Below are 99194 nucleotides of genomic sequence, written 5' to 3'. Positions count from 1 at the left end.
AGTCCTCGTACTGGACGTACTCGGGCTTTCACCCGGTGCGGCGAGAGCGCGTGCATGGCGTCGCGGGGCAGGCGGGAGTTTGACGACAGGGCCTAGGGCCGCTCCGGCCGGTCCCGGCCGTACAGCCAGACGTCCCACACCCCGTCCAGGTCCCGCCCGGCCACCGACTCGGCGTAGCCGGTGAAGTCCTCGGTGGAGGCGTTGGCGTGCCGGTACTTCGCGGCCCAGCCGCGCAGCAGCTCGTCGAAGACCTCGTCGCCGACGGTCTCGCGCAGCTTGTGCAGGACCATCGCCCCGCGCTGGTAGACGGGCGGGTCGAAGAGGTTCTCCGCGGTGGGCGGATCGGCGGGCGGGAAGGCCCAGTTGGCCTCCTCGGCGAAGGCGGACACGAAGCTGTCCCGGGCCGGGACGGAGCCGTGCTCCTCCGCGTACAGCCACTCGGCGTAGGTGGCGAAGCCCTCGTTGAGCCAGATGTCCTGCCAGCTCTCGGGGGTGACGGAGTTCCCGAACCACTGGTGGGCCAGCTCGTGCACGAGCGTGGTGCGGTCGAAGGAGGAGGCCGGGAAGACGGGCCGGGTCTGGGTCTCCAGGGCGTAGCCGAGCAGGCCGTCGGTGATGATCACGGCCCCGGCGGCGCCGAAGGGGTACGGGCCGAAGCGGTCCTGCTGGCGGGCGAGGAGCGTGGGGAGTTCGGCGCGGAGCGCGGCGGTCGCGGCGGCCAGCGAGGGCTCGACGGCGGTGACGACGGGGACGTCGCCGAGGGCGGTGCCGGTGGTGGTCTCGTACCGGCCGATCATCACGGTGGCGAGGTAGGACGCCATCGGCTCCGGCTGGCGCCACACCGTGCGGGTGCGGCCGCCGGAGGCGGGCCCGGCGGAGACCCGGACGCCGTTGGAGAGCGCCGCCAGCCGGCTCGGGGCGGTCAGCGCGATCTCGTAGGACGCCTTGTCGGAGGGGTGGTGGTTGCCGGGGAACCAGGTCATGGAGCCGGCCGGTTCGCCGACCGCGACCGCCCCGTCCGAGGTGTTCAGCCAGCCCTCGGTCGAGCCGTCCGGGTCGGTGAGCGGCTCGGGCACCCCCGCGTAGTCGACGGTGACGGTGAACTCGGTGCCCCGCGGCAGCTCGTCGCGGGGGCGGAGGGTCAGCTCGTCGCCGGCCCGGTTGACGGCGGCGGGCTCGCCGTCGACGGTCGCGCCCGACACGGTGAGCCCGGCGAGGTCGAGGTTGAGGGCGGAGAGGTCCTGGGTGGCACGGGCGGTGATCCGCGCGGTGCCGTCGAGCCGGCCGCCGTCCGGGTCGAAGGCGAGGTCGAGGGCGTAGTGGGAGACGTCGTAGCCGCCGTTGCCGAGCCGGGGGAAGTACGGGTCCTGGAGACCGGACGCGCCGGGCGTGCCGCGCACCCCGCCGGCCGCCGGGGTGCAGCCGGCGGCGAGGAGGCCGAGCGCGGCGAGGGCCGCCGCCGTGACGGCGGCGGCCCTGGGGGACCGTCCGGTCCGGCTGTTCTGGGTCACGTGCGTCACATACGGATCCTAGACAAGCCGGACAGAACGTGACGGTGAGGGCGCCCGTCGGGGGGAGTCGGGCGCCCTCACCCGCAGGGGGCGAGCGGCGGGTGCTACTTCGCCAGCTCGGCGACGCCGGCCTGGGCGAACTTCTCGTCCAGGTCGCCGGAGGGGGCGCCCGCGACGCCGATGCCGGCGATCGGACCGCCGCCGGCGACGACCGGGGCGCCACCGCCGAGGAACAGGGTGCCCGGGATGTCCTTCAGGTTCGGCGCCTGCTCCAGGCGCTTGGCGAGCTCGGAGGTCGGGGCGTTCCAGGAGACGGCGGTGTACGCCTTGCGGATCGCCGACTCGTAGGACTGCGGGCCGGCGCCGTCGCCGCGCAGGGTGACGAGGGTGTTGCCGTTGCGGTCGACCACGGCCACGGAGACGCGCTGGTTCTCCTTCTCGGCGGCCTCCAGGACGGCCTCGGCGGCGTCGGTGGCGGCGTCGACGGTGAGGTGCGTGGTCTGGCGCAGGTGGTCGCCGCCCGCGTCGGCCTTGGCGACCGCGGCGGGAGCGGCGGCCGGGGCGGAGGCGTTCGCCGCGACGGCGCCGAAGGTGCCGGCGGTCAGGACGGCGGCGGCGGTGGCTCCGAGGACGAGCTTCTTCTTCATGGTGGCTCCCGAGGAGGTCGTGGCGGACCTGATCGGTCCGGCGGAGGAGGGCGTCTCCCCCGCTCCGAGATCCATCCTGGGTCCGGAACCGGCCCCGTACGGTCCACGGTCCGGCTGCCCTGCCGACGCGCACCGGACGATGCGGGGGTCAGCCGATCGGCTGATGCCGGGGTGGTCCGCGCGGGTCAGCATGGATACGTACACGCAGGTCAGCGCCGTGCTTGAGGAGGCGAGACGGATGGACCGGACCGGCCGGCGCGCGCGCCACACCGCGGCCACCCCGCCCGACCGGCACACCGCCGGGCCCCCGGCCTCCACCGCGCGCCTCCTCGACCCGCGCGGCGCGCAGGACCCCGACGCCGGCTGGCTGGCGCGCGTGATGCACGTGGCCTTCTTCCTGCTGCTCGGCGCGTCCCTGGCGCGGTTCCTGCTGCGGCACGCGTGGGAGGGCCGCAGCCCCTGGATCATCGCCCTGTGCGGCGCGCTGGCCGCCCTGTACCTGCTCGGGCCGGTCCTCGGCACCCGGGCCACCCCGCGCCGGATCGCCTGGCTGTGCACGGTCGTCGCCGTGTGGGTGGTGCTCGTCGTCCTCGCGCCCAGCTTCGCCTGGTGCGCGGTCCCGCTCTTCTACACCGGCCTGCGGACCCTGCCGCACAAGGCGGCGTTCGGCCTGGTCGCGCTGCTCACCGCCTTCGTCGTCTTCGCGCAGGTGCAGCTCTCGCACGGCGGCTGGGACCCCAATCTGATCGTCGCCCCGCCGGCCGTCGCCGCCATCGCCACCGGCGTCTTCGTCCACGCCGACCGGCAGGCGGCCCGGCAGCGGGCCCTCATCGACGACCTGATCCGCACCCGGCGCGAGCTCGCCGCGATCGAGCGGCGCGAGGGCACCCTCGCCGAGCGGCAGCGGCTCTCCATGGAGATCCACGACACCCTCGCGCAGGGCCTGTCGAGCCAGCAGATGCTGCTCCAGGCCGCCGACCGCACCTGGGACGCCGACCCGGCGACCGCCCGCCGGCACGTCCGCACGGCGGAGTCGATCGCCGAACGGAACCTCGCCGAGGCCCGCCGCTTCGTCCACGACCTGGCCCCCGCCGACCTCGCCGAGGGCGGCGGCCTCGAACAGGCGCTGCGCGGCCTCGCCTCGCGCGAGTCGGCCGCCTTCCGGGTCGACGGCACGCCGGTGCCGCTGCCGGACCGGGCCCAGTCGGCGCTCCTCCGGATCGCGCAGGGCGCGCTCGCCAACATCCGTGAGCACGCCGCCGCCACCTCGGCCGCGCTCACCCTCACCTACCTCGACGACCAGGTCGTCCTGGACGTCGCCGACGACGGCAGCGGCTTCGACCCGTCGGCCGCCCGCGACGGCGGCGGCGTCCGCGGCCACGGCCTGCCCGCGATGCGGGTCCGCGCCCAGCAGCTCGGCGGCACGCTTACGGTGGAGTCGACCCCCGGCGAGGGCACGGTGCTCTCCGCCGCCCTTCCCCTCGCACCCCCCGTGGAGGCCCGCCCGTGACCGTACGCATCCTCCTCTGCGACGACCACGTCGTGGTCCGCGCCGGACTGCTCGCCCTGCTGGGCTCCACCCCCGACATCGAGGTCGTCGGGGAGGCCGGCAGCGGCGAGGAGGCGGTCGCGATGGCCGCGAAGCTGAAGCCGGACGTGGTCCTGATGGACCTCCAGCTCGGCGCCGGCATCGACGGGGTGGAGGCGACCCGCCGGATCGCGCCGACCGGGGTCCACGTCCTCGTCCTCACCACGTACGACACGGACGCCGACATCACCCGCGCCATCGAGGCGGGCGCCACCGGCTACCTCCTGAAGGCCGAGCGGCCCGAGGAGCTGTTCGCCGCGATCCACTCCGCCGCCCAGGGGCGCACGGCCCTGTCGCCGCCGGTCGCGAGCCGGGTCATGGACCGGATGCGGGGCGCGGCGGGCCCCTCCCTCACCGACCGGGAGCGGGACATCCTCGGCCAGCTGGCGCACGGCCTCGGCAACAGGGAGATCGCCCGCGCGCTCTTCATCAGCGAGGCCACCGTCAAGACCCACCTCGGCCGGATCTACGCCAAGCTCGGCGTCGACACGCGGGCCGGCGCCGTCGCGGTCGCGAAGGAACAGCGCCTGCTCCCCTGAGCCCCCCGGGGCTGCTACCGTGCGCTGTCGTTCCAGTGCACAGCGTCATGTCCCCGTGGGAGCGCACGTGAAGATCGCCGTCGTCGGTGGCGGGCCCGCCGGCCTGTACCTCTCGATCCTGCTGAAGCGCCAGGACCCGTCCCACGAGATCGCCGTGTACGAGCGGAACGCGGCCGGCTCCACCTACGGCTGGGGCGTCACCTACTGGGCCGGGCTCCTCGACAAGCTGCGGGCCGGCGACCCGGAGTCCGCCGCCGCCGTCGCCGACGCCTCGGTGACCTGGACCGACGGCCTCGCGATCGTCCGCGACGAGCGGACCGTCCACCGCGGCGACGCCGGCTTCGGCATCGGCCGCCGCCGCATGCTCGGACTGCTCGCCGACCGGGCCGCCGCGCTCGGCGTCGAGGTCGCGTACGAGCACCCGATCGCCGGCCCGGACGCGCCGGAGCTGGCCGACGCGGACCTGGTCGTCGCCGCCGACGGCGTCCACAGCGTCCTGCGCGAGGCGCACGCCGACCACTACGGCACCGCCTTCGCCACCGGCCGCAACCCGTACATCTGGCTCGGCACCAGCAAGGTGTTCGACTCCTTCAGCTTCGCCTTCAAGGAGACCGAGCACGGCTGGATCTGGTGCTACGCCTACGGCTTCAGCGGCGAGCGCTCCACCTGCGTCGTCGAGTGCGCCCCCGGCACCTGGACCGGCCTCGGCCTGGACACCATGGCCGAGGGCGACTGCCTGGCGCTCCTGGAGAAGCTCTTCCACGACCTCCTCGACGGGCACGAGCTGATCGGCCGCGACCGGGGCGCCGAACCCGCCCAGTGGCTCCGCTTCCGCACCCTGACCACCCGCGCCTGGCACCACGGCCGGACCGTCCTCCTCGGCGACGCCGCCCACACCACCCACTACTCGATCGGCGCCGGCACCACCCTCGCCCTGGAGGACGCACTGGCCCTGGCCGACGCCCTCCGCAGCCACCCGGACGACCTCGACACCGCCCTCACCGCCTACGGCCGGCGGCGGCGCGCCGAACTCGTCTCCGCCCAGAGCGCGGCCCGCCTCAGCGCCCAGTGGTACGAGAACCTGCCCCGCTACATGGGCCTGGAGCCGGACCGGATGTTCGCCCTCCTCGGCCAGCGCCACTCCCCCCTCCTGCCGTACGTCCCCCCGCAGCTCTACTACCGGATCGACCGCGCCGCCGGCCGCCTGGAGGCCCTGCGCCGCCTCAAGCGCTGGCTGGGCCCGAGGCTGGCCCGGGCGACCCACCGCGTCTGACGCCGGGCCGGGAGCGTGACACCATCGGTGGGTGCTCGACATCGGCTACTCCCTCTCCCGGCGCTTCCCCGACCCCCCGCAGACCGACTACCGGCGGGCGGACGTGCACGCGCTGCGGCACGACCTCTTCTGCGGGGACGTCTACCTCGCGGACACCGAGGAGGACCGGGAGGTGTCCACAGCCTGGGGATGGGTGCCGGTCCTCGACTTCGCGTGGGCGCTCTGCGACATCGTCGAACAGCTCGACCGCGACCCCCAGGGCAGCCGCGCCTCCCGCCCCCAGTACGCCGAACTCGACTTCACCGAGTCCTCGGACCTGATGCTCTTCGAACGCCGCTTCGGCTGGGTCGACGTCGAGGCGGACTGGATGCCCGGCGACGAACGCCCGCTCACCTTCTCCCACACCGAACTCCGCCGCGAGGCCCGCGACTTCCTCCACGACCTGATCGCCGACCTCACCGACATGCACGAGGGCCTCGCCGACAACCCGGCCGTCTGGGACCTCCAGGCCCGCTTCCCCCGCGTGAAGTGACCCCCGGGCCTCACTCCTCCACCCGCACCCCCAGCCGCGCCGCGAGGACCGGCGCCAGGTCGAGCAGCTGCGCCGGCGAGATCACCGCGCCCGCCAGGGACTCCACCCCGCGCGCGATCTCCAGGCGGCGCACCCCGCGCAGATCCACATCCGTCAGCCTCGCCCCGGCGAAGTCCACCCCGACCAGCTCGCAGTCCACGAACGCGACCCGCTCCAGGACCGCCCCGCCGAAGTCCGGCTCCACCAGCACGCACCCCTCGAAGACGACGTCCCGCAGCGTCGCCGCCCGTAGGTTCGGGTAGTCCCACTTCCCGCCCCGCACGAGCACCCCCTGCCACGCCGAGCCGTGCAGCTGCGTCCCCCCGAACCGCGCCTCCACGACCTCCGCGTCCCGCAGCTGCGCCCCCGACAGATCGGCGCCCACGCCCCGTACGGACTCCAGACGCGAGTCCAGGAAACGCGCCCCCGTCAGCCGCGCCCCGTCCAGCGCGCACTCCCGCACCAGACAGTCCAGGAACCGTGCACCCTCCCCCGGGGAGCCCGCCAGATCGAGCCCGGCCAGCTCCAGGCCGTCATAGTCCCCGTCGGGCTCCAGCCCGCCCTCGTACGACTCCAGAGGCGGCAGTCGCAGCTCCACCCGGCGGGGCGCCTTGGTCTTTCGCTTCATGCGCCCATCGTGGCGCACGCCACCGACAGCCACCCGCCCTTGACCTCAAGCGAGGTCGAGGTACGAGCCTGGGTCGCGACCGCACGCACGCGACGACGTCAGGGGAACCGTCATGCACGCCATCCGCCTCCACGCCTTCGGCCCCGCCGAGAACCTCACCTACGAAGAGGTGCCCGACCCGGTGCCCGGTCCCGGGCAGGTCCGGATCGCCGTGGCCGCCGCCGGCGTCCACCTCCTCGACACCGCCCTCCGCCAGGGCATGACCGGCCCCTTCCCGGCCCCCGCCACCCTCCCCACCGTCCCCGGCCGCGAGGTCGCCGGCACCGTCGACGCCGTCGGCGACGGCACCGACCCCGCCTGGCTCGGCAAGCGCGTCGTCGCCCACCTCGGCATGAACCCCGGCGGCTACGCCGACCTCGCCGTCACCGACGCCGCCCGCCTCCACGAACTCCCCGACCACCTCGGCGAGGCCGAGGCCGTCGCCATGATCGGCACCGGCCGCACCACCTTCGGCATCCTCCAGTTCACCGACCTCGGCCCGGACTCGGTCGCGATCGTCCCCGCCGCCGCCGGCGGCATCGGCACCCTCCTCGTCCAGTACGCGAAGAACGCCGGCGCCACCGTCATCGGCCTCGCCGGCGGCCCCGCCAAGGTCGCCCGCGTCCACGAGAACGGCGCCGACCTCGCCGTCGACTACACCCGCCCCGACTGGCCCGACCGGGTCCGCGCCTTCCTCGGCGACCGCACCGCCACCGTCGTCTTCGACTCCGTCGGCGGCGCCACCGGCCGCGCCGCCGTCGACCTCCTCGGCAAGGGCGGACAGCACCTCGTCTTCGGCTGGTCCAGCACCGGACTCCACGACGGCGAAGCCCTCACCTTCACCGAGGAGGAACTGACCGCACGCGGCATCACCTCCGGCTCCGTCCTCGGCCCCGTCATGATCCAGAAGGCCGGCGGCGACGTCCGGAAGCTCGAACTCGCCGCCCTCGCCGCCGCCTCCGACGGCACCCTCCGCCCCGCCGTCCACCCCTTCCCCCTCGCCGAAGCGGCAGAAGCCCACCGCGCCCTGGAGACCCGGGGCACGATGGGCAAGGTGGTACTCGTTCCCTGAGGGAGGCTCAGACGCCGAGCACGTCCCAGGAGTGCGCCTTGAACTCCTTCCGGAAGTCCTCGTGGTCCTCCCACATCCGGGCGATGGAGCGCAGCGCGTCCCAGTTGTGCTCCAGCGCCTGGTCCACCACCTGACGCAGCTCCGGCGCCGTCTCCCGCTTCTCCACCAGACCGCCGACCTGCGAGGCCGCCTGCACCGTGTAGCGCAGCGCCCGCAGGGCGCGGGAGGTGTCGTCCATCCCGAAACCGTGGTCGCTGCCGTTCGCCGGGTCGAAGAGCGGCGTCAGCCGCGCCTCGACGAAGGCGGTGATCCGCTGGAAACGGGCCTCGACGCCCATGTCGTCGCCGTGATTGCCGTGGTCGTTGCACATAGGGACTTCCTACACCGTCACCGGGGCGCCCAGCGCCGCCAGGGCCCCGTCCGTCAGACGGTAGACCGACCACTCGTCCTGCGGGCGGGCGCCCAGCGACTCGTAGAAGTCGATCGACGGCCGGTTCCAGTTCAGCACCGACCACTCCAGCCGCTCGTAGCCGCGCTCCACGCAGATCCGCGCCAGCTCCGTCAGCAGCGCCTTGCCGTGACCGCCGCCGCGCGCCTCCGGACGGACGTACAGGTCCTCCAGGTAGATGCCGTGGACCCCCCGCCAGGTCGAGAAGTTCAGGAACCAGAGCGCGAAGCCGACCGGCTCCCCGTCCTCGGTCTCCGCGATGTGGGCGAAGGCGGCGGGCCGCTCGCCGAACAGCGCCTCGTGCAGCTGGTCGGGCGTGGCACGGACCTCGTCGAGGGCCTTCTCGTACTCCGCGAGGTCACGGATCAGGGCATGGATGACGGGCACGTCGGCCGGAGTGGCGGTACGGATCATGCCCTCAGCGTGCCAGCAGCGCCCGCGCGACGACCACCTGGGCCGCGCCGAGCTCGTCCTCGCCCTCCTCGACCTCCCACAGCCCGTTCTGCAGCACCCGCCCCAGCGTCCACGCCAGCGCCCGCTCACGGTCGAGCCCCAACCGCTCGGTGAGCAGGTCGAAGCGCCATCGGATCACGGCCGGGTCGGGGTTCCAGAGGTTGGTCAGCGCCGGCAGCAGCTCGAAGCCCGGATCGCCGGAGAGCGGCTTCGGGTCGATGACCAGCCACGGCTCGCGCTCCGCACCCAGCACGTTGTCGTAGTGCAGGTCCCAGTGGAGCAGCCGGTCCCCCGCCTCGCCCGCCACCTCCCGCACGGCGGCCGCGCAGTCCGCGAGCAGCGCCGCGTCCTGCGCACCGAGCCGCGCCACCGCCCCCGGCGTCCGCGCGAGCATCCGGGCCGCGATCGCGTCGAGCCGCCGCAGACCGGGCGGCGCCGGCCGGACCGACAGCCTCGCCAGCAGCCCGGCCAGCACCCGTACCGCCTCCCGCTCGTCCCCCAGACGCGACAAGTGCCGTGCGGGGTCGGCCCGTTCGAGCAGCATCGTGCCCGTCTCCGGATCGTGCTCCAGAAGCTGTACCACCCCGTCCCCGGCCCACGCGCGCAACGCCGCCGGCTCCCCCTCGGTCTCCTCGTCGAGGAGCTGGAGCTTCAGCGCCGCCGGCGTACCGTCCGCCCGCACCACCGGCAGCACCAGCGACGCCACGCCATGCATCGAGCGCCCGTCGAGCCGCAGCCCCCACCGCCCGAGGAACTCCTCCGCCCGCCCGGGCAACGCGGCGACGAAGGCCCGCCCCGCCTCGCCGTTGTACTTCGACTGACTGTGCGCGAGTTCCTCGGGTACGTCGATCACCCACCCGACCCTACGACCCCAGCGCCCCGTCCAGCAGCCTCCCGAACGCCCCCGCCTCGTACAGCCCGTCCCCGCCGTCCAGCACCTCCCCGTCCACCTCCACCGCCGGCGTGCCGCCCACCCCCGACTCCTCGAACGCCCGCTCCGCGTCCGCCACCCACGCCCCGCGGGTCCCGCCCCGCACCGCCCGGTCGAAGGCGTCGCCCCGCAGCCCCTCCACCCGGTCGGCGATCCGCAGCAGATCGTCGGCGGTGAAGGCGTCCTCCGGCTCCCCCGCCGGCTGCGCGGCGAACAGCGCCGCCCGGAACGCGGCGAACCTCCCCGGACCCGCGTCCGCCGCCGCCCGCAGCGCGGTCGCGGCCCGCGCCGACGCCGTCCCGCCGGTCCGCGCGTCCAGGAAGGAGGCGATCACGTACGCGACCCCCAGCTCGCCCCTCGCCGCCCGCCCGGCCGGCACCGCGCCCCCGGCCGCCTCGAACCTCGCGCAGTACGGGCAGCGCGGATCCGCGTACACCGTCACCGTGTGCGGCGCGCCCGCGTCACCGACGACGATCTTCGTACCCTCCACCGCCGACGGCAGCGCACCCGACACCCGCACCGTCCCCGCCGGCGCCGGCGCCGCCTCCCCGGCCGCCGCCGCCGAACCGCCCCCGCCCACCGAACACCCCACCCCCGCAAGGCCGATGAGACCCGCGGCGACCACGGCCCCGAGGGCGCGCCGAGTCCTGCGCACAGACATGGAGGGATCCTTCCGGAGCGACGGAATCCGCACCCCCGAACCTAGGCGCGCCCGCACCCGCCCTCCGCCGCCGAAGGACCCGTTTCCAGAGGACCAACGCCCCCGGTACCCTCCCGCCACGCACCGGGAAGAGGGACAACATGAACACCAGCACGGTCAACGGCGGCATCTCGTTCTGGTTCGCGCAGCAGGGCCTGCCGGACCCCCGCGAACCGCTCCCCGGCGACCGGACCGCCGACGTCTGCATCGTCGGCGGCGGCTACACCGGCCTGTGGACCGCCTACTACCTCAAGAAGGCGGTGCCCTTCCTCGACATCGTCGTCCTGGAGGCCCGCTTCTGCGGCTACGGCGCCTCCGGCCGCAACGGCGGCTGGCTCTACAACGGCATCGCCGGCCGCGACCGCTACGCCAAGCTGCACGGCCACGACGCCGCCGTCCGCCTCCAGCAGGCCATGAACGCCACCGTCACCGAGGTCCTCGACGTCCTCGACGCCGAGAAGGTCGACGCCGACCAGCACCGCGGCGGCGTCCTGGAGGTCGCCCTCTCCCCCGCCCAGCTCGCCCGCCTCAAGGAGTTCCACGCCGTCGAGCACGCCTTCGGCGAGACCGACCGCGAGATCTACGGCGCCCGCGAGACCGCCGACCGCATCCGCGTCGCCGGCGCCGTCGGCTCCTCCTGGACCCCGCACGGCGCCCGCCTCCACCCCGTCAAGCTCGTCGCCGGGCTCCGCGCCGCCGTCGAAGCCCTCGGCGTGACCATCCACGAGTCGACCCCGGTCACCGAGATCAAGCCCAAGCACGCCGTCACCCCCTACGGCACCGTCCGCGCCCCGTACGTCCTCCGCTGCACCGAGGGCTTCACCGCCTCCCTCGCCGGCCAGCGCCGCACCTGGCTCCCCATGAACTCCTCCATGATCGCCACCGAGCCGCTGACCGACGCCCAGTGGGCGTCCATCGGCTGGAACGGCCTGGAGACCCTCGGCGACATGGCCCACGCCTACATGTACGCCCAGCGCACCGCCGACGGCCGCATCGCGCTCGGCGGCCGCGGCGTCCCCTACCGCTACGGCTCGAAGACCGACAACGACGGCCGCACCCAGCCGCAGACGATCGAAGCCCTCCGCGAGATCCTCATCCGCTTCTTCCCGCAGCTCGCCGGCGTCCGCGTCGACCACGCCTGGTCCGGCGTCCTCGGTGTCCCCCGCGACTGGTGCGCCACCGCCACCCTCGACCGCACCACCGGCATCGGCTGGGCCGGCGGCTACGTCGGCTCCGGCGTCGCCACCACCAACCTCGCCGCCCGCACCCTCCGCGACCTCATCCAGCAGGACTCCGGCCAGGGCGGCGCCACCGACCTCACCACCCTGCCCTGGGTGAACCACAAGGTCCGCAAGTGGGAACCGGAACCCCTCCGCTGGCTCGGCGTCCAGACCATGTACGCCGCCTTCCGCGGCGCCGACCACCGCGAGACCACCACCCACACGGCCACCACGGACCGCGTGGCGACCTGGGCCAACCGCATCGCCGGCCGCTGACGCCCCCGCGACGCCCCCGGACACGCCGAAGGCCCCGAACCCCCCACGGGGTCCGGGGCCTTCGTCACCCACGCGTCAGAACAGCGCGTTCAGCGAGGACGCGGAAGGGCTCTCGCCGAGCGAGATCCTCACCCGGGCCGCGTACGGAGCCGTACCGCTGCCCGTGCCCTTGTACAGGTACACGTTCCCGGCACCGTCCCGCGCGACCAGGTCGGCCCGCCCGTCGTCCGTCAGGTCACCCGGGGACGACACCAGCGAGTACCCGTGCCAGCCCGAACCGACCCGCACCCGCGTGCCGTACGGCACGTCGGCGCGGCCCGTCGCCGGGTACAGCCACAGCACACCGGCCGTGTCACGGGCGATCAGATCGGCCCGCCCGTCGCCGTTGAGGTCACCGGCCCCGGTGAACTGGTTGTAGATCCCCCAGCCACCGCCGACCCGCACCCGGGTCGCGAACGGCGCCGTCGTGCTCGTCGTGCCCTTGTACAGCCACAGCACACCCGACGCGTCCCGGGCGATCATGTCCGGCCGCCCGTCACCGCTGACGTCCCCGACACCGACGAGCTGGTTGTAGATCCCCCAGCCACTGCCGACCCGCACCCGCGCGGAGAGCGGCTCGTACGAGCTGCCGGTGGTCCGGTACGACCACAGCACACCGGACGTGTCCCGCGCGACGACACCGCCACCGGCGGCCTCGCTCGTGATCGGAGCGAGCTTCGTGACGGCGTTGTAGATCCCCCAGCCCCGCCCCACGGTCTCCGTCCACTCCCGGAACGGCTGGGTGGCGCTGCCGGTGCCGTGGTGCCAGTGCAGCAGTCCGCTCTTGTCCCGCGAGATCATCGCGTAGTGCGTGGGCACCGGGCGGGAGCTCTGGACCGAGAACGCGCTCTGCGCCATCGGGTTGTCGCCGGCGTCGAAGACGCGGTACTCCGCGACCGTGTCGATCGCCCACGCGGCCGCGTAGGGAGACGCCTTCACCGTGTACGACACGGTGACGTCGACCGGGCCGTCCGTGCCCGGGTCGATCTCGCACTGGACGCCACCGGGCGAGAGGTAGCCGCTGACGACGTCGCACTCGGTGGTCGCGGAGCTCTGGCGGACGCCGGTGATGCCGACCTGGACCTCACCCTCCTCCCAGTGCCGCATGCCCTCGCCCGGCACCAGGTTGATGTCGAGCGTGCCCTTGTCCACCGCGTGCACGGTCGCCGTGTGCGTGACCGTCGAACCGGCCGGCACGGCCGGCGTGGTGAGCGCGATCGTGTTCTGGGCGACGTGCTCCGCCGTCTTCGCGGTGACCGTACGGGCGGCGTGCTGGCCGTCCTCCACCAGCAGGTCGACCGTCTGCGCCTCCTTCACGGCCTTCGCGAGGTCCCCGCCGCGGGGGACGTAGACGAAGCCGTAGTGGAGTGTGGTGTTGTTGGCGGTGCCCTCCGCGGCCGCGACCTCGATGCCTCCGTAGGAGTCCTCGTCCGATACGGGGCACGTGTAGACCCCGACCACGCCCGCCCGCGCCTGGCAGTCGCCGGCGTTGAGCGACATCCCGGCGGGGAAGCCGCCCTTCGCCCACGTCGCGTCGGTCAGCGGCGCCTTGCTGAAGGCGTACACCAGGGTGCCTTCGAACGAGTCGCCGTACGAGACGCCGTTCGGCCCCACGTCGGCGGGCCACGTCCCGGGCTGGATCACCCGGTCCTCGATGTCGAACCCGGGGTCCCAGCCGTCGGCGGCAGCCGTGGACGCCCCCGAGACCAACCCGGCCACCAGCAGCGCGGCCGTCCCCCCGAGTGCAATGGTTCTACGCAAGCGATCAGTCCTTCGTCGCAAAACCGCACCCCCCCTGGGTGCGCGCCGCACGGTACCGCGAAGGCCCCGCCCCCCTCGCAGGGGGGCGGGGCCTTCGTCGTGCAGAGCCGCCTGTCGGAATCGAACCGACGACCTCAAGATTACAAGTCAAGCGCTCTAGCCAACTGAGCTAAGGCGGCAGCGAGTGCAGTCTAACCAACCCCGCCCGGCCCACGGTCGGAAATCTCACGCCCTTCGAACTACTGACAGATCCGACGCCGCCAGGTAGCGTCGAGCGGAGTTCACCCAGGTGGACTAGACCTCAACTCTTCCTTTACTCGGATCGTCCGGCACGTTCCTGCCGGTGAAGGGGCGTATCACCATGGCTTCTGTCACTTTCGACAAGGCGACCCGGATCTACCCGGGCGCCAAGACCCCCTCCGTCGACCAGCTCGACATCGAGATCGGCGACGGGGAGTTCCTCGTCCTCGTCGGGCCCTCGGGCTGCGGCAAGTCGACCTCGCTGCGGATGCTGGCGGGTCTGGAGGACGTCAACGCGGGCGCCATCCGCATCGGTGACCGGGACGTCACCCACCTGCCGCCGAAGGACCGGGACATCGCCATGGTGTTCCAGAACTACGCGCTCTACCCGCACATGACCGTCGCCGACAACATGGGCTTCGCGCTCAAGATCGCCGGCGTCAACAAGAGCGAGATCCGCGCGAAGGTCGAAGAGGCCGCGAAGATCCTCGACCTCACCCAGTACCTGGACCGCAAGCCGAAGGCGCTCTCCGGCGGTCAGCGCCAGCGTGTCGCCATGGGCCGCGCCATCGTGCGCGAGCCGCAGGTCTTCCTCATGGACGAGCCGCTGTCGAACCTCGACGCCAAGCTCCGCGTCTCGACCCGTACGCAGATCGCCGGCCTGCAGCGCCGTCTCGGCATCACGACGGTCTACGTCACCCACGACCAGACCGAGGCGCTCACCATGGGCGACCGCGTCGCCGTGCTGAAGGACGGTCTGCTCCAGCAGGTCGACACCCCGCGCAACATGTACGACAAGCCCGCGAACCTCTTCGTCGCCGGCTTCATCGGCTCGCCCGCCATGAACCTGATCGAGGTCCCGATCACCGAGGGCGGCGTGAAGTTCGGCAACAGCGTCGTCCCGGTCTCCCGTGACGCACTCGCCACCGCCGCCGCCAACGGCGACACCACCGTCGTCGTCGGCGTCCGCCCGGAGCACTTCGACGTGTCGGGCCCGACCGGCAAGGACGGCGTGGCCGTGACCGTCAACGTGGTCGAGGAGCTGGGCTCCGACGGCTTCGTCTACGGCTCCACCCGCGTCGGCGGCGAGGACAAGGACATCGTCATCCGCGTCGGCGGCCGTGAGATCCCGTCCAAGGGCTCCACGCTGCACGTCGTCCCGCGCGCCGGCGAGCTGCACGTCTTCTCCAAGTCGACGGAGCAGCGCATCAGCGAGTGACCTTCCGGCCCCGGCCGGAAAAGACCCGTGGCGAACGGCCCCGTATCCCTTGCGGATGCGGGGTCGTTCGTTTAAACGGGCTTACCCCGGAAAACCCCGGCATTCGGGGCCCGCCCCTCCGGCCCGCGTCAACACGGGATTCGAAAAGCCGCGTCGAACCATCCCCCGCGAGAGTGACTAAATGTCGCCATATCACTACCGCCCGCTACGCTCGCCTGCGTGACGCACACTGCCCGCCGAATCGGCCGCTCCCTCGCCCTCGTCCTGCCCGTCGTCCTGGTCCTGTCGGGAACGCTCGCGGTGTCCGCCGTGCCGTGGGCCGGTCAGGACGCCGAAGGCCAGATGCTGACCGCCTCCGCCTCGGACGTCTCCACCCGCGCGAAGTCCCGTGCCCCGCAGGACGTGCTGCGGGACCGGCTGCTCGCCGAGCTCCAGGAGAAGGACCCCGGCGTCGCCCTCACCCACCTCCAGCGCGAGGTGGAGAACCGCCCCTCGCTCGCCGAGCACTGCGTGTCGATCGCCCGCGCCCTCGGCCGCGCCGCGGTGGAGCACTACGGCCCCGCCCGCGCCCAGGCGTTCTCCCGGCCGGTCTGCGACACCTCGTACGCGACCGGCGTGATGCGCGCGACGGGCTGAGCGCCGTCACCGCGTCCGCGCCCGCGGGGCACCTATCGTTCCCCGTATGCACACCACTCCGACGCAGGCCGTGGTCCTGGCGGGCGGCCAGGGCTCGCGGCTGCGCCCCTACACCGACGACCGCCCCAAGCCGATGGTCGAGATCCCGGGCACCGGGACCCCGATCATCGGCCATCAGCTTTCCTGGCTGGCCGCCGAGGGCGTGACCGACGCCGTCGTCTCCTGCGGGCACCTCGCCGAAGTCCTCCAGGAGTGGCTGGAGGAGGCCGATCTGCCGCTCAAGGTGACCACGGTCGTCGAGACCGAGCCGCTGGGCCGGGGCGGCGGCCTCAAGTACGCCGCCGCGCACCTGCCCGAGCCGGACCGGCCCTGGTACGCCACCAACGGCGACATCTGGACGCGTTTCTCGCTGCGCGAGATGGCCGCGTTCCACGACGAGCGGGACGCCACCGCCACCCTGGCGCTGGCCCGCCCGCGGATCCCGTGGGGCGCCGTCGAGACCGACACCTTCGGGCACATCACCGACTTCGTCGAGGCGCCGCCGTCGCCGTTCCTCATCAACGCCGGCGTGTACGTCTTCTCCCCCGCGTTCACCGCGCTCCTGCCCGATCTGGGCGACCACGAGCGGACCACCTTCCCGCGTCTCGCGCGCGAGCGGCGCCTGGCCGGCTTCCCGCTGCCCCAGGGGGCGTACTGGAGGGCCATCGACACCGCGAAGGACCTGACGGAGGCCGCGAAGGAGCTCGCCGCGCAGGGCCTCTGAGCCGTACGGGAGAGGCGCCCACGGGAGAGCGCGTACGAGAGAGGCGGCACCGCCCCCCTGGGACGGTGCCGCCTCTCTCGTGCGCCGTGCGGGCCCGGGCGCTCAGCCCAGCAGGCCGCCGATCGGGTTCTGCGGGGCCTCGCCGCCGCCGGTGGTGGCCTCCTCGGTGGGCGCCTCCTGAGTGGGGGTGCCGGTGGAGGAGCCGCCGGAGGACGAGGTGCTGCCGGAGGTGCCGCTGGGGCTGTCGCTGGTGGTCGGCGGCGGGGCGGGCTCCGACTGGGTGGGCGTACGACTGCTGCCGCCGCCGGCGCCGTCGGTGGCGGTCGGCCTCTGCTCCTGGGTCGGGGTGGAGCCGGTCCCGGTGCCGGCGCCGGTCTCGGTCGGCCGGGTCGCCTCCTGGGTCTCCTCGCGCTCCTCGCGGGCCTCCTCCGTGGTCTCGGCCGCCGACGGCTCGGGGCGGGCGTCGCGCGGGGTCTCCGACGGGGTGCGGCGGCGCTCCGGCTCGGTCGGCAGCGGCTGGCCGGGGAGGTGGTTGATCGGGTCGTCGTTCGGGCCCGGGACGGTGACCATCTCGGTGGAGCGGACGGCGCCGCCGAGGACCGAGCCGATGAGCAGGGTGAGGCCGACGACCACGGAGGCGAAGAGCACCGAGCGGCGCATCACCCGGCGGCGCAGCTCCCACAGTTCGGCGCGGGGGCCGAGGGTGCGCCAGGCTTCGCCGGCGAGGCGGCCGTCGATCGAGTAGACGGGGGCGCCGGCGATGATCAGCGGGGACCAGGCGGCGAGGTAGATGATGTCGGGCGCGTCGTAGACGGGGACGGTGCGCCAGCTGACGGTGAGGATGAGCGCGGCGGAGAGGAGGGCGCCGACGACGGCGGCGACGCGCTGCCAGAGGCCGAGGACGGTGAGGACGCCGACGACGACCTGGAGGAAGGCGACGGTGAGTCCGGCGCCGACGGGGTGCTGGAGGGCGAAGTCGCGCAGGGGTTCGGCGAGCGGCCAGGGGTGGAGCTGGGTGAGCCACTTGACCATGGAGCCGCGCTCGCCGCCGTCGAAGTAGACGGGGTCGCAGAGCTTGCCCATGCCGGCGTAGATGGAGATGAAGCCGAGGAAGACGCGGAGCGGGAGGAGCACCACGCCGAGGTTCATGCGGCGGCCGGGGTAGTAGGCGTGCCGGACGGGGTCGGAGGTGGGGCGCTGGCCGGCGGGGCGGGCCTCTTCGTGCGGCGCCGCGTCCGGCCGCAGGTCGTACACGTCGTCGTAGGCGCCCTCGGCCCGGCGCATCGGCGGCAGGATCGGTGCGGCGGCCCCGGCGGGCACGACGGGGGTGGGCATCGTGTCGTCGATGCGGGGGATGGTCTGGGTGGTCGGCTCCAGCGTGGAGACGGCGCCGCCCGTGCCGGCCGAGGACTCCCGTACGGCCTGGAGGAGTCCGGTCGCGCCCGGCGTGGCCTTGCCGGTCCAGACGACGGGGCGCCGACGCGGCGCTCCCGCTCCACCGGCCCCGGAGAGGGCGGCCACGCGCGGGTTCGCGCCGAACTTCGGCTGCTGGGCCGGCGCGAGCCGCACACGGAAGCTGGCGTGGTTCACGATCACCTGGGCGGGATCGGAATCCACCTTGACCATGCTCAGCGCGGGCTGATCGTCGAACCCCGGCCGGGGCGTTCTGGTGTCCACACTCATCTAACCGAGTGACGCGGGGTTTGGACACTGCCTTGACGGGCTCGGATGTCCGAGGTCCGTCAAGATCACGGCCGGGGCGGGTCCCCCGTACGGTTCAGCCCGTACGGGGGAGGCCGGTCACATGCGGCGGCGGGCGGCCTCGTAGAGGACGACGCCGGCGGCGACACCGGCGTTGAGGGACTCGGCGCCGCCGGGCATCGGGATGCGGACGAGGAAGTCGCAGGTCTCGCCGACGAGTCGGGAGAGGCCCTTGCCCTCGGAGCCGACCACGATGACGACGGGCCCTTCGAGGGCCTCCAGCTCGTGGACCTCGGTGTCGCCGTCGGCGGAGAGGCCGACGACGGTGAGGCCGGCCTTCTGGTACTCCTGCAGGCAGCGGGTGAGGTTGGTGGCGCGGGCGACCGGGGTGCGGGCGGCGGTGCCGGCCGAGGTCTTCCAGGCGCCGGCGGTCATGCCGGCGGCGCGGCGCTCGGGGACGACGACGCCGTGGCCGCCGAAGGCGGAGACGGAGCGGACGACGGCGCCGAGGTTGCGCGGGTCGGTGACGCCGTCGAGGGCGACGATCAGCGGGTCCTCGTGCTCGTCGTAGGCGTGCGCGGCGAGGTCCTCGGGGTGCGCGTACTCGTACGGCGGGACCTGGAGGACGAGGCCCTGGTGGTTGAGGCCGTTGGTCATCCGGTCGAGCTCGGGGCGCGGCGCCTCCATGATGTTGATGTTGCCGCGGCCGGTGGCGAGGTTGAGCGCCTCGCGCACGCGCTCGTCGTTGTCGATGAACTGCTGGACGTAGAGGGTGGTGGCGGGGACGCCGTCACGCAGTGCCTCGAAGACGGGGTTGCGGCCGACGACCATCTCGGCCTGGCCCTTGCCGCCGCGGCGGGCGACGGGCTTGCGCTTGGCGGCGTTCCGGGCCATCGCGTTGGAGACGCGGTATGCCTTGTGTCCCTTGCGGTTCTCGGCCTTGGGCGTCGGGCCCTTGCCCTCGAGGGCGCGGCGTCGCTTGCCACCGCTGCCGACCGTCGCGCCCTTCTTGTTGGACGTGCGACGTCCCCTGCGCTGGCTGTTCCCGGCCATGACTGCTACCTGTTCCTCTGGCGTACGTGCGGAAGTCTTTTAAGTGAAGTGTGCCGCCCGGGGCTCCGGGCGGCACGTCTTCGGGGTGTTCTATCGGTTGGCGAGGGTCCACCGGGGGCCGTCGGGGCTGTCCTCGATGGCCAGGCCGGACTGGGTGAGCTGGTCGCGGATGGCGTCGGCCGTGCCCCAGTCCTTGCGCTCGCGGGCGGCCTCGCGCTGCTGGAGGACGAGGCGGACGAGGGTGTCGACGACGCCGTGGAGTTCTTCGCCGCCGCCGGACTCGTCGGCCCACTGGGGGTCGAGGGGGTCCAGGCCGAGGACGCCGAGCATGGCGCGGACCTCGGCGAGGCGGGCGATGGCCTCGTCCTTGTCGTCGGCGCCGAGCGCGCTGTTGCCCTGGCGGACGGTGGTGTGGATGATCGCCAGCGCGTGCGGAACGCCGAGGTCGTCGTCCATGGCCTCGGCGAAGGCCGGCGGCACCTCGGCGGCGGGCGGGACGGTCCGGCCGGCCTTCTCGGTGGCGCGCTGGACGAAGCCCTCGATGCGGCCGAAGGCGGCCTCGGCCTCGCGCAGGGACTCCTCGCTGTACTCGATCATCGAGCGGTAGTGCGGGGTGCCCAGGTAGTAGCGGAGGACGATGGGGCGCCAGTTCTTGACCATCTCGCTCACGAGGACCGAGTTGCCGAGCGACTTCGACATCTTCTCGCCGCTCATGGTGACCCAGGCGTTGTGGACCCAGTAGCGGGCGAACTCGTCGCCGAACGCCTTGGCCTGGGCGATCTCGTTCTCGTGGTGCGGGAAGATCAGGTCGAGGCCGCCGCCGTGGATGTCGAAGGCGGAGCCGAGGTACTTGTGGGCCATGGCCGAGCACTCCAGGTGCCAGCCGGGGCGGCCGCGGCCCCACGGGGTCTCCCAGTCGGGCTCGCCGGGCTTGGTCGCCTTCCACATGGCGAAGTCGCGGGGGTCGCGCTTGCCGGAGACGCCCTCGTCGGGCTGGCGGAGGTCGTCCAGGTCCTGGTTGGAGAGCTCCAGGTAGCCGGGGAAGGAGCGGACGTCGAAGTAGACGCTGCCGTCGGCCTCGTAGGCGTGGCCGCGCTCGATGAGGCCGCGCATCATCTCGATCATCTCGGGCACGTGGCCGGTGGCGCGGGGCTCGTAGGTGGGCGGGAGGCAGCCCAGGGCGTCGTAGCCGGTGTTGAAGGCGCGCTCGTTCTCGTACCCGATCGACCACCAGGGGCGGTTCTGGTCCCTGCCCTTGGCGATGATCTTGTCGTCGATGTCGGTGACGTTGCGGACGAAGGTGACGTCGTAGCCGCGGTAGGCGAACCAGCGGCGCATGATGTCGAAGTTCAGCCCCGACCGGATGTGTCCGATGTGCGGGGCCGCCTGGACGGTGGCGCCACAGAGGTAGATCGAGACGGAGCCCGGCGTGAGCGGGGTGAAGTCACGGATCTGCCGGGCGCTGGTGTCGTACAGGCGAATAGTCACGGGTCCAGGGTAGTGGGCGTGCGGTGGTGCCCCGCGACCGATGCCGGGTCGCGGGGCACCTTTTTCCGCCCTGACGCGCTGTCCTATCGGGTCACGGGGTAGACCAGCGCGGTCGCGAGGGCGGCGAGACCCTCGGCGCGGCCGGTCAGGCCGAGTCCGTCGGTGGTGGTGCCGGAGACGGAGACGGGGGCGCCGGCCGCCTCGCTGAGCGCCTTCTGGGCCTCGTCGCGGCGCTTGCCGATCTTGGGGCGGACGCCGACGACCTGGACGGCGATGTTGCCGATCTCGTATCCCTCGGCGCGGACGATCCGGGCGGCCTCGGCGAGGAGGGTGGTGCCGGAGGCGCCGGCGTACTCGGGGCGGGAGGTGCCGAAGTGGGCGCCGAGGTCGCCGATGCCGGCGGCGGAGAAGAGGGCGTCGCAGGCGGCGTGGGCGGCGACGTCGCCGTCGGAGTGCCCGGCGAGGCCGTACCCGTCGCTGTCGGGGCCTTCCCACAGGAGGCCGGCGCACCAGAGTTCGCGGCCCTGTTCGAAGGCGTGGACGTCGGTGCCGATGCCGGTGCGGGGGATGACGGGGAGATCAGAAGCCATCGTTGGCCCTCCTGCGGGCGAGTACGGCCTCGGCGAGGACGAGGTCGAGGGGGCGGGTCACCTTGAACGCCTCTTCGTGGCCGGGCACGACGACGACGGGCGCGCCGAGCCGTTCGACCATGCCGGCGTCGTCGGTGGCGCCCTCGCCGGCGAGGGCGATGGTGGCGTGGGCGTTGACCAGGGTGTCGTGGTCGAAGCCCTGGGGGGTCTGGACGGCGCGGAGGCGGGCGCGGACCGGCGTGGCGACGACCTGCTCGGGGTCGCCGGGGGTGCCGGCGGGCTCGACCTCCTTGACGGTGTCGGCGACCGGCAGGGCGGGGACGACGGCGACGGCGCCGTCGCGGACGGCCTCGATGACGGCGTCGACGGTGTCGACGGGGACGAGGGGGCGGGCCGCGTCGTGGACGAGGACGGTGGTGATGCCGTCGGGGAGCGCCTTGAGGCCGAGGTGGACGGACTCCTGGCGGGTGTCGCCGCCGGCGACGACGAGGTAGTCGGTGCGCTCGGGGAGGGCGTGGTCGTCGAGGAGGTGTTTGACCTCGGCGACGCCGTCGGCGGGGGCGACCACGACGACGAGCTGGACCGCGCGGGAGGCGGCCATGGCGCGGACGGCGTGGATGAGCATGGGGGTGCCGTTCAGCGCGCGCAGCGCTTTCGGGGCGCCCGGACCAAGGCGTACGCCCCGCCCGGCGGCGGGGATCACCACGGCGGTACGGCTAGGACGCGCTTCGTCAGACATCGGTTGCACTCCGGCAGGTTTGTTTCCGCGGGCGACGTGGGTATGGCGTCAGCAGGCTTTGATACGACGCCTCGACCGGGCCCTTTCCGTGACGACGGTCGGGGCGTCGCCATGCGAGAGCCGCAGGTCCGGGGCTTGTCGGTGTCGGGGAGGACGTAGAGAGAGACGAACATGCCGCAGTGCCCGGCGACGGGACTGTGGAATCGGTGATTCACAGCTCGTCGGCGGGCACCGCGGCATTACTGCTGGGCATGGTGTGCGCCAGGCGTCAGGACGCGAGCACCTCGTCGAGGAGGGCCTCGGCCTTGTCCTCGTTCGTGTTCTCGGCGAGCGCCAGCTCACTCACCAGGATCTGCCGAGCCTTGGCGAGCATGCGCTTCTCACCTGCGGAGAGACCGCGCTCGCGCTCGCGGCGCCAGAGATCCCGGACCACTTCGGCGACCTTGATGACATCGCCGGAGGCGAGCTTCTCGAGGTTCGCCTTGTAGCGGCGGGACCAGTTCGTCGGCTCCTCGGCGTACGGCGCGCGCAGCACCTCGAAGACCCGGTCCAGCCCGTCCTGCCCGACAACGTCGCGCACGCCTACGAACTCCGCGTTGTCCGCCGGCACGCGAACCGTCAGGTCGCCCTGCGCGACCTTGAGCACCAAGTAGGTCTTGTCCACGCCTTTGATCTGGCGAGTTTCGATGGCCTCGATCAGCGCGGCCCCGTGATGGGGATAGACCACGGTGTCGCCAACCTTGAACGTCATGTGACAGGTACCCCTTCCGTGGCTATCCAGGGTAACACGGAAACGGCTTCTCCTGAATGGCGTTTCCGCAGGTCAGGGCATATCTCGGGGCTTGACAAGTGTGTCGCCCGCGTGCTGCGGAGGGCTTCCGGAAGGCGGTATTCGCAGGTCGGAGCGGCTGTGTCGACAGAGAGAAACGCGCACGTTACGCACATCCGGGACCCGCCTGAGCGGGCGATATGTCCTGGTTCGTCCGGCCGGGAGTGGCCTCCTTCACGTACTCCGTTCGAGGATCGACCACCCGTACGGAGGGATCGCGGCGAGAATCCGGAATTCGATCAGCGGGCGACCCGTCCGTGCTTTTCCGTAAGGGAAGGGATGCGGAATGCGACGCGGCCGACGGAATTGATCACGTCGGTTATGTGAACGCAGGGCCAATGGGATGTGTTCCGGCCACCGCGCCGCACCGCGCGGGGGCCGGGCGGCCGGGGCCTCGGGCAGGGCGCGGGCGCTAAGGGGCGGGTCGGGTGCGGGACGGAGAGTCAGGCTCGGTAACCTAAGCGCGCTGACGCACCTTTAGCTGGTCCTTAGTCCCTCTTCCGTCCGTACGTCCTAGGAGTTGCCGCCGCCGTGAGCCGCAGCCTTCGACGCGGCGCCCTCGCCGCCACCGCCATCGTGTTCTCGATCGCCGCGCTGTCCGCCTGCGGTGCGGGCAACGACGCCCAGACGCTCGGTGTCCGGCCCGACAACGCCGCCGTCACGGTGGACGACGTCAAGATCCAGAACGCGCTCGTCATCACCCAGCCGACGCCCGGCGCCAAGGGCCCGGCCGTCGTCTCGGCCACCGTCTTCAACAACGGCAGCGACCCGCAGACGCTGGAGTCGATCAGCCTGCCCGGCAGCAACGCGGCGGTCGTCCTCAAGTCCGCGAAGGGCTCCGGCCCGGTGGTCGTCCCCGCCGGCGGCTCCGTCGTGATCGGCGGCGCGGGCAACGCCTCCGCCACCATCGAGAACGGCCACGAGGCCGCGAAGAACGGCGACGCGCAGAAGGTCACCTTCAAGCTCAGCGAGACCGGTGACGTCTCCCTGGAGGCGTTCGTCGTCCCGTCGACGAGCTACTTCAAGGAGTTCGGCCCGTCCGAGGTCCCGCTCCCGCCCGGCGCCACCCCCTCCGCCGAAGCCACCGCCGAGTCCGGCGAGCACGGGGAGTCCGGCGAGCACGGTGCCGACCACGGCGCCGAGCACGGCGAGGCCAGCCCGACCGCCGGCCACTGAGCCGAGCCCGCACGACGCCGAGAGGGGCGCCCCCGCTGGGGGCGCCCCTCTCGGCGTATGCACCACGTCGTCTCTTCACGGCTGGAACCCGGCCCCACATGCGCCCCTCGCACCGCTCGGCCCCAAGGGGCCTCCCGGGCTTCGAGACGCTGTGCCGGACCCCGTCCGGCCCCGTGGGCGGGCGCGGATCCTACGGCTCGAACTTGTAGCCCAGGCCCCGGACCGTGACCAGATAGCGCGGGGCCCCCGGGTCGGGCTCGAACCCAGCCCCACGTGCGCCCCTCGCACCGCTCGGCCCCAAGGGGCCTCCCGGGCTTCGGGACGCTGTGCCGGACTCCGTCCGGCCCCGTGGGCGGGCGCGGATCCTACGGCTCGAACTTGTAGCCCAGGCCCCGGACCGTGACCAGATAGCGCGGGGCACCCGGGTCGGGTTCGATCTTGGCGCGGAGGCGCTTGACGTGGACGTCGAGGGTCTTGGTGTCGCCCACGTAGTCGGCGCCCCAGACGCGGTCGATGAGCTGCATGCGGGTGAGGACGCGGCCCGCGTTGCGCAGCAGCATCTCCAGGAGGTCGAACTCCTTCAGGGGGAGGTCGATCTTGGCGCCGCCGACCGTCACCACGTGCCGGTCGACGTCCATGCGGACCGGGCCGGCCTCCAGGGCCGCCGGGGTGACCTCCTCCGGTTCGCCGCGCCGGCGCAGCACCGCGCGGATGCGGGCCACCAGCTCACGGGAGGAGAAGGGCTTCGTCACGTAGTCGTCGGCTCCTATCTCCAGCCCGACGACCTTGTCGATCTCGCTGTCCTTCGCGGTCACCATGATGACCGGGACGTTGGAGCGGCCCCGCAGCTGCCGGCAGACCTCCGTGCCGGGCAGGCCCGGCAGCATCAGGTCGAGGAGGACGAGGTCCGCTCCGTTGCGCTCGAACTCGTCGAGTCCGTCGGGGCCGGTCGCCGCCACGGCGACCTCGAAGCCCTCCTTGCGGAGCATGTACGACAGGGCGTCGCTGAAGGATTCCTCATCCTCGACGACAAGGACTCGGGTCACGGAAGGACCTCCGGTGCAGGGAGCGGTTCGGTCATGAGATCGGGGGTGAGGGAGGAGGCGGCGGTCCGGCGGTCCCGTGCGGAGCCCGCCTCGGGCAGCCGCAGGGTGAAGGTGGAGCCCTGACCCTCGGTGCTCCAGACCGTGACCTCTCCGCCGTGCGAGGCGGCCACGTGCTTGACGATCGCGAGCCCGAGCCCCGTACCGCCGGTGGCACGCGAGCGTGCCGGGTCGACGCGGTAGAAGCGCTCGAAGATCCGCTCGCGGTCCTTCTCCGGGATGCCGATGCCCTGGTCGGTCACGGCTATCTCGATGAGGTCCCCGCCGGGCGCCGCGACCCGGCGGGCGGCGATGCCCACGCGGGTCCGGGCCGGCGAGTAGTTGACGGCGTTCTCGACCAGGTTGCCGAGGGCCGCGGCGAGCTGGCCGCGGCTGCCCCAGACGTACAGGTCGGCCGCGCCGCCGGAGGCCATGGTGATCTGCTTGGTGGAGGCCGGGTGCCGCGAGCGGTCGATCGCCTCGGCGACCAGCTCGTCCACGGAGACCGGCTCGGAGTCCTCCAGCGGGTCGTCGTTCTGCACCCGCGAGAGGTCGATGAGCTCCTGGACCAGGTTGGTCAGCCGGGTCGCCTCGATCTGCATCCGGCCCGCGAAGCGCATGACCGCCTCGGGGTCGTCCGAGGCGTCCATGACGGCCTCGGAGAGCAGCGAGAGCGCCCCGACCGGGGTCTTCAGCTCGTGGCTCACGTTCGCGACGAAGTCGCGCCGTACCGCTTCGATGCGGCGGGCCTCCGTCAGGTCCTCGACCAGGAGCAGCACGAGCCGCGAGCCGAGCGGGGCGACCCGCGCGGAGACGGCGAGGGCCTCGCCGCGTCCGCCGCCGCGCCGGGGCAGGTCCAGCTCGACCTGGCGTATCTCCCCGTCCCTGCGGGTGTCGCGGGCCATGTTGAGCATCGGCTCCACGGCCAGCTTCCCGCCGCGGACGAGCCCGAGGGCGTACGCCGCCGAGCTCGCCTTGACCACGGAGTCGCTCTCGTCGAGCACGACGGCGGAGGAGCGCAGTACGGAGAGCACGGTGTCGACGCCGGGCGGCAGCACGGCGTCGGTGTGCAGGGAGGTGCGGGTGGGTCGCGCCTGGTCGCGCTCGCTCCAGCGGAACGCCAGCATGGCGATCACGCCGGTGCACACGCCGGCGATCGCGGCCAATGCGGCGACCGCCGCGTTCACGTCCATGCCATCCAGGTTATGCGTGGTCACGGACACTCTCCCAGCCGTCCGAGTGGCTGCTCGAACACTCGTCGCTCAGAGTTCACCCTGGGGACGGGACCGGTTCATTTGCCCTGGGAGGGGCGGGGGCCCGCGTCGCCCAGAGTTCACCTTCAGGCCAGGGGTGGTTCATACGAGGGGATGGAGCCGGACGCCCAGGGGGCCGAACGTGGGAGCGTGGGGTCCGGAGCGACCATCCCCATCACCCCATCACGAAGCGAAGAAAGCACTGCCGGAGAGAGGGACATCCATGCGGGACGCGTACCACGAGGAACTTGATTCGATCGGCGAGGGCCTGGTCGAGATGGCCCGCCTGGTCGGGTCGGCGATCGGGCGCGCCACCACGGCGATGCTCGACGCGGACCTGAAGCTCGCGGAGAGCGTGATCGCCGCCGACCAGAAGGTCGACGACCTCCAGCACGACCTGGAGGCGCGGGCGATAGCGCTGCTCGCCCGGCAGCAGCCGGTGGCGACGGACCTGCGGATCGTGGTCACCTCGCTGCGGATGAGCGCCGACCTGGAGCGCTCGGGCGACCTGGCGCAGCACGTGGCCAAGCTGACGCGGCTGCGCTTCCCGGACCGCGCGGTCCCGAACGACCTGCACGCCACCATCCTCCAGATGGGCCAGCTGGCGCAGCGCCTGATGGCGAAGGCCGCCGAGGTGATCATCACCAAGGACGTCGACCTGGCGATGCAGCTGGAGCAGGACGACGACGAGATGGACCTGCTGCACCGGGCGCTCTTCCAGCACCTGATGGACGACCGGTGGAAGCACGGCATCGAGACGGCCGTGGACGTGACGCTGCTGGGCCGGTACTACGAGCGGTTCGCCGACCACGCGGTGTCGGTGGCGAAGCGCGTGGTCTACCTGGTGACGGGCGAGCACGCGGACGAGCTCCAGCCGCAGGACACCCCGGTCGAGGGCGCGTAGGGCGTACCGGGGGGCGTACGGGCGCACGGGGCTTCCGTGCGCCGTTGATGCGCCGGTCGGGGTGGGCATGGAATGGGGGACGAGGGACGATCCGCGTCCCGCGAGGGAGGGACCCCATGGCCGATTCCCCCAGCACGACCGACACCTCGGCGGAGGCCCCGCGCGAGCGGACGCACCTGCCCGTCCTGGGCGCCTGCGGCTGCGGTTCCGGCTGCGGCTGCGGCTGCCAGTCGGGGGCGCCGTGCCAGTGCGGCGGCTGCTCGGGCTGACGTGAGAGGGGGAGGGTCCCGTCCGGCCCTCCCCCGCCCTCCTCACAGCTCCCGTACGCCGACGGTCTGGCCGCCGCTCTCCTCGCCGGTGGTGCGGAAGCCGAGCCGGCGGTAGAACTCCCCGGGCCCGTCCGCGCCGGGCTCCCAGGTGACGTACATGCGCGTGGCTCCGCGCCGGCGCAGCTCCTCGGCGACGGCGTCGACGGCGAAGCGGCCGTATCCGGCGCCCTGGGCGTCGGCGGCGATGTTCAGCCGCCACAGCCCGCTGCGCCGGTCGGCCGGGTCCTCCTCGCCGCGCCAGGCGATGTCGAGGAAGGCCATGACGAAGCCGACGAGCCGGTCGCCGTCGAAGACCAGCCGGGGCCAGGCGGTCTCCCCGTACGCGTACGCCTCGGCGAGCGACTTCGTGACGGGTGCGACGTTCTTCTCCTGATGGGGGTGGACGCGCAGGGCGAGGGCGGCGTCCACGGTGGCGGGGGTGACCCGCTCCAGGCGCGGTGATCGTGTCATGGACGGGACGGTAGCGGGCCTCCTGCCCCGTTCACCTCGGATTACCGTCGGTCACCCCTGGGCATCGACGGCTCCGCCCGACAGAATTGCGGCCATGCCCACCGCGCGAGCGACCCTCCTGACAGCGGCGGCGGCCGGTGCCGCCGCACTGCTGCTCACGGGCTGCTCGCCGGCGCCGGCCGGGCTGGCGGGGGTGTCCGTGGCGGAGGACGGCACGCCGCTCGGCGTGATCCTCATGTGCCACGACCACGTCGACGGCGCGACGCTCCACCCCGACGACGCCCCGGAGGCGGAGTCCCGGGAGATCACCGGCGACTGGCGGCACGACGGCCCGGTCACCGGCTTCACCACCTGGCCGCTGATGCACACCGCGGGCGCCCCGGCGGCCGAGGAGTGGACCGCCGAGCGGGAGACCGGCCGCCTGGAGAAGGGCCGCAGCTACCGGCTGACCGGCTGGACCGACGACGACACCTGGGCGGCCTCCCCGGTCCGCTTCACCCCGGAGGACCTGGCCCGCCTGAAGCCCGGCCAGGTGCGCTACACCCTGGACGACGAGATCCGCACGACCTCCCTCGACGCCTTCCGCGACGAAGCCTGCGACGAGGCCGCGGGCGGCCGCGAGGAACACTGACGACCACGGACGACGGGAGCCCCCGACCCGACCGGGCCGGGGCTAAAGCTGTGGCTGACGTCTTCGAGGGTGCGTACGCTCCCCGTCGCCGAGGAACTGGGGGCCTGATGGATGAAGGGTACGAGACCGAGTACGTCACCCTGGTCTGTGACGACCCGGCCTTCGATGTCGTGCTCCTCGACTGCGGGCCGCGTGAGATGGACGTGGTCCAGGCCGTACGTCAGGTGACGGGGCTCAGCCTCTGGCACAGCAGGGTGCTCACGCGGCAGGCTCCCCTCACCATCCTGGATACCTGGCCCCAGGACGTGGCCGACGATGCCGTCGCCGTACTGCGAAGCGCCGGCGCCCGGGCAGAAGCCAGGCAGAGACCGGAGTCCGACGAGAGTGCGGCCCCATCCCCCTGACGGCCCCAGCCGACGAAGAAGCCCCCTCCCAGCGGAGAAACCGCAGGTAGGGGGCTCTTTCGCAAGTAAGGACTACTTCTTGCCCTGGTTCTTGACGGCCTCGATGGCGGCCGCGGCGGCCTCCGGGTCGAGGTAGGTGCCGCCGGGGTTGAGGGGCTTGAAGTCGGCGTCCAGCTCGTAGGAGAGCGGGATGCCGGTGGGGATGTTGAGGCCCGCGATGTCGGCGTCGGAGATGCCGTCGAGGTGCTTCACCAGGGCGCGGAGGCTGTTGCCGTGGGCGGCGACCAGGACCGTGCGGCCGGCGAGGAGGTCCGGGACGATGCCGTCGTACCAGTACGGGAGCATGCGCTCGACGACGTCCTTGAGGCACTCGGTCTGCGGGCGCAGCTCCGGCGGGATCGTCGCGTAGCGGGCGTCGTCGGCCTGCGAGAACTCGCTGTCGTCGGCGAGGGCCGGCGGCGGGGTGTCGTACGAGCGGCGCCAGAGCATGAACTGCTCCTCGCCGAACTCGGCGAGGGTCTGCGCCTTGTCCTTGCCCTGGAGGGCGCCGTAGTGACGCTCGTTCAGGCGCCAGGAGCGGTGGACCGGGATCCAGTGGCGGTCCGCGGCCTCCAGCGCGAGCTGCGCGGTGCGGATGGCGCGCTTCTGGAGGGAGGTGTGCAGCACGTCGGGGAGCAGGCCGGCGTCCTTGAGCAGCTCGCCGCCGCGCGTCGCCTCCTTCTCACCCTTCGCGGTGAGGTTCACGTCCACCCATCCGGTGAACAGATTCTTCTCGTTCCACTCGCTCTCGCCGTGGCGGAGGAGGATCAGCTTGTACGGTGCGTCGGCCATGCGTACGAGCCTAATGGACCGCTGACGATTGACGCGCGTCGTCAATTCGCTGGCGTCCGCCTGCCGAGATGCGTAAGTTTCGAGAGCCGTTGGAGGGACTTACAGCACGCAGGGGGCGCCCACACATGTCCATCGACTCGCTCAGACGATCGGCGGTCGCGACCGTCTCCGGTCTGCCGCAGGGCTTCTGGTGGCTGTGGCTCTCGACCCTGGTGAACCGGACCGGGGCCTTCGTCCTGACGTTCCTCTCCCTCTATCTGACGACCGAGCTCGGGCACTCCGCCTGGTTCGCCGGTCTGGTCGTCGCCCTCCACGGCCTCGGCGGCGTCGCCGGCTCCCCGCTCGGCGGTGCCCTCACCGACCACTGGGGCCGCCGTCCCACGATGGTCACCATGCACCTGGCGGCCGCCGCCTGCGCCGCCGCGCTCGCCTTCGTCACCAGCGCCTGGGCCGTGGCCCTCGTCGTCCTGCTGATGGGCGTCGCCATGCAGGCGGTCCGGCCCTCCATCAACGCGACGATCGCCGACATGGTCCCCGCCGACGACGTGCGCCGCGCCTACGCCCTCAACTACTGGGCGCTCAACCTGGGCTTCGCCGTCGCCTCCATCGCGGGCGGCGCCGCCGCCGTCCTCGGCTACCGCACCCTCTTCGTCGTCGACGCCGTCGCCACCACCCTGTGTGCGGTGATCGTCTTCCTGCGGCTGCCGGAGACCCGCCCCGAGCGGGCGAAGGCGCGGGACGGGGAGGAGAAGGACGACGAGCGGGTGTCCATGCTGGACGTGCTGCGCGACGCGCCCTTCCGGACCCTCGTCCTCCTCAACCTGCTGGTCTGCGTGGTCTTCACCGCGCCCTGGATCGGTCTGCCGCTGACCATGGCCGAGCAGGGCCTCTCGCCGTCCTCGTACGGCATGGTGATCGCCGTCAACGGCATCGTGATCGTCGGCTTCCAGCTGCTGGTGAACAAGGTGACCGACCGGCGTTCGCCGGTGGTCCTGCTGACCGTGTCCGCCCTGCTGTTCGCGGTCGGCACCGGCGCCACCGCGCTGGCCGGGTCGGCCGTCGCCTTCGCCGCGACCGTCGTGGTGTGGACGGTCGGCGAGATGGTCCACGTGCCGACGAACGCCGCCGCCACCGCCCGGCTCGCCCCGGAGCACGCCCGTGGCCGCTACCAGGGCGTGATGGGCATGTCGTGGGCGGTCGCCGGCTTCGTCGCGCCGGTGGTGGCCGGCGCGGTCGTCGACGGGCCGGGCTCGGACGTGCTGTGGGCCGGCACCTTCGCGATCGGCGTCCTCGCCGCCGTCGGCTACACCCTGCGGCTGCGCAAGGCGCTGTGCGAGGAGGAGCCCGCGGCCGAGACGAGCGTGGTCGAGGAGTCCGTGGGCGAGAAGACCGTGGCCCAGGAGCGGCCCGCCGCCGAGGCTCCGGTCGTCAGCCTTGTTCCGGCGAAGCCGGAGCCCGCGTCAGGCTCCTGAACGCGTCCAGGTTCCGCGTCGACTCCCCGCGGGAGACCCGCCAGGCGTACTCCCGCCGGATGGCCGACGCGAAGCCGAGTTCGAGCAGCGTGTTGAAGTCGCCGTCCGCCGCCTCCAGGACCGAGCCGAGCAGCCGGTCCAGCTCCTCCGGCGTGACGGCGGCCAGCGGCAGCTTGCCGGCCAGGTAGATGTCGCCGAGCTGGTCGATCGCGTACCCCACCCCGTACAGCTTGAGGTTCCGTTCGAGGAGCCAGCGGTGGACGCCGGCCTCGTTCTCGTCGGGGTGGCGGACGACGAAGGCGTTGAGCGAGAGGGAGTGCCGGCCGATCCGCAGCGACAGCGTGGTGGACAGCTTGCGGGTGCCGGGGAGCTTGACCACGTACGAGCCGGGGTCGGGGCTCTCCCACTCCAGCTCCGCGTCGGTGAGCGTGTCCTCGACGATCCGCCGGGTGTCCCGCGCGTCCTGAGCGTCCTGAACGTCAGCCATGGTGGGAGCGTACGCGACGGTGGTGCGCGCGCTGCCGGTGGTCGTGCATGGCGGCCGTGTACACGTCGGCGGTGCCCGAGGCGGCCGTGTCCCAGCCGAAGGACTCGGCGTGCCGGGCGGCCGCGTCGCCCATCCGCGCGGTGAGCTCCGGCTCGGCGGCGAAACGATCCAGCACGCGCGCGTAGTCGACGGGGTCGTGGCCCTGCACCAGGAAACCGGTCCGCTCGTCCCGTACGGCCACCGGCAGACCGCCCACCGCGGCGGCGACGACCGGCGTGCCGGTCGCCTGCGCCTCGATCGCGACCAGCCCGAAGGACTCGCTGTACGAGGGCATGACGAGGACCGACGCGGCCCGGAACCAGTCCGCGAGCCGCTCCTGGCCCACCGGCGGGTGGAAGCGCACCAGATCGGCGATGCCCAGCTTGGCGGCGAGCTTCTGCAGCTGCTCCGGCTTGGCGAGGCCGCTGCCGCTGGGGCCGCCGACCACCGGCACCACCATCCGGGAGCGCAGCGAGGGGTCGCGGTCGACCATCAGGGCGGCGGCGCGCAGCAGGATGTCGGGTGCCTTGAGGGGCTGGATGCGGCCGGCGAAGACGGGGACGAAGGCGTCCCGGGGCAGGCCGAGGCGGGCGCGCGCGGCGGCCCGGCCGTCGGCGGGCCGGAAGCGGTCGAGGTTGACCCCGGGGTGGACGACCGCGATCTTGCCGGGGTCCGCCTCGTAGAAGCGGGCCAGCTCGTCGGCCTCCTCGGTGGTGTTGGCGATCAGCCGGTCCGCGGCGGCGACGATCTGCGTCTCGCCGATGACCCGGGCGGCGGGCTCGGGGGTGTCGCCCTCGGCGAGCGAGGCGTTCTTGACCTTGGCCATGGTGTGCATGGCGTGCACGAGCGGGACGCCCCACCGCTCGGCGGCGAGCCAGCCGACGTGGCCGGAGAGCCAGTAGTGCGAGTGGACGAGGTCGTAGTGGCCGGGGCGGTGGCCCGCCCACGCCTGCATCACGCCGTGCGTGAAGGCGCAGAGCTGGGCCGGCAGCTCCTCCTTGGCCAGCCCCTCGTACGGGCCGGCGTCGACGTGCCGCACCAGGACCCCGGGGGCCAGCTCGACGACGGGCGCGAGGCCGCCGGTGGTGGCCCGGGTGAAGATCTCCACCTCGATGTCGATGGCCGCGAGCCGCTTGGCGAGCTCGACGATGTACACGTTCATGCCGCCCGCGTCGCCGGTGCCCGGCTGGTGGAGCGGTGAGGTGTGCACGGAGAGCATGGCCACCCGGCGGGGGGTGCGGTGACGGCCGGGAAGCCGGAGCCGGGAGGGGGCTGCCGGGTGCCGGTGCCGGGTGCCGGCGAACCGGGACACGTACTGGCTCACGTCGGCGGTCCTTCCGCGAGAGGTGCCTGGCGGGGCTGTTTTCGGCCGGGGCGGCCGCACCGGCACGGCCGGGTCCACCGGACATGCCTGAGGGAGGGCGCACACGTCCTCCGGCCGGTCACAACACCGGAGCGGACTCTTTCATTTCCGCCACCGGCGCACTTTGCCAATTCATTGCCCGGACCACGCAGTGGGGCCCGACTCCCCGGAGCTCGGCGCCGGCGGCCGTACGCGCGCGTGCCCACGCGGCCGGCGCCGTACGCGCACGGCGCCGGCGGCCGCCGTACGCGCGCGTGCGCCACGTACCCTCGTCGCATGGCCCCGCGCACCACCCGCCCCGTCGGCACCCCGACCCGCGGGACCACCAACCCGAACCGGCTGCGCCGCATGGACCGCTGGATCGCCGCCGTCCACGGCCCCGCCCTGCGCCGCTCCCCCGAGCCGCCCGTGGCCGTCGACCTCGGGTACGGGGCCGCCCCCTGGACCGCCGTCGAGCTGCTGGCCCGGCTGCGCACCGCCGACCCCCGCACCCTGCTGTACGGGATCGAGATCGAGCCGGCGCGGGTCGAGGCCGCGAAGCCGTACGAGGGCGGGGGCCTGTCCTTCGTCCACGGCGGCTTCGAGGTGCCGGTGCCCGGCGCGCCCGCGCTGATCCGGGCCGCGAACGTGCTCCGCCAGTACGACGAGGAGCAGGTCGCGGCGGTCTGGGAGCGGCTGCGCGGGCGGCTCGCGCCCGGCGGGCTGCTCGTCGAGGGGACCTGCGACGAGATCGGGCGCCGGCACGTGTGGGTGGCGCTGGACCGGGGCGGGCCGCGCACGGTCACCTTCGCGACCCGGCTGGGCTCCCTGGAGCGGCCCTCGGACCTGGCCGAGCGGCTGCCGAAGGCGCTGATCCACCGCAACGTGCCGGGCGAGCCGGTCCACGCCTTCCTGCGGGACTTCGACCGGGCCTGGGCGGCGGCCGCGCCGTACGCCTCGCTGGGCGCCCGGCAGCGCTGGATCCGCTCAGTCCGCGACCTGACGGGCGACTGGCCGGTGGTGGACGGTCCCGGGCGGTGGCGGCAGGGCGAGGTGACGGTCCGCTGGGACGCGCTCGCGCCGCGGGAGACGTGAGAGACGCGAGTGACGTGGACGGCGTGGACGGCGTGGACGGCGTGGACGGCGTGGACGGCGTGGACGGCGTGGACGGCGTGGACGGCGTGGACGGCGTGAAAGACGGTGGGGCCGGCGTGAAAGACGGTGGGGCCGGCGGGTGACCGGCCGGCGTCCCGGGGCCTCCAGCGCCCCGCGACACGCCCGTATCCCCCTGCCGCGGGAACGTCACCCGCCCATCGGCCGTCACTCTGGCGGGGGACCTGTCGTTTTCCGTTTCCGCGTGGCACTATCGCCAGGACCACCACAAGTTACTGACGGTAAATCAGAAAGTGGCCGAGGGGGTACCGAGGTCACGTAGGGGGAACCAGTGAACCGAGGACGCCGACGTCCGTACGCCGCCGCCGCGGTCACCGTGGCCTGCGCCCTGGCCCTGCTGGTCACGCCCGCGCTGACCCTCCAGGCCGCCGCCGCCCCGCTGCCGCCGCCCCCGCCGAAGAAGACCCTCGAACAGGTCCGTACGGAGATCGACGGGCTCTACCGGCAGGCGGCCGCCGCCACGGACGCGTACAACCTCGCCGAGGAGCGCACCGAGAAGCAGTCCGCCGAGATCGTCCGGCTCGCCCGCATGATCGAGAGCGGCCGGAAGCGGATCGACACCCTCAAGGCCCAGGCCGGCGCCACCGCCCGCGCCCAGTACCGCAACGGCGGCATCCCCGACAGCGCCCAGCTCGTCCTCACCGGCGACCCGCAGCTGTTCCTCGACACCGCCGGCCGGCTCCGCGAGGGCGCCAAGGCCACCACCGACCTCATCGCCGAACTCTCCCGCGCCCAGGCCGAACTGAACACCTACGCCACCGAGGCCGGCGACAACTGGACCCAGCTGGAGGCCGACCGGCTCCGGCAGGCCGAGGCGAAGAAGGAGATCAACGACAAGATCGCCGCCGCGAAGAAGCTGGAGAGCGAGCTCGCCGCCGAGGAGCGCGAGCGGCTCCGCCGGCTGGAGGAGCTGGCCCGGCAGCAGTCCCAGACGAAGTGGCTCGACTCCGGCATCCTCGCCGAGCTCAGCTCCCAGGCCACCCCCGAGGGCCGCAGGGCCATCGAGTCCGCCCTCGCGCAGGTCGGCAAGCCGTACGTGTGGGGCGCCGAGGGCCCGGACTCCTTCGACTGCTCCGGCCTGACCCAGTCCGCCTGGGCCGCGGCCGGCAAGCGGATCCCGCGCACCTCGCAGGAGCAGTGGCGGCTGCTCCCGCGCGTCCAGCCGGAGGACATGCGTCCCGGCGACCTGATCGTCTACTACCAGGACGCCAGCCACATCGGCATGTACATCGGCGACGGGAAGATGGTCCACGCGCCCCGCCCCGGCCGGAACGTCACCGTCGCGGGTGCCGGCTCGATGGAGATCCTCGGCATCGTCCGCCCGACCTGACGGAGGGGGCCGCCGACCCGGTCCCGGCCCGACCTGACGGCAGGCGGCCGCGGACCCCGTCCCGGCCCGACCTGACAACAGGGAGCCGCAGACCCGGTCCCGGCCCGACCTGACAACAGGGAGCCGCAGACCCGGTCCCGGCCCGACCTGACAACAGGGAGCCGCAGCCCCCGTCCCGGCGCGACCTGACAGATCCGGCCCGAGTGACCTTTCTCATGGGTCCGGGACCCGCCCGCGACCGCTCCGGGCACAACTACCTCCCCTTCCGCGGCATATGCCAAAGAAGAGCCGGCCGCTCACGGAGTGATCGCCATTCCGCTGCGCGCCGGACTGCCGCTATGGTCCCGGACGGGCGGGCCGCCACCCGGCGCCCGGCGCACCCTCGGGGGAGGGAAGGAAACCCGGACCGATGCCCGTATCCGTACCGCGCCAGAGAATCGTCTCTGCTGCGGGGCAAGGCGACACCACCGCCATGGACGCCACCGCCATGGAAGCCACCGCTGTGACAGACACAGGAACCGGCACAGGCACAGGAACCGACCGCGACCGCACCGACCTCACCCTCCTGGTCGTCGAGGACGACCCGGCGGGTGCCCTCGCCGTACCCGAACTGCTCGACGCCGCCGGCGCGAGCGGCACCCGGGTCCGCATCCGCACCGCCCGCAACCTCACCGAGGCCGAGCGGCTGCTCACCGACGACGTGCACTGCGTGCTCGTCGACCTCTCGCTGCCCGTGCCGCGGGGCTCCGGCGACGGGGACCCGCTCGCCCCGCTGCGGCACATCCTGCGCCTCGCGCCCCGGCACGCCGTCCTCGCCCTGGCCCCCTCCGCCGACGCGGAGCTGGCCGCCGAGGCGGTACGGGTCGGGGCCCAGGACCACCTCTTCCGCGAGGAGCTGGACGGCCGGCTGCTGAGCCGCGCCATCCGGTACGCGGTCGAGCGCAAGCGCAACGACGCCGCCAAGGTGAAGCTCGCCGAGTCCCGGCTGCGCGCCCAGGAGAACGCCAGGCTCGAGCGCGGCCTGCTGCCCACCCCGCTCCTGGAGGGCTCCGACCTGCGCTTCGCGGCCAGCTACCGGCCCGGCCGGTCCCGCGCGCTGCTCGGCGGCGACTTCTACGACGTCGTCCGCACCCCGGACGGCACCGTCCACGCCATGATCGGCGACGTCTGCGGCCACGGCCCGGACGAGGCCGCGCTCGGCGTCGAGCTGCGGATCGCCTGGCGCGCGCTGACCTTCGCCGGGCTCTGCGGGGACGAGCTGCTCTCCACCCTCCAGCAGGTCCTGGAACACGAGCGGGAGAGCGAGGAGATCTTCGCGACCCTCTGCACGGTCGACATCGCGCCCGACGGGCGCCGGGCCGGGCTCTGCCTGGCCGGGCACCCGGCCCCGCTGGTCGCCCACCGGGGCGGCACCGCGCGGCTCCTGCCGTACGAGGACGGCGGCCCGGCCCTGGGCCTGCTGCCGCGCGCCCGCTGGCCGCGCCGGCAGGTCGAGCTGGGTGGGGCGTGGAGCCTGCTCCTCTACACCGACGGCCTGATCGAGGGCCGGACGGCGGGCCCCGGCTCGGCGCGGCTCGGGCAGGACGGCATGGTCGAGATGATCAACCGGCAGCTGGCCGGCGGCCTGCGCGGCGAGGCGCTCCTGGAGGCGGCGATGGCCGAGGCCCGGACGCTGAACGGCGGCGAGCTGACGGACGACGTGGCGCTGCTGGCCCTGGAACGGGACAGGGCCCGGGGATGATCTCCCCGGGCCCCGCCCGATCCGTGCCGTGCGTGTCCTGCGTGCCGTGCGTGTCCTGCGTGCCGTGCTTGCCGTGCGTGTCCTGCGTGGGTTCTACCGGCCGCCGTTGTACGGGCCGTACGGCCCGTCGCTGCTGGAGCCGCCGCGCCGGCCGCCGCCGCCACCGCCCATGACCTGCTTGAGCGCGGGCCGCACGTCCACCATGAAGACGATGGCGGCGATGAGGCCCGCGATCAGCAGGAAGAGGAAGCCGGGGAGGAACAGGTTCAGGGCGAGGTTGACCCCGAGCAGGATCAGCCAGAACTTCTTGGTCTGCTTGTCCGCGGCCCGGTAGGCGTCCTCCCGGACCAGCGCCGCGATCACGAACGAGGCGACGGCGAAGCCGGTGAAGACCAGGAACATCAGCAGGTTGAGGGTGTTGTCGAACCGGTCCATCAGCATGCTGAACACCGCCTAGTGGGTCATGGGGTACGTACGCCTCGCGGTCAAGGTACCCGTTTCAACGCTCCGGTCCCCAGGAATCGTGCCCGGGTCCGCTATTCGGCCTCGCCGGCCGGGACGGCGGCCTCGTCCGCCGGCTTGGCGGCGGACTTCTTCGCGGCGGCCTTGCGGGCGGCGGGCTTGCGGGCGGGGGCCTTCGCGGCCTCCGGCCCGGCGGCCTCCTGCGCGGGCACCCCGGCGACGGGCTCCGCCACCGGCTCGCGCTCGGACGCGGGCTCGGACGCGGGCTCGGAAACGGGCTCGACCACGACCGTGATCTCGGTGGCCGGCTCGTCGGTCTCGCCGCGCCAGGCACGGACGGCCTCCTCGCCGTGGGCGGCGACCTCCTCGTACTTCTCGCGCGCCTTGACGGCGTACTCGACAGCCACGCCGACGCCCCGCAGGGCCAGGCCCTGGGCGGTCTCGCCGAGCTTCTTGAGGTCGGTGTCGAGGCCGCCGACGACCTCGGCGACCTCCGCCACCGTCGCCTGCACCTTCTCCTGGACCTTCTCCTGCACGACCTTGGGGTCGGTGTTCCGGACGGCCTCGAACCGGCCGGGCGCCTCGGCGGCGAGCTGCTCGATGAGTCCGGGCACCTTGCGGGCCTGCCGGACGGCGAGGTCGGCGGTGCCGGCGGCGAAGTAGAGGGGGGTACGCAGTTCGTCGATGATGGCCATGCTGGTGGTCCTCCTACTGGCTGGAAGCTTCCGGCTCCGCTGCGGCAGCGGCCTCCGCGGCGTTCTCCTTGCGGAAGGAGTCGTAGATCTGGAGCAGCACCTGCTTCTGCCGCTCGCTGATCGAGGGATCGGCCAGGATGACGGCGCGCGTCTCCAGCTCCTCCCGGTCCTTCTCGTCGAGGATCCCGGCCCGGACGTAGAGCGTCTCGGCCGAGATCCGCAGCGCCTTGGCGACCTGCTGGAGCACCTCGGCGCTGGGTTTGCGCAGGCCGCGCTCGATCTGGCTGAGGTACGGGTTCGAGACCCCGGCGGCGTCGGCGAGCTGCCGCAGCGAGAGCTGCGCGGTGCGCCGCTGCTCGCGCAGGTACTCCCCGAGACTGCCGAGATTGCCGACGTTGAGCGATGCCATGCTCCGTACCCTGCCATCGCCTGCTAACTATTGCAAGCAGATGCTTGCAACAGTGCTCGCGTGTCCCGGGGCGTCACCGGTACGGTGAGGGCGTGACCAGCCGCATACCGCTCGACGACCTCCGGCGCCTGCGCAAGGCGCGGGACCAGATGGACCGGGACTACGCGCAGCCGCTCGACGTGACGGCGCTGGCGCAGACGGCGCTGATGTCGACCGGGCACTTCGCGCGGAGCTTCCGGAGCGCCTTCGGGGAGACCCCGTACAGCTATCTCATGACCCGGCGGATCGAGCGCGCCAAAGCGCTGCTGCGGCGCGGCGACCTGTCGGTGACCGACGTCTGCATGGAGGTGGGGTGTACGTCGCTGGGGTCGTTCAGCTCGCGCTTCACCCAGTTGGTGGGCGAGACGCCGAGCGCCTACCGGGCCCGCGAGCACGGCGCCGACGCGGCGCTGCCCGCCTGTGTCGCCAAGGTGGTCTCGCGACCGGTCAGGAACGGAGAAGCGCGGGCCGGCGACGCTCCCTAGCGTGGAGCCCATGGACATCAACCTCTCCCAGACCTTCATCACCGTCGACGACCACGAGAAGGCGCTCGGCTTCTACCGCGACGCGCTCGGCCTGGAGGTCCGCAAGGACGTGGGCTACCAGGGCATGCGCTGGGTGACCGTGGGCTCGCCCGCGCAGCCGGACGTGGCGGTGGTGCTCGAGTCGCCGCTCGCCGACCCGAGCGCCTCCGAGACCGACCGCCAGGCGGTCGTCGACCTCATGCGCAAGGGGCTGCTGCGCGCGGCGATCTTCACCACGGACGACGTCGACGCGGCCTTCGAGCGGATCAACGCCTCGGGCGCCGAGGTGCTCCGCGAGCCGGTGGACCAGCCGTACGGCGTCCGCGAGTGCGCCTTCCTCGACCCGGCGGGCAACCAGATCGTGTTCCAGCAGCCGCTCTCCTGACCCTCCAGTGATCGCCGGACCCCCTTCGCGCCGGGCGCGGAGGGGGTCCGGCGTCCCCGGATCGTCTGGTTCGCGATAATCCGCGACGGATCGATCCTCGCTATCCTGGCAGGCATGACCGCCATGAGCCCCCGCCGCAGCGAGCCCGACCTCTCCTACCTCCTCGACCACACCAGTCACGTCCTGCGCACCCGCATGGCGGCGGCACTCGGGGAGATCGGGCTCACCGCCCGCATGCACTGCGTCCTCGTCCACGCCCTGGAGGAGGAGCGGACCCAGGCGCAGCTGGCCGAGATCGGCGACATGGACAAGACGACGATGGTCGTCACCGTGGACGCCCTGGAGAAGGCCGGACTCGCCGAGCGGCAGCCGTCCAGCACGGACCGGCGGGCGCGGATCATCGCCGTCACCGAGGCGGGCGCCCGGGTCGCCGAGGAGAGCCGGCGGATCGTGGACGGCGTCCACGCGGACGCCCTCGGCTCGCTCCCGGAGGAGGAGCGGGAGGTGCTGGTCCGCGCGCTGGGGCGGCTGGCCGACGGGCACCTGAAGGCACCCGTCGAGGGAGCGGGGACGACCGCCGCCCCCCGCAGGGCGCGCCAGAAGGGCTGACCTCGGGAGTCCGGCCGCCGGAGTCCCGTCGCCTGAGTCCCGTCACCGGAGCCCCGTCACCGGAGCGCCGTCGCCGAAATCCCCTCACGGGGCCCCACATCAAGTTCCGTAAAAAATAGTCTGCAACAAAACCATCTGCTAGCGTCTCTCCTGTCGCCTCCACGGACAGGAGAGATCCTCATGCGTGCCCCAGCCCGCTCCCTCGCGCTCACCGTGCTCGCCAGCGCCATGCTCATGACCGTCCTCGACGGCAGCATCGTCACCGTCGCCATGCCCGCGATCCAGGCCGACCTCGGCTTCACCCCGGCGGGGCTGAGCTGGGTCGTCAACGCCTATCTGATCGCCTTCGGCTCCCTCCTCCTGCTCGCCGGGCGCCTCGGCGACCTGGTCGGACGCAGGCGGATGTTCCTCGCCGGCACCACCGTCTTCACCGGAGCCTCCGTGCTGGCCGCCGTCGCGGCCTCCCCCGGCGTCCTGATCGCCGCCCGCTTCCTCCAGGGCGCCGGCAGCGCGATGTCCTCCGCCGTCAGCCTCGGCATCCTCGTCACGCTCTTCACCGAACCCCGCGAACGCGCCCGCGCCATCGCCGTGTTCAGCTTCACCGGCGCCGCCGGCGCCTCCCTCGGCCAGGTCCTCGGCGGGCTCCTCACCGACGCCCTCTCCTGGAACTGGATCTTCTTCGTCAACCTGCCCATCGGCGCCGCCGCGATCGCCCTGGCCGCCCGCGCCCTCCCCGCCGACCGGGGCCTCGGCCTCCGCGCCGGAGCCGACGCCCTCGGCGCGCTCCTGGTCACCGCGGGCCTGATGACCGGCATCTACGCGGTGGTGCGGATCGAGGAGTACGGCGCCGGCTCCGCCCACACCCTCGGCCTCGGCGCGCTCGCCCTCGCCCTGCTCACCGGCTTCCTGCTCCGCCAGCGCCGGGCCGTGACCCCGCTGATGCCGCTGCGAATCCTCCGCAACCGCTCGGTCGCCGGCGCCAACCTGGTCCAGCTGCTGATGGTCGCCGCCCTGTTCTCCTTCCAGGTCCTGGTCGCCCTCTACCTCCAGAAGGTCCAGGGGTACGGCGCCACCGCCACCGGCCTCGCCATGCTGCCCGCTGCCCTGGTCATCGGCGCCGTCTCGCTCGGCGCCGCGGCCCGGCTCATCACCCGCTTCGGCGAGCGCGCGGTCCTGCTCACCGGCATCACCCTGCTGATCGGCGTGCTGGGCCTGCTGACCCGGCTCCCCGTGCACGCCTCGTACGCCACCGACCTGCTCCCGGTGATGCTGCTCGCCGCCGGCTTCGGCCTGGCGCTGCCGGCCCTCACCGCGCTCGGCATGTCGGGCGCCGACGAGGCCGACGCCGGCCTGGCCTCCGGGCTCTTCAACACCACCCAGCAGATCGGCATGGCGCTCGGCGTCGCCGCCCTCACCACTCTGGCCGCCGCCCGCACCGAGGCCCTCGACGCGGCCGGCCGGACCGCCGCCGAGGCCCTGACCGGCGGCTACCGGCTCGCCTTCGGTGTCGGTACGGGGCTGCTGATCGCCGCCCTCGCGGTCGCGGCGACCCTGCTCCGCACCCGGGCGGCGGCCCCGAAGCCCGAGGTGGTCATCGCCGCCTGACCGTACCCGCCCGCACCCCTCAGGCGTCGTGGCCCTCCACCAGGGCCGCGACGCCGTCCAGGATCCGGGCGAGACCGAAGCGGAACTCGTCGTCGGGGCCGTCCGCCTGGTCCAGCACCCCCGACTCGATCACCTGCGCCACCCGCGGGAACACCGCCGGGTCGACCAGCCGGCGCAGGGTCCGGCTGTACTGGCCCATCGCCTCCTGCGGCGCGGCACCGGACGCCTCCACCGCCTCGGCCAGCTCCGCCATCATCAGCGCGTCGCTCTTCACGAAGCCGGCCACCAGCAGCGTCACCGAGATCCTGGCGCCCTCGTCGAGGCCGGTGCCGTCCAGCGCGAGCAGCGCCTTCTCCCACCAGGCGACCGCGTGCGGCGTCGCGGGCGGGCCGGAGACCGGCACCCGCAGCAGCCACAGATGACGCAGATAGACCTCGCGCATCGCCCAGGCCCAGCGCTCCAGCCGCTCCCGCCAGGGCACCTCCGGGCCGAACAGCTCGGGCGGCGCGCCCGTCGCGGCCTCCTGCATCAGGACGTACAGCTCCTGCTTGGCGGAGACGTACCGGTACAGGGACATCGTCGAGACGCCGAGCTCCTTGGCGACCCGCCCCATCGAGACGGCGGCGAGCCCCTCCGCCGAGGCGAGCCGCACCGCCGCGGCGACGACCCGGTCCTGGCTCAGCCCCGGCTTCGGCCCCTTGGTGGGGCGCTCGCGCAGTCCCCAGGCGGCCTCGACGGACGGCGGCAGAAACGTCCCGCCGTCCTCCCCGGGCACCGTCCGGTCGTTCTCGCCCGCCATCCGCGCCGCCTCCTGAGCTCGCTCGCTTGACGCCCATCCTAGTAATGCGTAACCCTTACACAGTAACGCGTAGGGCATACGCAGTACGCCGCGAGCGCGGCAGAAGAAGGGGACACCCATGCCTCCCGCCATCGAGACCACCGGCCTGACCAAGACCTACGGCACCGTCCGCGTCCTCGACGCCCTCGACCTCCGCGTCGAGGCAGGCACCGTCTTCGCCCTCCTCGGGCCCAACGGCGCCGGCAAGACCACCACCGTCCGCATCCTCGCCACCCTCACCACCCCCGACGGCGGGCACGCGCGCGTGGCGGGCCACGACGTCGTCACCGAGCGCCGCGCCGTCCGCCGCGCGATCAGCCTCACCGGCCAGTACGCCGCCGTCGACGAGACCCTCACCGGCGCCGAGAACCTCCGCCTCACCGCCCGGCTCTCCGGCCTCTCCCGCCGGGCCGCCGCCCGCCGCGCCGACGAACTCCTCGACCGCTTCCGGCTCACCGACGCCCGCGACCGGCAGACGAAGACGTACTCCGGAGGCATGCGCCGCCGCCTCGACCTCGCCGCCGGGCTCGTCCGCGACCCCGGCACCACCCGGGTCGTCTTCCTCGACGAACCCACCACCGGCCTCGACCCCCGCAGCCGCAACGAGCTCTGGGACGTCGTCCGCGAGCTGTCCGCCCACGGCACCACCGTCTTCCTCACCACCCAGTACCTGGAGGAGGCCGACCGGCTCGCCCACCGCATCGCCGTCCTCGGCGCCGGCCGCACCCTCGCCGAAGGCACCGCGGCCGAACTGAAGAACCGTTACGCGGGCCACCGCCTCGACCTCGTCGCCCGCGACCGCGACGCCTACCTCCGGCTCACCCCGCACGCCACCGTCCACACCCCCGAGAGCCTCACCGTCGGCGTCCCCACCGACGGCAGCGCCGCCCACGTCCGCGCCCTGCTCGACGCACTCGACCCGCACCGCACCGACATCGAGCGCTTCACCCTGCACAGCGCGACCCTCGACGACGTCTTCCTCCACCTCACCGGCAGCACGAAGGAGCCGAGCCATGTCTGACCCGACCGCCGGACCGCTCGCCACCACCACCGCCCTCGCCGGACGCGGCATCCTGCTCAGCCGGCGCAACCTCGACGCCGTCATCACCTCGCTGATGATGCCGGTGGTCCTGATGCTGGTCTTCGTCTACTTCTTCGGCGGAGCCATCGACACCGGCCACGACCGGTACGTCAGCTACGTCGTCCCCGGCGTCCTCGTCCTGTGCGCCGGCTTCGGCGCCGCCGGCACCGCCGTGTCCGTCAGCGACGACATGCGGCGCGGCACCGTCGACCGGCTCCGCACCCTCGACGTCGGCGCCGTCCCCTTCCTCACCGGACACGTCGTCGCCACCGTCGCCCGCAACCTCCTGGCCACCGCGCTCGTCCTCGGCGTCGCCGCCCTCATCGGCTTCCGCCCCGCCGCCACCCCCGCCGGCTGGCTCGCCGCGATCGCCCTGCTCCTCGCCTACATCACCGTCGTCTCCTGGGTGTCGGCCGCCGCCGGCCTCCTCGCCCGCACCCCCGAAGCGGCCAACGCCTTCACCTTCTTCGTGATGTTCCTGCCCTACCCGAGCAGCGCCTTCGTCCCCATCGACACCATGCCGGACTGGCTGCACGGCTTCGCCGAGCACCAGCCCGTCACCCCGCTCATCGAGTCCATGCGCGGCCTCCTCCTCGACCAGCCGGTCGGCGACGCACCCTGGACCGCCCTCGCCTGGTTCGGCGCCCTCCTGCTCCTGGCCGTCGGCGCCTCCGGCGCCCTGTTCCGGCTGCGGACCCGCTAGCGCTAGAAGACGTCCGGGGAGAACGGCCGCAGCGGGGTGCGGAACAGCAGGTCCGCCCGGGCCGCCGCGCCCGGCACCGCCTCCTCGACCAGCCCCAGCAGCGCCAGCCGCACCGCCGACTCGTCACCGAGGACCAGCCGGGCCAGCTCGGCCACGTCGAGGACGAGATCGGCCGAGGCGGAGGTGCGGGTGCAGCGCGCGCCCTTCGGGGAGGCGTCGAGGAGATACCGCCCGCCGGCGTAGCCGTCGCCGTCCCGCACGTCGAGGACCAGACCGTCCGTCACCGGATACGTCCGCTCCTCCAGGACCCGCACCACGTCGAGGACCCGCAGCCACAGCATGTCCGCGTGGGACACCGTCCGGGCGGCCCGCGGATCCGGCAGCAGCAGCGGCAGCGGGTCGTCCGGCGGACGGTGACCCGACCGCACGGTCATCACCCAGTCCACCGAGCAGACGAACCGCCACAGCGCGTGCTCGGCCGCCGGCGTCGCCGCGACCAGGTCCCGCACGGTCAGCGTGTTCTCCGGCTGCTTGGCGTCCCCCCACTTGTCGTCGCAGCGGTACGACACGTACCCCTCGGGCTCGCCCGAGGCCGCGCGGTAGACCGCGTAGTACGGCTCCGTCCAGGGCTCCAGCTGGTGTCCCCCGCCGGTGCCCACGTCCCAGTTGCGCGCCGAGCGGTCCGTGACGCCGGCCCGGACGCCCGCCAGCCGCCGGTGCAGCTCCGGCCCGATCCGCCGGATCTCCGCCCCGTCCGTGAGATCGATCCGGCCACCGTCCTCCGGGCGTCCGCTGCGGCGCGGGTCGAGCCCGGCCCGGCGCAGGTCCACGCTCCACTCGGTGGTCCAGCTCGCCGGACCGAAGCCGTACCGGCCGTAGATCGGGTACTCGGCGGCGATCAGGGTCGCCACCGCGTCACCCCGCTCCCGGGCCGCGTCGAGGTCCGTCGCCATCAGCCGGCTCAGCAGCCCGCGCCGCCGGTGCGTCGGCGCCACCGTCACCTGCGTGACCGCGTCCGCCGTGAGGCTGCCGCCGCCGACCGTGCTCAGCTCCTGCCGGAAGGAGCGGAAGGTGGCGACCACCCGGCCGCCCTCCAGGGCGGCGTGGGTCCGGTCGAGATCGACATGGGCCAGCCGGTCGGCCACCAGCCCGTCGGACACCACGGGCTCGTGCAGGAACCCCGTCCGCAACGCCCGCAGCCAGTCGGGGAACTCGGACTCCGTCACCGTACGCAGTTCGACAGCCATCCCCCGACCCTACGCACGCCCCACCGCCGCCCGCGCGGCAATTACGGGCCGCCCGGGACCGGCCCGTCAGGCCAGCAGGTCGTCGACCTGGGCCTCGCCCTCGCGGTAGCGGCGGGCGATCTCCGCACCGCAGTCGTCGGCGGTCCGCTGGAGCGCCTGCCGGCGCTGCGAGATCTGCTGCTCGTAACCGGCGAGCCGGCCCATCGCGGTGTGCAGCTCCTCGTCCGTCCGCGCCGTCAGGTCCGACAGCTCGACCTCCGACAGCATCTCGGCCGCGAGCCGCCGGTACTCCTCGCCGCGCGGCGTGGACAGCGTCACGTGCCGGGCCGAGCTGCGGTGCCGGGACGGCACGTCCGCGAGGATCTCGGAGAGCCGGTCGAGGACCGGCGCCTCCGGATCCGTCCGGCGCGCCAGCTCGGCCCGCAGGATGTCGATCCGGCCCTGGAGCATCCGCCGCACATAGCTGAGATCGGCCTCGTCGCTCTGCGCGTCCCGGCGCAGCGCCCGCAGCTCGGACAGGCGCAGCCCGCCGAGTTCGTACCCCGGGCGGCCGGCCTGCGGCTCGGCGGTCCGCTGCGCGGGCGGCCGCGCGACCGGCCCGCCGGGCACCGCGCCGGCGGAGCGGATCAGCGGTACGGGGCCGGACGGCGTCGGCCCGGAGCTGGATGCACTCATGAGAATCGTCCCCTCGACCGGTGCGGAGCCGCACCGCCTCCTGGCATGGTGCCACTCCCGCACGCGCGCGTGCAGGCGCTCTGCACCCGTTCGGCCCCCAGAAATCCCCGATCGGTAGGTTGGGGCGCATGCGAGCTGTGGTGCAGAGGGTGGACGGCGCGAAGGTCGTCGTCGCAGGGGAGACGGTCGGCGAGATCACCGGCGAGGGGCTGTGCGTCCTGGTGGGGGTCACCCACGACGACACCCCCGAGAAGGCCGCCCAATTGGCGAGAAAACTCTGGTCCGTCCGGGTGCTGGAGGACGAGAGGTCCTGCTCCGACGTGGACGCCCCGCTCCTGGTGATCTCCCAGTTCACGCTCTACGGCGACGCCCGCAAGGGCCGCCGCCCCACCTGGAACGCCGCCGCCCCCGGCCCCGTCGCCGAACCCCTCGTCGAGGAGGTCGTCGCGCAGCTGCGGAAGCTCGGCGCCCACGTGGAGACGGGCCGCTTCGGGGCGGACATGCGCGTCAGCCTCACGAACCACGGCCCGTTCACGGTCATCGTCGAGGTCTGACGACGGCTACGGCTCGACGACGGTCTCCTGCGCGGCGGCCGTCGTCCCCGCCACCAGCGGCGCGTCCACCGGCACGTTCCGCTTCACCAGGGCCAGGGCGATCGGCCCCAGCTCGTGGTGGCGCACGGCCGTGGTCACGAAGCCGAGCTGACGCCCGTCCGGACCGTCGGCCGCGAGCCGCAGCGGCGTACCGTGCCCCGGCAGGGTCACCTCGCTGCCGTCCAGGTGCAGGAAGACCAGCCGGCGCGGCGGCTTCCCCAGGTTCTGCACCCGGGCGACCGTCTCCTGGCCCCGGTAGCAGCCCTTCTGCAGGTGCACGGCCGTGCCGATGAGCCCGATCTCGTGCGGGATGGTCCGGTGGTCGGTCTCGAAACCGAGCCGCGGCCGGTGCCCCTCCACGCGCAGCGCCTCGTACGCGAGGATCCCGGCGGCCGGCCCGTGCGCGGCGGCGAAGGACTCCAGCCCGGCGCGCGGCAAGAAGAGGTCCCGCCCGTGCGCCGTCTCCCGTACGACGACGCCCTCGGGCGCCTCCGCCGTGGACCCGGCCGGCAGGTGCACGACGGCGAACTCGTCCGTCCGGTCGGCGACCTCGACCCGGTAGAAGAACTTCATCGACTCCAGGTAGGCGATCAGCGCGCCCTGCGTGCCCGGCTCCACGTGCGCCCAGACCGTCTCGCCGTCGTCGACGAGCGACAGGGCGTGCTCGATGTGCCCGTTCGCGGAGAGGATCAGCGCCTCGGTGGCCTGCCCGGCCGGCAGCTCGCTCACGTGCTGGGTGAGCAGCAGGTGCAGCCAGCTCAGCCGGTCGTCGCCGCTGACGGTGACGACACCGCGGTGCGAGAGGTCGACGAACCCCGCCCCGTCGGCGAGGGCGCGCTGCTCGCGGAACAGATCGCCGTAGTGGGCGGCGACGCCTTCGTCGCGGCCTTCGGCCGGTACGGCGCCCGGCAGGGACAGCAGGGAGCTCTTCATGGGAAAAGCCTACGACTCCGCGGCGGCGGCCTTCCGCGAGCACCCGGCACACAGCCCGAAGATCGCGAAGTGCTTCATGTCGGTCTCGAAGCCGAAGGTCTCCCGGAGCTTCCCGGTGAACTCGGCGGCCACCTCGACGTCCGCCTCGATCACCTCCGAGCAGTCCCGGCACACCAGGTGCAGATGGTGGTGCCGGTCCGCGAGGTGATAGGTCGGGGCCCCGTGCCCCAGATGCGCGTGACTGACCAGCCCGAGCTCCTCCAGGAGCTCCAGGGTCCGGTACACGGTGGAGATGTTCACCCCGGAGGCGGTCCTGCGCACCTCGACGAGGATGTCGTCGGGCGTGGCGTGCTCCAGCGCGTCCACCGCCTCCAGCACAAGCTGCCGCTGCGGCGTCAGCCGGTAACCACGCTGCCGCAGGTCGCTCTTCCAGTCGGTGCTCACCACGCCCCCCAGTGTAGGAGGGCGCGGCGCGTCACCGGTGGTCCTACTTGAAGAAGGCGATGCCGTCGTCCGGCATGTCCGGAAGGTTGCGCGCCATCTCGGCGACCTCTTCCGGGGTGACGACCTTCTTCAGGTGGGCCGACATGTAGGGGCGGAGCGGGACCTCGGGGGTCGCCTTCTCGCCGACCCACATGAGGTCGCTCTTCACGTAGCCGTAGAGCCGCTTGCCGCCCGTGTACGGGCCGGAGGCGGCGGTACGGGCCACGGCGTCGGTGGCCAGGTCGATCTGCGGCTTCTGGTCGGCGAGCTCGCCGTACCAGACCTCGACGACGCCGTCGTCGCGGACCATCACGACCTCGACCTTGCGGTCCTTGTCGATCCGCCAGAAGCCGCTCTCGCTCTCCAGCGGGCGGACCTTGTTGCCGTCCTGGTCGAGGACCCAGGAGTGCGAGTGGTACTCCAGGAAGTCCCGGCCGTCGTGGCTGAAGGTCACGGACTGGCCGAAGTTGCACTTCTCGGCGCCCGGGAAGTCGGAGACGCCGGCGCCCTCCCACGTCCCGAGGAGGAACGCGAGCGGGACGAGGTCCGGGTTGAGGTCGGACGGGATCTGGATCATGAGCGACTCAGACGATCTGTGAAGGGGGATCGGTGAACGAGGACGGACCGGACGGTCAGCGCTGGCCCTGGTACAGCTTCTTCACGGCCAGACCGGTGAAGGCGAGCACGCCGACGGCGACCAGGACCAGCAGGGTCTCGAAGAAAACGATCACAGGGTGCTCCTCGGCTGAGCGGTGAAGGCGGAACGGGCCGGACCCCAGCTTAGTGGGCGGGGGCCCGGCCCACGCGGTGAGGTGGGTCTCTGCGGGACCGTCAGCCGAGCAGCTGCGCCTGCAGGGTCACGGTCTGCCGGAACGGGACCTCGGCGGCCCCGCCCTTCCGGGTCTGGGTGACGACCGCGAGGCTGTCGCCGGCCTGGATGTAGGCGACCCGGGTCTGCTCGGGGCCGTACGGCTGCTCCTCGCGGTAGGCGGAGATCCGCACGTCCGGCACCTCGATGTCCCCCGGGAAGTCGTCCGGCTGCACCAGCTCCACCCCGGTCGGCAGCGTCTTCACGCCGTGGGTGGAGTAGCCGCCGCGGATCACCTCGTCCTCGAACTGCTGGGCGTACGCCACCGAGGCGAAGCGCAGCACGTGGACGCTGCTGCGGGTGCCGTCCGGCATCGTCCAGCCCCGTGCGGCGATGTGCCGCAGGGCGGAGTCGGCGAGCGCCTGCCGCATCTCGCCGCGGAACTCCTCGCCGTACAGCCCGAGGTACGCCTCCGTGGAGACGAAGCCGCCGGTCAGCCGGGTGTCGGGGGTCGCCCCCGCGGGCTCGGGCAGCAGCAGCCGCCGGATGTCGGCGTAGTGGATCTCGGCGTCGTTCGAGCCGGTGAAGGGGCGCGGGCGGTCGACCGGCAGGGCCGGCAGCGAGAGCGCCGGGTACTCCCAGCGGCCGTCGCTCTCGGTGGCGAGACCGGGCACCTCGTTCCGGTCGAGGGAGATGATCCCCAGGGCCGTGCCCGTGCCGACGCCGCCGAGGACCGCGACCGCCGCCGTCCAGCGGGCGACCGCCCACAGCACCCGCCGCCGCCGGGAGGGCCCGGCGGGCGGCTGCCCGGCGGCCGCGTCCGGTATCGGGGCGAGTGTCGTGTCGGGTGTCGGGTCCGGTGCCGGGTCAGGGGCCGCCGCCGAGGGTGTCGGGTCCGGGGCCGCCGCCGCGGGTGCCGGGTCCGGCGCCACCACCGGTGTCGGGTCCGACGGCTCCGCGCGCTCGTCCGTGAGCTGCCCTGTCATACGTACTCCCCCGGGGATGCGATGTGCTTGAGCTGGGACGCGACGAGCTTGGCCACGTCCTTGTCGAAGCCGGGCGCGGTCGCGTACGCCATGACGGAGACCAGCACCTCGCCGTCGTACGCGGTGCAGGACAGGCCGAGCAGCTGCGCGTCCAGGTACTCCTCGTCGCCCTCGGTGAGCTTCGGCAGGTGGTAGCAGGAGGCCGTGCGCTCGTACCCCTTGATCCGCGGGCCCGGGCGCAGCTCGGCGTAGTCCGCGAACTCCCGCTCCCGCTCGAAGAAGGAGCGGATCAGCTTCTTCTGCTTCATGCGCATGACGGAGACCTCGACCTGGACGTCGCCGTCGTAGCCGGCGTACGTGCGCATGGCCAGGCCCTGGAGGCCGAGCTTGTCGACCTCCTTCTCCCAGGCCCGGCGCTTCTTGCCGTAGAGGCCCTTGCCGGCCTGCTTGAGGAGGGCCTCGGCCTCCTCGGCGCCCACCTCGGCGTCGTTGCCGTACCCCTCGACGTCCGAGCCCAGCCGGTAGCCGAACGGCGTGGGCAGGAGGAGCCTGCTCAGCGGGGTGGAGGCGCGCCCCCGGTCGACGTCCTCGGCCGGGTCGTCGGATGCGACGCGCGGCGTCGGCTCCGCCCAGGCGACGGTCGGGGCCGTGCGGTCGGCGCGGTCGACGGTGACGGCGGTGTAGGCGACGCCGCCGCCGACGGTGCCGAGCACGGCCAGGCCCACCAGCGCGTTCCGCAGGATCCGGCGCCCGCGGCGCCGGCCGGCGGGGCGCTCCGCGCCGTCGGCGACGGCGCCGGCCTCGACGGTCCGGTTCGCGTCCGCCGCGTCGTTCGGACGGTCGTCCGCCGTGTCGTTCGTCGTGTCGTTCGTCGTGTCGTTCGTCGTGTCGTTCACAGGCGCCCCAGCTGCCGCTCGGCCAGAGAACGGATGTCCTTCTTGGCGATCTTGCGTGTGTCGAAGATGGCGACGGCGACGGCGATGTCACCGCGCTGGACGTAGGCCCGCGCCTCGTAGAGGTCCAGGTAGCCCGCCTCCCGGTGCACGGGGTAGACGTAGGTACGGCCGTTGGTCGAGCCCTTCACGGCGTCGCCGTCGTAGCCGGCTTCGTCGTCGCGGGCCGCGAAGTCCTGCTGGTCCTCGACGAACGCCAGGGCGCCGATCTCCGAGCCCGGCCGGAACTGGACCAGCTCCACGGTGACGACCCGGTCGCCCGTCTCCCAGGAGCGGGCCGCGACGCGCCGGATGCCCTGCTCCAGCTGGAACTGGAGGGCCGAGCCGGGGAGCCCGTAGTCCTGCGCGTACTCGTACAGCGGCACCCAGCCGTCCCAGTCACGGGCCTTCGCCCCCTCCGGCCGCGGCAGCAGCAGCTTCCGCAGGTCGCCCTGGGCCTTCGCCTGTCGGTCCTGGGAGGCCGCGAGCGGCGCCGGCTCCTGATCCTTCGGCAGGGACTTCGCCGGGTAGACCAGGCCGGGCTGGTTCAGCGGCGCCAGGGCGACCGGCTCGCGCTGCGCCTGTACGCCGTAGCCGACGGCCGTGCCGCCGACGAGGCCGATGACGGCGGCGACGGCGATGAGCGCGATCGTCCGGCCGGTCCGGCGGCGGCGCGGAGCCGACCGGGCGGACGGTTCCACGCCGGGGTCCGGCGTGGGCGCCGGGGTGTTCTGAGCGGGTTCGACCGCTTCCGTGGCTTCCAAGACAGTCCCCCCACGAGACTAGAAGGGCGGATTCCGATATCCGCGCACCCACCTGACCCGTGAGGGGTGCATGAAGTTGCAGCCCCTCGCATTACAGTTCGGTATATGGCCAAGAAGCTCGTGATCAAGGTGACCGCCGGGGCCGACGCCCCCGAACGCTGCTCCCAGGCATTCACCGTGGCGGCCGTCGCCGTCGCGAGCGGTGTCGAGGTGTCGCTCTGGCTGACCGGCGAGTCCTCCTGGTTCGCCCTCCCCGGCAGGGCGGCCGAGTTCGAGCTGCCGCACGCGGCGCCGCTGCCGGACCTCGTCGACTCGATCCTGGCGGCCGGCCGGATCACCCTGTGCACGCAGTGCGCGGCCCGCCGCGAGATCACCGAGAAGGACGTCCTGGACGGCGTCCGCATCGCCGGTGCCCAGGTCTTCGTCCAGGAGGCCCTGGCCGACGACACCCAGGCCCTCGTCTACTGATCCCGCCGCCGGTTCGGGTACGGATCCCGGCCTGAACTCCCCCTGAACTCCCCCTGGACTCCTCCCGGCGGATCGCCCACCATGGCGCACACGTGCGTGCGCAGGCGGTTCCGGGCGAGGCGGGGGAGGCCACGGTGGAGCGGAACGGCACAGGACGGCCCGACGACGAGCGGCCGTGGGACCGCGCCCGGGCGGGCGGCGGGCCCGCGCAGCCGCCCGACCTCCCCCCGTACCCCCCGGGCGGCGTGCCGATGCCCCCGCCGGTACGCGGTCTCCGCACACTGCTGATGGTGCTGGCCGGCCTGCAGGCCCTGCTCGCCGTCTGGGTGCTCACCCACAGCGCCGAGATCGCGGCGCGGATGTGGGAGGACGACGCGCCGGAGCTCCACTCGGGCACGGTCGAGTTCTACGGCGTCCTGTTCATGGCGGTGGCCGGCTGGGGCGTGGCCACCGCGGTCAGGTTCCCCACCCGACTGCCGGGCGTACGGATCTCGGCCCTCGCCTACGGCTGGGTGTCGCTGCCGTTCGGGTATCTGGTGTTCGGCGTGTCGATCTTCGCGATCGCCTGGACCGGCCTGACGATCCTGGCCCTGGTCCGCCCCAACCAGCCGGAGTCCCGCGCCTGGTTTCGCTGACGCCCCGCCGCCGCTACTCCCGGCGCTTCTTCCCGTCGAGCTCGTCCCACCACTCGTCGGACTGCCGGTCGCCGGACGGGTCGTCCCACCACCGGTCCTCGGGCCCCCGCCGGTTCGCCACCATCGCGGCGACCGGCGGGATGACCATGGCGACGACGCACATCCCGATGGCGACGGGCATCGAGAACAGCCGCACGACGGCCCAGGCGCCCACGAAAAGCACCAGGCAGGCACCCATCATCCAGAAGTAGACGCGCCGACGCCGTGCGTACACACCTTCAGCGTACGACCGCACCCCGGACCCGGAAAGAAGCCGAAGGACCGTGCCTCAAGTCGGTCCTGGTGATGGCGTCCAACCGTCCCTGGTCACCGGGATGAATGCGCTCCCGGCGGGCTGCCCCGAACGGTCCTGGGCAGCCTGGACCGCTGTCCGCGTCCGTCGGCGGGGCGCATCCCGTGCGCCGTCCTCCGGACGGTCGGCGGTCCTCTGCGCGCGGAGGAAACCGGGTCCACTGTCGTGCGCGGCCGGGCGATGGCTCTCCGTACCAGCCTGGCGGCGCGCCTCGGCGCGCGACCGCCCGACCTCTTCCGTCTTCCCGCGGGGTACGGACTTCTCTGCCCTGCGCCGCGCGCCCAGCCCCTGGCCGCGCCTCCCGATCACGACGGCCGAAGCCTCGTGCCGGGACGTCTTCACTCGTGTCGTACTCGTACTCCGCTGCCAGTGCTGCGCACCCCACCGGCTCGTGTACGCGGGATCCACCACGATCACCGCCAGCCCGGCCCTGTGGGCCATGGCCACCAGCCGGGAAACGAAACGCGCAGTGGGCGTGCCGGCCACCAACGACCGGAGTCGCCGCCCCGCCCGCCCTGCCCACCCGCGCCGCTCCCGGCCGGTGTCGAACCCGAGGTCCTCGACGACCAGGGCCGTCACGCCGACCCTCCTGGCCGCCCCGATGAGTTCGCTGCAGACCCGTCTCACCTGCGCGTCACGCCGGGACGCCGGCCCTCGGTCATCAGCGTCGATCCGGACAGGTCGCCCCACCGGGTTCCCGTGCGCGTCCAGCCGCCAGACGGCGAGATGGTCCACGTTCTGGTCGATTCCCAGCACCCCGCCGGCCAGCGCCGACGCCATCAGCGGCTCATCGTTCGGGCCCCTCGGCGGTCCGGCTTCCACCGGCGTGAACGAGGCGGCCAGATAACAGCGGCCGCCGTCGAACCGGACGGTGTAACCGACCGCCCGGTGCGCCTCGACCTGAGCCCGCCACTCTTCGGCCCGGTAGGCGAAGCGACAGCGGGCGTCCAGGGTGTAGCGGCCGAAGCGGTCACAGTGCTCCCGGTGCCTCTCGGCAAGCGACGGAGGAAGCTTCACCACGACGACGCCGTCCGGTCCCACCCTCAGAGACTGGTTCCCGTACGTCTTCCCGGCCTCGCCGTCCGCCTCGATCCGGTTCCGCGCCTGCCACCAGCGGTCGTGCCATTGCTCCAGCGTCCACCCCGACCGGTCCAGATGGAGACGGCTGTGCAGCAGATCCCTGCCCCCGCGCACGACGTGGACCCGCCCTGCCGCAGCGTCCGCCGCGACCCGGGACACGCGCGCCCGAAGGACCTGAAGCCGCTGCTGCTTGGCCGCGCGCACGCGCCGCGTCGGGTAGCCCTTGGCTCGAGTGGCTTCGTCGCGCCTGCCGACAGGCGCGACGAGCCGCCTTTCGATCGCTTCGATCTCGGCGGCGAGTTGCGTGAGGTGGGCCGCCTGCGCCCTTCGGGCCAGCTGCCATTGCTCGTTCGAACGACGGGTGATCGTGCCCGCCCACCGGGAGGAGGTGAGGGCCGTCAGCTCGCGCTTGCGGCGGGCGAAGTCGGCGGCGGTGTGGCGGGCGCCCAAGGCCACCCGCTCAGCCAGGTCGCGGGCGGCGAGCCGGGAAAGGTACTGCGCCAGCTCACGAAGGATCACGGCGTCACGGTCCGACAGCCGCAGCCGGGTCCGCACGGTCAGCGCACCGGTCGGGACGACCACACGCGGCGGAGCGAGCACCCGCAGGCCGGACGCCGAACGCTCGGCCATGCCCTCACCCCCGATCACCCGCTCGTCGAACATCTCAACGAGCCGGGCGCACGAAGGTCACACGGTCGATCGAATCATCGGACCGGGAACGGCACGAAGGGCCGCACAGGGCGTCCAACCCCCAGAAATGTGCGGCCCTTCGGCCAGTGGGCGAGGCTTCCCGCCGCACCGGCTCCGACGGACGGAGGCCGGCGCAGCGGCGCGAAGCCCGGGAGGCGCCCCTGGCGCCGAGCGGTGCGAGGGGCGCGTGAGGGACTAGACGGCGATGGCGACGTCCGTCAGGCTGCCCGTCTCGGTGACGACGACCTTGCGGTCGGCCTGGGCGCCGGGGACGAGGGCGCGGAGGGTCCACTCGCCGGTGGCCGCGTAGAAGCGGAACTGGCCGGTGGCGGAGGTGGGGACCTCGGCCGTGAACTCGCCGGAGGAGTCCAGGAGGCGGACGTAACCGGTGACGGGCTCGCCGTCCTTGGTCACCTGGCCCTGGATGGCCGTCTCGCCGGGCTTGAGCGTGCTGACGTCGGGGCCGCCGATCGGTGCTCCACACATGTTCTTGGGTCCTGTCCTGTCGCGAAGGGGAGGCTGTTACTTGTTGGCGCCGAGCTCGATCGGCACGCCCACGAGGGAGCCGTACTCGGTCCACGAGCCGTCGTAGTTCTTGACGTTCGGGACCTCGAGGAGCTCGTGCAGGACGAACCAGGTCAGCGCGGAGCGCTCACCGATGCGGCAGTAGGCGACGGTGTCCTTCGCCAGGTCGACCTGCTCGGCCTCGTAGAGGGCCTTGAGGTCTTCGTCGGACTTGAAGGTGCCGTCGTCGTTGGCGTTCTTCGACCACGGGATGTTGCGGGCGGTCGGGACGTGGCCCGGGCGCTGCGACTGCTCCTGCGGGAGGTGGGCCGGGGCGAGCAGCTTGCCGGAGAACTCGTCGGGCGACCGGACGTCGACCAGGTTCTGGGTGCCGATCGCGGCCACGACGTCGTCGCGGAAGGCGCGGATGGAGACGTCCTGGGCCTGGGCCTTGTACTGGGTGGCCGGGCGGTTCGGGACCTCGGAGCCGTCGACCAGGTCGCGGGAGTCGAGCTCCCACTTCTTGCGGCCGCCGTCGAGGAGCTTGACGTCCTGGTGGCCGTAGAGCTTGAAGTACCAGTAGGCGTACGAGGCGAACCAGTTGTTGTTGCCGCCGTAGAGGACGACCGTGGTGTCGTTGCCGATGCCCTTGGCCGAGAGGAGCTTCTCGAAGCCCTCCTGGTCGATGAAGTCACGGCGGACCGGGTCCTGGAGGTCCTTCGTCCAGTCGATCCGGATGGCGTTGCGGATGTGGTTCTTGTCGTAGGCGGCGGTGTCCTCGTCGACCTCGACGATCGCGACGGCCGGGTTGTCGAGGTTGGCCTCGACCCAGTCGGCGTCGACCAGTACGTCGCTGCGAGCCATGCTGTTTCTCCTCCGGGGCAGTGTGCGGCGGTGTGGTGCGGGGGTGGTGCTGCATGTGCGGGTGCGCGTCGGGGCGAGGCGCCCGACGGCGTCGTGCTGCGCGGTGCGGCCCCGACCTCGGGGGTCGGCGGGCCTGCGGAATACGGGCGCGGAGCGCGTCCCGCTCAGACGGAGCGACAGAGCATGGCGGCGATGCGGCACAGGTCTACTGCCCGCCGCTTCGTGAGTTCCGCCTGTCGCTTCATGCCGTCGATCGTAGGGACGGACAGGCGACCGTGTCACCGGCGTGTCGCATGATGAGACGCGATCATCCGGATCGTGAGACCTGAGAGGGGTCGGAGACGACTCCGGAGCCCCCTGGGCAGGCCGTCCGAGCCCGCGTTTCTGCGGACCGGACGCGGTCGTCTCAGTATGTGAAAGCGGGGTCGGTTCAGCCCGCGATGGCGACGTCTTGGCCGGTCACGGTGACCGCCAGGCCCTCGGGGCGCGGCTCGACCTTGGAGACCCGCATGCCGGCGACGCGGCCGAGCGGGCGCTCGAAGTCGGTGCGCTCGCGGATCATGTCCTCCAGGAGGGGGATGCCCTCGCCGGGCACCTCGTCGGCGCGGACCTTGATGGTGTCGCCGCCGACCAGGCTGACCGAGGAGACGACCGTACGGGTCACCTTGCGGCCCAGGACCGCGACGCTGCCCGTCACCTTCACCTTGCCGGGGCCGCCGTACTCCATGGCGGTCGCGCGCTCCGAGGCGGCGACCAGGTCCGCGTACGAGATGAGCGCCGTCCCGGTCGCCGAGCCGGCCCGGACGCCGGTCCAGTCGCCGGTCACGACCACGTCCCGCAGGTCGACGGTGAGCTCGCCGATCCGGACGGGCTTGCCGCCGGCCTGGGTGTGGACGCCGCGGGCGACCACCTCGACCTCGCCGAAGCGCTTGTCGGCGGCCTGGGTGAGGAAGGGGAAGCCCTTGATGTCCACCTCGACGGACTCGGTACGACCGCCGGCGAGCGAGGCCCGCCCGGCGACCTCCGACTCCGCCCAGGCGGCGGCCAGCCGGTCGCCGCCGACCAGGATCCCGCCCAGCACGACAGCCACGACCAGCAGGATCCGCAGTGCTCGCATGGCTGACTTTCCCCCATTGCCGAAGATGTGTGCCGGCCCCCCGACACGAAGATCGACGTGTCGGGGGGCCGGGTGGTTCCCGGAACCCCGGGCGGGTGCGGCCGGACCGGGATCCGGCGGCCGCTCAGACCAGGGCGCGGCCGAGAAGGTACACGGCGGGCGCGGCCGCCGTCAGCGGCAGGGCCACGCCGGCCGTCATGTGCACGAAGCGGGACGGGTAGTCGTAGCTGGCCGTCCGCAGGCCGACGAGGGCGCAGACGCCGGTGGCGAGGCCGAGCAGCGCCCCGGCGGCGCCCATGCCGGTCAGGGTGCCGGCGGCGATGCCCGCGCCGGCGGCGGCGAGCAGCGAGACGACGAGCGAGACGGGTCCGGGCAGCGGGAGCGCGCGGGCGAGGACGGTCGCGGCGACGGCGACCGAGCCGGCCACCACCGCGTCCGGCTCGGCGCCGAGGTGTCCGGCGGCGAGGACGGTGAGCGCCGCGGAGGCGACGGTGGCCATGAGGCCGTACATCCGCTCGTCGGGGTCGGCGTGGCTGCGGAGCTGGAGGACCAGGCTGAGCAGGACCCAGACGCCGAGGGTGCCGAGGATCGCGGGGGCGGCGTGCTCGCGGCCGGCGGCGAGCAGGGCGGCGTCGGCGACGAGCCCGCCGAGGAAGGCGAGCGCGATGCCCTGCCGGGCGGGCCACATGCCGTTGAGCCGGAACCAGCCGGCGGCGGTGAGTCCCTGGAGCGCGACCAGCGGCAGCAGGAGGCCGTACGGGCCGAGCGCGGCGCCGCCGGCGAGCAGCAGGGCGAGGACGGCCGTCAGGGCGGCCGGCTGCATCCCGGGCTCGATGATCGGCGACCGGCCCTCGGCACGTGCGCGCTGGGCGTCGGTGATCCGGGCGTTCCCGGAGGTGGTCGGCGAGGAGTACGCGGGGCCGTCGGGGGCCTCCGCGGACGCCTCGACGGGCGCGGGGGCGGGCGCGGGGGCGGGCACCGGAGCGGCGGCGTACGCCTGGGGCGGGTCGTACGGCTCCGGCTGCGCGTACGGCTGCCGGGGCTGCCCGTACGCCTCCGGGGCGTACGCCTGCTGGGGGTACGCCTCCTGGGGGTATGCGTACGGCTGCGGGCTCTGCGCCTGCTGGGCGGCGGCCTGGTACCCGTACGCGTCCTCCGGGCGGACCGCCGGCTGGTACGTGGTGTCCCAGGTCTGGCCCTCCCAGGTCTGGGTGACCGAGGGGTCGTACGCGTTCGGGTCGTACGGCTGCCCGCCGTACTGCTGCTCGTTGCTCATGCTGTGGGGTTCACCCTCCTGCGAACGGGGGGAGCACCTCGACCGTGCCGCCCTCGGCAAGCCGTACCGTCTCATGGCCGCGGGTCCCGACCGGGTCGCCGTCGACGAGGAATGAGCACCGCTGGAGGACCCGGACCAGCTCGCCCGGGTGGTTCGCGCGGGCCGCGTCCAGGGCCTCGGCGAGGGTCTCGGCGGTGTACGGCTCCTCGGCGACCCCCGCGGCGGCCTTGGCCGCGGCCCAGTAGCGGATGGTTCCCGCTGCCATAGCGGCGCTCCCTTCGTTCGTGTGCGCGCCGCTCACCATGATGGGCTATCGGCGGACGAGCCAGGCGCCGAGCCGGTCGAGCAGCTCCTCGCCGGCGGCGTTCTCCGCGTGGCCCATGCCGGGCTCCAGCCACAGCTCCGCGTCCCCGGCGGCGGCCAGGGTCCGCGGGTGGTCGAGGGGGAAGTAGGCGTCGCGGTCGCCGTGGACGACGAGCAGCGGGGTCGGCGCGATCCGCGCGGCCGCCTCCACGGGCGAGAGGGGGACGGGGTCCCAGCCGCGGTGGTCGATGCGGGTGCGGAACCCGTACCGGCCGACGAGCCGGCCGGCCGGGCGGGTGACCACCCAGTGGACGCGGCGCATCGGGGCCGTCCCCCGGTAGTACCAGCGGGCGGGGGCGGAGACGGCGGCGACCGCGTCGGGCGCGGCGTCGGTGCCGCGGTCCAGGGCGGCCTGGCGGAGGACGACGGAGCCGCCCATGGAGAAGCCGACGGTCGCCACGCGCGCGTGGCCCTGTTGGCGGGCCCAGCGGACGGCGGCGGCGAGGTCGAGGACCTCGCGGTCGCCGACGGTGGAGAGGCCGCCGGATCCGCCGTGGCCGCGGAAGGAGAAGGTGACGACGGCGGCCGCGTGCCGGCCGAGGACTCCGGCGGCGCGGCGGACGGCGGGCCGGTCGAGGGAACCGGTGAAACCGTGCGCGACGACGACGGCCGTGTCGGCGACACTGGCCGGGAAGGGTTCGTGGAGCGCCTCGATGCGGACGCCGTCCTCCGTCCGCAGCATTGCGCGGCGAGGTCCGGAAGTGAGCGAGGAAACATCCATCATGTGAAATCGGCCCTCGGCCTCGGAACTCATGTGGGCTATTCTCCTAGGCAGAGGATCCGGGCGACGTCGCCACCGGGTCCTTTTGCGTTTTCCGGCCGTTGTTACGGACGGATGAACAAAAGCTCTCGGGGCGCGGGAGCAGCACGTGAGACCGCAGTACCGCACGCAGTACCGCAGACGTCCTCGCAGGGACCGAGGAGGAACCGAGTCATGGACGAGCGTACGAAACACGACCGACCGACGAAGCCGACGAAGCAGGCAGGTGGGGTGTCGCGATGAGTTCTCTGCTGCTCCTGACCAACGCCCTCCAGCCGTCGACCGAGGTGCTTCCGGCGCTCGGTCTGCTGCTGCACAACGTGCGGGTGGCCCCGGCCGAGGGGCCCGCGCTGGTGGACACCCCGGGCGCGGACGTGATCCTCGTCGACGGGCGGCGGGACCTGCCGCAGGTCCGCTCGCTCTGCCAGCTGCTGCGCTCCACCGGCCCCGGCTGTCCGCTGGTCCTGGTGGTCACGGAGGGCGGTCTGGCGGCCGTCACCGCGGACTGGGGCATCGACGACGTCCTGCTCGACACCGCGGGTCCCGCCGAGGTCGAGGCGCGGCTGCGGCTCGCCCTGGGGCGGCAGCAGATCGTCGCGGACGACTCCCCGATGGAGATCCGCAACGGCGACCTGTCGGTGGACGAGGCCACGTACAGCGCCAAGCTGAAGGGCCGGGTCCTGGACCTGACCTTCAAGGAGTTCGAGCTCCTCAAGTACCTCGCGCAGCACCCGGGCCGGGTCTTCACCCGGGCGCAGCTGCTCCAGGAGGTGTGGGGGTACGACTACTTCGGCGGCACCCGGACGGTCGACGTCCATGTGCGGCGGCTGCGCGCGAAGCTCGGGCCGGAGCACGAGTCGCTGATCGGCACCGTCCGCAACGTGGGATACCGCTTCGTCACCCCGGAGAAGGTGGAGCGGGCCGCCGAGGAGGCGCGGGCCAAGGAGGCCGGCGAATCCGGCGGGACGAAGGGGGCGGAAGCGGGGCAGGACGCCCGGGAGGAGGCCCGTACGGGCGCCGGAGTCAAGGGCGCCACGGCCGACACGACCCGTTAGGGGGACGGTAACGTGGCGTATGACACAGGGCGACCTGCCGGTAGGTAGGTCACCCCGCGTAGACTTCCGCGCGTGGCCAAGGTGACGCGGGATGACGTAGCGCGACTGGCGGGTACTTCGACCGCGGTCGTGAGCTACGTCATCAACAACGGACCCCGGCCGGTCGCCCCGGCCACGCGCGAGCGTGTCCTCGCCGCCATCAAGGAGCTGGGCTACCGGCCCGACCGGGTGGCCCAGGCGATGGCGTCCCGCCGCACCGACCTCATAGGCATGATCGTCCCGGACGCGCGCCAGCCCTTCTTCGCGGAGATGGCACACGCGGTCGAGCAGGCCGCCGCCGAGCGCGGGAAGATGGTCCTCGTCGGCAACTCCGACTACCGCACCGAGCGCGAGATCCACTATCTGCGGGCCTTCCTCGGCATGCGGGTCTCCGGGCTGATCCTGGTCAGCCAGGGCATGAGCGAGCAGGCCGCGAGCGAGATCGAGGCGTGGGACGCGCGCGTGGTGCTGCTGCACGAGCGGCCCGAGGCGATCGACGACGTGGCCGTCGTGACCGACGACATCGGCGGCGCCCAGCTCGCCACCCGGCACCTCCTGGAGCACGGTCACCCGTACGTGGCCTGCCTCGGCGGCGTCCCCAACACCCCCGCCGTCGGCGACCCGGTCGCCGACCACGTCGAGGGCTGGCGGCGCGCCATGCAGGAGGCCGGCCGGTCGGTCGAGGGCCGGCTCTTCGAGGCCCCGTACAACCGGTACGACGCCTACCAGGTGGCCCTGAAGCTGCTGGCGGGCCCGGACCGGCCGCCGGCGATCTTCTGCTCCACCGACGACCAGGCGTTCGGCGTGCTGCGGGCCGCCCGCGAGCTGCGGATCGACGTGCCGGGCGAGCTGGCGGTGGCGGGCTTCGACGACGTGAAGGAGGCGGCGCTCACCGATCCGCCGCTGACCACCGTCTACTCCGACCGGCCGGCGATGGCGCGGGCCGCCGTGGACCTGGTCCTCGACGACTCGGTCCGCGTCTCGGGCTCCCGCCGCGAGCGCGTGAAGCAGTTCCCGTCGGCGCTGGTGGTCCGCCGGTCCTGCGGCTGCCACTGACCGGCCCCACCCCCTTCCCCCTGCTCTTTATTTCGGGCATACAGGGTTCTGTCGGGCTTCTCAGCCGGTCCTCAGACCGTTCTCATCTGCCGGGCCGAGCATCAGAGCCATGACGGACCACCAGCAGCCCCAGCAGCCGTACTACCCGCCGCGCCCGCCGTTCGAGCCGACGCGGCCGATCACCACCGAGCCGGGCACCACCGTGTGGCCGTCCGGATCCGGCGGCGGGTACACCCCTCCCCCGGCCGAGCCGCCGTACGCGACGGCCGGCCCGGCACCCGCCGCCGCACCCGTCTCCCGCCGGCGCGCCAAGCGCGGCGTGGGCCTGATGGCGGCCGTCGCCATCGCCGCGGCGGCGATCGGCGGCGGCACCGCGACCCTCGTGCAGCAGCTGACCTCGCCCGCGCCCGTCACCGCCGCGTCCTCCTCCGCGGTGACCGGCACCAACGTCTCCGCGAGCAGCACCGGCACGGTCGCCGGGGTCGCCGAGGCCGTCTCCCCGTCGATCGTGGAGATCTCCGCGCGCTCCACCTCAGGCGCCTCCACCGGCTCCGGCGTGATCATCACCGGCGACGGCGAGATCGTCACCAACAACCACGTGATCTCCGGCGCCTCCGAGATCACCGTCCGGACCAGCGACGGCAGGACCTACCAGGCCGAGGTCGTCGGCAGGGACCCCGACAAGGACCTCGCCCTGATCAAGCTGAAGGACGCCTCCGGGCTGAAGGCCGCCACCCTCGGCGACTCGTCCCGGGTGAAGGTCGGCGACGAGGTCGTCGCCATCGGCTCCCCCGAGGGCCTCACCGGCACCGTCACCAGCGGCATCGTCTCCGCGCTCGACCGGGACGTCACGGTCGCGAAGGACACCGAGGACGCCGGGGGCGCCGACTCCCAGGACACGCAGCGGCAGTGGGACCCGCGGCAGGGCTGGCCGTTCGAGTTCGGCGGACAGCAGTTCAACGGCGACACCGGCAGCTCCAAGACCACGTACAAGGCGATCCAGACCGACGCCTCCCTCAACCCGGGGAATTCCGGCGGCGCGCTGATCAATATGAACGGCGAGATCATCGGGATCAATTCGGCCATGTATTCGCCCAGTTCTTCGAGCGGTTCCACGGCCGGCAGCGTGGGCCTCGGATTCGCCATCCCGGTGAACACCCTCAAGGCCGACCTCGACGCCCTCCGGTCGGGCGGCCAGAGCTGAACGCATGGGACGCTGACCCCATGAGCAGCGGGCAGCCGAACGCAACCGAACGCATCCTCATCGTCGACGACGAACCCGCCGTCCGGGAGGCCCTGCGGCGCTCCCTCGCCTTCGAGGGGTACGCGACCCGGGAGGCCGTCGACGGGGTCGACGCGCTCGCCGCCATGGAGTCGTACGCCCCCGACCTCGTCGTCCTGGACGTGCAGATGCCCCGCATGGACGGGCTCACGGCGGCCCGCCGGATCCGGGCCGCCGGCTCCACCGTGCCCATCCTGATGCTGACCGCCCGCGACACCGTCGGCGACCGGGTCACCGGCCTCGACGCGGGCGCCGACGACTACCTGGTGAAGCCCTTCGAGCTCGACGAGCTCTTCGCCCGCATCCGCGCCCTGCTGCGCCGCAGCTCGTACGCCGTCCCCGCGGCCTCCGCCGCCGAACCCGCCGACGTGCTCGCCTTCGAGGACCTGCGGATGGACCTGGCGACCCGCGAGGTCACCCGCGCCGGACGGCCCGTCGAGCTGACCCGCACCGAGTTCACGCTCCTGGAGATGTTCCTGGCGCACCCCCGGCAGGTCCTCACCCGCGAGCAGATCCTCAAGGCCGTGTGGGGCTTCGACTTCGAGCCGAGCTCGAACTCGCTGGACGTGTACGTGATGTACCTGCGGCGCAAGACCGAGGCGGGCGGCGAACCGCGCCTGGTCCACACCGTGCGCGGGGTCGGATACGTGCTGCGCGGCGGAGGCGCGACCGAATGACCCGCCCCCGCACCCCCCTGGCCTGGTTCCGCTCCCGGCCGCTGCGCTCCCGCCTCGCCCTCCTGACCGCCTTCGCGGTGGCCGTCGCGGTCGCGGCCGTCTCCGCGGCCTGCTGGTTCGTGACCCGGGCGCAGCTGGAGAGCGAGATGGACGCGGCGCTGCGCAACACCCGGCTCGACCCGCTGGCGGTCCAGAACCTGATCCGGCTGTGCCAGGCGGACCAGGAACCGCCGCCGGCCGCCGGCTTCACCGTCCAGATCATCGACGCGACCGGCGGCGTCTGCACCTCCGGCGAGGCGGCCATCCCGGCCGGGGAGGGCGACCTGGCGGTGGCCCGAGGCACGCTCGCGTACCTCCTGCACACGGCGAAGGACGCGGACGGGCGCGAGATGCGCGTCTACACCTACCCGCAGCCGAGGCAGCCCGGCCTCGCCGTCTCGGTCGCCCGCCCGCTCGCCGAGATCGACAACTCCCTCTCCACCCTCGGCTGGGTGCTGCTGCTCGTCTCCGGCATCGGCGTCGTCGGCGCCGGCGCGGCCGGGCTGTGGGTGGCCAGGACCGGCCTGGAGCCGGTGCACCGGCTCACCGGGGCGGTGGAGCACGTGGCCGCGACGGAGGACCTGACGGTACGGATCCCCGCCGAGGGCGAGGACGAGATCGCCCGCCTGTCGCGGGCCTTCAACCAGATGACGGCGGCGCTGGCGACCTCGCGGGACCGGCAGGCGCGGCTGATCGCGGACGCGGGGCACGAGCTGCGCACCCCGCTGACGTCCCTGCGCACCAACATCGAACTGCTCGCCCGCAGCGAGGAGACCGGCCGCGCGATCCCGCCGGAGGACCGGCGGGCCCTCATGGCCTCGGTGAAGGCGCAGATGACGGAACTGGCCGCGCTCATCGGCGACCTCCAGGAACTGGCCCGCCCGGACGCGGTGCGCCCCGGCCCCCTGGAGGTGGTCCCCCTCCACAAGGTGCTGCGCTCGGCGCTCGACCGGGCGCGGCTGCGCGGCCCGGAGCTGACCTTCACCACCGACCTGGCGCCCTGGTACGTCCGGGCGGAGCCGGCCGCCCTGGAGCGGGCCCTGGTCAACGTCCTGGACAACGCGGTGAAGTTCTCGCCGCCGCGCGGGACGGTCGAGGTGACGCTGATGCGGGGCGAGCTGACGGTCCGCGACCACGGTCCGGGCATCGCCCCCGACGAACTCCCCCACGTCTTCGACCGCTTCTGGCGCTCCCCGTCCGCGCGCAGCCTCCCCGGCTCGGGCCTGGGCCTGTCGATCGTCGCCCGCACGATGAGGCAGACGGGCGGCGCGGCGACCCTCGCGCCGGCGGAGGGCGGCGGCACCCGCGCCACCCTGACCTTCCCGGGCGCCCCGACCCCTCCGCCGGAGGTGGCGGGCTGAGGGGCGGCCCTACTGGCCGACGCGGCCGTCCACCCGTTCGCGGAGGAGGTCCGCGTGGCCGCAGTGGCGGGCGTATTCGGTGATCTGCATGGTGAGGAGTTCGCGCAGCAGGCCCCCGTCGGGAAGCGCCGCGCCGAGGTCCGGCGCGGCGGCGAGGAAGCGGTCGGTCGCCTCCGCCTCCTCCTTCCAGCGGCGGCGGGCCTCCTCGACGACGGCCGGGTCGGGCACGGCGCCGGTCCAGTCGGCCTCGCGGTCGTCCGGGGTGCGGTAGATCCGGGGCGCGTCCTCGCCGGCGAGGCGGCGGAAGTGGCGTTCGTCCTCGGCCATGTGCCGGATCAGGCCGAGCAGCGACATGGTGGAGGGCGGGACGGAGCGGCGGGCGAGCTGCTCGGCGTCCAGGCCCTCGCACTTCAGCTCCAGGGTGAGCCGGAAGTGCCGCAGGGCGTCGAGGAGGGCGCCGCGCTCGTCGGTCACCCCCGTACCGCCGCCCTCGCGCGGATCGTCGTCGGGGTCGGCCCACATGTCGGTGTGGACGGTGGAGGTCGTCCACCGTCGGATGTCCGTCTCGCTGGTCTCCATGCGGGCATGGTCGTACGGCGGCGCGGTCCGCGGCCAGCGGATCGCCGCCCTCAGTTGTGCCGGAGCAGCGCCTCCACCAGCCCGGCGCGGGTGGCGGGGAAGTCCAGGGGCACGATGCCGAGGCCGGTGCGGCCGGCCAGTTCGGCGCTGTCGAGGAAGCCGTGGACCCAGGGGTTGAGCCGGTCGGAGTTCCAGCGGGGCGGCAGGTAGGCGGAGGTGCTGACGAAGTTCACGTACAGCGGGCCGGGCTGCGCGACGGCGGCGCGGAAGTGGGACTGGATCTTCGGGTACTTGGCGTCGGGCAGGGCGTTCCAGTCGTCCTGGACGGCGAAGTACCGGGAGTCCGCCCATCGCAGGCCGGGCAGTCCGCCGTTGTCGGCGAGCAGCACGACCCGGCCGCGGGCCTCGCCGAGGAGCGGGAGCGTGTCGCCGATCCGGAAGAGGGACCGCCAGCCGCGCCGGTCGAGGTAGTCGTCGAAGACGGCCCGGAAGGTGGCGTCGGACTCCTCGGAGTACTCCTGCTTGACCCGCATGAGCACGGTCTCGGTGGGGTGCGCGGCGAGGAAGTCGCGGCAGGCGACGAGGACGTCGCCGAACATCATGTTCTGGTACGAGGCCCCGTGGTGGATGGCGAAGGAGCCGCCGGTGACGCGGCAGCGGACGTCGAGGAAGCGGACGCCGCTGTCCAGTTGCTGCGCGATGGTGGTGTTCTGGCATTCGCTCCAGGGGCCGCCGAACCGGGCCCCCGAGTCGTGCGTCCCCGGGATGGTGAGCCGCGCGAGCGCGGTGCCGTCCCCGTGCGCCGCCATCCACGCGCGCGTGTCGACGGCGGCGGCCCGTGCCGCGGGGGCGCCGGCGAGCAGGGCGGCTCCGGCCCCCAGGGCCCCGGTGAGAAAGCGTCGTCGCTCCATGGGACCGGATGATGACAGGTCCGCGTCAACTTGCGCCAGGGTGCCGCCGGGCATGAAGGAGAAGGGGTCGTCCCCCGCCTGTGCGGCGGGGGACGACCCCTCAGGGAACCTCCGGCGTCACTTGACGACCGTGATGCGGCCGGTCGCCGGGGCCTGGAGCGGCTGGGCGGCCGAGGAGTTGGCCGTCAGGTAGGCGATGAAGAGGTCGAGGTCCGACGCGCCGACCAGCTTGTTCGTACCGGTGGCGAGCACCGGGAAGCCGTCGCCGCCGCCCGTGAGGAACTCGTTCATCGCGACCCGGTAGCTCTTCGACGGGTCGATCGGCTCACCGTTCAGCCGCACCGAGTCGACCACGATCCGGTCGGCGCCCGTCTTCGTCATGTCCAGGGTGTAGCTGAAGTTCTTCGACACCTGGAGGATCTTCGGGGACGCCAGATTGGCACCGCTGACCTGCTGCTGGAGCGCGGTGATGAGCTGGGCGCCGGTCAGGTCGACCGCCGTCATCATGTTGGTGAACGGCTGGACGGTGTACGCGTCGCGGTAGGTCACCACGCCGTTGTCCCGCTTGGTCAGCGGCGCACGGACGCCGCCCGGGTTCATCAGCGCGAGCTGGGCGCCGCCCTTGTCGGCCGGGGCCATGCCCGCCAGCTGCGCGTCGGCGATCAGGTTGCCCAGCGGCTTCTCGTAGACGCCCGCGTCGGTCGGGTTCTCGATCGTGGTGGCGATGTGGCCGACGGGACGGTCCGCGATCGGCGCGGCAAGAACGTTCCAGCGCTTGATCAGGCTGCTGATCGCCGAGGCCGGCTCCACGTCACGGGTGACGACGTGGTTGGCGGAGGCGACCGCGGTGCGGACGATGTCCTTCGTGCGACGGTCGTAGGTGAGCGTCGTGTCGGTGTAGAGCCGGCCGAAGGAGGCCGCCGAGGTGACCGTGCGCGGCTTGCCCGACGGGTCCGGGACGGTGCACGCGTACGCCTGGTGGGTGTGGCCCGTGACCAGCGCGTCGACCTGCGGGGTGATGTTCTTCGCGATCTCGACGATCGGGCCGGAGATGCCGGCGCCGGCACCCGGGGTGTCGCAGTCGTAGTTGTACGCACCGGAGGCGGGCGCGCCGCCCTCGTGGAGCAGCGCGACGATCGACTTCACGCCCTTGCGCTCCAGCACCTTGGCGTACTTGTTGATCGTCTCGACCTCGTCGCCGAACTTCAGGCCCTTGATGCCCTCGGCGGAGACGATGTTCGCCGTGCCCTCCAGCGTGACGCCGATGAAGCCGATCCTGACCCCGTCCTTCTCCCAGACGAAGTACGGATCGAGCAGCGGCTTGCCGCTCTTCTCGTCCGTCACGTTGGCCGCGAGGTAGGGGAAGTTCGCCCCCTCGAAGGTCTTGCCCTCCTCGAAACAGCCCTCGACCGGGTGGCAGCCGCCGTTCTGTATGCGGGCCAGCTCGCGCGCGCCCTCGTCGAACTCGTGGTTGCCGACCGAGCTCACGTCGAGCTTCATCTCGTTCAGCGCCTCGATGGTGGGCTCGTCGTGGAAGAGCCCGGAGAGCAGCGGCGAGGCGCCGATCATGTCACCGGCGGCGGCCGTGATGGAGTACCGGTGACCCGCGCGCGCCTGCTCCAGGTGCGTGGCCAGGTACTCGGCGCCGCCGACGCCGTTGATCGTCTCGGTCGTGCCGTCCTCCTTGAGGCGCGTGAGCCGACCCGAGGAGCCGGTCGGCGGCTCCAGATTGCCGTGCAGGTCGTTGAAGGACAGCAGCTGGACGTCGACCATCCGGCCCCAGCCCTTGCCGTTCGTCCCGCCCGCGGCGGCGTCGGCCGCGTCCTGCGAGGCGCCCGCCGGCATCGCGGCGACGAGCGCCCCGACCGTCGCCAGCCCCGCGCCGGCGGCCAGAATCCGCCGCTTGGTCTTGCTCTTCCTGCCGTTCACTGCCATCTCTCCCGTGATCCCCTTTTCCCCTTGCCCCGATTCGCGGCTTTGATCGTTCCTGCGTCCTGCGGACGCAGCCTAAGGTCAACGCGCGTAGCGCAACAGGGGGTAGCTGGTTACAAGACAGTTGCCTCCGGCTGACGGAGTGTTCGCCGTAGGCTCGGAGCCATGACTTCCTCCGACGCGGCGCCCGCCCTCGAACCGGGACGGCAGATCCAGACGTACGACGAGCTCACCCCCGAGCAGGTCCAGGAGGTCATGGACCTGCTCGCCTCCGCGGACCGCGCCGACGGCGTGCACGCCGTGTCCGAACAGGGCCGCCTCTACCTCCGCCACGGCCGCCGCGAGGGAGTGCGCCACTTCCTCCTCACCGTCGGCCCCCGCCTCCACGGCTACGCCCAGCTGGAGGAGACCGACCCGGTCGAGGCGCCCGCCGCCGAGCTCGTCATCCACCCCGACCAGCGCGGCCGCGGCCACGGGCGCGCCCTCGGCACCGCCCTGCTCGCCGCCTCCGGCAAGCGGCTGCGGGTCTGGGCGCACGGCGGCAAGCCCTCCGCCCGGCACCTCGCCCAGGTCCTCGGCCTCACCCTCTTCCGCGAACTGCGCCAGCTGCGCCGCCCGCTGGCCCCGCTGGACATCCCGGAGCCGGTGCTCCCCGAGGGCGTCACGATCCGCACCTTCGTCCCCGGTCAGGACGACGCGGCCTGGCTCGCGGTCAACGCCGCCGCCTTCGCCCACCACCCGGAGCAGGGCTCGCTGGTCCAGCGCGACCTGGACGACCGGATCGCGGAGCCGTGGTTCGACCCGAAGGGCTTCTTCCTCGCCGAGAAGGACGGCGAGCTGGTCGGCTTCCACTGGACGAAGGTCCACGCCGAGGAGCGCCTCGGCGAGGTGTACGTGGTCGGGATCCTCCCGGAGGCGCAGGGCGGCGGCCTCGGCAAGGCGCTCACCGCGACCGGCCTGCGGCATCTGGCGGCGGAGGGGCTGCCGACCGCGATGCTCTACGTCGACGCCGACAACACGGCGGCGGTGCGGGTCTACGAGGGGCTCGGCTTCCGGACCCACGAGGTCGACCTGATGTACCGCTCGGAGTCCTGAACCGAGAGCCGGCAGGGGGCGGTTGACACCGCCCCCTTTCTTGCACCACCCTTTCACTACTTGATTAGTGAAAGGGTGGTGGAAGGGCATCGTGGAGTACCGCATCGACCGGCGCAGCGGCGTCGCCACCTACCTCCAGATCGTCCAGCAGACGAAGCAGGCCCTCCGCATGGGCCTCCTGGAACCGGGCGACCGGCTGCCCACCGCACGCGAGGTCGTCGAGGCGACGGCCATCAACCCGAACACGGTCCTCAAGGCGTACCGCGAACTCGAACGCGAGGGCCTCGTCGAAGCCCGCCGCGGCCTCGGCACCTTCGTCCGCGCCACGCTCGGCACCACCTCCCCCGCCGACTCCCCCCTCCGGGGCGAGCTCGACGCCTGGGCCCGCCGGGCCCGCGCCGCGGGGCTGGACCGCGAGGACATGGCGGCGCTCTTCACCGCCGTACTGACACAGCACTTCGAGGGGGACGAGGACAGGTGACCACGCACACGGTCCTGGGAGCGGAGCTCCTGGGCAGGAAGTACGGGGGCCGGAGGGGCGGCTGGGCGCTCCGGGAATGCGACTTCGCCCTCCCCGCCGGCCGGATCTGCGCGCTCGTCGGCCCCAACGGCGCCGGCAAGTCCACCCTCCTCGCCCTCGCGGCCGGCCTGCTCCGCCCCACCGAGGGCACGATCACGGCCCCCGCCCGCGAGGACCTGGCCTACGTCGCCCAGGCCAAGCCGCTGCACCCCCGGCTCACCGTCGCCGACACCCTCCGGATGGGCCGCGAGCTCAACCCCGGCCGCTGGGACGACGCCGCCGCGCTGCGGGCCGTCGAGGGCGGCGGGTTCTCCTCCGACACCCTCGTCCACCACCTGTCCGGCGGCCAGCGCACCCGCGTCGCCCTCGCGCTCGCCCTCGGCAAGCGCGCCGAACTGCTCCTCCTGGACGAGCCGATGGCCGACCTCGACCCGCTCGCCCGCCACCAGCTGATGGGCCTGCTGATGTCCGACGCCGCCGAGCGCGGCACCACGGTCGTCATGTCCTCCCACATCCTCACCGAGCTGGAGGGCGCCTGCGACCACCTGATGCTGCTCGCCGGGGGCCGGATCCGCCTCGACGGCGCCGTCGACGACCTGCTCGCCGCGCACACCCTGCTGCGCGGCCCGGTCGGCGACCTCGCCCCGCACACGGTCGTCGAGACCCGCACGACGGGCCGTCAGCTCACCGCGCTCGTACGGCGGGAGGGGCCGGTCGAAGGCCCCTGGGAGACCAGCGAACCCTCCCTGGAGGAACTCCTCCTCGCCCACCTCCGCCACCCCGAAGGAGCCCCCGCATGAGCACCCTCGCCCCCAAGGGCCCCACCTGGGTGACGCTCCGCCAGTACCGGCGGACGCTGTGGCTGGCGGGCGCGCTCGCGCTGCTCGCGCTGGCCGTGGTCGCGGGGCTGCGGATCTGGGCCGCGCGGCATCCGGTGTCCCCCATGAAGGACGGCGTCTGGGCCGCGTCCCCCGACAACGACGGCTACCTGATGCTCCGCTGGTTCCTGGAGTACGTCGGTTTCGCCGGCATCGCACTGTCGGGCCTCGTCGCCGCCGTCGTCGCGGGCCCGATGGTGGCGCGCGAGTACGAGTCGGGGACGTACCAGCTCTCCCTCACCCAGTCGGTCGGTCCGGCCGAATGGCTCCGCTCCAAGCTCACCGCCGCCCTCGTCGCCGGCGTGCTCGCCGCGCTCGCCGTCATGGGGATCTTCTGGTTCGGCCGGCTCGGCGTCCGGGAGGGCTGGGACTACCACTGGAGCCACGCGGGGACCTACGCGGCGACCGGCGTCACCGTCTTCGCGTACGTCCTCGCCGCCGTCGCCTTCGGCGCCCTCGTCGGCCAGCTCGTCCGGCGCACCGTCCCGGCCATGGCCGTCGCGGCGCTGGTCATGGGCTCGCTGATCGCCGTCTTCAACGGGTACCGCTGGTCGCTCCTGCCGACGGAACGGGAGACCTTCCCGCTCGGCGGCCGGTCCGGGCTCTCCCCCGACTACCTCCACATGGACAGCGGCATGCTGACCTCGTCCGGCGCGTCGTTCGACCCGTCGATCTGCTGGAAGCGGGCGAACGCGACGCCGGGGTCCGACGCCGAGCCCGGGCTGTGGGAGAAGGTGGAGAAGCAGTGCTACGCCGAGCACGACGTCACCACCCAGTTCATCGACTACCACCCCTCCTCCCACTTCTGGCCCACCCAGCTCATCGAGACCGGCATCGTCCTCACCGTCGCCGCCCTCGCCGCCTACGCCGCCTTCCGGGTGCTCCGCGCCCGCCACCCGTAGCGGCCCATCACCCGGACGGGTGAAAATGGGGGCGGGGGCTGTCACAGGCCCCGCCCCCGATTCCCGTACGACATGTCGTCGTTACCGGCCATTCAGACGCGCTTGCGACGCTCACGCAATGAAGCGATCCGTGATCACTCCTGGCGGGGCTCCCTCCCCGGGAAGACTCCCCAAGGGGAGACTGCCCTCCCCCACGGCCCGCTCCGACGCGCCCGAGGACCCTTTCGCGCGGAAGAATGGGTCCATGAGCCAGCAGCCCGCCGAGGTCCCGGTCCAGACCTCCGCCACCGCGTCCCCGCAGCCGTCCCCGGGTTCCATAGCGGCGCACCGCCCGCTCGCCGTGAACGGCGGAGCCGTCAGCGATCTCGAACCCGACCTCGACTCCGAGATCGACGCGTACGAGGTCGACGAGGACGCCTCCGCCGAGCTGCCCCAGGGCCGCTTCCTCGACCGCGAGCGCAGCTGGCTCGCCTTCAACGAGCGCGTCCTCGAACTCGCCGAGGACCCGAACACCCCGCTCCTCGAACGGGCGAACTTCCTCGCGATCTTCGCCTCCAACCTCGACGAGTTCTTCATGGTCCGGGTCGCCGGCCTCAAGCGCCGCATCGCCACCGGCGTCGCCACCCGCTCCGCCTCCGGCCTCCAGCCCCGCGAGGTCCTCGACCTCATCTGGACCCGCTCGCGCGAGCTCATGGCCCGGCACGCCGCCTGCTTCCAGCAGGACGTGTCCCCCGCGCTGGCCGACGAGGGCATCCACCTGATGCGCTGGCCGGACCTCACGGAGAAGGAGCAGGCCCGGCTCTTCACCCTCTTCCGGCAGCAGATCTTCCCCGTCCTCACCCCGCTCGCCGTGGACCCGGCGCACCCCTTCCCGTACATCTCCGGCCTGAGCCTCAACCTGGCCGTGGTCGTGCGGAACCCGGTCAGCGGCCACCGCCACTTCGCCCGCGTCAAGGTGCCGCCGCTGCTCTCCCGCTTCCTGGAGGCGTCCCCGCAGCGGTACGTGCCGCTGGAGGACGTCATCGCGGCGCACCTGGAGGAGCTGTTCCCCGGCATGGAGGTGCTGGCGCACCACATGTTCCGGGTGACCAGGAACGAGGACCTGGAGGTCGAGGAGGACGACGCCGAGAACCTGCTCCAGGCCCTGGAGAAGGAGCTCATGCGGCGCCGCTTCGGCCCGCCGGTCCGCCTGGAGGTCGAGGAGTCCATCGACCCGTACGTCCTCGACCTGCTGGTCCGCGAGCTGAAGGTCTCCGACGCCGAGGTCTACCCGCTGCCCGGCCCGCTCGACCTGACCGGGCTCTTCGGGATCGCCGCGCAGGACCGGCCCGAGCTCAAGTACCCGAAGTTCGTCGCCGGCACCCACCGGGACCTCGCCGAGGTCGAGTCCGCGTCCGCGCCCGACATCTTCGCGGCGCTGCGCGAGCGGGACGTGCTGCTGCACCACCCGTACGACTCCTTCTCCACCTCCGTGCAGGCGTTCCTGGAGCAGGCGGCGGCCGACCCCGACGTCCTCGCGATCAAGCAGACGCTCTACCGGACCTCCGGCGACTCCCCGATAGTCGACGCCCTCATCGACGCCGCCGAGTCCGGCAAGCAGGTCCTCGTCCTCGTCGAGATCAAGGCCCGCTTCGACGAGCAGGCCAACATCAAGTGGGCGCGGAAGCTGGAGGAGGCCGGCTGCCACGTCGTCTACGGCCTCGTCGGCCTCAAGACCCACTGCAAGCTGTCCCTGGTGGTACGCCAGGAGGGCGAGCTGCTGCGCCGCTACTCGCACGTCGGCACCGGCAACTACCACCCGAAGACGGCCCGGCTCTACGAGGACCTCGGCCTGCTCACCGCCGACCCGCAGGTCGGCGCGGACCTCTCCGACCTCTTCAACCGGCTCTCCGGCTACTCCCGCCGCGAGACCTACCGGCGCCTGCTGACCGCCCCGAAGTCGCTCCGCGACGGACTGGTCTCCCGGATCACCAAGGAGATCGCCCACCACCGGGCGGGCCGGCCCGCGTACGTGAAGATCAAGGTCAACTCGATGGTCGACGAGGCCGTCATCGACGCCTGCTACCGGGCCTCCCAGGCCGGCGTCCCGGTCGACGTCTGGGTCCGCGGCATCTGCGCCGTACGGCCCGGCGTCCCCGGCCTCTCCGAGAACATCCGGGTCCGCTCCGTCCTCGGCCGCTTCCTGGAGCACTCCCGGGTCTTCGCCTTCGGCAACGGCGGCGAGCCCGAGGTCTGGCTCGGCAGCGCCGACATGATGCACCGCAACCTGGACCGGCGCATCGAGGCCCTGGTCCGGGTCTCCGACCCCGCCCACCGGGCGGCCCTCACCCGGCTCCTGGAGACCGGGATGTCCGACACCACCTCCTCCTGGCACCTCGGCCCGGACGGGAACTGGACGCGCCACGCGACCGACCCCGAGGGCAAGCCGCTGCGGCACGTGCAGGAGATGCTCATCGACGCGCGGAGGCGCCGGCGTGCACAACCTTGACCCCACGCAGTCCACACCGTCCACGCAGGACGTGACCGCGGGCGAGGTCCTGGCTCCCTACCTGCACGCCCGGGCCGCGGACTTCCTCCGTGGCCTGCGGCAGCACGGTGAGAGCGGCGCGGACACGGCCGGAGCGGAGGAGGCCGCCGGCACCCTGCGGGCGGCCGCCCGCCGCATCAGCGGCAGCCTGCACACCTACCGGCCGCTGCTCGACGCGGCCTGGGCCGACCAGCTCCGCACCGAGCTGGCCTGGCTCTCCGGCACGCTCGCCCAGGAGCAGGCGTGCACCTCCCGGCTGGTGCGGCTGATGGACGCGCTGAACCGGCTGGCCGGCGGCAGCGGCCCGGTGCCGGCCGCCCGCGGCTCGGAGAGCGCCGGGCTGACCATCGGCGCCGCCCGGGCCGGCGCGCTGCTGGAGCGGCAGCTCACCCTGGCCAGGACCCGGGCCCACTCGGCCGCCCTGCAGGCCCTCGGCTCCTCCCGCTTCCACGCGCTCGCCGACGCCGTCGCCCTCCTCGCCTCCGAGGTGCCGCTCGGCCCGGCCGGCGCGGCCCCCGCCCCCGAGGTCCTCGACGCCTCCGCCTCGGTCGCCCGCCGCCGCCTCCTCGACGCGGTCGAGGCGCTGCCGCTGACCCGCGCCGCCCACCCGTACAACGCGGAGGCGCTGGCCCTGGCCGCCGGCGAGAACCAGGACGCGCCCTGGCACCACACCCGGCTGCTGCTCCGGCTGCACCGGTACGCGACCGAGGTGACGGCCCTCGGCCGGGAACCGGACGCCCTGCTGTACGAGGCGGCCCGGGCCCTCGACCGGCACCGCGACGCGGCCGAGGCCGCCGCGGCCGCCGCCGCCGCGGCCCGCACCCCCCGCATCGCCCCCGCCACCGCGTACGCCCTCGGGGTCCTCCACGCCGACCAGCGCCACGAGGTCGAAGCCGCCCGCTTCGCCTTCCAGAACGCCTGGCGCACCGCCACCGTCCCGGTCCCATGACCCCCGGCGCCCCTCCCGTCCTCGCCGCCGGCTGCGTCCTCTGGCGCCCGGCGGCGGAGGACGGCCGGGCCATCGAGATCGCGCTCGTCCACCGGCCGAAATACGACGACTGGTCCCACCCCAAGGGGAAGCGGAAGCGCGGCGAGAGCGCCGAGGCGTGCGCCGTCCGGGAGGTCCTGGAGGAGACCGGGCACCGCTGCGAGCTGGGCCGCCGGCTGCCCACGGTCCGGTACGCCGTGGACGGACGTCCCAAGGAGGTCGCCTACTGGGCGGCCCGCGCCCTCGGCGGGGCCTTCGTCCCGGGCCGGGAGGTGGACCGGCTGCGCTGGCTGCCGCCGGCGGAGGCCCGTGCCCGCAGGCCGGGTCGTCAGGTGCGTGCGATCGGCGTGCGGCAGGGGCGCCCTCGTAGCGGAGCTACTTGGGCGTTTCTGCCGTGCGGCGAGCGTGCGTGCCGGACGGGCCGGACCCGGCGGGAATTGTCAGACAGGCCCTAGGGCCCGCCCCGGCACCCCGTGCCCCCACCGGGCGGCCGGGACGGCACCGCGCGCCCGGCCGCACCGTGGCTTACGGCACGGTTCACCTCGCGTTCACTCTCCACGGTTGGCGGCTTCACCTGATCTGCCTAATTTCGGCCTTACGGGGTGCACGGAGCCTGACGATGCACCCACAACCCGACACGCGCCGCCTTCGACGCAACGGACACCCGGTCCGGGCCCGGCGGCTTCTGGAAGGAACACCCGAAAGTGAAGCTTTCGCGCAAGAACGGGCTTCGCGCCTCCGCGATCGGTGCCCTCGTCGTCTCCGGTGCGCTCGTCCTGTCGGCGTGTGGCTCGGACGACAACAACGAGCCGACCAAGGGCGGCGGCGAGAAGACGTCGGCCGCCGCTTCGAACATCAAGTGCGACGGCGCCAAGGGCCAGCTGCTCGCCGCGGGCTCCAGCGCGCAGAAGAACGCGATGGACCTCTGGGTCAAGAACTTCCAGGCCGCCTGTGAGGGTGTCGAGGTCAACTACCAGGCCATCGGCTCCGGCGGCGGCATCACCAAGTTCAACCAGGGCCAGGTCGCCTTCGCGGGCTCCGACTCCGCCCTGAAGGACGAGGAGGTCGCCGAGTCGAAGAAGATCTGCAAGGGCGGCACCGGCGTCAACCTGCCCATGGTCGGCGGCCCCATCGCCATCGGCTACAAGCTGGAGGGCGTGGACAACCTCGTCCTGGACGCCCCCACCCTCGCCAAGATCTTCGACAACAAGATCACCAAGTGGAACGACCCGGCGATCGCCAAGCTGAACCCGGGTGCCAAGCTCCCCGACAGCACGATCCAGGCGTTCCACCGCTCGGACGAGTCCGGCACCACCCAGAACCTGGGCAAGTACCTCTCCACCGCCGCCCCGGCCGACTGGAAGCACGACCCGAAGACCAAGTCGTGGCCCGCCCAGGGTGGCCAGGCCGCCAACGGCTCCTCCGGTGTCGCCACCGCGGTCAAGGACGCCGAGGGCTCCATCGGCTACTTCGAGCTCTCCTACGCGACCGCCAACAAGATCTCCACGGTCAGCATCAACACCGGTGCCTCCGCCCCGGTCGCCGCGACCACGGAGAACGCCTCCAAGGCCATCGCCGCCGCCAAGGTCAAGGGCACCGGCAGCGACGTGGCCCTCTCCCTCGACTACGCCACCAAGGCCGAGGGCGCCTACCCGCTCGTCCTCGTGACGTACGAGATCGCCTGCGACAAGGGCAACAAGGCCGACACCCTGCCGACCCTGAAGGCGTTCCTCAACTACGCCATCAGCGAGGAGGGCCAGAAGGTCCTCGCCGACGCCGACTACGCCCCGATGCCGGCCGAGATCGCGGCCAAGGTCCGCGCGATCGTCCCGACCCTGTCCTGAACCCCGGCCGGGGGCGGCCCCTGACCTCCCGTGGAGGAGGCCGCCCCCGGCATCCGGTGCACCGCCGCCAGGAGCCCGTACGGCTCCGCAGACCGGAGAAACCGATGGTTACCACGACACCACCCGCCACAGAGAAGAACAGGAGCAGGCGCGCCACGAGCGCTGCCCGCCCCGGGGACCGCATCTTCAGCGGCCTCTCCAAGGGCTCCGGCATCACCCTGCTCGTCATCATGGCCGCGATCGCGGTCTTCCTGAGCTACCGCACCGTCCTCGCCGTCTCGAAGGACGAGGCCAACTTCTTCACCACCTTCGAGTGGAACCCGGCCGGCAGCCCGCCGGTCTTCGGCATCGCCGTCCTGGCCTTCGGCACGATCGTCTCCTCGGTCATCGCCATGGTCATCGCCGTGCCGGTCGCGATCGGCATCGCGCTCTTCATCTCGCACTACGCGCCGCGCAAGCTGGCCAAGCCGCTCGCGTACGTCGTCGACCTGCTCGCCGCCGTGCCCAGCATCATCTACGGCCTCTGGGGCGCGATCTTCCTCGTCCCGTACCTCGACGGCCTCAACCAGTGGCTCGACCAGTACCTGGGCTGGACGTACATCTTCGACAAGTCCGCCGACGGCGTCGCCCGCAACCTCTTCACCGTGGGCATCCTGCTGGCGATCATGATCCTCCCGATCATCACCAACGTGACCCGCGAGGTCTTCCTCCAGGCGCCGAAGATGCACGAGGAGGCCGCGCTCGCCCTCGGCGCCACGCGCTGGGAGGTCATCCGGATGGCGGTGCTGCCCTTCGGCCGCTCCGGCATCATCTCCGCCTCCATGCTGGGCCTCGGACGGGCGCTCGGTGAGACCATGGCAGTGGCGGTCGTCCTCTCCCCGAGCTTCGTCCTCTCGGGACACCTGCTCGACCCGGGCGGCGGCACCTTCGCCCAGAACATCGCAGCGAAGTTCAACGAGGCCAACGAGTTCGGCCGGGACGCCCTGATCGCCTCCGGTCTCGTCCTCTTCGTCATCACCCTGCTGGTCAACGGCGCGGCCCGGTGGATCATCGCCCGCCGCAAGGAGTACTCGGGGGCCAACGCATGAGCCACGCCGTCCAGGAACGCCCGGTCACGTTCGCCAAGCCCCGCGGTCCGCTCTCCCACGCCCGCCTCCCGCGCTGGACCCCGCTCGCCGTCGCGGCCGGCTCCATCGCCGCCGGCGTCGGCATCGGCCTCGCCGCCGGCTGGCACAGCAAGGTGCAGTGGGGCCTGGTCTCCGCGCTCCTCTTCGTCCTGGTCACCTACGCCGTCACCACCAAGGTGGAGGGCGCCCGCCAGGCCAAGGACCGCGTCGCCACCAGCCTCGTCTGGGTCTGCTTCGTCCTCGCCGTGATCCCGCTGGTCTCCCTCGCCTGGGTCACGATCAGCAAGGGCCTGGAAGTACTCGACATGTACTTCCTCACCCACTCGATGAACGGCGTCCTCGACGCCGAGGCCGGCGGCGGCGTCTACCACGCCCTCCTCGGCACTCTCGAGCAGGTCGGCATCGCCACCCTGATCGCCGCGCCGATCGGTCTGCTCACCGCGGTCTACCTCGTCGAGTACGGCACCGGGAAGCTCGCCAAGGCCGTCACCTTCTTCGTCGACGTCATGACGGGCATCCCGTCGATCGTCGCCGGCCTCTTCATCCTCTCCACCTGGACCCTGATGCTGGGCTTCGGCCCCTCGGGCTTCGCCGGAGCGATGGCCCTCGCCATCCTGATGATGCCGGTCGTCGTCCGCTCCACCGAGGAGATGCTCAAGCTCGTCCCGAACGAGCTCCGCGAGGCCAGCCTCGCCCTCGGCGTCCCGAAGTGGCGCACGATCCTGAAGGTGGTCCTCCCGACCGCGATCGGCGGCATCACCACGGGCGTCATGCTCGCGGTCGCCCGCATCACCGGTGAGACGGCCCCCGTCCTGCTCCTCGTGTTCGGTACGAAGCTCATCAACCCGAACCCCTTCGAAGGCGCCCAGTCCTCGCTGCCGCTCTACGTGTACGAGCAGTACGCGGTCGGCACCGACGCCGCCGTGGCCCGCGCCTGGGCCGCCGCGCTCGTCCTGATCGCCTTCGTCATGATCCTCAACCTGGTGGCCCGCGGCATCGCCCGCTGGAAGGCCCCGAAGACCGGCCGCTGAGCCGAACGGAAGTGAACTAGTTATGGCCAAGCGAATCGACGTCAGCGGCCTCTCCGCCTACTACGGCGCCCACAAGGCGATCGACGACATCTCCATGACCGTCGAGCCCCGCTCCGTGACGGCCTTCATCGGCCCCTCCGGCTGCGGCAAGTCCACCTTCCTGCGCACCCTGAACCGCATGCACGAGGTCACCCCCGGCGGCCGCGTCGAGGGCAAGGTGATGCTGGACGACGAGAACCTGTACGGCTCCGGTGTCGACCCGGTCGCGGTCCGCCGCACCGTCGGCATGGTGTTCCAGCGGCCCAACCCCTTCCCCACCATGTCGATCTTCGACAACGTGGCGGCGGGCCTGCGGCTGAACGGCTCGTACAAGAAGGCCGAGCTGGCCGACATCGTGGAGCGCTCCCTCAAGGGCGCCAACCTGTGGAACGAGGTCAAGGACCGCCTCAACAAGCCGGGCTCCGGCCTCTCCGGCGGTCAGCAGCAGCGCCTGTGCATCGCCCGCGCCATCGCGGTCGAGCCGGACGTCCTGCTGATGGACGAGCCCTGCTCGGCCCTCGACCCGATCTCGACCCTCGCGATCGAGGACCTGATCGGCGAGCTGAAGGAGCGCTTCACGATCGTCATCGTGACGCACAACATGCAGCAGGCCGCCCGCGTCTCGGACCGCACCGCGTTCTTCAACCTGGCGGCCGTCGGCCAGCCCGGCAAGCTCATCGAGCTGGACGACACCGAGCGCATCTTCTCCAACCCGAGCGTCCAGGCGACCGAGGACTACATCTCCGGCCGCTTCGGATAACCAGGACGTCCCGCCCGTGTGCACGGACCACCGGGGGCGACCCCATCGCCCCCGGTCCACCTCGCACACGGTGCCGGGTCACAGCGTCTGCGGTGCTGCATGGCGGTGCCACCGCCAGACGAAAGGGCCCGGCTCCCCCCAGGGGAGCCGGGCCCGACCACTTTCCTACGGCGTCAGCCGAAGAACAGCTGCACCACGTAGAAGCTCAGCGCCGCGACGATCGCCGCCGCCGGCATGGTGATGAACCAGCCGAGGATGATGTTCTTGGCGACGCCCCAGCGGACCGCGTTGACCCGCTTCGTCGCGCCGACGCCCATGATCGCGGAGGTGATGACGTGCGTCGTCGAGATCGGCGCGTGGAACAGGAACGCCGAGCCGAACATGATCGACGCGCCGGTGGTCTCCGCCGCGAAGCCCTGCGGCGGGTCCAGCTCGATGATCTTGCGGCCCAGCGTCCGCATGATGCGCCAGCCGCCCGCGTACGTACCGAGCGAGAGCATCACGGCACAGGCGATCTTCACCCAGATCGGGATCTCGTCGCCCTGCTGCTGCACGTCCGCGATGACCAGCGCCATCACCACGATGCCCATCGTCTTCTGGGCGTCCTGCAGACCGTGGCCGAGCGCCATGCCCGCCGCCGACACCGTCTGCGCGATACGGAAGCCGCGCTTGGCCTTGTGCGGGTTGGCCTTGCGGAAGATCCACATGATCGCGCACATGACCAGGTAACCGGCGACGAGACCGACGACCGGCGAGATGAACATCGGGATGACGACCTTGTCGAGGACGCCGCCCCACAGCACCTCCGTGCCACCGGCCAGCGCCGCGCCCACCATGCCGCCGAAGAGGGCGTGCGAGGAGGAGGACGGCAGGCCGAAGTACCAGGTGATCAGGTTCCAGATGATCGCGCCGACGAGCGCGGCGAAGAGGATGCCCATCCCCTTGTCGCCGGTCGGCGTCTCGATGAGGCCCTCGCTGACCGTCTTGGCGACCCCGCTGCCCATGAAGGCACCGGCGAGGTTCATGACCGCCGCCATCGCGAGCGCCGCGCGCGGGGTCAGCGCCCGCGTCGACACCGAGGTGGCGATCGCGTTGGCCGAGTCGTGGAAGCCGTTCGTATACGTGAAGCCGAGCGCGACACCGATGGTCACGATCAGGGCGAAGGTGTCCACGAAGCTCAGGACTCCTTGACCGCGATGGTCTCCACCGTGTTCGCCACGTGCTCGAAGGCGTCGGCCGCCTCCTCCAGCACATCCACGACCTGCTTCAGCTTCAGCACCTCGATGGCGTCGTACTTGCCGTTGAAGAGGTGGGCGAGCAGCTTGCGGTGGATCTGGTCGGCCTGGTTCTCCAGCCGGTTGACCTCGATCCAGTACTCGGTGAGGTTGTCCATCGTGCGCAGGTTCGGCATCGCCTCGGCGGTCAGCTCCGCCGCCCGGGCCAGGACCTCGATCTGCTGCTCGACGCCCTTGGGCAGTTCCTCGATGTTGTAGAGGACGACCAGGTCGACGGCCTCCTCCATGAAGTCCATGATGTCGTCGAGGGACGACGCGAGGGAGTAGATGTCCTCACGGTCGAACGGCGTGATGAAGGAGGAGTTCAGCTGGTGGAAGATCGCGTGGGTGGCGTCGTCGCCGGCGTGCTCCGCTGCCCGCATCCGCTCCGCGATCTCGGCCCGGGCGGAGACGTCCGCTCCGAGCAGTTCCATCAGGAGCTTCGAGCCCGTGACGATGTTGTCCGCGGACGCGGCGAACATGTCGTAGAAGCTCGTCTCCCTGGGGGTCAGACGAAATCGCACGTGAGGTCCTCGGGGTGCTGGGTTTCGGTCAGGCTGATGCTAGGCGCATCATCCGGCCACGGCTAACCGGCGTCCTCTCAGTGTCGCCCATCAGGCACAGTGATCTGCACGAGACCCCCGCCCCCCAAACGGCGGGGATCGGTACCATATACCCACGAGGGGTATACACCCCTTATCTGGACAACGGGAGGACGCGATGACGACCACCGAGGCGGACCAGGTCACCCCCCAGGCCGTCGAATCCGTCGAGCCGGCCGACCACGCCCACGGGGTGCACGGCTACCACAAGCAGAAGGACGAGCACCTCAAGCGGCTGCGGCGGATCGAGGGCCAGATCCGGGGTCTGCAGCGGATGGTCGACGAGGACGTCTACTGCATCGACATACTCACCCAGGTCTCGGCCTCCACGAAGGCGCTGCAGTCCTTCGCCCTCCAGCTCCTGGAGGAGCACCTGAGGCACTGCGTGGCCGACGCGGCGAGCAGCGGCGGCGACCTCGACGCCAAGGTCGAGGAGGCCACCAAGGCGATCGGCCGGATGCTGCGCACCTGAGCGGCCGGCGGGCTACCGGCCGACCGGTTCGACCCGGAGGACCTCGTCGATCAGGTCGGCGCTGAGCCGCTCCCCGTCCGCTGCCGAGGCGGCGATGATCAGCTCGCCGCACAGCTCTATCTCGGCCAGGGCGACACGGTCGGGGTCAGCGGTCGCTGTCGCGGTACCGGGCGGAGCCACGCGCATTCACCTCTTCCTGCCGGAGTCGGTGTCCCAGCGTAGGGATCGCGCCACGGACCGCGCATGACACGGACGGACCATTTGGCGATGGTCCGAACCACGCGCCGGTCCGGCGGGCGTCAGACCTCGACCTTCCCGGCGTAGATGTCCCGCCCGTCCGGCAGGCTCACCGTCACCCGCGTCCCGAAGCCGTAGAGCAGGGTCGTCGAGGCGACGGCGACGGTGCGCCCCTGGTTGCTGAAGCTGAACTGGTGGCGGACCTTGCGCAGCCGGCCGGCGCCGTCGAGGTACGCGTCGAAGGGCACCGCGTCGGTGGTGAACCCTTTCGCCGCCGCGGCGAGCGCGCCCCGCAGCTGCGGCGCGGCCAGCTTCGCCGCCGCGCCGATGTCGGCGACGCCCCGGTAGTGCCGCACCCGCACCCCCGCGAGCTCGGTCTCCCCGACGTACGTCACGTCCCGCGCCCCGCGCAGCAGCTCGGCCGCCGCGCCGGGGTCGGTGGCCCCGCCGGTGACCAGGTTGCCGTCGTCGAGGGTGGTGGTGTCGACCCGTACCCACTTGTCGGCGGGGACGCCGGCGCCGCGGTTCTTCATGTAGAGGGCGCCGGGGGTGAGCAGCTCGGTGATCGGCCGGTGCGCGCTGGTGCCGGCGGCGTCCTTGGGGAGGACCACCTGGAGCCGGCCGGTGCGGGTGCGGAAGTCGTAGCCGCCCTCGCCGCGGATGGTGACGCGGGTGCCGCCGGCGGCCATCTCCATCGCGGTCGACGCCTTGGAGGTGCCGGCGCGGACCAGGGCGTCGGCGGCGCCCCGCACGGCGCCGGCCGGGTCCGGCGGCCGCTCGGGGTCCTGGGGGGCGGCACAACCGGTGACCGCCGCGGCGACCAGGGACGCGGTGACGGCGAGCGCCCCGCCGCCGAGCCCGCGCGGACGCGCGTACCGCTGCACCACCATCGCCCGTCGACCCCCAAAAGCCTGGATTCCCGATGCGGATAACGACGGCACGGGCGAGCCGTCACGCGCAGTACGGTGGGGGCGTGCATGAGCAGTCCGCGACCGGCCCGCATCACACGACGACGACGGAGCGGGGTTCCTTCGCCGTGGCCCGCTGTACCTGCGGGTGGGCGGGTCCGGCCCGCCGCTCCCGCGACCGCGCCCGCGCCGACGCCGCGGAGCACGTCGGCGCGAACGACGACCGGGAGGCACGGACCTAGGCGGCGAGGCCCTTCTCGTCGCGGTCGTCGTCGGCGGGGCCGCCGAGGCGGGGTTCGGGGATGCCGACCGTCTCGGGGCGGACCGCGGCGAGGGCGTCGGCCCGGCGCGAGCGGACCAGCCACCCGCCGCGGCGCGAGCGCGCGACGGCGGAGACCAGCGGGGTGAGCAGCGCCAGGGTCAGCGGGGCGAGGAGCAGCGCCGCGGCGGTACCGAGGGCGAGGCCGCCGATGACGTCGGTCGGGTAGTGGACGCCCATGTAGACGCGGGCGAAGCCCTCGGCGAGGGCGAGGCCGATGGCGGCGAGGCCGAAGCGGCGGTGGGCGACGAAGACGGCGACGGCGATCGCCATCGCCATGGTGGCGTGGTCGCTGACGAAGGAGTAGTCGGTCTTCCCCTCGACCAGGACCTGCAGGCCCTCGTGGTCCACGAAGGGGCGGGGGCGTTCGACGAAGCCGCGGATGGGGATGTTCACCAGGAGGGCGACGCCGGCCGCGAGCGGGGCCCAGACGAGGGCGGCGACGGCGGCGACGGAGTCCGTGAGGGTGCCGCGGCGGCGGACGCTCCACCAGCACCAGAGCACCACCAGGACCATCGCGAGCATGATCCCGTACTCGCCGGTGAACTCCATGACCCGGTCGAACCACGCGGGGGCGTCCTTGGCCAGCCCGTTGATGTCGTACAGCAGGCCGACGTCGGGACTGGAACCGTCCGATGCGAGTTCAGCCATCTGCCGCGGCCCCTTGCTCTCTCGTGTGCCGGGCTCCGTGATGTGCCGGGCTGCCAACCCCCGTGGTCGGACATGAGGGGAACGACCCCGCTGAGGCGGGCGTTCCGCGATCCCCCGTGGATCATGATGACGTTACCGAAGAGTGACGCTCCCCCGCAGCTCAGGGCCTGTGCCTGACGGAGAGTTCCGGCCAGTCGGTCCGTCAGATCACGCCTGGGACCCGGCGGAACGGGTGGGGAGGGCGGCGGCGCCGTCCTTGGTGACGCGGGTCGCCCCGAAGTAGTCGGGCGTGTCGATCCGGGTGAAGCGGATCACCGCCCCCGTCCGCGGCGCGTCGATCATGTAGCCGCCGCCCACGTAGATGCCGACGTGCCGGATCGCCCGAGAGTTCGTCAGGTCGTCGGAGAAGAAGACCAGGTCGCCCGGGAGCAGCTCGTCGCGGCGCGGGTGCGGCCCCGCGTTGTACTGGTCGTTGGCCACCCGGGGCAGCTCGATCCCCACCTCCCGGTACGCGGCCTGGGTGAGGCCCGAGCAGTCGAACCGCCCGCCCTGCGCCGCCGTGCCCGTCCCGCCCCACAGATACGGGGTGCCCAGCTTCCCCTGCGCGAAGTGGATCGCGCCCGCCGCCTGCTGCGAGGGCGCCACCCGGCCCTGCGGGCGGGCGAAGCTCTTCTCCAGGGACCGGATGATCCGCACGTAGTTCTGCGTCTCGCGGTACGGCGGGACGCCCCGGTACTTGATGACGGCGTAGGCGCCCGCGTTGTACGCGGCCAGCATGTTGCTCGCCGGGTCGCCGGGCACCTTGCGCACGTATCCGGCCAGCGCGCAGTCGTACGAGGCCGCCGAGGGGATCGCGTCCTGCGGGTCCCAGATGTCCTTGTCGCCGTCGCCGTCGCCGTCGACGCCGTGGCTGGCCCAGGTGCCGGGGATGAACTGCGCGATGCCCCGGGCGTTCGCCGGCGACACCGCGCGCGGGTTCCAGCCGCTCTCCTGGTACAGCTGCGCCGCGAGGAGCGCCGGGTTGATGGCCGGGCAGAGGTTGCCCCAGCGCTGGACGAGGCCCTGGTACATCGTCGGCACCGCGCCCTTGGCCAGCGCCACCGTGCCGGTCGCCGCCGAACCCGCGCCGCCGAGGAAGCCGGCCGCCGCCGCGTACGTGCCGACCAGCAGCAGGGCCAGGAATCCGGCGCAGACCCCGAAGGCCCCGCCGGTCAGCAGCCACGCCTTGCCCGCCCTACGCACCGTCAACCACCCCTCGGCTCCTGGCAGTACGCCCCGCGACGCAAGTCTAGGCGGGGCGCCCTCCCCTGGGGACGGCGCGTGCCCGACGCGGCCCCAAGAGTGCAACAACGACAATCATTGCCCGGAGTCACCCTCCGTGATACACAGAGTGACCATACGCTTCTTCGCATGGAATCCGGTCGCACCGCCGCAGGTCAAGACGGTCGAACCGGTCACATGTACGGGGATCGGGTAAAGAGAGCCGCCAAGCCGTCACACGCGAGCGGTTTCATCAGCGAAGATAGTGGCGATGACCCATGCCGTCCGGCAGGGGTGACCAACGACCCGACAGGGGCGGTGAGTTATATGTACCTGGCGGCCGAGAAGGGCGACATCACCACCATCATCGGTGGAATCGCCCCGAACTGGGGTCCTTTCGGGAGCCTGGGCGCCGAAGCGAAGATCATGATCGAGGTCGTGATGGCCGTGGCCATCCTGCTCTGCCTCGGCATCGCCATCTGGGGCGCGGCCAAGCAGCGCATCGGCGCGACCGCGCTCCGCGACACCTTCAGCGCCGAACAGGGCAAGGGCCTGATCGTCGCCGGCCTCACCGGCGTCTTCATCATCGGCTCCCTCGGAACCCTCTTCACCATCGTCTACGGAATGGCGATCTGACCGCACGTCATCTGCGGTCCCACCCACGAACGAACGAGGGGGCGTACCCGGCATGAGTCCCGGCGACGAGCACGACGGCTACGGCGGCTCGGGCCAGACCCGTACCCGCCTGCCCGAGGGCAACACCGGTGACGTCCACGGCGGCACCCGCCGCCCCGCCCGCGGCTCCCGCTCCCTGCTCATGGCCGTGGGCGTGGTCGTGCTGCTCGTCGCCGCCATCGCCTTCGCCAACCGGGGCGGCGACGGGCCGGAGGGCCCGTCGCCCTCCACCGGCACCCCCGGCAAGGCCGCCACCGCCCCCACCGGCACCCGCCCGGTCACCGGCCACGACGGCACCGTCCCCACCGGCTACGCCCACGACGAACAAGGCGCCCAGAGCGCCGCCGCCAACTACGCGACGGCCCTGGGCTCCACGGACATGTACCAGAAGGGCCCCCGCGAGGCCCTGATCCGCGCGGTGTACGCCCCCGAGGTGGCCGACGCCCGCGTCGCCGACCTCGACAAGGGGTACGGCGACAAGGCGCTCCTCGCCCGCATGGGCCTCCAGGAGGACGGCACGGCCCCCCAGGGGCTCACCTTCGTCGCCCGGACCATCCCCGTGGGGACCAAGGTGGAGTCGTACGCGGGTGACCGGGCGACGGTGTCCGTCTGGCACTCGTACCTGTTCGGGCTCGCCGGCGAGGAGTCGAGGAACCCGGTCTCCGAAGCCTGGTACACCAAGACCTACGAGCTCCTCTGGACCGGCGGCGACTGGAAGATCACCGACGTCCGCCAGAAGGACGGCCCGGTCCCGGTCGGCCGCGACCAGCGGGCCTCCTCGGCCCAGGACATGGCGGACGCCGTCGAACAGTTCGGAGGCTTCACCTATGCCCGGTAGGCCCGCCGCCCTCCTCACCCGCGCCGCCGCCGTCCTGGGCTCCGCCCAGGTCGCCGTCGTCCTCCTCGCGGGCAGAGCCGTCGCCGCTCCCACCCCGACACCCGGCGCCACGCCGTCGGGCGCCACACCGTCGGGAGCCGCCACTCCCACGCCGGGGGCCAGCACCAACCCCTGCGAGCTGCTCAGCGACACGGCCCGGGACTACTGCGAAGGGCAGGGCACCGGTGGCACCGGCGGCGGAGGCTCCTCCTCCGGCACGGTCAACGACCCCGCCTCCGCCCTCGACCCCCTCTCCTCGCTCGCGCGCGGATGCGCCGACGCCGCCGTCGCCATCGTCGACTACCTCTCCAAGGCCGTGAAGGAGACCGCCGAGGTCGACTTCACGAACACCGAGTTCCTCGCCCGGTACGCCGTCGTCTTCGCCGCCGCCACCTTCCTCACCCTCCTCCTCTGGCTGCTCGCCGTCGCCAAGCGCGCCATGCGCGGCGTGCCGCTCACCACCGCCTTCTCCGAGGCCATCGGCTTCCTCTGGCTGACCGTCCTCGCCTCCGCCTTCACCCCGCTGATCCTCTACACCGTCGTCAACGCCACCGACGCCGTCACCGAGGTCATCGCCTCCGGCACCGGGCAGCAGACCGACGTCTTCTTCGGCGCGTTCAAGCAGGCCCTCCAGAAGGGCGACTCCATCAGCGGCGGACCGATCATGCTGATCATCGTCAGCCTGGTCACCGTCCTCGCCGCCGGCGTGCTCTACCTGGAGCTCTTCCTCCGCGCCGTGCTCCTCTACGTCGGCGCCCTCCTCGGCGTCGTCGTCTACTCCGGCCTCGTCGACAAGAACATGTGGGGCCACGTCCGCCGCTGGGCCGGCATCATGATCGCCGTCATCCTGGTCAAGCCGATCATCGTGATCGTCCTCGGCCTGGCCGGCGCCCTCTCCTCCGGCACCGGACCCGACTCCTTCTCCGCCGTCGTCTCCGGCCTCGCGATCATCCTGCTCGCCATCTTCGCCTCCGCGATGATCTACCGCTTCGTGCCCGGCTTCGGCGACGAGATCGTCGCCTCCCGCAACAACCGCCTCCACCGCGCCGGGGAGAACGCGGCCGCGGCCGTCATCTCCTCCCCCGCCTCCCTCGTCTCCCAGGGCATCAAGACCCACAGCACCCGCGACAGCGGATCCGGCGGCGGCCAGGCCCCCTCCTCCGCCGCCCCCCGCCCCGCGAACCAGCTCTCCGGCGGCGTCGCGGCCCACAGCAGCCGCACCCCCCAGGGCAACGGCGCCACGCCCCCGCCCCGCAGCAGCAGCCCCACCGCGGGAACCCCGCACAGCAACCGCAAGAACTCTGGAGGTGCAGGGCGTTGACGACCCCGTCCCAGCCGGTCACGCCCCGCCGCACGTATCTCATCGGCCGCGCCCGGCCGAACGCGATCGTCGGCAAGAACCGCGAGACCGGCGAGATCGCCCTGATCGTCGCCGGCGCCTTCCTCGGCATGATGAGCGGGCTCCTCATCCCCCTCCTCCCCCTGCGGATCGCGCTCCTCGCCGGCCTGCCCATGCTCGCCATCGCCGCCGTGTACCTCCCGTACAAGCAGCGCACCTTCTACAAGTGGTTCGAGATCAACCGCAGCTACAAGCGGATGCTCAAGCGCGGCACCGCCTACCGCTCCGCCGCCGTCGAGGCCGGCACCCGCCTCGACGGCCGCGAGGTCGAGGTCGGCCCGCCGCCCGGCATCGGCCGCGTCAGCTGGCTCTCCGCCCCCTTCGGCCCCGACGAGATCGCCGTCCTCCTCCACGCGGACCGCCGCACCGTCACCGCCGCCATCGAGATCGAGGGCCCCGGCGTCGGCCTGCGCGACTCCGAGGACCAGGAGGCCCTCGTCGACCGCTTCGGCACCCTCCTCAAGCACGTCGCCAACGGCGACGGCTTCGTCACCCGCCTCCAGATGCTGGCCCGCACCCTCCCCGCCGACCCCGACGCCCACGCCAAGGACGTCGCCCAGCGCGGCGACCCGACCGCGCCCGCCTGGCTCCAGGAGTCGTACGACCAGCTCCAGTCCATGGTCTCCACCTCCAGCGAGCAGCACCGCGCCTACCTCGTCGCCTGCATGCACTACACGCGCGACCTCGCCGCCGAGGCCAACGCCATGGCCCACGCCACCAAGCACGCCACCGGCGCCCGCCGCCTCGACCGCGACGGCGGCCTCGCCGTCGTCATGGCCCGCGAGCTCACCGACATCTGCGCCCGCCTCACCGAGGCCGACATCCGGGTCCGCCAGCCCCTCGGCCAGTCCCGGCTCGCCTCCCTGGTCCACTCCATGTACGACCCGGACCACCCGATCGACCACATCCAGGCCATGACGAAACGAAACGCTTGGCCCGCCGAACTCGACGCCATGGAGGCCACCTACCTCCAGGCCAAGACCCGCGAGTCCTCCACCCGCGCCCCCTGGTGCCACGCCACCGCCTGGGTCAAGGAGTGGCCCATGACCCCGGTCGGCGTGAACTTCCTCGCCCCGCTCCTCGTCCACACCCCCGACGTCATCCGCACCGTCGCCGTCACCATGGACCTGGAGCCCACCGAGGTCGCGATCGAGCGCATGCTCACCGAGAAGACCAACGACGAGGCCGAGGCGTCCCGCCAGGCCAAGATGAACCGCACCGTCGACCCCCGCGACATCGCCGCCCACGGCCGGCTCGACCAGCGGGGTGAAGATCTCGCCAGCGGCGCGGCAGGCGTCAACCTCGTCGGGTACATCACCGTATCGGCGCGCTCGCCCGAGGCCCTGGCCCGCGACAAGCGCACGATCAGGGCCTCCGCCGGCAAGTCGTACCTCAAGCTGGAGTGGTGCGACCGCGAGCACCACCGGGCCTTTGTGAACACCCTGCCGTTCGCGACCGGCATCCGCCGCTAGGGCCGAAGGGGCACCGACCGATGCGAGATCCGCTGTCCGTCCTCACCGAAGCCTTCACCTCCTTCGTCCTCGGCAAGGTGGAGACCACCCGCCTGCCCGTGCGCACCTCCACCGGACAGGCCCAGGCCGTCTACCTGCCGACCGCCGCCCCCGGCCTCGGCGACTCCGGCGTGATCATCGGCCGCGAGGTCTACAGCGGCAAGGGCTACGTCTACGACCCCTTCCAGCTGTACGGGCAGCAGCTCCCCGCCCCCCACTGGCTCGTCCTCGGCGAGTCCGGCAACGGCAAGTCCGCGCTGGAGAAGACGTACGTGCTCCGCCAGCTCCGCTTCCGCGACCGGCAGGTCGTCGTCCTCGACGCCCAGGGCGAGGACGGCGTCGGCGAGTGGAACCTCATCGCCCAGGAGCTGGGGATAACCCCCATCCGCCTGGACCCCATGGTCGCCAACGACTCCGGGATCCGCCTCAACCCGCTCGACCCCGCCATCACCACCACCGGCCAGCTCGCCCTGCTGCGCACCATCATCGAGGTGGCGATGGGCCACGGCCTCGACGAGCGCTCCGGCTTCGCGCTGAAGGTCGCCCACGCCCACGTCAACGAGCACATCTCCGACCGCCAGCCGATCCTCACCGACATCGTCGAGCGCCTGCGCCACCCGGAGGCCGAGTCGGCGGAGGCGATGAACGTCGACATAGACGACGTACGGGCCTGGGGCCTGGACGTCGCCCTCGTCCTCGACCGGCTGGTCGACGGCGACCTGCGCGGCATGTTCGACGGCCCGACCACGGTCGGCATCGACCTCGACGCGCCCCTGATCGTCTTCGACCTCTCCCACATCGACCGGAACTCCATCGCCATGCCCATCCTCATGGCGATCGTCGGCGTGTGGCTGGAGCACACCTGGATCCGCCCCGACCGGAAGAAGCGCATCTTCCTCGTCGAGGAGGCGTGGCACATCATCAACAGCCCGTTCGTGGCCCAGCTGTTCCAGCGCCTGCTCAAGTTCGGCCGCCGCCTCGGCCTGTCCTTCGTCGCGGTCGTCCACCACCTCTCCGACGTCGTCGACGGAGCGGCGGCCAAGGAGGCGGCGGCGATCCTCAAGATGGCCTCGACCCGGACCGTCTACGCCCAGAAGGCCGACGAGGCCCGCAACACCGGCCGGGTCCTCGGCCTGCCCCGCTGGGCCGTCGAGATCATCCCGACCCTCACCCCCGGCATCGCCGTCTGGGACGTCAACGGCAACGTGCAGGTGGTCAAACACCTCATCACCGAACGGGAACGCCCGCTCGTCTACACCGACCGCGCCATGACCGAGTCCTCCGGCCCCGCCGACCCGGAGCTGGAGTGGGAGACCGAGCAGCGCGCACTGATGATGGAACGTCAGCTGGACGACAACCCCCAGTCGACGGTGGCGTGACGTGACCGAGGCACGGCAGAGGCAGGGCGGCGTCTCCGACGGATTCCTGATCGGGCTCTTCGCCCTGATCCTCGGCGCCTCCCTGCTCGTCTGGTCCGCGACCGGCCTGGCGGGGCTGCTCGCGCACGGCGCCTGGCCCGACGGGGTGGAGCTCACCCGCACCCCGCCGGCCCTCCGCGCCCTGGTCACCGCCCCGACCGACCTCCCCGCGGCCTGGCCGGACACCCCGCCGGGCCAGCTCTCCGGCTACGGCCTCTTCTGGGGCCTGGTCATCGGCCAGGCGATGGTCCTCGCCGTCCTCGCGGTCTTCCTCCTCGGCACCTACGCCCGCTGGCGGGCGGTCCGCGCGCAGCGCAGGGCGGATGCGTACGCGCCGGCGCCCGACCCGGCCCCGGCGCCCTCCCCCGTACCCCTCCAGAAGACCCCGCCCCCGACGCCCGAACGGCACATCCCGCCGCAGACCGCACAGGAACAGCCGCAGCCGCAGCCGCAGCCTCCGGTGCCTGCACCGGCACCGGAACCGGGACCCGCGATAGAACCCGGCACTGTCTACGGCCCGCCCGAGACCCGCCGACCCCTCGCCGTCCAGGCCGTCCGCGACGCCGAGGGGCCCGTCCTGGTCGTCACCTCCGACCCCACCGTCTGGGCCGACACCAAGGACGTACGCGGCAAACTCGGCCCGGTCCTCGTCTACGACCCCGGCCACCTCTGCGACACCCCGGCCCGTCTCCACTGGTCCCCGGCCGAGGAGTGCGCCGACCCGGACACCGCCCAGACCCGCGCCGCCGCGCTGCTCGCCCCGGTCCGCCCGCACGCCCGGCTCGACGCGGCCACGGCCGACACCGCGGAAACGCTCCTGCGCTGCTGGCTGCACGCCGCCGCCGTGGACGGCCGCCCGGTGCGCCAGGTCCACCGCTGGGCCCAGGGCGCCGACGCCCACGAGCCGGTACGGATCCTCCGCGGCCACCCCAAGGCCGCCTCCGGCCTCGCCGGCCTCCTCGAAGCGGCACTCACCGCCCACCCCGAAACCCGCCGCCTGGCCCAGGAACTGACGGCCCGTGCGTTCTCCGCCTTCTCCACGGTCCACATCCGCGAGGCGTGCACCCCGAATCGAACGGATTCGCTGGCCCTGGCATCTTTCCTCGCCGAAGGGGGCACCCTCTACGTGGTGGGCGAGCCGATCGAGGATCCGCGCACCCACCCGGGCGCGATGCCCCTCCTCACCGCGCTCGCGTCGCACGTGGTCGAGCACGGCCGCCGCATGGCCGCACGGTCATCCGACGGTCGGCTCGACCCACCACTGACGCTGGTGCTCGACGACGTCGCCGCCGTCGCCCCGCTCCCCGGCCTGCCGGCCCTGCTCGCCGACGGCCCGGCCCGCGGCCTCCCCACCCTGGCCCTGATGCGCTCCCCCGAACAGGCCCGCACCCGCTGGCCCGAGCGCTCACTCCACTAGGTTCCGCCCGGCCTACCGGGCGGGCCGCTCCAGCACGTACTCCAGGTCGTGCGGCTCGCCCGAGCCGACCGTGTCCGCCCGGCCGCCGGTCGCCACGAACCCGAGCCGCCGGTACGCGGCCGCCGCCCGGACGTTCTCCTCGTGGACGTACAGCCGCGCCCGCTCGATGCCCTCGTCCCGCGCCCACACCCACTCCAGAGCGGTCGTGAACAGCGCGTCCACCAGGCCGCTCGCCCGCGCCTCGGGACGGACGTACACCCCCACCACGTCCACCTGCGGCACCGTCACCTCGTCGCCGAACAGGCTCCTCCCGTCCTCGGGCAGCTCCACGAACACGGTCACCGTGCCCGCCCAGCTCCCGTCCGGCGCCTCGGCCACGAACTGCCGGATCCGGCCGCCCCGGTCCTCCGAGCCGCCCTCGGCCCGCTCCTGCCAGAAGCCGTCCGGACGGGCCTCCGCCTCCTCGTACGACTCCACGAAGGCGAGCGGCGCCAGCGGGTCCCGCAGCGCGGCCAGCCGCAGCTCGCGCACCCGCTCCCACTCGTCGGAGCGGATCGCCCGGACCACGTGCCCGCCGTGCCGGGCCGTCGACGGCGGCAGCAGCTCGTACTCGACCTCGTACGCGCCCGTGTCACCCGGCACCGGGACCCGCTCGCCGGACGGGACGAAGCCGAAGCGGCGGTAGAAGGCGGCGGCGCGGGCGTTCTCCTCGTGCACGTACAGCCGGACGCGCCGGATCCCCGCCACGGTCCACGACCACTCCACGGCCGCCCGGAACAGCGCGTCGATCGCGCCGCTGCCGCGCACCTCGGGCCGCACGTAGACGCCCACCACATGGGTCTGGTCGACCTTCGCCGGGTCGCCGAACCGCACCTCGTCCGTGGGCCTTTCGACGAGCACCGTCACCGTGCCCACCCACCGCCCGTCGGGCGCCTCGGCGACGAACTGCCGCACCCGCCCGGCACCGGTCGTCGAGCCGTTCGCCGTCCGCTCCCTCCAGAAGTCGTCCGGACGCGCGACGGCGTCCTCGTGGGTCTCCAGGAAGGCGAGGTGCGCGACGGGGTCCTGCAGCGCGGCGAGCCGCAGCTCGCGCACCTTCTCCCACTCGTCGGCCAGGACGGTTCGGATCACGAGGCTCATGCGGCATCCTCACCCGCCACCACCCCCGTCCACAAGGGAGATTCCCAGCTCAGGGCGGTACGTCGTACCCCGGTACGACACCGCCCTGCCCACTGCCGACCACGGTCGGACGTCCGCGGCCCGCCCGCTCCGTAGCGTCGACAGCATGATCCGAGCAGAGCGACTCACCAAGCGGTACGGCGACCGCACCGTCGTCCGGGACCTCTCGTTCACCGTCCGCCCCGGCACCGTGACCGGCTTCCTCGGCCCCAACGGCGCCGGAAAGTCCACCACTTTGCGCATGATCCTCGGCCTCGACGCCCCGACCCACGGCACCGCGACCGTCGACGGCCGCGCGTACGCCGCCCACCCGGCACCGCTCACCCGGGTCGGCGCCCTCCTCGACGCCCGCTCCTTCCACCCCGGCCGCACCGCCTTCCACCACCTGATGGCCCTCGCCCACACCCACGGCATCCCGCGGACCCGCGTCGAGCACGTCCTCGGCGTCACCGGCCTCACCGAGGTCGCCGGGCGCCGCGTGAAGGGCTTCTCGCTCGGCATGGGCCAGCGCCTCGGCATCGCCGCCGCCCTCCTCGGCGACCCGGCCGCCGTCGTCCTCGACGAGCCCGTCAACGGCCTCGACCCGGAGGGCGTCCGCTGGGTCCGCACCCTCCTCAGGGAGCTCGCCGCCGAGGGCCGTACGGTCCTCGTCTCCTCGCACCTGATGAGCGAGATGGCCCTGACCGCCGACCGGCTCGTCGTCATCGGCAAGGGCCGGCTGCTCGCCGACACCACCGTCGCCGACCTGGTCCGGGACGCCGGCGCCGCCTCCGTCCTCGTCGTCTCCCCCGACGCCGACCGCCTCCGCACCCTCCTCCCGGCCCCCGCCCGCACCACCGACGAAGGCCCCGGCGCCCTCCGGGTCACCGGCCTGGACGCGCCCGCGATCGGCCGGATCGCCGCCGCCCACGCCGTCGAACTCCACGCCCTCACCCCCGAGACCGCCTCCCTGGAGCAGGCGTTCATGGACCTCACCCACGACTCCGTCGAGTACCAGGGAGCCCCCGCGTGACCACGACCTCCTCCGCAGTCACCCCGTCCCGCGTGCTCCGCTCCGAGTGGCACAAGCTGTGGACGCTCCGCTCGACCTGGATCACGGTCCTGTCGTCGGTCGTCCTCGTCCTCGGCGTCGGCGTCCTGATGGGCACCACGTACACCTCCGACGGCGGCGACTCGGACGTCGACACCGTCGTCCTCACCCTCTTCGGCTCCCAGCTGGGCGGCGTCTGCCTCGCCGTCCTCGGCATCCTGGTCACCGCCGGCGAGTACTCCTCCGGTCTCGCCCGCGCCACCTTCACGGCCGTCCCGCGGCGGCTGCCGGTGCTGTGGGCGAAGGCCGCGGTCCTCGGCGCCACCGTGTTCGTCCTCTGCCTGGCGACCAACCTGACGACCTTCCTCACCGCCCAGGTCTTCCTCGGCGACACCGACCAGGCCGCCGCCCTCACCGACGACGGCGTCCTCGGCGCCCTCGCCGGCAACGCGGCCGGCCTCACCCTGCTCTCGCTCCTCGCCCTCGGCCTCGGCGCCGCGCTCCGCTCGGTCCCCGGCGCGCTCGGCGCGTTCATCGGCGGCGTCCTCGTCCTCCCGGAGGTCATCGGGATGCTGCCGTACGACGCCGTCGACACCGCCGTGCGCCACTTCCCCACCCAGGCCGCCGGCGTCCTCGGCTCGGCGACCCCGCTCCCGGACGCCCCCTCCGCCGGCGCCGCCCTGCTCGCCCTCGCCCTGTGGGCCGCGGCGGCGCTCACCGCCCCCGCGCTGGTGCTCAGGCGCCGGGACGTGAGGGGCTGAGGACGGGATGAAGACAGGGATGAGCACAGGGGCGAGGACGGGGATGATGACGAGGTGACGACGGAGACGACGGCACCCAGCCGGTGGACGCAGCAGCTCACCGCCCGCGTCCGGGCGGTGGACGCGGCCCGCCCCTGGCTCTGGGACACCGCGCTGACGCTCGGCTGGACGACCGCGGCCCTGGTGGACGCGGCGGGCGGCTGGCGGAACGTGGCCCGGGACCCCTCGCTCCCGTCCGGTCTGATCGTCGTCCTCAGCCTGGCCCTCTCCCTCCCCCTGTACGCGCGCCGGCGCCGGCCCACCGCGGTCCTCGCCGTGATGGCGCCGGCGGCCCTTCTCAGCGAGGCGTCGGGCGCCTTCCTCCAGGCCGCGTTCCTCCAGGCCCTGCCGCTCTTCCACATCGCCCTGACCCGCCCGCCGCGCCGCCTGCTGTGGGCCTTCGCCCTCCTGGTGCCGCCGGTGCTCGTCGGCGGCCTCCGCTTCGACGGCGACCGGTGGGACCAGCACGTGGTGCCGATCCTGTGGGCGTACGTGATCGTGGCCCTGATCGGCATCACGGTCCGCTCCCGCCGCGACCACACCGCGAGCCTGGTGGACCGGGCCCGCCGACTGGAGATCGAGCGGGACCAGGAGGTCCGGCTGGCGGCGGCCGCCGAACGGGCCCGGATCGCCCGCGAGATGCACGACATCATCGGCCACAACCTCTCGGTCATCACCGGCCTCGCGGACGGCGGCCGGTACGCGGCGGCGAAGAGCCCCGAGCGGGCCGCGCAGGCCCTGGACGCGATCGGCACCACCAGCCGCCAGGCCCTGGACGAACTCCGCCGCCTCCTGGGCGTCCTGTCCGCCCCCGACGACACCCCGGCCGCCGACCGCACCCCCCAGCCGACCCTGGAGGACCTGGGATCCCTCCTGGAGGGCGTACGGAAGGCGGGCCTGCCGGTCGCCGCGGAGCTGCCCGCACCGCTCCCGCCGCTGCCGCCGGGCGCCCAGCTGACGGTCTACCGGGTGGTCCAGGAGTCCCTGACGAACACCCTCAAGCACGCGGGCCCGGCGGCGACCGCCACTGTCCGCGTGGCGGCCGGTCCGGACGCCGTCCTGGTCACCGTCACCGACACGGGCACCCCGCCCGCCACCCCCGGGCAGGGACAGGGCCTCACCGGAATGCGCGAGCGCGCGGCGCTGTACGACGGCACACTCGACTCCGGCCCCCTGCCGGACGGCGCCGGCTGGCAGGTACGGCTCCGCATCCCCACCACCCCGGAGGAACACCGCCCGTGACGACGGTTCTGATCGCCGACGACCAGCCGATGCAGCGCTTCGGCTTCCGCATGCTCCTGGAGAGCCAGGACGACATGACGGTCGTCGGAGAGGCCGCCAACGGCACCGAGGCCGTCCGCCAGGTCGCCGCCCACCATCCGGACGTGGTCCTGATGGACATCCGCATGCCGGGCCTCGACGGCATCGAGGCCACCCGCCGCATCATCGCCGCGGGCGCCCGCACCCGCGTCCTCATCATCACCACGTTCGACCTCGACGAGTACGCCTACGACGGCCTCCGGGCCGGCGCGAGCGGCTTCCTGGTGAAGGACGCCCAGCCGGAGGAACTCCTCGCCGGCATCCGCGCGGTGGCCGCCGGCGACGCGGTCGTCGCCCCCAGCCTCACCCGCCGCCTCCTCGACACCTACGTCCACCACCTGCCCGCCCCCGGCACCGGCCCCACCCCGGAGGACCCCCGCCTGACCACCCTGACGGACCGCGAACGCGAGATCCTCACGGTCATAGGCCAAGGCTGGACCAACACGGAGATCGCCGAACGCCTGCACCTCGCGGAGTCCACGGTGAAGACCCACGTGGGCCGCATACTCGCCAAGACGGGAGCGAGAGACCGCGTCCAAGCCGTCATCCTGGCCTACGACACCCACCTGGTGAAGCCGGCCTAGAGGCCCCGGGCCCCGGTCCCGGTGAATGCCCCACCGCATGTGCCCGGAACGCAGAAAAGCCCCGCACCAGAAGGTGCGGGGCTTTCCCACAATGATTGTTCGGCGGCGTCCTACTCTCCCACAGGGTCCCCCCTGCAGTAC

The 99194-nt window shown here is 72.8% G+C and carries 106 protein-coding genes, 1 tRNA gene and 1 pseudogene; 56 read left to right on the top strand and 52 right to left on the bottom strand.

The window, feature by feature from the left end; genetic code table 11:
• Window positions 1–92 precede the first annotated feature (92 nt).
• On the bottom strand, window positions 93–1511 hold the full coding sequence (locus IF73_RS0119825) for a M1 family metallopeptidase (RefSeq protein ID WP_031009829.1): 1419 nt from the start codon (window positions 1509–1511) through the stop codon (window positions 93–95).
• 104 nt (window positions 1512–1615) lie between these two features.
• Window positions 1616–2158: a GlcG/HbpS family heme-binding protein gene (locus IF73_RS0119820; RefSeq protein ID WP_031009825.1), complete on the bottom strand. Its 543-nt coding sequence runs from the start codon at window positions 2156–2158 to the stop codon at window positions 1616–1618.
• A gap of 379 nt (window positions 2159–2537) precedes the next feature.
• Between IF73_RS0119820 and IF73_RS0119815 the strand changes: the two genes are divergently transcribed.
• The 4 genes from IF73_RS0119815 (at window position 2538) to IF73_RS0119800 (ending at window position 6090) form a co-directional block, all read left to right on the top strand.
• Window positions 2538–3668 (top strand): sensor histidine kinase, encoded by a 1131-nt coding sequence (locus tag IF73_RS0119815; RefSeq protein ID WP_051717034.1) that lies wholly within the window; start codon window positions 2538–2540, stop codon window positions 3666–3668.
• Window positions 3665–4285, top strand: coding sequence for a response regulator (locus tag IF73_RS0119810; protein WP_031009821.1), 621 nt, complete (start codon window positions 3665–3667; stop codon window positions 4283–4285). The genes IF73_RS0119815 and IF73_RS0119810 overlap by 4 nt, the downstream gene beginning before the upstream one ends.
• Window positions 4286–4352: 67 nt before the next feature.
• Window positions 4353–5558, top strand: a complete 1206-nt coding sequence (locus IF73_RS0119805; RefSeq protein WP_031009818.1) for an FAD-dependent monooxygenase — start codon at window positions 4353–4355, stop codon at window positions 5556–5558.
• 31 nt (window positions 5559–5589) lie between these two features.
• Complete coding sequence (locus IF73_RS0119800; RefSeq protein ID WP_031009817.1) at window positions 5590–6090, top strand: hypothetical protein; 501 nt, start codon at window positions 5590–5592, stop codon at window positions 6088–6090.
• Between the two features lie 10 nt (window positions 6091–6100).
• Here the strand turns inward: IF73_RS0119800 and IF73_RS0119795 are convergent, their stop codons facing one another.
• Complete coding sequence (locus IF73_RS0119795; protein ID WP_031009815.1) at window positions 6101–6757, bottom strand: pentapeptide repeat-containing protein; 657 nt, start codon at window positions 6755–6757, stop codon at window positions 6101–6103.
• Window positions 6758–6869: 112 nt separating this feature from the next.
• On the opposite strand from IF73_RS0119795, the gene IF73_RS0119790 reads away from it, so the two are divergent.
• Entirely contained in the window at window positions 6870–7868 is a 999-nt protein-coding gene (locus tag IF73_RS0119790; protein WP_031009813.1) for a zinc-binding dehydrogenase, read from the top strand.
• Window positions 7869–7875: 7 nt separating this feature from the next.
• Here IF73_RS0119790 and IF73_RS0119785 read toward each other — a convergent pair whose 3' ends face one another.
• Genes IF73_RS0119785 through IF73_RS0119770 form a run of 4 tightly spaced genes read right to left on the bottom strand, consistent with a single transcriptional unit; the run spans window position 7876 to window position 10361 of the window.
• Window positions 7876–8238 carry a hypothetical protein gene (locus IF73_RS0119785; RefSeq protein ID WP_234338281.1) on the bottom strand — a complete coding sequence of 121 codons (363 nt, stop codon included), beginning with the start codon at window positions 8236–8238 and terminating at the stop codon, window positions 7876–7878.
• Window positions 8239–8247: 9 nt separating this feature from the next.
• Window positions 8248–8730, bottom strand: coding sequence for a GNAT family N-acetyltransferase (locus IF73_RS0119780; protein WP_031009810.1), 483 nt, complete (start codon window positions 8728–8730; stop codon window positions 8248–8250).
• 4 nt (window positions 8731–8734) lie between these two features.
• Window positions 8735–9622 carry an aminoglycoside phosphotransferase family protein gene (locus tag IF73_RS0119775; protein WP_031009808.1) on the bottom strand — a complete coding sequence of 296 codons (888 nt, stop codon included), beginning with the start codon at window positions 9620–9622 and terminating at the stop codon, window positions 8735–8737.
• Between the two features lie 10 nt (window positions 9623–9632).
• A complete protein-coding gene (locus IF73_RS0119770) occupies window positions 9633–10361 on the bottom strand; it encodes a DsbA family protein (RefSeq protein WP_031009807.1) in 729 nt (242 codons plus the stop codon).
• A gap of 140 nt (window positions 10362–10501) precedes the next feature.
• Between IF73_RS0119770 and IF73_RS0119765 the strand changes: the two genes are divergently transcribed.
• A complete protein-coding gene (locus IF73_RS0119765) occupies window positions 10502–11896 on the top strand; it encodes an NAD(P)/FAD-dependent oxidoreductase (RefSeq protein WP_031009805.1) in 1395 nt (464 codons plus the stop codon).
• A 75-nt stretch (window positions 11897–11971) separates the two neighbouring features.
• On the opposite strand, the gene IF73_RS0119760 is transcribed toward IF73_RS0119765, so the two are convergent.
• Together IF73_RS0119760 and IF73_RS0119755 are read right to left on the bottom strand one after the other, a co-directional pair.
• Window positions 11972–13696 carry an FG-GAP repeat domain-containing protein gene (locus IF73_RS0119760; RefSeq protein ID WP_158822058.1) on the bottom strand — a complete coding sequence of 575 codons (1725 nt, stop codon included), beginning with the start codon at window positions 13694–13696 and terminating at the stop codon, window positions 11972–11974.
• 105 nt (window positions 13697–13801) lie between these two features.
• Window positions 13802–13875: transfer RNA gene (locus IF73_RS0119755), tRNA-Thr, on the bottom strand.
• 182 nt (window positions 13876–14057) lie between these two features.
• On the opposite strand from IF73_RS0119755, the gene IF73_RS0119750 reads away from it, so the two are divergent.
• From IF73_RS0119750 to IF73_RS0119740, 3 genes are all read left to right on the top strand, one after another.
• Window positions 14058–15155 carry an ABC transporter ATP-binding protein gene (locus IF73_RS0119750; protein ID WP_031009801.1) on the top strand — a complete coding sequence of 366 codons (1098 nt, stop codon included), beginning with the start codon at window positions 14058–14060 and terminating at the stop codon, window positions 15153–15155.
• 219 nt (window positions 15156–15374) lie between these two features.
• Entirely contained in the window at window positions 15375–15791 is a 417-nt protein-coding gene (locus tag IF73_RS0119745) for a hypothetical protein (RefSeq protein WP_031009799.1), read from the top strand.
• A 46-nt stretch (window positions 15792–15837) separates the two neighbouring features.
• Window positions 15838–16554: a nucleotidyltransferase family protein gene (locus tag IF73_RS0119740; RefSeq protein ID WP_031009797.1), complete on the top strand. Its 717-nt coding sequence runs from the start codon at window positions 15838–15840 to the stop codon at window positions 16552–16554.
• 102 nt (window positions 16555–16656) lie between these two features.
• Here IF73_RS0119740 and IF73_RS0119735 read toward each other — a convergent pair whose 3' ends face one another.
• From IF73_RS0119735 to IF73_RS0119710, 6 genes are all read right to left on the bottom strand, one after another.
• Window positions 16657–18237: a DoxX family membrane protein gene (locus tag IF73_RS0119735; protein WP_078868151.1), complete on the bottom strand. Its 1581-nt coding sequence runs from the start codon at window positions 18235–18237 to the stop codon at window positions 16657–16659.
• 117 nt (window positions 18238–18354) lie between these two features.
• Window positions 18355–19308, bottom strand: coding sequence for a 23S rRNA (guanosine(2251)-2'-O)-methyltransferase RlmB (gene rlmB / locus IF73_RS0119730; RefSeq protein WP_031009794.1), 954 nt, complete (start codon window positions 19306–19308; stop codon window positions 18355–18357).
• Window positions 19309–19398: 90 nt separating this feature from the next.
• Window positions 19399–20796 carry a cysteine--tRNA ligase gene (cysS, locus tag IF73_RS0119725; RefSeq protein WP_031009793.1) on the bottom strand — a complete coding sequence of 466 codons (1398 nt, stop codon included), beginning with the start codon at window positions 20794–20796 and terminating at the stop codon, window positions 19399–19401.
• Window positions 20797–20879: 83 nt separating this feature from the next.
• A complete protein-coding gene (gene ispF, locus IF73_RS0119720) occupies window positions 20880–21386 on the bottom strand; it encodes a 2-C-methyl-D-erythritol 2,4-cyclodiphosphate synthase (protein WP_031009792.1) in 507 nt (168 codons plus the stop codon).
• Window positions 21376–22125, bottom strand: a complete 750-nt coding sequence (gene ispD, locus IF73_RS0119715) for a 2-C-methyl-D-erythritol 4-phosphate cytidylyltransferase (protein ID WP_031009791.1) — start codon at window positions 22123–22125, stop codon at window positions 21376–21378. The genes ispF and ispD overlap by 11 nt, the downstream gene beginning before the upstream one ends.
• Before the next feature lie 268 nt (window positions 22126–22393).
• Window positions 22394–22876 (bottom strand): CarD family transcriptional regulator, encoded by a 483-nt coding sequence (locus IF73_RS0119710; protein WP_003953493.1) that lies wholly within the window; start codon window positions 22874–22876, stop codon window positions 22394–22396.
• A 609-nt stretch (window positions 22877–23485) separates the two neighbouring features.
• Here IF73_RS0119710 and IF73_RS0119705 point away from each other — a divergent pair.
• Complete coding sequence (locus IF73_RS0119705) at window positions 23486–24130, top strand: hypothetical protein (RefSeq protein ID WP_031009789.1); 645 nt, start codon at window positions 23486–23488, stop codon at window positions 24128–24130.
• A gap of 365 nt (window positions 24131–24495) precedes the next feature.
• Here the strand turns inward: IF73_RS0119705 and IF73_RS0119700 are convergent, their stop codons facing one another.
• Entirely contained in the window at window positions 24496–25176 is a 681-nt protein-coding gene (locus tag IF73_RS0119700) for a response regulator transcription factor (protein WP_030750460.1), read from the bottom strand.
• Complete coding sequence (locus IF73_RS0119695; protein ID WP_030495563.1) at window positions 25173–26405, bottom strand: sensor histidine kinase; 1233 nt, start codon at window positions 26403–26405, stop codon at window positions 25173–25175. The genes IF73_RS0119700 and IF73_RS0119695 overlap by 4 nt, the downstream gene beginning before the upstream one ends.
• Window positions 26406–26688: 283 nt before the next feature.
• Here IF73_RS0119695 and phoU point away from each other — a divergent pair, with 283 nt between their 5' ends.
• Window positions 26689–27369, top strand: coding sequence for a phosphate signaling complex protein PhoU (phoU, locus tag IF73_RS0119690; protein ID WP_031009786.1), 681 nt, complete (start codon window positions 26689–26691; stop codon window positions 27367–27369).
• Window positions 27370–27485: 116 nt separating this feature from the next.
• Entirely contained in the window at window positions 27486–27638 is a 153-nt protein-coding gene (locus IF73_RS41480) for a hypothetical protein (RefSeq protein ID WP_199806673.1), read from the top strand.
• 42 nt (window positions 27639–27680) lie between these two features.
• Here the strand turns inward: IF73_RS41480 and IF73_RS0119685 are convergent, their stop codons facing one another.
• Entirely contained in the window at window positions 27681–28148 is a 468-nt protein-coding gene (locus IF73_RS0119685) for a GNAT family N-acetyltransferase (protein ID WP_031009785.1), read from the bottom strand.
• 94 nt (window positions 28149–28242) lie between these two features.
• Between IF73_RS0119685 and IF73_RS0119680 the strand changes: the two genes are divergently transcribed.
• Entirely contained in the window at window positions 28243–28779 is a 537-nt protein-coding gene (locus IF73_RS0119680) for a hypothetical protein (RefSeq protein ID WP_031009782.1), read from the top strand.
• Between the two features lie 107 nt (window positions 28780–28886).
• Window positions 28887–29183: a ribosomal protein L7/L12 gene (locus IF73_RS0119675; RefSeq protein WP_031009780.1), complete on the top strand. Its 297-nt coding sequence runs from the start codon at window positions 28887–28889 to the stop codon at window positions 29181–29183.
• 72 nt (window positions 29184–29255) lie between these two features.
• Here IF73_RS0119675 and IF73_RS0119670 read toward each other — a convergent pair whose 3' ends face one another.
• On the bottom strand, window positions 29256–30014 hold the full coding sequence (locus IF73_RS0119670; RefSeq protein WP_031009779.1) for a phosphoglyceromutase: 759 nt from the start codon (window positions 30012–30014) through the stop codon (window positions 29256–29258).
• 125 nt (window positions 30015–30139) lie between these two features.
• Between IF73_RS0119670 and IF73_RS0119665 the strand changes: the two genes are divergently transcribed.
• Window positions 30140–31486: an MDR family MFS transporter gene (locus IF73_RS0119665; RefSeq protein WP_031009777.1), complete on the top strand. Its 1347-nt coding sequence runs from the start codon at window positions 30140–30142 to the stop codon at window positions 31484–31486.
• Here IF73_RS0119665 and IF73_RS0119660 read toward each other — a convergent pair.
• Both IF73_RS0119660 and mshA read right to left on the bottom strand, forming a co-directional pair.
• Complete coding sequence (locus IF73_RS0119660; RefSeq protein ID WP_031009774.1) at window positions 31443–31973, bottom strand: YbjN domain-containing protein; 531 nt, start codon at window positions 31971–31973, stop codon at window positions 31443–31445. The genes IF73_RS0119665 and IF73_RS0119660 overlap by 44 nt on opposite strands.
• Window positions 31966–33336: a D-inositol-3-phosphate glycosyltransferase gene (gene mshA, locus IF73_RS0119655; protein WP_031009766.1), complete on the bottom strand. Its 1371-nt coding sequence runs from the start codon at window positions 33334–33336 to the stop codon at window positions 31966–31968. Before mshA ends, IF73_RS0119660 begins: the two co-directional genes overlap by 8 nt.
• Window positions 33337–33651: 315 nt before the next feature.
• Here mshA and IF73_RS0119650 point away from each other — a divergent pair, with 315 nt between their 5' ends.
• From IF73_RS0119650 to IF73_RS0119635, 4 genes are all read left to right on the top strand, one after another.
• Window positions 33652–34449: a class I SAM-dependent methyltransferase gene (locus tag IF73_RS0119650; protein WP_031009764.1), complete on the top strand. Its 798-nt coding sequence runs from the start codon at window positions 33652–33654 to the stop codon at window positions 34447–34449.
• Window positions 34450–34463: 14 nt separating this feature from the next.
• Window positions 34464–34592, top strand: coding sequence for a hypothetical protein (locus tag IF73_RS42590; protein WP_267883588.1), 129 nt, complete (start codon window positions 34464–34466; stop codon window positions 34590–34592).
• Window positions 34593–34798: 206 nt separating this feature from the next.
• Complete coding sequence (locus tag IF73_RS0119640; protein ID WP_031009761.1) at window positions 34799–35857, top strand: C40 family peptidase; 1059 nt, start codon at window positions 34799–34801, stop codon at window positions 35855–35857.
• 409 nt (window positions 35858–36266) lie between these two features.
• Entirely contained in the window at window positions 36267–37598 is a 1332-nt protein-coding gene (locus tag IF73_RS0119635; protein ID WP_078868150.1) for a PP2C family protein-serine/threonine phosphatase, read from the top strand.
• A gap of 93 nt (window positions 37599–37691) precedes the next feature.
• Here the strand turns inward: IF73_RS0119635 and IF73_RS0119630 are convergent, their stop codons facing one another.
• From IF73_RS0119630 to IF73_RS0119620, 3 genes are all read right to left on the bottom strand, one after another.
• On the bottom strand, window positions 37692–38039 hold the full coding sequence (locus IF73_RS0119630) for a DUF2516 family protein (RefSeq protein WP_031009757.1): 348 nt from the start codon (window positions 38037–38039) through the stop codon (window positions 37692–37694).
• Between the two features lie 95 nt (window positions 38040–38134).
• A complete protein-coding gene (locus tag IF73_RS0119625; protein ID WP_031009755.1) occupies window positions 38135–38755 on the bottom strand; it encodes a hypothetical protein in 621 nt (206 codons plus the stop codon).
• A gap of 13 nt (window positions 38756–38768) precedes the next feature.
• Window positions 38769–39164 carry a helix-turn-helix domain-containing protein gene (locus IF73_RS0119620; protein ID WP_031009753.1) on the bottom strand — a complete coding sequence of 132 codons (396 nt, stop codon included), beginning with the start codon at window positions 39162–39164 and terminating at the stop codon, window positions 38769–38771.
• A gap of 104 nt (window positions 39165–39268) precedes the next feature.
• On the opposite strand from IF73_RS0119620, the gene IF73_RS0119615 reads away from it, so the two are divergent.
• From IF73_RS0119615 to IF73_RS0119600, 4 genes are all read left to right on the top strand, one after another.
• Complete coding sequence (locus tag IF73_RS0119615; protein ID WP_031009752.1) at window positions 39269–39688, top strand: helix-turn-helix transcriptional regulator; 420 nt, start codon at window positions 39269–39271, stop codon at window positions 39686–39688.
• A 10-nt stretch (window positions 39689–39698) separates the two neighbouring features.
• Entirely contained in the window at window positions 39699–40112 is a 414-nt protein-coding gene (locus IF73_RS0119610; RefSeq protein ID WP_031009750.1) for a VOC family protein, read from the top strand.
• A gap of 114 nt (window positions 40113–40226) precedes the next feature.
• Window positions 40227–40721 (top strand): MarR family winged helix-turn-helix transcriptional regulator, encoded by a 495-nt coding sequence (locus tag IF73_RS0119605; RefSeq protein WP_031009748.1) that lies wholly within the window; start codon window positions 40227–40229, stop codon window positions 40719–40721.
• Window positions 40722–40901: 180 nt separating this feature from the next.
• On the top strand, window positions 40902–42326 hold the full coding sequence (locus IF73_RS0119600) for an MFS transporter (protein WP_031009745.1): 1425 nt from the start codon (window positions 40902–40904) through the stop codon (window positions 42324–42326).
• A gap of 19 nt (window positions 42327–42345) precedes the next feature.
• Here the strand turns inward: IF73_RS0119600 and IF73_RS0119595 are convergent, their stop codons facing one another.
• On the bottom strand, window positions 42346–43125 hold the full coding sequence (locus IF73_RS0119595) for a TetR/AcrR family transcriptional regulator (RefSeq protein WP_031009743.1): 780 nt from the start codon (window positions 43123–43125) through the stop codon (window positions 42346–42348).
• Between the two features lie 118 nt (window positions 43126–43243).
• On the opposite strand from IF73_RS0119595, the gene IF73_RS0119590 reads away from it, so the two are divergent.
• The gene (locus IF73_RS0119590; RefSeq protein ID WP_031009741.1) at window positions 43244–44185 is read left to right on the top strand and encodes a daunorubicin resistance protein DrrA family ABC transporter ATP-binding protein; all 942 of its coding nucleotides are present in this window, start codon (window positions 43244–43246) and stop codon (window positions 44183–44185) included.
• Window positions 44178–44948 (top strand): ABC transporter permease, encoded by a 771-nt coding sequence (locus IF73_RS0119585; RefSeq protein ID WP_031009739.1) that lies wholly within the window; start codon window positions 44178–44180, stop codon window positions 44946–44948. Before IF73_RS0119590 ends, IF73_RS0119585 begins: the two co-directional genes overlap by 8 nt.
• 2 nt (window positions 44949–44950) lie before the next feature.
• Here the strand turns inward: IF73_RS0119585 and IF73_RS0119580 are convergent, their stop codons facing one another.
• A complete protein-coding gene (locus IF73_RS0119580) occupies window positions 44951–46195 on the bottom strand; it encodes a GNAT family N-acetyltransferase (protein WP_031009737.1) in 1245 nt (414 codons plus the stop codon).
• A 66-nt stretch (window positions 46196–46261) separates the two neighbouring features.
• Entirely contained in the window at window positions 46262–46870 is a 609-nt protein-coding gene (locus IF73_RS0119575) for a hypothetical protein (protein WP_031009728.1), read from the bottom strand.
• 128 nt (window positions 46871–46998) lie between these two features.
• On the opposite strand from IF73_RS0119575, the gene dtd reads away from it, so the two are divergent.
• Window positions 46999–47424, top strand: coding sequence for a D-aminoacyl-tRNA deacylase (gene dtd, locus IF73_RS0119570; protein WP_031009727.1), 426 nt, complete (start codon window positions 46999–47001; stop codon window positions 47422–47424).
• 6 nt (window positions 47425–47430) lie between these two features.
• Here dtd and IF73_RS0119565 read toward each other — a convergent pair whose 3' ends face one another.
• The 6 genes from IF73_RS0119565 to IF73_RS0119535 all read right to left on the bottom strand — a co-directional run bounded on the left by IF73_RS0119565 (window position 47431) and on the right by IF73_RS0119535 (window position 52369).
• The gene (locus tag IF73_RS0119565; protein ID WP_031009725.1) at window positions 47431–48396 is read right to left on the bottom strand and encodes a YgfZ/GcvT domain-containing protein; all 966 of its coding nucleotides are present in this window, start codon (window positions 48394–48396) and stop codon (window positions 47431–47433) included.
• 9 nt (window positions 48397–48405) lie between these two features.
• On the bottom strand, window positions 48406–48843 hold the full coding sequence (locus IF73_RS0119560) for a Fur family transcriptional regulator (RefSeq protein ID WP_031009724.1): 438 nt from the start codon (window positions 48841–48843) through the stop codon (window positions 48406–48408).
• Window positions 48844–48883: 40 nt separating this feature from the next.
• Entirely contained in the window at window positions 48884–49456 is a 573-nt protein-coding gene (locus tag IF73_RS0119555) for an FABP family protein (RefSeq protein ID WP_030495536.1), read from the bottom strand.
• A 254-nt stretch (window positions 49457–49710) separates the two neighbouring features.
• Window positions 49711–50673 carry a hypothetical protein gene (locus IF73_RS0119545; protein ID WP_063833454.1) on the bottom strand — a complete coding sequence of 321 codons (963 nt, stop codon included), beginning with the start codon at window positions 50671–50673 and terminating at the stop codon, window positions 49711–49713.
• Complete coding sequence (locus IF73_RS0119540; protein WP_234338280.1) at window positions 50670–51569, bottom strand: hypothetical protein; 900 nt, start codon at window positions 51567–51569, stop codon at window positions 50670–50672. Before IF73_RS0119540 ends, IF73_RS0119545 begins: the two co-directional genes overlap by 4 nt.
• Window positions 51566–52369, bottom strand: a complete 804-nt coding sequence (locus IF73_RS0119535) for a hypothetical protein (protein ID WP_051717026.1) — start codon at window positions 52367–52369, stop codon at window positions 51566–51568. Before IF73_RS0119535 ends, IF73_RS0119540 begins: the two co-directional genes overlap by 4 nt.
• A 105-nt stretch (window positions 52370–52474) precedes the next feature.
• Between IF73_RS0119535 and IF73_RS0119530 the strand changes: the two genes are divergently transcribed.
• Window positions 52475–52837 (top strand): DsrE family protein, encoded by a 363-nt coding sequence (locus tag IF73_RS0119530; protein ID WP_031009718.1) that lies wholly within the window; start codon window positions 52475–52477, stop codon window positions 52835–52837.
• Window positions 52838–52929: 92 nt separating this feature from the next.
• Window positions 52930–53472, top strand: coding sequence for a hypothetical protein (locus IF73_RS0119525; RefSeq protein WP_158822056.1), 543 nt, complete (start codon window positions 52930–52932; stop codon window positions 53470–53472).
• 13 nt (window positions 53473–53485) lie between these two features.
• Here IF73_RS0119525 and IF73_RS0119520 read toward each other — a convergent pair whose 3' ends face one another.
• The 8 genes from IF73_RS0119520 to IF73_RS0119485 form a co-directional block, all read right to left on the bottom strand.
• Window positions 53486–53746 (bottom strand): DUF3099 domain-containing protein, encoded by a 261-nt coding sequence (locus IF73_RS0119520; RefSeq protein ID WP_031009713.1) that lies wholly within the window; start codon window positions 53744–53746, stop codon window positions 53486–53488.
• Between the two features lie 54 nt (window positions 53747–53800).
• Window positions 53801–55567 (bottom strand): hypothetical protein, encoded by a 1767-nt coding sequence (locus IF73_RS0119515; protein ID WP_051717024.1) that lies wholly within the window; start codon window positions 55565–55567, stop codon window positions 53801–53803.
• A 222-nt stretch (window positions 55568–55789) separates the two neighbouring features.
• Window positions 55790–56080 carry a DUF1416 domain-containing protein gene (locus IF73_RS0119510; RefSeq protein ID WP_031009709.1) on the bottom strand — a complete coding sequence of 97 codons (291 nt, stop codon included), beginning with the start codon at window positions 56078–56080 and terminating at the stop codon, window positions 55790–55792.
• Between the two features lie 36 nt (window positions 56081–56116).
• Window positions 56117–56962, bottom strand: a complete 846-nt coding sequence (locus IF73_RS0119505; protein WP_031009707.1) for a sulfurtransferase — start codon at window positions 56960–56962, stop codon at window positions 56117–56119.
• Between the two features lie 430 nt (window positions 56963–57392).
• Window positions 57393–58079, bottom strand: coding sequence for a DUF2993 domain-containing protein (locus IF73_RS0119500; protein ID WP_031009704.1), 687 nt, complete (start codon window positions 58077–58079; stop codon window positions 57393–57395).
• A 124-nt stretch (window positions 58080–58203) separates the two neighbouring features.
• A complete protein-coding gene (locus IF73_RS0119495) occupies window positions 58204–59430 on the bottom strand; it encodes a hypothetical protein (RefSeq protein WP_420706567.1) in 1227 nt (408 codons plus the stop codon).
• Window positions 59366–59620, bottom strand: a complete 255-nt coding sequence (locus IF73_RS0119490) for a MoaD/ThiS family protein (RefSeq protein WP_031009700.1) — start codon at window positions 59618–59620, stop codon at window positions 59366–59368. Before IF73_RS0119490 ends, IF73_RS0119495 begins: the two co-directional genes overlap by 65 nt.
• A gap of 45 nt (window positions 59621–59665) precedes the next feature.
• Entirely contained in the window at window positions 59666–60472 is an 807-nt protein-coding gene (locus IF73_RS0119485) for an alpha/beta fold hydrolase (protein ID WP_051717023.1), read from the bottom strand.
• Window positions 60473–60717: 245 nt separating this feature from the next.
• On the opposite strand from IF73_RS0119485, the gene IF73_RS0119480 reads away from it, so the two are divergent.
• The 5 genes from IF73_RS0119480 to IF73_RS0119460 all read left to right on the top strand — a co-directional run bounded on the left by IF73_RS0119480 (window position 60718) and on the right by IF73_RS0119460 (window position 65987).
• Window positions 60718–61533 (top strand): response regulator transcription factor, encoded by an 816-nt coding sequence (locus tag IF73_RS0119480; protein WP_031009698.1) that lies wholly within the window; start codon window positions 60718–60720, stop codon window positions 61531–61533.
• A gap of 72 nt (window positions 61534–61605) precedes the next feature.
• Window positions 61606–62628, top strand: coding sequence for a LacI family DNA-binding transcriptional regulator (locus IF73_RS0119475; protein WP_031009696.1), 1023 nt, complete (start codon window positions 61606–61608; stop codon window positions 62626–62628).
• Between the two features lie 109 nt (window positions 62629–62737).
• On the top strand, window positions 62738–63832 hold the full coding sequence (locus IF73_RS0119470; protein ID WP_031009694.1) for a S1C family serine protease: 1095 nt from the start codon (window positions 62738–62740) through the stop codon (window positions 63830–63832).
• 20 nt (window positions 63833–63852) lie between these two features.
• Complete coding sequence (locus IF73_RS0119465; RefSeq protein ID WP_031009692.1) at window positions 63853–64587, top strand: response regulator transcription factor; 735 nt, start codon at window positions 63853–63855, stop codon at window positions 64585–64587.
• Window positions 64584–65987 (top strand): sensor histidine kinase, encoded by a 1404-nt coding sequence (locus IF73_RS0119460; protein WP_031009680.1) that lies wholly within the window; start codon window positions 64584–64586, stop codon window positions 65985–65987. The genes IF73_RS0119465 and IF73_RS0119460 overlap by 4 nt, the downstream gene beginning before the upstream one ends.
• A 9-nt stretch (window positions 65988–65996) precedes the next feature.
• Here the strand turns inward: IF73_RS0119460 and IF73_RS0119455 are convergent, their stop codons facing one another.
• From IF73_RS0119455 to IF73_RS0119445, 3 genes are all read right to left on the bottom strand, one after another.
• Entirely contained in the window at window positions 65997–66566 is a 570-nt protein-coding gene (locus tag IF73_RS0119455) for a DUF664 domain-containing protein (RefSeq protein WP_031009674.1), read from the bottom strand.
• 50 nt (window positions 66567–66616) lie between these two features.
• A complete protein-coding gene (locus IF73_RS0119450) occupies window positions 66617–67477 on the bottom strand; it encodes a phosphatidylinositol-specific phospholipase C (RefSeq protein ID WP_031009672.1) in 861 nt (286 codons plus the stop codon).
• Between the two features lie 117 nt (window positions 67478–67594).
• Window positions 67595–69412 (bottom strand): bifunctional metallophosphatase/5'-nucleotidase, encoded by a 1818-nt coding sequence (locus tag IF73_RS0119445; RefSeq protein ID WP_031009671.1) that lies wholly within the window; start codon window positions 69410–69412, stop codon window positions 67595–67597.
• Between the two features lie 162 nt (window positions 69413–69574).
• Here IF73_RS0119445 and mshD point away from each other — a divergent pair, with 162 nt between their 5' ends.
• The 11 genes from mshD to pstB all read left to right on the top strand — a co-directional run bounded on the left by mshD (window position 69575) and on the right by pstB (window position 81120).
• Entirely contained in the window at window positions 69575–70504 is a 930-nt protein-coding gene (gene mshD, locus IF73_RS0119440; protein ID WP_031009668.1) for a mycothiol synthase, read from the top strand.
• Between the two features lie 88 nt (window positions 70505–70592).
• Window positions 70593–70985, top strand: a complete 393-nt coding sequence (locus IF73_RS0119435; RefSeq protein ID WP_031009667.1) for a GntR family transcriptional regulator — start codon at window positions 70593–70595, stop codon at window positions 70983–70985.
• Complete coding sequence (locus tag IF73_RS0119430; RefSeq protein WP_031009665.1) at window positions 70982–71824, top strand: ATP-binding cassette domain-containing protein; 843 nt, start codon at window positions 70982–70984, stop codon at window positions 71822–71824. The genes IF73_RS0119435 and IF73_RS0119430 overlap by 4 nt, the downstream gene beginning before the upstream one ends.
• The gene (locus tag IF73_RS0119425) at window positions 71821–72804 is read left to right on the top strand and encodes an ABC transporter permease (protein WP_031009662.1); all 984 of its coding nucleotides are present in this window, start codon (window positions 71821–71823) and stop codon (window positions 72802–72804) included. The genes IF73_RS0119430 and IF73_RS0119425 overlap by 4 nt, the downstream gene beginning before the upstream one ends.
• A gap of 244 nt (window positions 72805–73048) precedes the next feature.
• Window positions 73049–75292 (top strand): RNA degradosome polyphosphate kinase, encoded by a 2244-nt coding sequence (locus tag IF73_RS0119420; RefSeq protein WP_031009660.1) that lies wholly within the window; start codon window positions 73049–73051, stop codon window positions 75290–75292.
• Window positions 75279–76280, top strand: coding sequence for a CHAD domain-containing protein (locus tag IF73_RS0119415; RefSeq protein ID WP_051717022.1), 1002 nt, complete (start codon window positions 75279–75281; stop codon window positions 76278–76280). The genes IF73_RS0119420 and IF73_RS0119415 overlap by 14 nt, the downstream gene beginning before the upstream one ends.
• Window positions 76277–76774: an NUDIX hydrolase gene (locus tag IF73_RS0119410; RefSeq protein ID WP_078868148.1), complete on the top strand. Its 498-nt coding sequence runs from the start codon at window positions 76277–76279 to the stop codon at window positions 76772–76774. The genes IF73_RS0119415 and IF73_RS0119410 overlap by 4 nt, the downstream gene beginning before the upstream one ends.
• A 249-nt stretch (window positions 76775–77023) precedes the next feature.
• The gene (gene pstS, locus IF73_RS0119405; RefSeq protein ID WP_031009654.1) at window positions 77024–78163 is read left to right on the top strand and encodes a phosphate ABC transporter substrate-binding protein PstS; all 1140 of its coding nucleotides are present in this window, start codon (window positions 77024–77026) and stop codon (window positions 78161–78163) included.
• A 104-nt stretch (window positions 78164–78267) separates the two neighbouring features.
• Complete coding sequence (pstC, locus tag IF73_RS0119400; RefSeq protein ID WP_031009652.1) at window positions 78268–79251, top strand: phosphate ABC transporter permease subunit PstC; 984 nt, start codon at window positions 78268–78270, stop codon at window positions 79249–79251.
• A complete protein-coding gene (gene pstA / locus IF73_RS0119395; protein WP_031009649.1) occupies window positions 79248–80321 on the top strand; it encodes a phosphate ABC transporter permease PstA in 1074 nt (357 codons plus the stop codon). Before pstC ends, pstA begins: the two co-directional genes overlap by 4 nt.
• A 22-nt stretch (window positions 80322–80343) precedes the next feature.
• A complete protein-coding gene (pstB, locus tag IF73_RS0119390) occupies window positions 80344–81120 on the top strand; it encodes a phosphate ABC transporter ATP-binding protein PstB (protein WP_031009647.1) in 777 nt (258 codons plus the stop codon).
• 173 nt (window positions 81121–81293) lie between these two features.
• Here the strand turns inward: pstB and IF73_RS0119385 are convergent, their stop codons facing one another.
• On the bottom strand, window positions 81294–82292 hold the full coding sequence (locus IF73_RS0119385) for an inorganic phosphate transporter (protein WP_031009645.1): 999 nt from the start codon (window positions 82290–82292) through the stop codon (window positions 81294–81296).
• 5 nt (window positions 82293–82297) lie between these two features.
• Window positions 82298–82918, bottom strand: a complete 621-nt coding sequence (locus tag IF73_RS0119380) for a DUF47 domain-containing protein (RefSeq protein ID WP_031009642.1) — start codon at window positions 82916–82918, stop codon at window positions 82298–82300.
• 196 nt (window positions 82919–83114) lie between these two features.
• Here IF73_RS0119380 and IF73_RS0119375 point away from each other — a divergent pair, with 196 nt between their 5' ends.
• On the top strand, window positions 83115–83468 hold the full coding sequence (locus tag IF73_RS0119375; RefSeq protein ID WP_031009640.1) for a metal-sensitive transcriptional regulator: 354 nt from the start codon (window positions 83115–83117) through the stop codon (window positions 83466–83468).
• A 12-nt stretch (window positions 83469–83480) separates the two neighbouring features.
• On the opposite strand, the gene IF73_RS41475 is transcribed toward IF73_RS0119375, so the two are convergent.
• On the bottom strand, window positions 83481–83648 hold the full coding sequence (locus IF73_RS41475; protein WP_199806676.1) for a hypothetical protein: 168 nt from the start codon (window positions 83646–83648) through the stop codon (window positions 83481–83483).
• 119 nt (window positions 83649–83767) lie between these two features.
• The gene (locus IF73_RS0119365) at window positions 83768–84595 is read right to left on the bottom strand and encodes a hypothetical protein (protein ID WP_031009638.1); all 828 of its coding nucleotides are present in this window, start codon (window positions 84593–84595) and stop codon (window positions 83768–83770) included.
• Between the two features lie 83 nt (window positions 84596–84678).
• Here IF73_RS0119365 and IF73_RS41470 point away from each other — a divergent pair, with 83 nt between their 5' ends.
• A complete protein-coding gene (locus IF73_RS41470) occupies window positions 84679–84855 on the top strand; it encodes a hypothetical protein (protein ID WP_199806672.1) in 177 nt (58 codons plus the stop codon).
• Here the strand turns inward: IF73_RS41470 and IF73_RS0119355 are convergent.
• The gene (locus IF73_RS0119355) at window positions 84852–85583 is read right to left on the bottom strand and encodes a phosphatase PAP2 family protein (protein WP_031009637.1); all 732 of its coding nucleotides are present in this window, start codon (window positions 85581–85583) and stop codon (window positions 84852–84854) included. The genes IF73_RS41470 and IF73_RS0119355 overlap by 4 nt on opposite strands.
• Before the next feature lie 207 nt (window positions 85584–85790).
• Window positions 85791–86831 carry an NlpC/P60 family protein gene (locus tag IF73_RS0119350; protein WP_031009635.1) on the bottom strand — a complete coding sequence of 347 codons (1041 nt, stop codon included), beginning with the start codon at window positions 86829–86831 and terminating at the stop codon, window positions 85791–85793.
• Window positions 86832–87170: 339 nt separating this feature from the next.
• Between IF73_RS0119350 and IF73_RS0119345 the strand changes: the two genes are divergently transcribed.
• The 6 genes from IF73_RS0119345 to IF73_RS0119320 are packed head-to-tail and all read left to right on the top strand — an operon-like array spanning window position 87171 to window position 94140.
• Window positions 87171–87479 (top strand): hypothetical protein, encoded by a 309-nt coding sequence (locus IF73_RS0119345; protein WP_030495498.1) that lies wholly within the window; start codon window positions 87171–87173, stop codon window positions 87477–87479.
• Between the two features lie 52 nt (window positions 87480–87531).
• Window positions 87532–88356: a hypothetical protein gene (locus IF73_RS0119340; RefSeq protein ID WP_031009633.1), complete on the top strand. Its 825-nt coding sequence runs from the start codon at window positions 87532–87534 to the stop codon at window positions 88354–88356.
• Window positions 88346–89716, top strand: coding sequence for a membrane protein (locus tag IF73_RS0119335; protein ID WP_031009631.1), 1371 nt, complete (start codon window positions 88346–88348; stop codon window positions 89714–89716). Before IF73_RS0119340 ends, IF73_RS0119335 begins: the two co-directional genes overlap by 11 nt.
• Window positions 89713–91266: an SCO6880 family protein gene (locus IF73_RS0119330; RefSeq protein ID WP_031009629.1), complete on the top strand. Its 1554-nt coding sequence runs from the start codon at window positions 89713–89715 to the stop codon at window positions 91264–91266. Before IF73_RS0119335 ends, IF73_RS0119330 begins: the two co-directional genes overlap by 4 nt.
• A 20-nt stretch (window positions 91267–91286) precedes the next feature.
• Entirely contained in the window at window positions 91287–92684 is a 1398-nt protein-coding gene (locus tag IF73_RS0119325; RefSeq protein ID WP_031009627.1) for an ATP-binding protein, read from the top strand.
• Between the two features lies 1 nt (window position 92685).
• On the top strand, window positions 92686–94140 hold the full coding sequence (locus IF73_RS0119320; protein WP_031009626.1) for a type IV secretory system conjugative DNA transfer family protein: 1455 nt from the start codon (window positions 92686–92688) through the stop codon (window positions 94138–94140).
• Window positions 94141–94152: 12 nt separating this feature from the next.
• Here the strand turns inward: IF73_RS0119320 and IF73_RS42050 are convergent, their stop codons facing one another.
• The gene (locus IF73_RS42050) at window positions 94153–94518 is read right to left on the bottom strand and encodes a GNAT family N-acetyltransferase (protein ID WP_324616092.1); all 366 of its coding nucleotides are present in this window, start codon (window positions 94516–94518) and stop codon (window positions 94153–94155) included.
• Between the two features lie 222 nt (window positions 94519–94740).
• A pseudogene (locus IF73_RS41465) lies at window positions 94741–95280 on the bottom strand (GNAT family N-acetyltransferase); the annotation flags it as partial.
• Window positions 95281–95425: 145 nt separating this feature from the next.
• On the opposite strand from IF73_RS41465, the gene IF73_RS0119305 reads away from it, so the two are divergent.
• The 4 genes from IF73_RS0119305 to IF73_RS0119290 are packed head-to-tail and all read left to right on the top strand — an operon-like array spanning window position 95426 to window position 99053.
• The gene (locus tag IF73_RS0119305) at window positions 95426–96331 is read left to right on the top strand and encodes an ABC transporter ATP-binding protein (RefSeq protein ID WP_031009623.1); all 906 of its coding nucleotides are present in this window, start codon (window positions 95426–95428) and stop codon (window positions 96329–96331) included.
• Window positions 96328–97110, top strand: a complete 783-nt coding sequence (locus IF73_RS0119300; RefSeq protein WP_031009622.1) for an ABC transporter permease — start codon at window positions 96328–96330, stop codon at window positions 97108–97110. Before IF73_RS0119305 ends, IF73_RS0119300 begins: the two co-directional genes overlap by 4 nt.
• Before the next feature lie 54 nt (window positions 97111–97164).
• The gene (locus IF73_RS0119295) at window positions 97165–98391 is read left to right on the top strand and encodes a sensor histidine kinase (protein ID WP_037879736.1); all 1227 of its coding nucleotides are present in this window, start codon (window positions 97165–97167) and stop codon (window positions 98389–98391) included.
• Window positions 98388–99053 carry a response regulator gene (locus IF73_RS0119290; protein ID WP_031009618.1) on the top strand — a complete coding sequence of 222 codons (666 nt, stop codon included), beginning with the start codon at window positions 98388–98390 and terminating at the stop codon, window positions 99051–99053. The genes IF73_RS0119295 and IF73_RS0119290 overlap by 4 nt, the downstream gene beginning before the upstream one ends.
• Window positions 99054–99194: the final 141 nt, after the last annotated feature.

The organism is Streptomyces sp. NRRL F-5727 (assembly GCF_000719555.1).
In the GTDB taxonomy this organism is placed as follows: Bacteria; Actinomycetota; Actinomycetes; order Streptomycetales; family Streptomycetaceae; genus Streptomyces.
Note: the sequence above shows the minus strand (reverse complement) of the source record. Positions and strands in the feature narration are given on the sequence as shown.

What these genes read in the sequence shown, in the direction of transcription:
- IF73_RS0119465 (WP_031009692.1), top strand. Translation starts at nt 63,853, where the DNA reads ATGAGCAGCGGGCAGCCGAACGCAACCGAACGCATCCTCATCGTCGAC.
- IF73_RS0119665 (WP_031009777.1), top strand. Translation starts at nt 30,140, where the DNA reads ATGTCCATCGACTCGCTCAGACGATCGGCGGTCGCGACCGTCTCCGGT.
- IF73_RS0119545 (WP_063833454.1), bottom strand. Translation starts at nt 50,673, where the DNA reads ATGACAGGGCAGCTCACGGACGAGCGCGCGGAGCCGTCGGACCCGACA.
- IF73_RS0119630 (WP_031009757.1), bottom strand. Translation starts at nt 38,039, where the DNA reads ATGCTGATGGACCGGTTCGACAACACCCTCAACCTGCTGATGTTCCTG.
- IF73_RS0119365 (WP_031009638.1), bottom strand. Translation starts at nt 84,595, where the DNA reads ATGGTGGTGCAGCGGTACGCGCGTCCGCGCGGGCTCGGCGGCGGGGCG.
- IF73_RS0119710 (WP_003953493.1), bottom strand. Translation starts at nt 22,876, where the DNA reads ATGACGTTCAAGGTTGGCGACACCGTGGTCTATCCCCATCACGGGGCC.
- phoU (WP_031009786.1), top strand. Translation starts at nt 26,689, where the DNA reads ATGCGGGACGCGTACCACGAGGAACTTGATTCGATCGGCGAGGGCCTG.
- IF73_RS0119660 (WP_031009774.1), bottom strand. Translation starts at nt 31,973, where the DNA reads ATGGCTGACGTTCAGGACGCTCAGGACGCGCGGGACACCCGGCGGATC.
- IF73_RS0119820 (WP_031009825.1), bottom strand. Translation starts at nt 2,158, where the DNA reads ATGAAGAAGAAGCTCGTCCTCGGAGCCACCGCCGCCGCCGTCCTGACC.
- IF73_RS0119740 (WP_031009797.1), top strand. Translation starts at nt 15,838, where the DNA reads ATGCACACCACTCCGACGCAGGCCGTGGTCCTGGCGGGCGGCCAGGGC.
- IF73_RS0119420 (WP_031009660.1), top strand. Translation starts at nt 73,049, where the DNA reads ATGAGCCAGCAGCCCGCCGAGGTCCCGGTCCAGACCTCCGCCACCGCG.
- IF73_RS0119575 (WP_031009728.1), bottom strand. Translation starts at nt 46,870, where the DNA reads ATGAGTGCATCCAGCTCCGGGCCGACGCCGTCCGGCCCCGTACCGCTG.
- IF73_RS0119585 (WP_031009739.1), top strand. Translation starts at nt 44,178, where the DNA reads ATGTCTGACCCGACCGCCGGACCGCTCGCCACCACCACCGCCCTCGCC.
- IF73_RS0119325 (WP_031009627.1), top strand. Translation starts at nt 91,287, where the DNA reads ATGCGAGATCCGCTGTCCGTCCTCACCGAAGCCTTCACCTCCTTCGTC.
- rlmB (WP_031009794.1), bottom strand. Translation starts at nt 19,308, where the DNA reads ATGGCCGGGAACAGCCAGCGCAGGGGACGTCGCACGTCCAACAAGAAG.
- IF73_RS0119340 (WP_031009633.1), top strand. Translation starts at nt 87,532, where the DNA reads ATGAGTCCCGGCGACGAGCACGACGGCTACGGCGGCTCGGGCCAGACC.
- IF73_RS0119590 (WP_031009741.1), top strand. Translation starts at nt 43,244, where the DNA reads ATGCCTCCCGCCATCGAGACCACCGGCCTGACCAAGACCTACGGCACC.
- IF73_RS0119685 (WP_031009785.1), bottom strand. Translation starts at nt 28,148, where the DNA reads ATGACACGATCACCGCGCCTGGAGCGGGTCACCCCCGCCACCGTGGAC.
- IF73_RS41480 (WP_199806673.1), top strand. Translation starts at nt 27,486, where the DNA reads ATGGCCGATTCCCCCAGCACGACCGACACCTCGGCGGAGGCCCCGCGC.
- IF73_RS0119450 (WP_031009672.1), bottom strand. Translation starts at nt 67,477, where the DNA reads ATGGAGCGACGACGCTTTCTCACCGGGGCCCTGGGGGCCGGAGCCGCC.
- IF73_RS0119555 (WP_030495536.1), bottom strand. Translation starts at nt 49,456, where the DNA reads ATGATCCAGATCCCGTCCGACCTCAACCCGGACCTCGTCCCGCTCGCG.
- pstC (WP_031009652.1), top strand. Translation starts at nt 78,268, where the DNA reads ATGGTTACCACGACACCACCCGCCACAGAGAAGAACAGGAGCAGGCGC.
- IF73_RS0119305 (WP_031009623.1), top strand. Translation starts at nt 95,426, where the DNA reads ATGATCCGAGCAGAGCGACTCACCAAGCGGTACGGCGACCGCACCGTC.
- IF73_RS0119695 (WP_030495563.1), bottom strand. Translation starts at nt 26,405, where the DNA reads ATGGACGTGAACGCGGCGGTCGCCGCATTGGCCGCGATCGCCGGCGTG.
- IF73_RS0119375 (WP_031009640.1), top strand. Translation starts at nt 83,115, where the DNA reads ATGACGACCACCGAGGCGGACCAGGTCACCCCCCAGGCCGTCGAATCC.
- dtd (WP_031009727.1), top strand. Translation starts at nt 46,999, where the DNA reads ATGCGAGCTGTGGTGCAGAGGGTGGACGGCGCGAAGGTCGTCGTCGCA.
- ispD (WP_031009791.1), bottom strand. Translation starts at nt 22,125, where the DNA reads ATGTCTGACGAAGCGCGTCCTAGCCGTACCGCCGTGGTGATCCCCGCC.
- IF73_RS0119505 (WP_031009707.1), bottom strand. Translation starts at nt 56,962, where the DNA reads ATGGCTCGCAGCGACGTACTGGTCGACGCCGACTGGGTCGAGGCCAAC.
- IF73_RS0119580 (WP_031009737.1), bottom strand. Translation starts at nt 46,195, where the DNA reads ATGGCTGTCGAACTGCGTACGGTGACGGAGTCCGAGTTCCCCGACTGG.
- IF73_RS0119455 (WP_031009674.1), bottom strand. Translation starts at nt 66,566, where the DNA reads ATGGAGACCAGCGAGACGGACATCCGACGGTGGACGACCTCCACCGTC.
- IF73_RS0119790 (WP_031009813.1), top strand. Translation starts at nt 6,870, where the DNA reads ATGCACGCCATCCGCCTCCACGCCTTCGGCCCCGCCGAGAACCTCACC.
- IF73_RS0119650 (WP_031009764.1), top strand. Translation starts at nt 33,652, where the DNA reads ATGGCCCCGCGCACCACCCGCCCCGTCGGCACCCCGACCCGCGGGACC.
- IF73_RS0119355 (WP_031009637.1), bottom strand. Translation starts at nt 85,583, where the DNA reads ATGGCTGAACTCGCATCGGACGGTTCCAGTCCCGACGTCGGCCTGCTG.
- IF73_RS0119750 (WP_031009801.1), top strand. Translation starts at nt 14,058, where the DNA reads ATGGCTTCTGTCACTTTCGACAAGGCGACCCGGATCTACCCGGGCGCC.
- IF73_RS0119345 (WP_030495498.1), top strand. Translation starts at nt 87,171, where the DNA reads ATGTACCTGGCGGCCGAGAAGGGCGACATCACCACCATCATCGGTGGA.
- IF73_RS0119470 (WP_031009694.1), top strand. Translation starts at nt 62,738, where the DNA reads ATGACGGACCACCAGCAGCCCCAGCAGCCGTACTACCCGCCGCGCCCG.
- IF73_RS0119785 (WP_234338281.1), bottom strand. Translation starts at nt 8,238, where the DNA reads ATGTGCAACGACCACGGCAATCACGGCGACGACATGGGCGTCGAGGCC.
- IF73_RS0119410 (WP_078868148.1), top strand. Translation starts at nt 76,277, where the DNA reads ATGACCCCCGGCGCCCCTCCCGTCCTCGCCGCCGGCTGCGTCCTCTGG.
- IF73_RS0119425 (WP_031009662.1), top strand. Translation starts at nt 71,821, where the DNA reads ATGAGCACCCTCGCCCCCAAGGGCCCCACCTGGGTGACGCTCCGCCAG.
- IF73_RS0119620 (WP_031009753.1), bottom strand. Translation starts at nt 39,164, where the DNA reads ATGGCATCGCTCAACGTCGGCAATCTCGGCAGTCTCGGGGAGTACCTG.
- IF73_RS0119600 (WP_031009745.1), top strand. Translation starts at nt 40,902, where the DNA reads ATGCGTGCCCCAGCCCGCTCCCTCGCGCTCACCGTGCTCGCCAGCGCC.
- IF73_RS0119445 (WP_031009671.1), bottom strand. Translation starts at nt 69,412, where the DNA reads ATGGCAGTGAACGGCAGGAAGAGCAAGACCAAGCGGCGGATTCTGGCC.
- IF73_RS0119675 (WP_031009780.1), top strand. Translation starts at nt 28,887, where the DNA reads ATGGATGAAGGGTACGAGACCGAGTACGTCACCCTGGTCTGTGACGAC.
- IF73_RS0119510 (WP_031009709.1), bottom strand. Translation starts at nt 56,080, where the DNA reads ATGTGTGGAGCACCGATCGGCGGCCCCGACGTCAGCACGCTCAAGCCC.
- IF73_RS0119480 (WP_031009698.1), top strand. Translation starts at nt 60,718, where the DNA reads ATGAGTTCTCTGCTGCTCCTGACCAACGCCCTCCAGCCGTCGACCGAG.
- IF73_RS0119500 (WP_031009704.1), bottom strand. Translation starts at nt 58,079, where the DNA reads ATGCGAGCACTGCGGATCCTGCTGGTCGTGGCTGTCGTGCTGGGCGGG.
- IF73_RS0119495 (WP_420706567.1), bottom strand. Translation starts at nt 59,430, where the DNA reads ATGAGACGGTACGGCTTGCCGAGGGCGGCACGGTCGAGGTGCTCCCCC.
- IF73_RS0119530 (WP_031009718.1), top strand. Translation starts at nt 52,475, where the DNA reads ATGGCCAAGAAGCTCGTGATCAAGGTGACCGCCGGGGCCGACGCCCCC.
- IF73_RS0119565 (WP_031009725.1), bottom strand. Translation starts at nt 48,396, where the DNA reads ATGAAGAGCTCCCTGCTGTCCCTGCCGGGCGCCGTACCGGCCGAAGGC.
- IF73_RS0119765 (WP_031009805.1), top strand. Translation starts at nt 10,502, where the DNA reads ATGAACACCAGCACGGTCAACGGCGGCATCTCGTTCTGGTTCGCGCAG.
- IF73_RS0119735 (WP_078868151.1), bottom strand. Translation starts at nt 18,237, where the DNA reads ATGAGTGTGGACACCAGAACGCCCCGGCCGGGGTTCGACGATCAGCCC.
- IF73_RS0119770 (WP_031009807.1), bottom strand. Translation starts at nt 10,361, where the DNA reads ATGTCTGTGCGCAGGACTCGGCGCGCCCTCGGGGCCGTGGTCGCCGCG.
- IF73_RS0119485 (WP_051717023.1), bottom strand. Translation starts at nt 60,472, where the DNA reads ATGAGTTCCGAGGCCGAGGGCCGATTTCACATGATGGATGTTTCCTCG.
- IF73_RS0119490 (WP_031009700.1), bottom strand. Translation starts at nt 59,620, where the DNA reads ATGGCAGCGGGAACCATCCGCTACTGGGCCGCGGCCAAGGCCGCCGCG.
- IF73_RS0119335 (WP_031009631.1), top strand. Translation starts at nt 88,346, where the DNA reads ATGCCCGGTAGGCCCGCCGCCCTCCTCACCCGCGCCGCCGCCGTCCTG.
- pstA (WP_031009649.1), top strand. Translation starts at nt 79,248, where the DNA reads ATGAGCCACGCCGTCCAGGAACGCCCGGTCACGTTCGCCAAGCCCCGC.
- IF73_RS0119780 (WP_031009810.1), bottom strand. Translation starts at nt 8,730, where the DNA reads ATGATCCGTACCGCCACTCCGGCCGACGTGCCCGTCATCCATGCCCTG.
- IF73_RS0119515 (WP_051717024.1), bottom strand. Translation starts at nt 55,567, where the DNA reads ATGTTCGACGAGCGGGTGATCGGGGGTGAGGGCATGGCCGAGCGTTCG.
- pstB (WP_031009647.1), top strand. Translation starts at nt 80,344, where the DNA reads ATGGCCAAGCGAATCGACGTCAGCGGCCTCTCCGCCTACTACGGCGCC.
- IF73_RS0119595 (WP_031009743.1), bottom strand. Translation starts at nt 43,125, where the DNA reads ATGGCGGGCGAGAACGACCGGACGGTGCCCGGGGAGGACGGCGGGACG.
- IF73_RS0119635 (WP_078868150.1), top strand. Translation starts at nt 36,267, where the DNA reads ATGCCCGTATCCGTACCGCGCCAGAGAATCGTCTCTGCTGCGGGGCAA.
- ispF (WP_031009792.1), bottom strand. Translation starts at nt 21,386, where the DNA reads ATGGCTTCTGATCTCCCCGTCATCCCCCGCACCGGCATCGGCACCGAC.
- IF73_RS0119680 (WP_031009782.1), top strand. Translation starts at nt 28,243, where the DNA reads ATGCCCACCGCGCGAGCGACCCTCCTGACAGCGGCGGCGGCCGGTGCC.
- IF73_RS0119670 (WP_031009779.1), bottom strand. Translation starts at nt 30,014, where the DNA reads ATGGCCGACGCACCGTACAAGCTGATCCTCCTCCGCCACGGCGAGAGC.
- IF73_RS0119605 (WP_031009748.1), top strand. Translation starts at nt 40,227, where the DNA reads ATGACCGCCATGAGCCCCCGCCGCAGCGAGCCCGACCTCTCCTACCTC.
- IF73_RS0119460 (WP_031009680.1), top strand. Translation starts at nt 64,584, where the DNA reads ATGACCCGCCCCCGCACCCCCCTGGCCTGGTTCCGCTCCCGGCCGCTG.
- IF73_RS0119795 (WP_031009815.1), bottom strand. Translation starts at nt 6,757, where the DNA reads ATGAAGCGAAAGACCAAGGCGCCCCGCCGGGTGGAGCTGCGACTGCCG.
- IF73_RS0119610 (WP_031009750.1), top strand. Translation starts at nt 39,699, where the DNA reads ATGGACATCAACCTCTCCCAGACCTTCATCACCGTCGACGACCACGAG.
- mshD (WP_031009668.1), top strand. Translation starts at nt 69,575, where the DNA reads ATGACTTCCTCCGACGCGGCGCCCGCCCTCGAACCGGGACGGCAGATC.
- IF73_RS0119625 (WP_031009755.1), bottom strand. Translation starts at nt 38,755, where the DNA reads ATGGCCATCATCGACGAACTGCGTACCCCCCTCTACTTCGCCGCCGGC.
- IF73_RS0119815 (WP_051717034.1), top strand. Translation starts at nt 2,538, where the DNA reads ATGCACGTGGCCTTCTTCCTGCTGCTCGGCGCGTCCCTGGCGCGGTTC.